Here is a 110,469-nt window from a genome sequence, read left to right as displayed (position 1 = left end):
TATCGCCCTGCCCTGCAACGCCCACCACCATGCAACAAAAAACAATGGGGATAACAATCATCTTCATCATTTTGATGAACAGATCGCCCGCCGGTTGCAGACAGTTAGTAACGAGCCAAGGGCGCGCGTCAGGGAAGTAATTAAGAAGGGCACCCAATGCGATGCCGGTTATCAGGCCGATCAGAATTTGAGCGACCAGCGGGATACGTGGTTTATGCATGTCCGTCTCACACGTTAATCAGTGGCAGGATCTTGTTTTAGAAAAAAGGGGGCTTGCGCCCCCGTGCCTTTCAGCGATCAAGTGCGTATCAACGCAACGATTCACAGGCACGACGAATGCGTGCGCAGCCGTCCTGGATCACCGCTTCGCCACTGGCAAAGGACAACCGGACATAAGGGCTGATGCCATACGCTTGACCCACGACCGTGGCGACGCCCGCCACCTCGAGCCAGTACTTGACGACATCGCCATCACTCTTGAGCACTTGCCCACCCGGTGTGGTCTTGCCCAGCAGGCCCTTGACGTTGACGAACAGGTAGAAAGCGCCGTCTGGCACGGTGCACGTCAGACCAGGCACGCCCTCAAGCGCAAGCAGCATGATGTCCCTGCGCCCCTTGTAGAGACTGGACATTGCCTGTACCGGGGTTTGGTCCCCTGAAAATGCGGCAACCGCCGCGGCCTGGCTGATCGAGCTAGGGCACGTGGTGCTCTGAGAAAGCAGCTTGCCAATCGCGGCAATCAGCCATTTTGGTCCCGCACCAAAGCCCAGGCGCCAGCCCGTCATGGCATAGCCTTTGGAAGCGCCATTGACAATCAGGGTACGCGCCTTCAAGTCCGGGGCCGCCGCCGGGAATGAAGTGTAGGGTTCGGCGCTGTAGACGAAGTGCTCGTAGATTTCGTCAGCCATGATCAACACGTGCGGGTGATCGCGAAGCACTTGGGCCAGCGCTTGAAGTTCTGCTGCGGTATACACAGCGCCACTCGGGTTGTTGGGGCTGTTGAGAATGACCCACTTGGTACGGGACGTGATCGCCTGTTCCAGTTCGCCGGGAGTCAGTTTGAATCCATTGCCTTCATGGCCGTGGATAACGACCGGTGTCCCACCATTCAGACGGGTGATGTCCGGGTAGGAAACCCAGTAAGGCGTATGAACGATGACTTCGTCACCAGGATTGAGTGTCGCTGCCAGCGCTTCATAAATAATTTGCTTGCCACCCGATCCGGCCACCACCTCTTCGAGGCTGTATTGCAGACCATTGTCACGAGCGAGTTTCGTGACGATGGCCGCGCGCAGGGCCGGCGTCCCAAGGGTACTGGTGTAATGCGTATCACCAGATTCCATCGCTTTGCGTGCGGCCTCAACGATATGAGCGGGGGTGTTGAGATCAGGTTCACCCACCGTGAAGTTCACGATGTCCTTGCCTTCTGCACGAAGCTGCGCAACCAGGGCATTGGCGGCCACACTCGGAGACGGGGCAATACTCAGCACCCGTTCTGACAAAAACGCGTTATCCATTTTATTTTTTTCTCGCAGCAAACTTATTTGAGCCAAAGCGGTGTTGATCTCAAGGGGTCACTAGACCCCTTCGATCACAGCCTTGAAGTATTTTCCAGAGCGCCGTGCTGTCCCGCCGTAAAACGGGAGGCATCCTGGATTTACGGTCATGCCGCCAACGCTGAGGCTCAATTTGCCGCGTGGAAGAACCGTGGGGGGAACGCTACTCAAAGGCAAAACTGAGCCTCTGGCGCTGGAGCATGATCACCGTAGAGTCGATCTTAGGCTCATCAGAAGAATACTTTTAGCGACATTTAATTATAGTTTTCCATCACCTTAAGTAATGTTTTTTAAAACAGGGATCGTGCTTGCACCTTAGTCCGCGGGGTGCAAGGATCCCCCACTTGCGCTTGTCCAGAGCGCTCCCACTGGCCGCCTTCGGCGCCATAAAGAGCAGGTTTCAATGACAACGCCGAGGGGCTATTCGCCACACTGTTCACAGCACTTCACTTAAACAAGGCTTCTCTAAATGGTAACTTTCAAACAATTGGAGGCTCTTTACTGGATTGCCCAGTTGGGCAGTTTCGAGGCGGCGGCGGCCAAGTTGAATATGTCCCAGTCGGCGATTTCCAAACGGATTGTTGAGCTCGAAGACACCTTCAGCGTGGCCATGTTTGACCGCACTCGGCGAACAGCCCGGCTCACTACCAAAGGCTTCTTGTTGTTGGAGCACGCGACCGAACTTCTGTATCGGCGCGATCAAATGCTCGGCGAGATCAGCGATAAAACCGCTCTGGTCGGTCGATATCGCATCGGTGTCACGGAGTTGACCGCCATGACCTGGCTGCCCTCACTGGTTGAGGCCGTGAATGAGGTCTACCCACGCTTGCAATTGGAACCCATCGTCGAGGTAGGGACCGAGCTGTTTCGAAAATTTGAACAAGACCATTTAGATCTCGTCGTGCTGCCCGATGTCTTCACCGACTCAAGGTCCATCGCAATCGCGTTGCAACCGGTCAATATTGTGTGGATGTGCGCGCCCCGATTACTGGACACCGAACGCGTCTGGAAACTGCATGAGCTGTCGAGTCAAAAACTACTCACGCAAGGCACGTCATCAGGCTCTGGCCTGCTCTATCAGAGATGGTTCGCGCAAGAGAATGTCAACTTCCCAAGGTCTGCCACTGTGAGTAACTTGCTCGCACAAGTCGGGCTGACCCTCTCTGGGATGGGCATTTCCTATTTGCCCAAGGACTGCTTGCAGCACCTGCTCGAAAGAGGCGATTTGGGCGAAATCAAATGCGATCCCCCACTCCCTCCCCTTAACTTCGTGGCCCTTTACAGACCCGGACGCTGGGTAGGTGTCAGTCAGGATATTGGAGCGATGGCGCAAAGGCTCAGTGATTTTTCCAAGCTGTTGATTGCGGGTTGAAGCGACGCTTTGTTGCGGCCTGAGGAGGCAGCCGTCGCTTTCAGTGTGAAGCCCGGCGACGGATGTACCCACTCGCGTCGCCGGGCCTTGTGCGTCAATAACGGCTCAAAAACTGCTGCACCCGCTCGTTATTAGCGCCCTTGAAGAACTCTTCAGCAGAACTGTCCACCACGACGTGGCCGCCTTCCATGAACACCACACGATTGGCCGCCTCCCGGGCGAAGCGCAGTTCGTGGGTCACCACCAGCATGGTGATCCCGGTGTTGGCCAGGTCGCGCATCACGCCCAGCACTTCATCGCGAAGTTCTGGGTCCAGCGCCGACGTCGGCTCGTCGAAGAAGATGACTTCCGGGTTCATGGCCAGGCCACGCGCGATGGCCACTCGCTGTTTTTGCCCTCCCGACAGCTTGGCCGGGTAACTGTCGGCCTTGTCGCTCAGGCCCACCTGGCCGAGCAGTTCCCTGCCCCGCTGCAACGCTTGCTCCTTGGGGACCTTTTTTACGCTGATCAAGCCTTCGATCACATTTTGCAGGGCCGTCATGTGTGGAAAGAGGTTGAACGACTGGAAAACCATCGCGGTTTTCTGCCGCAGCAAGGCCACTTCACGGCGCGAGTTGCGCTGCAGCTTGCCGCCTTCGGCAATCTCGACACAGTGGCCGCAGATTTCCAGCGCGCCACTGTCCGGCATTTCCAGAAGATTCATGGTTCTCAGCAAGGTGGTCTTGCCCGAGCCCGAAGGTCCGAGGATGACCACTACTTCGCCGGCCTGCACCTGCAAGTCGATGCCTTTGAGCACGGGCAGCTTGCCGAAGGATTTGGTCAGGGCCTTTACCTGTACTTTTGTCTGAGTCATAGCAAGTGCCTCGTCATGCGGCTTTCCAGCCAGGTCTGCAACAGGGTCAGCAGTTGGTTGATCAGCCAGTAGATAAGACCAACCATCAGGAACATTTCCATGTAGCGGAAGGTGCTGGCACCCACCTGATCAGCCACTCGCGTGAGCTCCATCACCGTGATGGTCGAGGCCAGTGAAGTGTCCTTGATCAACGCAATCAAACGGCTGCCCATGGTCGGTAACGCGACCCGGACGGCTTGCGGCAGAATGATGCGACGCAAGCAGGTCCAGCGCCCCATGCTCATTGAGTTCGCCGCCTCCCATTGCCCCGGATCGACCGAGTTGATGCCTGCACGAAAGTTTTCGCTCAGGTAAGCCGCCGAGAACAAGGTCAGCGCCAGCAACGCCGAAGGGATCGGCGACAGGACGATGCCGTAGCGCGGCAAGCCGAAGTAGATCAACAGGATCTGCACCAGCAACGGTGTACCGCGAAAGATCGAGACATAGGCGAAAGCGATCATGCGCAACACGCGGATCTGTGAGATGCGCATCAGTGCAATCCCCAGGCCCAGGCATGAGCCGAGCACGAAAGCACCCAGGCCCAGGCCCAATGTCACCACAATCGCTTTCTCCAGCAGCGGGAGGGAGCGTTGGAAAAGTTCCCACATGTCCATTACTGCTTCCCCTGAGCTGATTGCGCCACGGCTTCGGCCTTGGCTGCGTTGATGCCTTCGAGCATTTTGTAGTCTGGCCCGACCCACTGGCTGGAAAGGCGAGTGATCGTACCGTCGGCGGTCATGTCATCGACTGCCTTGCTCACGGCCTCGCGCAATGCATCCTGCCCTTTGGCCATGGCTGGGGCGCTGAGCATGTAGGTCAATGGCTGACCGATCGCCTTGATCGGCAGGTTGTTGGTGGTGCGGTTGTTCTCGCCGCTGAACAGCGAGGCCAGTACCGCATCCACCCGCCCAATGGCCAGGTCCTGATAGACCAGGCCGCCGTTTTCATAGGCGCGGATGTCCGAGCTGGTCATGTGCTGACGCGCCCAGTACTCATTGCTACTGCCGGCTGTGACCGCCACCGAATGCCCGGGCATGTCCTTGATATCGGTGATGTCAGCGCGGTGGTCACGCACAAACAGGTAGAACTCTTCCACGGCGTAAGGCGCTGCAAAGTCGACTTGCTTCAGGCGCTCCGGGGTGGGGGTCAAGTCGTTCATCACCAGGTCGTACTTGCCTGTCTTCAAGCCTTCAACGAAGTTCTTGTAGTTGTCGGCAACAAACTCGACCTTGGCGATACCAAGGCGCTTGGCCAATTCCTGGGCGACGGCCACGTCATATCCGGCGGGTTGATTGTCGCTGCCCAACTGGCTCCACGGCGGGCTGGTCTGGGTGTTGGCGATGCGTATGACGCCGCGTTCGCGCAACGTTTGCAGGCTGTTGTCCTGGGCCTGGGCGACGCCGCCAAGTGACAGCAGGACAAGCAATGACAGTGCGATTTTGATCTTGTTTTTCATTTCGCGTGTTCCTCAGTCGGTGTGGCGAACCCATGGGGTTCGCCGTGGGTGTTCAGAGCGCCCGGGCATAGGCATCGAGTGCCTGGAGCAAGTCGTTCTGAAGCATTGCCTGGTCTTCCAGGCCGATGGACAGGCGAACAATGGGCTGCTGAGTGGGCGAGAAGCGTCGGGCCTGCTGTTGCGCCGCCGGGTAATAGGCGACCAGGCTGTGGGTCCCGCCCCAGCTCGCGCCGATCGGGAAATGCCGCAACGCATTGAAGAACGCCCCAAAGGCACGCTCATCGACGGCAGGCTGCAGAACCATCGACAACAGACAGCCGTTACCCGTGAAATTGTCACGCCAGATCCGGTGGCCGGGGTTGCTCTCCAGCGCCGGGAACAACACTTGGCTGACCATTTCCTGGTCCTCCAGCCAACGCGCGATGTGCAGCGCCTTGCGACCTTGCTCGCGCACACGCAACTCCAGGGTTTCCAACCCGCGATGGACCAGGAAGCAGTCGTCCGGGCTGGTGGACTGGCCCAGGATGCTCTGGGTCTCGCGCAATACCGCGTACTGCTCGGCATCGTTCAAAGCGATGGACCCCATCAGCAGGTCCGAGTGGCCGCCAAAGAACTTGGTCGCCGCCTCGATAACGAAGTCCACGCCATGCTCCAGAGGCTTGAAGAACAGCGGGCTCGCCCAAGTGTTGTCCATCATGGTCAACACACCGTGGCGACGGGCGATGGCGGTGATTGCACCGACGTCCTGCATCTCCATGGTGATGGTGCCCGGCGCTTCCATACAAATCATCCGCGTGTTGGGGCGGATCAGCCCGGCGATGCCTGCGTCCAGGGTCGGTGGGTAAAACTCGACTTGCACGCCCATTTTCGCCAGCCACTGCTGAGCGAAGGTTTTCACCGCGCCGTAGCAGGACTCGCTGATGAGCAGGTGATCACCGCCGCGTACGAAGGCCATCAGCGTGGTCATCAACGCCGAAGCACCCGACGGCACCACCACCGCGTGGCGGGCGCCCTCAAGGTCAGCAATGCGTCGTTCCAGCAAGCGCGAAGTCGGCGTACCGGTCAGCCCATAGCTGTAGCCATCGGGCTGGCGCGACTTGCGAGCCATGAAGTCCTCGAAGGTGTCGAACACCACGGTCGAGCCCCGCCATACGGCTGGCGAAAGGCTTGCGTAGGGATTATCTGCGTGATCGCGAAAACTCATTGTGAGGCTCTCCAGCCATTGACGTTGTGAGGTCAATTCTTGAGCAATCTCCACACTTTCGCTACGCTGCAAATTACTAACTCAATAAGTAAAAGTTATACAGTCTATGGGCGTCCGCGAAATTGAAATCTTCCGAGTCGTAATGACGACCGGCAGCACCAGCAAGGCCGCTGGCATGCTGGGCATCTCCCAGCCCGCCGTCAGCCAGGCGATCCGCAAACTGGAAAGCAGCGCCGAGTTGCAACTGTTCGACCGCGTGCGCGGCAGGCTCATACCGACGCCCGAAGCCCAGGCACTGATGGTGGATGTCGACCAGTTTTTTGTGGGCTTCGAGATGATCGAGCATCGTCTCAAAAGCCTCAGCCATCACGGCACCGACCGTCTGGTGGTGGCTACTCACCCAGCGCTGGGGTACGCCTTCATGCCCAGGGCGCTGGCCGCATTCCATCCGGCGCAACGCGACTTGAGTGTGTCACTGCGCATTCTCAGTTCGCGTGAGGTGCATCAGCAGGTCACCTCCGGCCTGTGCGACTTTGGCCTGATGGCCGATGAAATGCCGGTGGCGGGCCTTGAGCATTCACACTTCATGAATGCCCCCGGCATTATTGCGATGGCCCCTTCGCACCCATTGGCAGCTCGCCCCATGATCACGCCCAATGACCTGAGTGACGTAGAGTTTCTGGCCCTCAACCCCGAGGACAGCAGCCGCAGGCGGCTCGAACAAGCGCTGCAGGCCAATGGGGTCAAACTCAAGATCCGCATCGAAACGGCCTATGCCCACACCTTGTGTGAAATGGCCATCCACGGCCTGGGGGTGGCCTTCGTCAATCCACTGGCCGCGTTTGACTTCATCGATCGAGGGCTGGTGATCAGGCCGTTTTCCCTGGACGTGCGCTTCAACAGCCTGCTGCTGTTCCGGCCCGGCCGGCCCCTGGGGGAAAACGCTCGTCTACTGATCCGTGGCTTGCGCATTCAGTTGGACAAAGACCTGCGGGCGCTGATGAACAGCATGGGCCAGCAGGCCTGACTACAAGACGGATGTTCAGGAAAAGTGCGAGACCAGCATATCTCGCACCGCGCCGACCAACGGCGCTTCGCCCGGGCGCGGCGGCAACAGGCTGAACTCGACATCGGGCAGCGCCGGCAGCGCCTGAGCCGGCCGGTAGGCTTCAGCCCCGGGCGGCACCGCCGAGCTGTTCAAGCACGCCACCCCCAGCCCCGCCAGCAGCGCCGATTGCAGGCCTGCCACCCCGGAAGCAGAATGCGCGATGACATACGCCACCCCGTGCGCATCCAGTCGGTCAACAGTGAACCGCTGCAAACTGCAGTCCTGAGGCAGCACCACCAAGGGCAGCGGCGCCGCGTGCTCGCGCTGCGCTTCAAAGCCGGTGAGCGCCACCCAGCGCAGCGCCTCGCGACGCACCGCAATCCCTTCGGGGAGGCTGCGCCCGTCAAGGATGCGCATCGACAGACCAATATCGAACTCGCCGCTGTTGGCACCCTTTTCGATCTGCAGGCTTTTGCGCACAGACACATGCAAGCGAAGTTGCGGGTAACGTGTGCGCAACCCTTTCAACATGCCCGCTATGGCACTTGGCAAGAAATAGTCGGTAATGGCCAGGCGTAATTCCCCGGTCAAGGTCACCCCGCGCATGTCCTCCAGCACGCAATCGCTCAGCGCCAGCAACTCTCGCGCCTGAGGTAACAACCGCTCGCCAGCGGGTGTCGGGCTCACGCCTTTTTTGCCGCGCTCCAGCAGCGCCACCCCGGTGAAGGTTTCCAGCTTGCGCAACTGCTCACTGAGCGCTGACTGCGAACGGTTGAGCTTAGGGGCCGCAGCCGAAAGGCTACCGGCCTCCAGAATGGTGACGAAGGAGCGCAATTGCTCAAGGTCAAAGGGGCGCATGGTTATCCTGCGTTTTTTCCGATAGATGCCATTCTATCTTCCCGTTTTTCAAAATCGAATAGTTTTCTTACGCTGGCTCCTCACCCTACCCTTGCGAGGAACTTCCCATGCCAGGCATCACTTTGAAAATCTCCGGCGAACGTAACCCTGAGCTGATCCGCCAGATCGTCCCGCAGCTCACTGCACTGACTTGCGAGGTGCTGGAAAAGCGCCCGGAACAGACCGTACTGATTGTCGATTTTGTTCCGCATGACCAATGGTTCATTCATAACCGCTCGCTGGTCGAACATGAACGCAATGCGTTCCGCCTGGAGGTAACCATCACCGATGAAACCAACACCAAAGCGCAAAAAGCCCGCTTCCATCGGGAGGCCTACGCGCTGCTGACCGAGTTGATCGGCAACCTGCACCCACACTCCAATGTGCACATCATCGACTGCAGGGCCAGTGCTTATGGCTATGGAGGGGTTACCCAGGAGTATCGTTACCAGCATGCTTGAAAGGGTGCGCTGAAGTGAGCATTGCCAGGTAAAAGCGCTCTGAGCTGTTAGGGTCTGTACGAATGTTTTCGGGCGAAGGTCAGGCGAGCCTGTTTTCAACACCGCATAACCGAGCGTAGATACATTTCGTACAGAGCCTAGTCCCGCTCCAGCCAGAGGCCTTTGGCAGTTCAACCCACTCAAATCAACAGCGGTTTCATAACCAAGCGCAGATGCCTAAAGTCCAGAGGCTGGCGCCGCTGTGATGAAACCCATGTTTTCCGGACTCCAAATACGTTCAAGTTAATTTCGCCAGTAGAACAAGATAATTCGCACACCAATATGCAGCGCATCACGTGTTTAAACACAGCGCCCTGCACTATTACTTAAATACAGCAATAGTGGATATTGCTTCCCTTATTAATGGACTAATAGAACATGAACATCATCAACCCCCTCCCCTTGGTCCTATCGCTGGGGATATTGGCATCCCTTGGCCCGACACTGGCAATCGCCCACGACACCTATGTGACATTTGAAGTGACCAACCACACCTCCAGGCCTGTTTCGCTCACGCGCTCAGACACCGGTAAATTCAACCCGGCATCCGATAACGAGCCCATAGCGCCCAATGAACAAAGAATCTATAAAGTTGTGTATGACACCCTCCCCGACTATTACCCACCCCACAGTCCGGAGAACTCAGATGGGCCAGTCATGCCGGTATTCCGACAAACGCTGACGTATTCAAGTGGCAATCATCATTGCGTCTTCGTCACCGGCATGGAGGTGTTCTTGCGCTTTCTTAATCGTGATGACTCAAGGCCACAAGATCCTGATTACGCCGTGACACCGATCAGAACTCTCGGCGCGAATTCGACCGGTTCCATGAAAGTAAAATGCACCGCAAAGTTTAGCCACATCAATAGAAAGTCCCCCTTCGACTTCCATGTTCACTTTGTGATGAGTGAATAAGCGTTCCGATTAACAGCCGCCTATTCACTACCCGGTCAACGCCGCGTTTTCGCCAGCATCAACAGCAACAAGCAGACCAGCAAGGCCGCGCCCCAGTTGTAGAGCATTCCCGCCACAAAGGCCGAGGTGTACTGGTCTGCTCGCAGCATGGGTTCATCACCTGCAACGAGTGCCCCGCTGAACAGCAGGCCCACCACGGCCACGCCCAATGCCGCGCCCACCTGCTGGAGTGTCGATATGACACCCGAGGCCATACCCGCCTGGGCTTCTTCGACAAAACCCAGCACCAGGTTCAACAGCGGCGTCATGATGAAGCCTTGGCCCGCGCCCACCACGATCAACACGGGAATCAGCCGCGCGGGCGCCAGCGCTGCGCCCGCCAGCCACACTTGCGCAATCAGCAGCCCGATCGAGACGGTGTAAACCACCGCCCCGCCGACGATAGCGCGCGTTCCCCAACGCGCCACCAGCTTTGGCGCAGCCAGTGATGCCAGGACGAATCCGACACTGCAGGGTGCGAAAATGCTGCCAGCCACGAAGGGATCAAGTCCTAGCCCGGTCTGCACCAACAAGGCGAAGCACAGGAAAAACGAGCTGGATGTGGAATACACCAATAGCACCAGCAGAGCACCCAGCGCGAAGCGGCGCTGGGCCAGCAGTCGCATGTCAACCAAGGGCAATCCGCCGGCAGCCCGTCGCTGTTCCTGCTGTCGATGGAACAGCACCAGCAACACCGCCGACATCCCCAGCGACATCAGGCTCCAGGCGGGCCAGCCGTGAGCAGGCCCCTCGATCAATGGCACCAGCAGCAATGCCAGCCCGCCACTGACCAGCGCAACACCTGTCCAGTCCAGCGCAGCACGCTGCGGCGCACGCGATTCAGGGATATAGCGCGCCACCGCGATGGCAAACAGCCCGATCGGCACATTGATAAGAAAGATGCTGCGCCAGCCCAGCCCAAACAGATCGGCGTACACCAGCCAGCCCCCCAATACCTGGCCTGCAATGGCGGCCAGCCCCAGCGTCATGCCCAGCAGGCCAAAGGCACGGCGGCTGTCGTTGCCATCAAAGCTGACACGAATCGAGGCATAGACCTGCGGGAACAGCAAGGCCGCCGCCAGACCCTGCAATACCCGCGCACCGATCAGAACGTTCGCACTAGGTGCCAGCCCGCACAGCGCAGAGGCCAGCGTGAATCCGGCCATGCCGACTACAAAAAGTCGACGGCGACCAAACAGATCGCCCAAGCGCCCGCCGCTAATCAACAGAACGCCAAACGCCAACTCGTAACCGGCCACGATAAAGCCAATCTGCGCGAAGCTGGCACCCAAGCCCGATTGCATGGAGGGGATGGCGACATTGACCACAAACAGATCGAAAATCGTGACAAATCCCGCCAACAGCAACACAGACAGCCCCGCCCAAGGCGGACTATTGACGGCGCGCTCAGGCAATACCGAAGCATGTGATTGTGAGTTCATCTTGTGTATCCAGGGTGAAGAGGCAATCATTCTTGAAGCCTTTTCAAACCATTACAATTTAACCACTTATGCTATTACTAAAAGCAACGAGATAAACGATGCGAACCTTGCAACGAACGCGCTCCGATCTGGCGGCTTTCCTGTTGGCACACCGTCAGCGACTGTCCCCCGACGAAGTAGGCCTGCCCAGCGGCGGACGCCGTCGCACACCGGGACTTCGACGTGAAGAAGTTGCCGCGCTCGCTGGCGTCGGATTGACCTGGTACACATGGCTCGAACAGGGTCGCGACATCGGTGTGTCGGCGAGCTTTCTGGACAATCTGGCGCGTGTACTGAAGTTGGACGCCGCCGAGCGGCGCCACCTGTTTCTGCTGGCTCACCAACGGCCGCCCGCCGAACCGGGCAAGACATGGTGCGTATTGCCGCCGCTGATACGGCGGCTGATGCACGACCTGCCGCACCCGGCCTTTGTACTTAACCTGCGCTGGGATGTGCTGGGCTTCAATGCCCACGCCGATCAGCTATTTGCCTTTGCTACGCACGCACCCGGACGGCGCAATTTGCTCTGGCTGCTGTTTACCGATCCGGTACTGCGTGAACGCCTGGACGCTTGGGATGAACAGGCACCGTTGATGCTGTCGAGCTTTCGCCGTGACTTCGCTCGCGCGACGCAAGAAGCTGACATTCACGAACTGGTGGACGAACTGGAACGGGTTTCGCCCGAGTTCAAAAATGGATGGCGCAAGCATGACGTACATGCCCCCTGCAACGGCCTGCGCACGCTGAACATCAACGGCAAAGCCATGCCTTTCGAGCACACCTCCCTGACCATCGATGAAGATCGCCACCTGCGCCTGATCGTCTATGTCGGGGCGCAAGATCCAGCGGATGAGGCGAATTGAGTACGACCATATCGGCTGCCTGGCAGGCAGCCGACAGGTTTTAAGGGGCACGCTCAGCTATCCGTACGTTTGAATACAGCCAAGTCTCTTCTGAGCCATGCACAACTCAAAGACGACGCAAAAAATCGACCACCAAACGCGTCGTTGCCAGCGGTTGCTCTTCAGTGATCCAGTGGCCGCACTCTGGAAGTATGACCTCCTCGACATTGTCGGCAGCACAGCGGATTACCTGACCTATCATGGGACCGAATGTAACTTCACCCCCGATAGCCAGGACGGGCATTTGGAGTTTGCCTTGAGAGAGCAGACACGTATTGTCGAGCGAATCCTGGGTAAACGCTAAAAACTGCTCAAAGCTCGCCCGCATCGCCCCAGGTAGCGCATAGAGCTCAGCATAGTGCTGCCGCTTTTTCTCATCAAAGCGCGCTGGATCATAAGAAAGTTCATTCCAGAATCGATCGAGATAAATACGCTCTCGACCGGCAACCAACCGCTCCATGTCCTGACCGCCAAAGCCGAAATGCCACATAGCCGGATCTTGAATTATGTGATCCCAAGGTCCGATACCCGGCAGCGGTGCATCGATGGCAACCCAGCGATTCACCCGCTCGGGGCAAGTAGCCGCGACGGCATAACCCACCATGATCCCGATATCATGCGTCACTAACTCGACAGTACGCACACCAAGGGCATCCAGAACCCCCACAATATCCGTAGCCTGCGTTTTCTTGTCATAGCCACTCTCAGGTTTGGCTGAAAGCCCAAGTCCGCGCAGATCAGGCACGATAATCATGTGATCGTCGATAAGTGCATGGGCTAAATGCCCCCACATATCACCAGTAGTACCAAAACCATGCAGCATGATGACTGCCGGCCCTTGACCGCCAACCCTTACATGAATGGAGGTACCGTTAACATCGATAGTCTGCGTCTTCATCGACGATGGGAAAGGATAAATCCCATTCATATCAATTTGTTCGTTCATCTTTTGGCTCCGTATTTAAGTATTCCGCGTCGCCGTTATGGCGTCGCGACTCCAGAAGAACTACAGGGCACACCAACAACAGGGTGGAATATCCACTTGTTAAACAATTGCCAGGATTAACAGCACAATAAATTCAATCAGTTTTCCGAAACGGCAAGTCGATTTGCGCAACCCCACGCCTGCAGTCGAGCCGCTATCAAGATCCGCCAAACCAGTTATAGCCCTGGTTTTCCCAGTAACCGCCTGGATATTCATTCGTCACACTGATCGCCACAATATGTTTTGGGTTTTTATAACCCAGCTTGGTTGGTACGCGTAACTTTATGGGAAAACCGTACTTCGGCGGCAGAACGTCCCCGTCGTATGTGAGTGCCAGCAGTGTCTGAGCATGCAAGGCACTGGCCATATCAATACTCGTCCAATAATTATCGGCACAATGCAGTGCAACATATTTTGCCGTGGTATCCGCTCCACAACGCCTCAAAAACTCCGAGAAACGCACCCCGCCCCATCGACCAATTGCACTCCACCCTTCAATACAGATATGTCGTGTAATTTGATTTACCTGCGGTATCGCTCGAAGTTCATCAAGTGTCCATAGCTTTTGTCCATTGACAAGACCACTGACGGCGAGCCGATAAGAAACGGGATCAATGACAGGCACGTCATCTATATCGTAAAACGCATTAAACGGAAACGGTCGCGCAATCATCGACTCTGGATAGGTCGGGGCCATAATACGCGGATCAAAAATCAGCCCTTGAGTGTCATCATTTAACAAGGACATTCTGCGCAACATTGTATTCACAGACAGATCACTGGACAGGTCACACCCTGAGAGCATGGCGATACCGCCCAAGGTGAGCATGTGTTTGCCAAAGATCCGGCGCGCCGGATTTTTTAACTCGCTGCGTGCATCCTTGATTATTGAATCAGCATGCGACGCGATAATTAGACTTGATTTACTTTTATCAGTTTTAAAAATCATATTATCGCCCACGTATCATCAGGAGCAATGTGCGCGGTACCAGCATGACCATAACCCCATGCACAACAATGAATATAAACATCACACCCATTGCAAAAAAATGGACCTCTCGAGAACGGTCATACCCGCCCATTAATGTGCGAAGCAGCGCAAACTGTACTGACTTCCATAGTGCCAATCCCGAAAGAATCAGTACTAACCCATCAACGATAGCAATAAGGTAGGCAAGTTTTTGAATCGAGTTATAGCGCGAGAGGTCCTGATGGGAAAATTTGCCACGCAACAGAGTACTTAAATCCGCAGCCAGTAGCTTGATGGTTATCGGTAACAGTCTATTTTGGAAGCGCCCTGACACGAACAACATGGCTGCATAGACTGAGAAGTTCGCAACCAGCGCCCACATAATTGCAAAATGCCATTGCAACGCTCCACCTAACCAAGCTCCCAAGGTAATAGAAGCAGGAAACTCTAACCCTGGAAAAATCGGTGAAGCATCATAGATCTGCCAACCGCTCAACATCATGAGAACAACCGCGACAGCATTTATCCAGTGCGTGACACGAACCCATACAGGCTGAAGCGTTATACGATTCAATTCAGCCTCCATCACTTGATCCTAATCCTGTAGGCGGACTAAAACCCTGGTCAATTGAGCATGGAAAAACAATTCAAACCGCCACTCCACCCAAGAAACACCCGCGATCAGAACGCCGGAACAATACCGTCTTTCTCAACGAATAACACTTGGGCTTCATACACGCCTTTATCTAAGGGTGTGACGACAGCAAATACTTTTTTGCCAACTGTCAGGTCGTCTTTACTCGCGGGAACAGGAGTCACAACAGGCACATTTTCAGGCACCGTAACTGTACTTGTGCCGCCTTTATAGGAGAGATGCAACTCTCGTCCAGCGGCGCCAGTGACCATCGAGACAACGTTGGCATTGGTCATTGTGCTGTTAGGACCGAAATCATATGGGAAATGGCCTTCAGCAGTACCACGCGCCGCCTCCGGAAAAACAATCATTGAAGTGGCTGTCATTTTTCCATCGCTGCCGGTAATCGCCGGCGTTCCGACATAAGACCCCACCTTGGCGTCTGAAAGCATGGCGGGCTTGAATGAAGAGACACCGATTTCAGGTTTGACATCAATTAAAACCGTGTCGCCACTTGCACGATGTACCGTTAAGGTTTCACCTTTAAACGATACGATATCACCGCGTATTCGTTCTGGTTTGGCACCGTGCATTTGCGCGAAAGACAAACCCGAAAAACCAACAGCTGCAAGCAACAAAGCCATCTTGCAATGATTCAACATAAGAAACCTGCCTCACGGAACAGTGCAACATTAATGCAAGCACTTACGCAGAGCGTAGAAACTTGCGCGGTTATAGCAACATCCGTATTCGAACGGATCAAGCCAATTCAATCTTCAAACCCAGCACATCAATACTTTCGATCAACGGAGGGCTTGCCAGCAGTTCATCAGCACGCGCACTCAACTTCTGCGCCAGAATTCCTTGCAGATGTATGTGACGATCTTCATCACTTGCAAATGCATCAAAAATACCAAAGGTTGTCGGCGACAACTTCAATGCAAACCAGATCGGCGTAGTCATTTCCTGCTTTGTTATTTCGAGTCCCATCGCCAAAAAATCTGCAACCGCCTGCTCTTTTCCGGGTTTGGCCTCAAGCCGGACAAACAAGGCTCGTTTAATCATCTCTCTTCTCCAGTTGCTCAAGCACCGTGTTAAGTGGAATTGACTATACGAACAGAAAAGGTCGATGTATGTTGTCGTTATCGACATTTTTGGTATCGATTCTGCCATGCGAATTTTTGTTCTCGCACTCGAAGGAGTGTTTGATACAGGCCTCACCACAGTGCTCGACAGCCTGACCATGGCCAACGGTCTGGCGCGCGCCAATGGGATTGCCACGCCGGGTTTCGAGATTACGGTGGTAGGAGTACGCCCTCAGGTGCGTACAGCGCTGGGCATGCAAGTTCCGGTCTTGGACATGACTGATGCGCCGCCCCCGGATTGGGTCGTCTTGCCGGCGCTTAATTACATCTGCGCAGAAACCCTGGTTCCTGTACTCGACCGAGACGATGTCGTCGAAGCGTTGAGTCTCTTGCGTAAATGGCACAAGGGCGGGGCCAAAATCGCAGCCGCTTGCACCGGCACCTTCGTGCTGGCAGAGAGCGGGCTGTTGGACAATCTTGCAGCCACTACCACCTGGTGGCTTTCATCTCTGTTTCGCCAGCGCTACCCCAACGTGCACCTGGATGCGCATCGTATTGTCGTCCCTGATAAACGCGCACTCACGGCTGGAGCTGCGCTCAGCCATCTGGATCTAACACTCTGGCTGATTCGCAACAGCAGTCCGGACTTGGCAGCGCTCGTCGCAAAGTATTTGGTGTTTGATACCCGGATGTCGCAATCGGTGTACGCGATTTCAGATCACATTGCTCATTCAGACCCACTGGTAGAACGTTTTGATCGTTGGGTGCGAGAACACCTGGGTGCGGCAATTTCACTGGATGCCGCCGCCCAAGCCCTGGCGACCAGCAAGCGAACCCTTACACGGCATTTAAATGCTGTGCTCGGTAAAACACCTGTCGAGTACATTCAGGATCTGAGGGTGGAGTGTGCGGTTCATCTGCTCAGGACGAGCAGCCTCACTGTCGATCGGATTGCCGAACAAGTCGGCTATGCGGACGGGGTCACCTTGCGCACATTGCTGCGGCGCAGGACAGGCCGAGGAGTACGCGAGTTGCGCGTGTCATAGGCCGCGGATTTCAGTGGCCATAAGAGCTTACCGGGCTCACACGGGCTCCGGCCCAGACTGCACAGCGCCCAAGGTTTCTGTCTGATTGATAACCTTGTGTAATGACTCATTATCTTCTTTGTGCATTTATTGCCTTTCTCGCAAGACGTATGGTTATCCCGAAGATTCGTAAAGACCTGAACATAATTAACGGGTTGAAACTTTACGGTCAGGCCGAATTGATAACGACATAACTTGAGCTGTTTCTATTCAGAAGTGGGGAACGTCATGAAGGCACACAAGAAGGCATCACGTGTCTGGTTAATTACAGGTGTCAGTTCTGGATTAGGTCTGGCGTTTTCTCTCGCTGCATTACTGCGCCAGCAAGTTTGCGTTGGAAGGGATCAGCGAGTCATTAGCCAAAGAAGTCGAGCCGTTTGGAATAAAAGTTATGGCGCTGGCACCGGGGTCTTTCAGGACTGAATGGGCTGGACGTTCGATGGTGCGCGCTAACCGCCATATCGCCGATTATGACGCAGTGTTTGATCCCATCCGTGAGGCGCGCAAGGCCAAGAGTGGCTTGCAAGCAGGGGCACCTGATAAAGCAGCGCAAGTGTTGTTGGAACTATTGGAGCTGGATGAACCGCCCTTGCATATGTTGCTGGGTAACGATGCGTTGAAATTAGTTCGCTCGCGCACTCAGGACTTTATTGCTCAGATCGATAAATGGGAGTCAATTTCGCGAACAACAGACAACTCAACGCCTCAAGCAACGTGAACACCCAGGCTTTGTGCAAGGCATTGGGACCACGTTAAACCACGCTAGCCTCAGCAGACCTTGAGACAACCTGCGCCTTGAATTGCTGTGCGGTGCAACCAAATGCGCGCTTGAACATCACGGTAAACGTACGCACGTCGGCGTACCCCAACTCCCGGGCTACATCACTGACCGACTGGCCCAGGGTCAGCCGCGATAGCGCGTCGGCCAGGCGCAGTTCTTCGCGCCACTGGCCGAAGGTCATGCCGGTTTCCTGTCGAAACAATCGGGCAAGGGTGCGCGCGCTGGCATGCACTCGTTCGCTCCAGCGCTCCAGCGTGTCGTTGTTGGCCGGTTGCTGAATCAGGGCGGTGCAGATGCTGCGCAAGCGTGGGTTCGCCGGTAACGGCAGTCGCCCGACCTGCGGATGAGCGTCGCTCTGTTGCAGCAGGCGCAATATCAGTGGCACCAGCAGCGTGTCTTTGCTGCCCTGTTCGTCATCGAGTTCCGTTTCAAACATCGCGCTGATCGCCGCATTGAGTAACTGCCCCACGGTGATGACCCGGCATTCGTCCAGCACGCCGCCCAAGGCTTCGGGGTTGATATAGAGCGTACGCATGGCCACCCGGCCGACCATCTGCAACTCGTGTTCGATCCGCGAACCGATCAGCAATGCGCTGCCCGGCGTCAGCGCCCATAAGCCCGAAGGAGTGATGACCCGTACGCTGCCGCTCAACGCGTAGACCAGTTGCGCTCGATGGTGCACGTGGGCGATTTCATGAGCTCCGTCGACGTAGTCGATGGCTTGGCCGATGACCGCCTTTGGCGCATTGGCGGCGCCATAGGTCTGCAATAACACAGGTTGCCTGTCCATCTCGAATGCCCTTTACCTCAAAACGACATAGATACGGACATTACTGACGGTTTTAGTGCGCAAGTTGTCCTGACGTGTGCAGGCTAGCCGAGTTAATTTCTGCGTATCAAGAAGTATTCGTATACGCATTTATTGAATCGGTGAATCACATGGCGACAAGGCAGGCGAAAACAGGCTATTGGCAAACGGTCGCGCTCCTGGGGGTGATGGGCATCGCCCCGCCCCTGCTCGCTCAAGCCGCCACCACGGACGTCGATCCTGACGTTGAATTACCGGCCACCAACATTTCCGCTGCGCGACAAGACAACCCCGCCGACGAGGGGCACGGCGTGGTCGCCAAACAAGCGCAAACCGCGACCAAAAGCGACACCGCGCTGATCGAAACGCCACAATCGGTGTCGGTGGTGACCAAAGAGCAGATCGCCCGCCAAGGTGCCAACAGCATTCCCGAGGCGCTGCGCTACACCGCCAGTGTCATTCCTGAACTGCGCGGCAATTCCAGCGCCGGGGCACCGTATCTCATCAGTCGCGGTTTTTACCTTGAGCAGTTTCTCGATGGCGCGCGCCTGCCCAGCGACAGCAGCTTTGGCTATGCGGTGCCCAGCTTCGACCCTTACGGGCTTGAGCGCATCGAGGTGCTGCACGGCCCGGCATCGGTGCTCTACGGTCAGGCCAATCCGGGCGGCGTCGCCAATCTGGTGAGCAAAAAACCGACCACCGAGCCACTCCATGAAGTGTTCGCCACCACGGGCAGTCACGGCCGGGTGGAATCAGGGTTCGACCTGGGTGGGCGGCTGGCCGACTCTGACACCCTGTCTTACCGGCTCACGGGGGTCGGCGTAGACACTGACACACAAGTTGACCATGCCCGGCAAAAACACCTGTACATCGCCCCGGCCCTGACCTGGCAGCCCAATGAAGATACTTCGCTGACAGTCATGGCCAAATATCAACGTGACCCGGATGTCGGGTATTACAACTTCGTCCCGGCCGTTGGCAGCTTGATCAGTGGCAGCAACGGCAAGATCCCGACCAGCCATTACCTGGGCGATCCTGGATTCGATCATCACAGTAAAACCCAGACCTCGGTGGGCTATGAATTCGAGCAGCACCTGGACTCTGTGTGGACCCTGCGGCAAAACATGCATTACACCGAGGTCAAGGATGAACTGAGCAATGTGTTCACCAATGGCTACGCCAGCGGCTCGAACAAAGTGCTCAACCGTTACGCCTTCTTTAATGATGAAAACGCCAAGTTTTTCTCGGTCGATAACCAGGCTCAGGCCCGCTTCAATACCGGCGAGCTGGCCCACACCGCGCTGATGGGCGTGGACTATCAGCGCGTGCTCTACGAAGAAAAGGTAGGTCTGGGCGGCGCACCTGCCCTTGATGCCTTTAACCCGATCTACCTGCCCGTGACCAGGCCGTCGACCAGTTCCGATGATTTGATCCGCCAACGCCAGACGGGCGTGTACGCACAGGACCAGATTGCCTACGGCCAGTGGCGTGTACTGGGTGGCGTGCGCGAAGACTGGGTGCGCTCCGATGACGACAACCCGGTGCAAGGCACTTATAGCGAGCAGTCCGAGCGTGCATTCAGTTGGCGCACCGGCGTGGTGTACCTGTTCGACAATGGCCTGGCGCCCTACTTCAGCGTCGCCAAGTCGTTCGACCCGCAAGCGGCTACGCGCTATGACGGCAGTGCCGCCAAGCCGACCACGGCCAAGCAGTATGAATTGGGCATCAAGTACCAGCCACCGGGCAGCGACAGCTTTGTAACGGCGGCGGTGTTTGACCTCAAGGAACAGAATGTCCTGACGTCGGACCCCTTGCATCCCGGTTTCAGCAACCAGGCGGGCGAAGTGTCAGCCCGTGGCATAGAACTCGAAGGCCACGCCAACCTGACGCATGATCTGGCACTGATCGGCTCGTACACCTACTTGCGCAACATCACCACAGACTCCAACGACAGTACCACCACCGTCGACGGCACCACCACTTCGCTGCAAGGCAAGCATCCGTGGGGCATCCCGTCTCACGTCGCTTCGACTTGGCTGGACTACACCGTGCACGAAGGGACGTTGAACGGTCTGGGGTTCGGTGCCGGTGTGCGCTACCTGGGCGCCAGCTACGATCAGTCCAACAGCCTGCGCGTGCCGTCGGTGACCCTGGCCGATGCTTCGGTGCACTACGACACCGGTCAGCACTGGCTACTGACCGTGACCGCGAAAAACCTGCTTGATCGCCGCTATGTATCGTCGTGCTTCAACAGCAACATCTGTACCTACGGCGACCGCGGCGAAGTGCTGGCCAGCGCCAGTTACCGCTGGTGATGAAACGACGGGATGTGCTCAACGGCCTGGCTGCGCTGACTGGCCTGGCCCTGCTGCCAACGGCCCGTGCCAGGGCCGCAACAGTGACCGGCCCGCGCACCGTGGTGCTCGATTGGGGCCTGGCCGAAACCCTGCTGGCCTTGGGCGCTACGCCTGTGGGCATGGCCGAAATCGAGGGTTATCAGGCCAGCGTGGTGGCACCCGCTGTTCCCGGCAACGTTACGGACGTGGGTCTGCGCCTGACGCCCAGCCTGGAGTTAATCCAGCAACTGAGGCCGGACCTGATCCTGATCAACGCCAGCCAGCATGAACAACGTGCAGTGCTGGAGCGCATTGCGCAGGTTCAGGCGCCGGCAATCTACACCGAAACCGGCGATCCTTATCGGCGCTCCGTGGCAATTACCCGAGCCTTGGGCCAATCACTGGGCTGCAGCGAACGCGCCGAAGCACTGATCGAACAAACCCGAGACTGTCTGGCGACCTGCGCTCGCCAGTTGCAGGGCCACCGGTCGCCGGTGTACCTGCTGCAATTTTTTGATCCGCTGCACATGGGTGTCTACGGCGCACGCAGCCTGTTCGGTGATGTGCTCACGCAACTGGGCCTGGATAACGCCTGGCAGAAACCGACCGATTATTGGGGGATCGCCGTGGCCGGGCTTGAAGACCTGGCCGCCCGACCCGACGCCAACGTGCTGTATTTCGGCAATCTGCCCCCTGCGTTGGCCAGCGGTTTGACGGCCAATCGAGTCTGGCAGGCCTTGCCTCAGGTTCGTTCGGGACGCGTTGGCGCTCTGCCACCCTTTTGGGGGTTTGGCATGCTACCTTCGGCGATGCGATTTGCCGAGTCCTTGAGCACTGCGCTGCAAAGGATGACGCGCCCATGATGGCCCCCTTGGCTAAGCCACGCGCCGGGCTTTATCCAACACCCACCGGGCCTCAAGCACACACGCGGTGGTGGCCGGTGCTGGGGATATTGGCGCTGCTGGTGCTGGCCCTGAGTGCCAGCAACCTGGCGATTCTGTTGCCCGTGGATCAATGGTGGGTCGCGTTGACGGCGCCCGATATCGCGCAAATCCATCAGGTGATTGTCCACGACAGTTGGTTGCCGCGACTGATGACGGGGGCGCTTGGCGGGGCTTTGCTTGGACTTTCCGGTTATCTGTTTCAACAGGTGTTGCGTAACCCGTTAGCAGAACCCATGACACTGGGGGTCTCGTGTGGCGCGCAATTGGCGTTGACCTGCGCCACGCTCTGGGCTCCGTCATTACTGGCCAGCAGTTTTGGATCGAGCCTGGGTGTCGCGCTTTTTGGCGCCGTGGCGTCGGCGGCACTGGTGCTCGGCATGGCCGGCACCGCTGGATTCACACCGGTGCGGATCAGCGTTTGCGGGCTGACCGTGACCCTGTTTCTCGGCGCGGTTACCACCACGCTGCAGTTGTTTCACGCGCCCTACTTGCGCAGCCTATTCATCTGGGGTGCCGGATCGCTGGCCCAGCAAGGCTGGAGCAATACGCAACTGTTGGCGATGCTGTTGAGCGTCGGACTCGTTGCCAGCGTCTTGCTGCACCGCGCCCTGGCACTGCTCGAACTGGGAGATGACTCGGCCCGCAACCTCGGTCTGGCACCGCAGCGCAGCCGGTTGCTGGTACTGGCCATTGCGGTCGGCCTGAGTGGCGCGGTGGTCAGCGCCATCGGTGTGATTGGCTTTATCGGGTTGGCCGCGCCAGCCTTGGCACGGCTGCTCGGCGCCCGACGGCTGACTCGCCGGTTGTGGTTGTCGCCGCTGTGTGGCGCGTTGCTGCTGGCCACTGCCGACCAAGGTGTGCAGGCGCTCAATCGGGTGTTGGGGATCGCCGTTCCCACGGGCGCCATTACCGCGCTGGTCGGTGCGCCCTTGATGTTGCTGTTGATGCTGCGCTTGCCGGCCGCCGCGCCAGGGGCTTCGCGTGGCACGGCGCTACTGATCTCCCTACGTCTTCAGCCTCACTTCAAACGCCACTGCCTGCTGGTGATGCTGAGCGTGCCCGTGGCGCTGGCCCTGTCTGCAACACTGAGCCCCGGGCCGCATGGCTGGCACGTGAGCACAGGGCATGAACTTCAAGCGCTGGTGACGTGGCGGCTGCCCCGCGCCATTGCGGCCATGGCGGCAGGCATGCTGTTGGCGGTGTCTGGCACCCTGTTGCAGCGCTTGACCCGCAACCCGTTGGCCAGCCCGGAAATGCTCGGCGTGAGCAGCGGAGCTTCGCTGGGCCTGGTGGTTTTGGTGCTGGGCGGCGCTCAGATGAGCCACCTGACACAGATGGCCGCCAGCGCTAGCGGTGCCCTGCTGGCGCTGGCGGCGGTGCTGTGGTTTACCCGCCGCGGGCATTTTGCCGGTGAAAGCGTGCTGCTGACCGGCATCACCCTGGGGGCTGTATTGCAGGCCGCCTTGAGCGCTGTGATTGCCAACGGCGGCGACCGCGCCACGGCTTTGCTAACCTGGATGGCCGGTTCGACCTACGGTTTGGACAACAGCGATGCAGGCTTCGCCGCAGGCATGGCGTTGCTACTGTGCGCTGCCACTCCGGCCTGCCACCGCGTACTGGGCTTGCTGGGCCTGGGGGAAACCACGGCACGGGCGCTCGGCCTGGGCACCCGCATTGCCCGCCTGCTGCTGTTGCTGTTGATCGCGCTGCAAACCGCTTGCGCCACCCTGGTGGTGGGCCCGCTGTCATTCATAGGCCTGATTGCACCGCACCTGGCGCTGTTGCTCGGCGCACGAACGCCGATGCAACAAGTCACCCTCGCCCTGCCCGTCGCCGCCAGCGCCATGCTACTGGCCGACTGGCTGGGACGTACAACGTTGATGCCCCGCGAAGTACCCGCCGGAATGATCGTGACCCTGATCGGCGCCCCCTACCTGCTGTGGCTGCTCAGCCGTCGCCAAGCCCGCTAACCAAGGACTCCGCCCCATGTTCGCCGAACTGTTTCGCCTGCTCCGCCGCCTCTGGCCCATCAGTCTGTTCGCCACGCTTATGGGCACCGCCAGTGGCGTGGCCACCGGCGCCCTGCTGGCAGTCACCAACTCAGCGCTACACAGCCCGGATATCGATCTTGCCAGTCTGGCGCTGAGCTTTGCCGGCCTGTGCTTGCTGACGGTCGCAGGCGAAGTGGTGTCCGACATCGGCAACAATATCGTCGGCCAGCGCGTGATCGCTTCATTGCGTAAAGACCTCTGCGCAAAGATCCTCCAGGCACCGTTGCTACAAATCGAACAGCTCAAAAGTCACCGACTGATCACCGCCTTGAACCAGGACATCGACACCCTCAGCGCCTTTTCGTTTTTGTTTTCAAGCCTGGCCATCGCCATTGCCACGCTGCTTGGATGCCTGGGCTATTTGCTGTATTTGTCGCCGATTCTGCTAGCCATCACTGCTCTGGCCATTCTTCTGGGGGCTTACATCCAGAGTGCCGCTAGGCGTCTTGGCCTGCGCCGCTTTGCCCGTGCCCGGGCACTCGAAGATGACTTGCAGCAACATTACCGCGCCATCACCGATGGTGCTAAAGAGCTTCGCCTTAATCATCAGCGCCGCGCGTACCTTCAAGAACAGCAACTGGCTAACACCATCAACGGTATCTATCGCCTGCGAGTACGCGCTGCCAATGTGTTCGTCAGCGCCAACGCCTTTGGCTCGGTGCTGTTTTTTCTGGTGATCGGGATCATTGTGCTGACACGCCAGTTCTGGCCTGGCCAGATTGACGGCGCGGTGGTCAGCGGTTTCGTTCTGGTGTTGCTCTACATCAAGGGGCCGATCCAGGAAATTGTCAGCGCCCTGCCCGCCATCGGCCGCGCACAAGTGGCTCTTGAACGGCTGACGGAGCTGTCGGCGCGCTTCGAGCGCGAGGCCTCTACTGCCTTGCATGGCGCTACACCGCAACCCGGCTACGCCGCCTTCGAGCGCCTGAACCTGATTGAAGCGTGCTACTGCCCGCCGCAGGCTGAAGACGTACCTTCACGCTTTGAACTGGGCCCGCTAAGCCTGGAGATTCGCCGGGGAGAAACTGTGTTCATCGTCGGCGAAAACGGCTGCGGTAAAACCACGCTGCTCAAGACCCTGTTAGGCCTTTACCCGCTTGGGGCAGGCGCTTTGCAAATTGATGGACAGCCACTGGAACCTGCGCGCCGGGATGAATATCGCCAATTATTCTCGGCGGTGTTTTCTGACTATTACCTGTTTGACACGCTGCTGTGCGGCGACAACCCGCACGCGAGCGTCCAGCAAGCGCAGTTTTACCTTCACCGGCTCGGCCTGGATCACCGCGTCACCCTCGACCACGGGCGCTTTTCAACCACGGACCTGAGCACCGGCCAACGCAAACGCCTGGCACTGGTCCACGCTTACCTCGAACGCCGGCCCGTGATGGTGTTGGATGAATGGGCTGCCGACCAGGACCCCACCTTTAGGCAGGTGTTCTACCGGGAGATACTCCCCGACCTCAAGCAACAAGGCACGACCCTGATTGTCGTGTCCCATGACGACCGTTATTTTGATTGCGCCGACAGGGTTATCCGGCTGCTCGAAGGCAAGCTGGCCCATGACGCTTGAAAATCCGCCACCTGACGACGTTAACGTTTACTCCCGGAAATCGCCCATGTTCGAGTTGCAGGCCGTCTCTTTTGATATTCCCGGGCGCACCCTGCTGCACCCGCTGGACCTGACCTTGGCGCAGGGACAGATCACCGGTTTGATCGGGCATAACGGCTCGGGGAAGTCGACGTTGATCAAGTTGCTGGCCCGTCAGCAAGCGGCGAGCCAAGGCACGATCAAACTGGACGGAGTGCCGTTGTCGTCCTGGAAAAACCGCGAATTTGCGCAGCAGGTGGCGTATTTGCCGCAACAACTGCCTTCATCCGAGGGGCTGACCGTGCGTGAGCTGGTGCGCTTTGGCCGCTACCCGTGGCACGGCGCCTTGGGGCGCATGAGCGCCCAAGATCACGCACAGGTTGATCGGGCCCTGGAAATGACGCACTCCACCGCTTATGCCAATTGCCTGGTGGACAACCTCTCTGGCGGCGAGCGCCAGCGGGTCTGGCTGGCCATGCTGCTGGCACAGAACAGCCGTTATCTGCTGCTCGATGAACCGACCTCGGCGCTGGACATTGCGCATCAGGTCGAGGTGCTGGGGTTGATTCGCGATTTGAGCCACACCCTGGAACTGGGCGTTGTCGTGGTGCTGCATGACATCAACATGGCTGCGCGTTATTGCGACCATCTGGTGGCCTTGCACAGCGGGCGGATGCTGCTCCAAGGCCCACCGGCGCAGTTGATGAACAGTGAAGTATTGGCCGCAATCTACGGCATCCGGATGGGGGTACTGCCGCACCCCGGCAATGGATCGGCGATCAGTTTTCACTATTGATCGCCCCTGAAAGAGCGGGCTTGGCATTAGCTTGGCGAGATGACGAAGCGAGTATTGATGAGGTGAAATCTCTTATACATTCAGGCGTTCAGCGCCTGCCAATTACGCTCTGTCACCGTGCGCCCGAGCCAGTGTTACTCACTGGACAGCAAGCGTTTTGCGATCTTCGGGACGGCTTGCAGCGGCGTTAAAATGCCTGCCTGAAATACCGCCGGGCCAGGTATAAAAATATTCATCTGGTTTCATTTGTTGATGGTCAGAGCTATCGCCTTAATGCTCCAACACGAACCGTGCAAAGGAGCTACCTATAATGAAAAAACGTCAACCGCAACTTCAGCTCAATACCTTGGCCGTGGCGCTGGCATTCGCCTTGCCGGCCATGAGCTATGCCAGCGATCAGTCCGACTCTGCGGGATTTGTCGAAGGCAGCAGTTTGAACATTCTCAACCGCAACGTGTTTTGGAACCAGACTCACACCGACAGTCACACCCGTGACTGGAGCCAGGCGCTGATGGCGACCTTCAGCTCGGGCTTCACCCAAGGCACCATCGGCGTGGGTATTGATGCGTTTGCCGACCTGGCGTTGCGCATCGACGGCAACACCGACCGCGCCGGCAGCCCGACCTTCCCGTCGGACGCCAATGGTCACCCGGACCATGGCTACGCGAAGGCGGGCGGTGACATCAAGGTCCGTATTTCCAATACCACCCTCAAGGCGGGCGACTTGCAGCCCACTGCACCGGTTTTCGCCACCGCTGATAACTACCTGATGCCACAGACCGCAACAGGCTTCCAGATCGACAGCCATGAAATCGCCGGCCTGAACCTGGAAGCCGGTCATTACACCTCCGGCACCGGCAACACCACCACCTCGCGCAGCGGCGACATTCTGGCCAGCTATGCCGGTATAGATGCTTCGTCGGCCAGCTTCGCCGGTGGCAAATACCAGTTCAGCAAGGAGTTCACCGCCTCGCTGTACGGTGCGCACCTGGAAGATGTGTGGAATCAGTACTACGTCAACATGAACCTGGCGCACCCATTGGCCGACAATCAATCCATCGCACTGGACTTCAACCTCTATCGCACACTGGATGATGGCAGCGCCAAGGCCGGTACCATCAACACCACCGCGACCTCGCTGGCAGCCGCCTACACCCTGGGCGCACAGACTTTCACCTTGGCCGGGCAAAAGATCAATGGTGACGAGCCGTTCGACTATGTCGGCTTTGGGGCGACCAACGCAGGTGTCGGCGCTGGCCGTTTTGGCAACTCGATCAACCTTGCTGACTCGGTGCAATACTCGGACTTCAACGGCCCGGGGGAAAAATCCTGGCAAGTGCGCTATGACCTGGACATGAGCACTTTAGGCACCCCAGGCCTGAGCTTCATGGCCCGCCACATCCGCGGTACCGGCATCGACGGTACGCATACCGGCCTCAACTCGGCCTACGCTGGGTTCTACGGCGCCAACGACCAAGAAAACGAAACCGACGCCGAAGTGAAATACGTCGTTCAGAGCGGTCCGGCCAAGCAGTTGAGCTTCCGCCTCAGAGAAGCCTGGCACAGCGGTGATGCGTCCACCGGCGGCCATTTGGTGCAGACGCGCCTGATTACCGAGTACCCGCTCAATATCCTCTAAATAGGCAAAGCGCCCGGTTATGGATCAACCGGGCACATGTAGGTCAGCCTTACGCCACCTTGAGCGCCGCAACGATAGCCTCATTGAAGGCCGGAATGTCTTTTGGCGTGCGCGACGTGATCAAGGTCCATCCATTGGCCTTGCATTGCTTGAGTTCGGCATCGACCCATCCGGCAGCACCGGCGTTTTCCAGGTCGAGCTTGACGCTGGCGTACGAGGTGAGGGTCTTGCCACGGATAACTCCGGCGTTGATCAGCACCCACGGCCCATGGCAAATCGCAGCGATGACTTTACCCGCATCGGCGAATGCCTTGACCAGGCGCAGTGCGTTTTCATCCAGCCGCAGCGTGTCGGCATTCACTGTCCCGCCAGGAATCACCAACGCATCGAACTCCGACGCTTTGAGCCCAGCCAATGCAGTCTGTGACTCAACGACGCGATCTTTCTCTGTGTCCTGGACAAAGGTCTGGACAGCCCCGCCATCACTTGAGCCGAAGGTCACCTGAGCCCCCTGGGCCTTGAGCGCTTCCAGCGGTTTGATCAGTTCGTCCCGTTCGATCCCCGTATTCGAGGTGATGAAAAGGATTTTTTTGCCCATCAATTGATTGCTCATAGTGGTCACTCCCTTTTCGTATCAAGGTCATCAAATCAAGCCTGCGGCGCTTGATTTATCCGACGCGTAAAAGATGGGAGGCCATGGTGGTCCGGAAAGTTCAGCTGGATTCGTTTTGATGGACATACGACCCGTTGCGGTCTAGCGTTCGACACCTGGCGAGTGGCCAAACCAGGCCTTGTAGGCATGGTTGAAGTTGGCGGGATTGGCATAACCTAGACGATAGGCAATCTGCGCCACTTGCCACTTGCCTTGACGAAGCAGATCGCGAGCAAGCTCCATGCGCTGCTGGCGCACGTATTCGAGCATCGATTGGCCGTAAACCCGACTGAACGCCCGGCGCAGCGTGGTTTCCCCTACCCCCAAGCTGCGCGCCAGCGCCTGAGTACCCGGAGGGTTAATGAGGTTGGCATCCAGTTGAAACCGCGCTTCATGCGCCAGATCTGCCTGACCGCGCACGGCTGGTATTGGTTTGGCCGAATGGGGAGCAAGATGCGCTGCCAGTTCCACCAGCACGGCCAGGCTCAGGCTCTCTTGATTGAGGCGCTCCAAAGCCCCCTGATAGGGAGAGTAATACATCCGCTCCAGCAAACGCCCCACCGCAGGGCAACTGCGAAGTTCGGAGAACTTGACCCCGTCACTGAGCAGTTTGAGCAACGCCTGAAACGATGGGTCTTCTTCGGCCAGTTCGCGCAGATAATCGCCTGCGATGCGTAGCCCGGCCATTCGCGCATGGCTACCGGCGGGCAGTTGATCTACGGTTTCCATGCTTTCACTCAGGCCTAGCGTATGCACTGAGCCAGACGTGTATTCATTGTGCATTCCATCGACGCGATGCTGCCACTGCCCGCCGAGCACCTGCACGATGCACAGGCTGTCAGGCAGGACCTTGTGGATAGTCAGCGGCTCGGGGAATTGCAAATCACAGTCGAAATACTGCAGGCCTGGGCGCACAGTGCGCGCGCGGTAGTGGCCAATGGCAGAACCGGTCACCTGAAGCGCGCTGTCATCGAATACACCGGCATGCTCCAGAGCCTGCGGGCGATCGAAGCAGAATTGCATATCGAGATAAGGATTCTGGCGTTTCATCGAGAAGGGTTGGATCTCGTCTTTGAGTGATCGCGGCATTTTACTCCGTCACCCGTCATTGTGAACCACTGTCTCTTTGTTGTGCGCAACGGCCTGCACGGTTGGCAGATCGCCAAGGGTGAATTTCAATGGTCGGCCGTAAAATTCAAGGAACCTGAGAATGCTGATTTATCGCAAATGGGCTGCCGTGCTAGGCATGGCACTGGCTGTCATGACGGGCAATGTCCACGCACAAGAACGCCCGGAAGTAGCCGATAAGGTGGCTGCGTATTCGGGTGAGGAAGGCGTGAAAGTCTGGACACTGCGTATCGGTGCGCGCGCCGATAACCAGGCACTGGTGCAAGTCGAAGGTGCTGACCACGACTGGAACATGAAGATTCAGAAGATGGCTGTCGAGAAGACTAGCAAGGACACGCGTTATTCCACCACGGTAGACGGACAGAAATTCGTCGTGCTGATCGTGCGTAACGGCTGGGGTGAGCTGTACTTGCCGGGCGAAACGAAAGCGCTGGCTGTCTACTATAACGAGGCCCTGTCGAGCCAGGGTAATGCACAAGCGTTCCTCACAGATTATCTCCAGGCGAACTGACCCATGAGCCTGTTGAGAAGATGGTCATGGGGTTTGATGATGTTTGTGCTGCCGCTAGTCCTGATGGGCTGGACTAGCGTTCAGAGCTGGCGTGCCAACAGCGCGCTGGAAGAAGCACACGTCATGCGCCAATGGATGGCCAGCCCCAGCGATGAATTAAGGCAGCAACTGCCCAAACAATGGCTCACAACGCCTCCCATGTCGGACGACAGCCTGCGTAAATACTTGCAGCGTGAAGTCGCTCAGGCCGATGCCGATACAGGCTCGGAGCACCTGCGTCAGGTCCTGGCGTTTCTCGGTTATTGGCTGGCCGTCGCCGCCATACTGGTCGGTGTTGCTACCTGGATAAAGCTGCGCCTGGATGCTTTGCGGGCCCTGCGTTCGCTGGACTATCTTCACGATCGCCTGCTCCAGAGCTGGCGATCGCTGGGCCAATGGCTGGCGACCTACACCGCATTGCTGACGGGGTCAGTGGCAATGGTCCTGTTTTATGAGATCAGCTGGGGCTGGAGTCACGCCAGTAACAACGGCTGGGTAGTGCTGCTGATCACGGTGCCCATGTTGACGATGCTGTACATGGGCATATTGTTGATCGGCCGCCTGCGTAAACAATGGCAGGCACTGGATGCGCCGACATCTGCGTTTCTGGGGCGTACTCTTACCCGGGCCAATGCTCCCGCCCTGTGGCAGTGGATCGAGAAACTCGCCGCCGTTACCGGCGCCCCGATACCCGACCACATTGTCATTGGTATTGATCAATCGTTTTTCGTGACCAGTGTCCCCGTGGCCCTGCAACCCTCTGGGGAGTTGCTGACAGGCCGCACGCTTTATCTTCCGCTGACCTTCCTCTCGACCATGAGCCAGGAAGAAACCGCCTCGATTATTGGCCATGAGCTGGGCCACTTCAGCAGCCGGGACACCGAGCGCGGCAGTGAATCCTCGGCGCTGTTCAGCTTGATGTACATGCATTTCCTGACTATCAGTGCCGGGGAAGACGACCCATACTTGATCGAGCGTCCTGCGATCTGGATGACGGGGCGCTTTCTGCATCACTTCCAGGTAGCCGTACACCACTGGAGCCGTGTGCAGGAGCTGGTGGCGGATCAGGCCGGTGCACAGATTTGCGGTAACCGGCTCTTTTGCCAGGCTCTGTTGCGCGTCATCGCCCTTGATGCCGAAGTCAACACGTTGCTCGGTCAACGCAGTCACACCAACTTGATCCAGGCCTTGGCCGAACACCTTCGCCAAGCGCCGGTGATCGTGAACGAAGCAGTGATGAACCACGCCATCGCTCATCCGTTCGATACCCATCCCCCGACTGCCGTGCGCCTGCAACAATTGAACGTGACCATCGATGAGCAGTTGCTGGCCCAGGCCACGCGGGCGCCCACTCCACATGACCGCCAGTGGTTCAGCCAACTCACAAATGACCCGCAGTCGCCTGCAGATGCCCCCCAAAATGGAGTACCGGCATGAACCACCCCGATGATCCACTTGCCAGTCTGGCCCAGTCTCTCACCGAGGACTTCAATCAGCACACCGGCGATCAGCTGCAGTCTGCCATTCAAGAACGCGAAGCATGGCTGGCCGAAGTGCCGGCAGTCACCGAACTCGCCTACCCACGCAAGGTGCGCCGCACCTTGGCCTACCTCTCTGTCTTCATGTTCCTGTTGGCTGCGGGGGTCGCATGGGATGGCTCGGGCGGTTTGATGGCAGGCATCTTTGTCATCGTGGGGCTGATCTTGATCAGCGGGGTGTGGCTGCACCGTCGGGCCGGTGAAGAACTCCTGATGCGCCTGACGCATACCCGCTTGTGGTTTCGCAACCTTGATGCAGAAATCGACCTGGTGGATGTTGAAGACATCCTCATCAAAAAAGACCGCGTCAATCTCTGGATCACACTGACATTGCGTGAGGGCGCGCCACTGCCCGGTTTCCACAACACCCTGGGCCCTCTGATGCCACGCATCAAGATCAAGCGCGCGAAAGCCCCTCAGATACGTCTGGTATTGGCCGGACTTGAACTGGACGGAAAAACCCTCACCGCTGAACAGCTGCTGGGCATGCTGCAAACTTATTGCACCGCAGCACGTGTAGAGGCTGAGTTGCGTACGTTGAAGGCTTCCTGAGCTTAGCGGTACTGACGCTGCAACCCGATACTTGCCGCCCGCCGTGCGACAAGTATCGGGTTGACAAGGCGTGGTTTCACTGCCCTTGGCGAGTTGATTGAGTGCGCCACAGGACCGGCCAGTAAACTGGATCCAGCCCCATGCAAACATTCATTTCGGCTGCATGCTTCAGCGCAAACGCCTTGCCATCGAAGCGCCAGCTCAACGAAGTGCCACAGCCTCCCATGCTCATCGCCAGCGCATAACTGTTCAGCTCACCCGTGGCCTGGTCAAAAGTGATGTCACCCAGGGGTTTCAAGTCCGGTAGGTGTGGCACCTCGGCCATCAATGCAGCGTGTGCTTGCTCAGGATGGTCCAAGGGCGCCTGATAAAGACTGTAAGAGCAGTTATAAGCCGCGCAGCTCGTCTCAATAATCACCAGCGCTTGATCTGCGCTCAAGGCAAAGGCTTGTGCTTTTGGCGCACTGCTTTCATCCAAGTCCTTCTCCCAATCCTTACGCGTTGCAACCATCACGGCGTCTGCGACCGCTTTGGCTTTCTCTGCGGTGAGAGGTGCGGGCGCTTGCCAGCTCGGCAATACCGGCGCGGCAGGCGGTTGCGGCACACTGCTGCCAGGCATTTGCCCCTTCGAGATCAGCGCGTCCTGGGTGCCAACCCGCCCCTGAACCGAGTCGATCAACAAAAGCGCCGCGCTCATACCGCTCAGTGAGGCCACCGAAGTGCCGCCCTTGAAAGGTAACCTCAACTCCTGCCCGTTACGTAACTCCGCAATCAAGGCGTCGGCTTTCTCTCCGGTTAGAGCAAAAACCTCCGGGACCTCGTCATCTTTAAGTGCGCCAGGCCCAAATGGATTTTTCAGCGGCTTGCCATCAAGCGTCGGCTGACCAAGAGGCGCGTTGAAGCTGAACACCCCTACCCGCAAATCTCCCTGCGGGCCGGCTTCACGCGTGACACGCAGGCTGAACGTCGAGATGCCGACATCGTCGCGCTCAGGCACAGCACCGATTGCCGTGCAATCACGCGTGTTATCACAGCCAATAGTCCAGTCCTTGATAGAGCGCTCCAAAGGGACATCTTCGGCGGCGTTCACGCTGGAAATGCCAGCAGCCATCAGGAGTATGAGGGGCAGTCGGATCATCAAACAGGGGCCTGTAGATTAGTAAAACGCTATTAGGACAGGGTTCTTCGTTAATACCTATTGCATGACCGTCAGCCACAATAGAAACACCGTCCGGGACAATTGCGGCGATTTCAACAACTCTGGTGCTCACTGGGCAACGTTTTGCGCAAGCTGTTGGACTCATCGAACTGCTTCAAGTTTGGTCGTGGCCGTCACATCCACCGCGACTTGATCGCTGCATAAGGCTTTATCCAGGCGTTTAACCAAACTCATCAACCCGCGTTTTGTGCTTGCTCGATGGCTCCTTTGCGGCTCCCACACGTTCAACGCGTGAATATTGAACGCCTACGTGCGGAATGTACCGGCATTGCAGTGGGCCAAATCTGAATCTGACTCACGGTAGAACTCAACCGACGGAGGAAGGCTATGGTCGCCACCGAAACGGCCGCGCAGACCGAAAAAAAGCCGCGTGGCCGAGGGCGATAACTGCTTGGACATTTGTCGAGGGCATTGCGGGTGCACGGATCAGTGATGAATTGGACCGGCGGACACCGCTCTTCCTGAGACTGGAGGCCGTCCGTAATGAGTGAGATACACAATGTGCGCGGAGTGAAGATGCACAGTGCAGGTTTCAGACCGGCTGTACGTGGATGGCGATGGCTGTTATTGGCGATGATCGCTGGCTGTAGTTCGTGCTCGATGATGGAAAAACCTGAAATCGCGCCTTCAGTATGGCAATCCGAGCCGACCTTGGGCGGGCCACTGCTGTACCGCCTGGATCTTGCCCGTCTGCAGTCTTACCTACGGGCATTGCCAGAGCCGGGGGCAGCGGCGCCCCCAGGGCTGTTGCTGTCATTGCCTCTACCTGAAGAAGGGCGTTGGAGCGAGTTCCGTGTGCACAATGCTGCAACGTTGCCGCCTGGCTTGGCGCGCCGGTATCCGCAGTTGCACAGTTTGCGCGGTGAAGATACTGCCGGACGGCAGGTCCGATTGGACCTGTCCAGCAACAAGTTCAGTGCCAAGGTCTGGGACGATGGCCACTACTGGTCGATCGAGCCAGACCCCAAGGCACCCTCATCTTTGCTTTACCGGGTAGTACGAGCCCGAGTGGAGACCGCACCCAACCAGGCACAACCGATCCCGGCAAGGCAGGCGTCAGCGAAAGGGCAAGACGATCGCTCACCGATACCAGGAACTATGGCAGACGGTATGCGCCATAATTTTCGTATCGCGGTCGTGGCCAGTAGCACCTATACAGCCTTGTTCGGTGGGCGCATCGAGGATGGCCTGTTCGGTGTGATGCGCACGATCAACCAGACCAACCAAATCTACGAAACCGATCTCGGCGTCCATTTCACGCTGGTTGAGGCCAGTGACCGCCTGGTTTTGACCGATACGGCCAACGATCCGTTCGAATCGATCTTTGCGCTCCGCCAAGCCGGGTTTGACCAGGCATTGTTCCGTACAAATGTCGAAATGCTGCGACGCGAACTGGGCCAGGAGGGCTACGATGTCGGCCACCTGCTGCTTGCCTCGCAATTGTTCGAAGGCGGGATCGGCGGGGCCGGAGCAACAGGCAATAGCTGCGTGATCGCTGCTGCAGATGAACCTATCGGAAATGACAAAGGGGCGGGATGGACAATCCACCCAGACCCGGTACACGACCCCGTGGCCATATCAATAACCTCGCACGAACTGGGCCACCAGTTCGGTGCCTGGCATACAAACAACGGTTGCAGTCGAGAAGCTAATCCTGCTGCGCGCGAGGAGTTCGCCTACGAGCCAGGCAGTGGCTCGACGGTCATGAGCTATGCCTCGACGCAGTGCAATGATCCAGGCCACCAACTGCAGAACCTCGGCGATGCGTATTTCCATGCTGCCAACCTGGCGCAGATCAATAGCTGGCTGGGATCACGGGGTGGCCAGTGCGCGGTCGGGCGCCTCTATCCCGGACCGGCCCCATGGATCGACCTGACGTCAATGCCATCGGCACCGACGATCCCCGCGCGCACCCCGTTCCTGCTGGACGCACATGTCGCCCATGCTGCCGTGGGCACGCACCTGCGATACACCTGGGAGCAAATGGATGCTGGTAGCGTGCAACTGGGGACGCTGCAGGACGACGGGCGTCGGCCAATTTTTCGCAGCTATGCGCCGCAGTCGAGCAGCCAACGCAGTTTCCCAAGGCTGGAGGTGATCCTCGGCGAGCAACCCTTGGGGCCGGGCGAAGCCTACCCGCAGACCAACCGGGACTTGCACTTTCGCCTGACCGTGCGTGACCAGCGAGGCCGCACCGATAACGCCGATACCAAGGTTCGTGTGGTCGATACCGGCCTGCCTTTCTCGGTGCTGCAGCCTCAGGGTGTTGCGCGATGGGTACAGGGCCAGAGGGAATCCGTACGTTGGCAGGTCGCCGCAACGGCGGCGGCGCCGATTAATTGCAGCACTGTCACTTTGGATCTGTCCGTGGATGGCGGCCATCACTTTCTGCCTACACCGTTGGCGGCATCGGTGCCCAACAACGGCAATGCCACGGTCGAGGTGCCGGTCTTACCTGAGGGCACCACACAGGCGCGGGTACGGGCTCGTTGCGATGGCAATATTTTCTTTGCCGTTTCGCCCGGCGATTTTACGATCATGCCCTAGCTTCACCGCTAGCCGTAAGTACTTGCACTCATGGCCGTTTTCGACTGCAAGTACTTACGGCTAATGACACGACAGTCGCCACAACTGATCCAGCCGGGTCGTATAGCTTTGACTCATCATTTCCCTGCGCATGCCCCAGTCCGGGTGACTGGGTACGCTTGCCGCACGCAGCGTGCCCCTGCCCCAGCGCGCATTGATTTGATCCAGAACGGCCATCACCCTGGTCGCCTCGGCCGGCTGATTGACCGCAAACAGATCATCCGAGAATTCGCCCGGTTGGCGTAGATCCATCAGCAACACTTCAGCTTTGCTGTATTTGAACCCAGGCTGAAAAACATGGGTCAGCGCTTCGACCGCAGCCTTGGTCAACAAGCGCACATCATCGGTCGGGTACGGCAGTGTCACTATCACGCCTTTGGCGTACTTCGCCTCATCCGGATTGAACATGCCAGTACGAATGCTGACCCTGACTTTCTTGCAGTAGGATTTTTGCGCGCGAAGCTTTTCCGAGGCGCGCATCATGTACGTGGCCACGGCCTCTTTGATCGGCACCAGTTCTGTCAGCCTTTTGCCGAACATGCGGCTGCAACAGATTTCCTGCTTGGGAGGGTCCGGCTCATCGAGTTCCAGGCAGGGCGTGCCGGCCAATTCGCGAGCGGTTTTCTCAATCACCACGCTGAATTTTTTGCGCAATGTCCACGGGTCAGCCTTGGCCAGGTCCATCGCGGTTTTGATGCCCATGCTGTCAAGGTGCGCGGTCATGCGCCGCCCTACTCCCCACACTTCAGACACGGCGGTATTGCGCAGCGTCCAGGCACGCTCAACATCCCCGCACAGATTGACCACCCCACCGGTGTGCGCCTGCAGGCGCTTGGCCGTGTGATTGGCCAGTTTAGCCAAGGTTTTGGTTGGCCCGATCCCCACCCCGACAGGAATACCCGTGCACTTCAGAACCCTGGAACGCAACATTCGCCCCATCGCAGAGGCATCCGCAAGGCCCGTAAAATCCGCGAACGACTCATCGATGCTGTACACCTCCACCGCTGGCACCATCGACTCAATCAGGCTCATGACCCGCTCGCTCATGTCGCCATACAGCGCATAGTTCGAGGAAAACGCGACGATACCGTGCTGCTCAAGGCGCTGCTTGACCTGAAAATATGGCTCGCCCATTTTCACAAACGGCTTGGCGTCATAACTGCGGGCGATCACACAGCCATCGTTATTGCTGAGCACCACGATAGGCACTTTGGCCAAATCCGGCCTGAACACCCGCTCACAACTGGCATAGAAACTGTTGCAGTCGATCAGCGCAAACACCGGGCTGGGCTTAGCGACCATGGCTGCGCACGCTGTGTGTAATCACACCCCAGATCGACAGATCATCCCCTTCCATCACGTGCCGGTCCGGGTATTTGGGGTTCTCTGACTTGAGGATGATGTCTTTGCCTCGTATACAAAGACGCTTGCAGATAGGGTCGTTGTTGAGCAGCGCCACCACAATGTGGCCATGGATGGGCTCGATCGAGCGATCGATCACCGCCAAATCCCCGGAAAAAATCCCGATCCCCTGCATGCTGTCGCCATCAATAGACGCCAGATAAACATGCGGCGCACGCACGTTGAGCACTTGATCCAGAGAAATCGCCTGTTCGATATGATCCGCCGCCGGAGACGGAAACCCGGCCGGAATCTTGAACAAACACAGCGGTATAGGAACTCCGCCCTCCACGAGAGGACCTAGAAGTGTGAAGCTCATGACGCACGCCTTTCAAAAACTGTATGAATATACAGTTAACAGCGTAGGACCGATCCGAGCAATACGTCCGCATGAGATTTAGACGAGAGGAACATCCCGTTTAATGCGTCTACGCTCCCTGCAGTCGCTACAGCCCTAAAGGCCCTCGCCATGTGCGGACGATTTGTGCAGTACCGAGGCATCGCTGATTACCTGGATGTATTGGCCAGCGACAGAAAGATCGTCAGCGGGTATGACAACCACCCCATTGGCCGCTACAACATCGCCCCCAGTACCCGGGTCAGCATTCTTCATAGCGTGGAAGACGGGTTACGCATTGATCCCGTGCACTGGGGCTGGGCGCTCTTCTGGGCAAAAGGAAAACGCCCGGATCCGATCAACGCCCGCGTAGAAACCGTCACCACCGGCAAATTCTTCAAACAACTGTGGCCCAATGGCCGTGCTTTGGTCATGGCAGATGGATGGTACGAGTAGGTCGAAGATCCGGACGATCCGAAGAAGAAACAGCCCTACTTCATACGACTGAAAAGTCAGGCACCGATGCTTTGTGCAGCACTTGCACAAGTGCATCAAGGGTTAGAGCCTCATGACGGGGATGGCTTTGATCATCACCGCAGCCGGTGACCAGGGGATGTTCTATATTCATGATCGACGGCCGTTCGCCGTTGAATCTAAGCGTCAGATTCTTTTTTTGCTAACCTGCTGGAGCCCTGTTCCCTCGGCCAAGCCGTGTCGCTACTATTTGGCCACCTGCTATTGTGTGCTTTTGGTACCGAAATGTTTGAAGGGATTCAGAATGATAAGAAGGTTCCGGCTTGAGCAAAAAGGCCGCTACGAGAAGCTGGTAATTGCTCAGCGTTTGTCGGACATGGTGGACAAATACCTGGATGGACGCACTGCACCGTTGCTGATCGGCGCCGAACAGGGCGGTATCGGCGAGTGGGATGACGTGGTCATTTACCATGCGGATGAGCATTACGAGCACTTCCAGATCAAGCGGCAGACGACCCCCTTCAGCGAGAAGCACATCGATAAAGCCGATTACATCAAGTCCTATAAACCCAGGGCCGACAGCAAGGCGGCAGCGAGTGCAACGCCAGTTGTCCCGCCCGATAAGACCATCGATTCTGAACTTGATAAGGCCATGAAGAGCTTGTCTGTCTGGAGTCTAAATCCGCAGTCTAAGCAGCCGCCAGCCCGTACCTTTTCACTCATCTTGCTCGGCCTGGAAGTCGTCATCAAGGGCAAACCGAGTGACTTCATCACTGCCAACCACTTGCATGAGTTTTGTCGACTCTGCAAGCAGGACGGCCTTGACTTAACTGCCCTCTCTAGCCGGCCCGATACCCCAACGCAAAATGTCTACAAATGGTTGACGACCTGGTGCGGTTTTACCGACTGGGATCATGTTCGACAAACGATGCGGACACTCACGATTCATGCCGTTGGGAGCGAAGAGAACCTTGAGGAGCGTGCGTGCGAATCGTTAGGACGGCACTTCAATGATTCGCGGGCAACACTTGAGAAGCTGGTGGGGTACATTTCTACAAGTACCACGGATGTTAACGCCATCAGCTGTCATGCCATGGCCAACCATCTCAAAGATGCACGCCGATCAGATGCTGTGACCTGGACGCAATACCTTATGAAGCCGCTGGCTGGGTCGAGTTGGATGGTCGCCGGTACCCATGACCTAAATGGTACGACGAGCTTGCTAGCGCCCCATGCTGCCACGGAAGTTGTCGGTCACCACTGGGCAGCGGGCGGTAACAACAGAAAGCTGCGACTGCACGCTACCTATTGCCTGCCCACGCCAAATACAGTGGCCCTCCCCTCCGCCATCCTTCGCTTGGCTCTGCACTTGAAAAGCGGGAGCCATTGCCTGCTTTTGGGTGAACAGCTCTGGCGTCAAGGCGCCGGGAACGAGCTGGGTAGAACGCTTGGTATCAGCGAAAGTGACCTTGATGAGCTTCCTTGGATAGACAATTCAGAGGCGCTGTCCTGCGCATCGGGTCGCGAGCTCGGGACAATCTTGGAGACGCGAGATGAATCTTCAGCACTTCACAGGGCAATGAACGATCTTGTGTGGGAGGAGCTACAAAGTAGTATCACGACCAGATTGAACTCAGTATCCGACACGCCATTACTGGCTGCATTAGAACCGAAGTGGCGCTCTTGGGCCGCTGAGCTTACAGCTGACGCCGCTGCGCGTGATTCGCTGTTTGAGCAACTGATGTACCCCAAAACAGAAGGTTTGGACGTGAAGCACGCGCTGCGCGTCGGGCCTCGTACTGCGGATCTGATGGAAAACGCCATTTTGATGCTGCTTCTGGTGTGCGTCGCGATCGGTAATGACGATGGCAATTGGCGCGAAATTCCAGATCTTGGGGAAGTTCTCAGCATCGCGTTGAAAAATTGGTCAGGCGCTACAGGCGATCACACCGGCGTCAGGCCTCTTGCCGATAACCTGATGGACGTTTTGGGGCCTTCACCGGCGCCGGTGGTCATTCTTGCAGGCGTCGAAGGGTCTCCCACGAGCCTGCTCGACTGCGGTATGGCTGATGATTTTGAAACCAGCAACAGTATGGCGGCTGAGCGACAGCCCAGGTTGCTGGTGACACGATTTGGGGTGCTCAAGTACCTGCGTACCGGGACACTCGTCCAGCTACAGGGGCAATTTAAACGTCATTGGGATGCTTGGCGCGACGCGCGCGAAGCAGCAATCAAAGCTTATGGGAAAGGACACTAATCATGCTGACAGTGCAGGAATTGGCTAGCGCAATCATTCAGCGTGTAGAGGGTCGGTATGACGTGTGTCCTAGGGACGTAACGGAGCTTATGCTGCCTGAGGTCGAGTACGACTCGCATGTTCTTCGACTCAAGCGCTCCCACATCGAAAGGGCGGGTTGGCGGACGGTTTTGCTCGTCGAGCTTCCATTAACGGCCCTGCAAGCTGCCAACCAATGGGCTGCCGACGTCCGGGATGTGCTACCGGAGCCTGAGACTGCCGACCTCTATATGTTTCTGATGATCAGCGATATCGCTAAAGATGACGCTGCGCGGATTGAGACTGATGACAGGTTCTGCCGCAAGGTCGTTGTGCGCGAATCTGAAGCATCTGGTGATTTTCTTAACCGGACATTTCTGGCGGCCTTGGATCCTGCTGGTGATGTCGAGACGCTGAGCGACCCTTTGGTATCGGCGCTGAACACGCTGTCCGCTGCACGCCCTTGGTCGGCGCCCCACATCGCTGCCTGGAGAGCGCAGCTTCTAACCAACAAAAACGGAGCTGATGTCGTGCGTGTACTCACCGATTCGCTGAGTGAAAGCGAGGTTCAGCCGTGAGCAAGTTGAATTCCATCACCCTGTCGAACCTGCGTAAATTCGGATCTGACGTCACCATTGAACTAAGCCCCGGGGCGACTATTTTGCTCGCTCCGAATGGTACGGGCAAAACAACGGTATTTGAGGCGATCGAGTTTGGTCTGACCGGGAAGATCGCACGGCTCCGTGACGACATTGCCCACATCATTCGTGATGATCAGACTGCAGCGGCAGTCAGTCTAAATTTTTCTGAGCTGACCGCAACATCACGCGTGACTGCGGCGGGCAAGGTCAGCCAAGATGGAGACTTAAGCAGCGTCTTCCCTAATGTCTCCGCAAGTGACATACCATTCTTACTGCGCCTAACCCACCTTTTGGATCAGAGGGAGAACGGGTGGATCGTCAATGCGGAAGAAAAGGAAGCCGGATCCCAGCTGGCCAAGCTGCCGATTGGTAGCGACGGCTCTAAAGCTCGCGCCACCCTTGCTGCTGTGCGACGGTCGCTGACGGAGCAAAAAGCCCGTGCGGAAGAAGTGTTGATCGGGCATGAGACTGATTTGAACGAGTGGACTCGCCTACTTCAGGAGCGTGACATCGCTGCTGCCGGTGCAGTAGGTGCATTACGCCCGCGCGATCGAATTGCTGACGTTCTCTCTGACGCTGCAAACCAGACGCAAAGCCTGAGCCAGATTCCACCTGGCTTGTTGAGCGGACCTGTAAGCCAGGAGGGGCTGACGCTTGCACACACTGCACTGTCCGAGATTTTGCAAGGAAAGGTCGAGCGAGCTCGGCAGCATATCTCAAGCCTCGCCTTGGTAAATGATCTTGTCGAAAGCTTTGTGGCGGCGCGGAAGCAGCTTGAAAAGCTCAATGCAGACCTCACGGCGGCGAGTGAGACGTTTGACCGTCACACAACTTCAAGGGCTCAAGGCAGTGCCGCATTGCAGGAGCATCAAGCCAGTATCCACTCTGCACAGCAAGAACTTATCAGTATCGGGCAGCAACTTGAGCGACTGGTTGGCGAAACCACAACCAAACAGGATGTCGATCACCGTAATGACACGTTGACGTCGGCGATTGCTGCCCTGCGTGAGGCTGAAAAAAATTCTCATGTACTTCGCGAGCAGCATGAGCACAACCAACGTGTTCGTAACCAGCATGCTCAGATTGACATTCAGCTTCAGGGAATCAGCCAGATCGAGCAGCGCCTGGACGCGGGTCAACTAATGCTTACCGACTGGCAGGCTACTGAGCAGCGGATCAGCGAGGTTGCCCAGCAAATCGCTGCTCTCGAAATGCTCATCGATAAACAGAGCATAGATCGGGATACCGAACGCTCCTCGTATGAGACGTGTAAAGCTGCGGAGGCCACTGCCCGATCACATTATGAGATGCTCAGTTCTTCCGCTGACGCAATCCGTCAGGCCGTTGCATCCATAGCACAACATCTTCCCGTTGACCAAGATCAATGCCCACTTTGCCTGGAGCCGCATGGTGCAGCCAAGCTTCAGTCCCGCGTGGCTCAAGCCCTTGAAGCGATCAATCCGAGTTTGACCGCAGCTGAGCAGCAATTGCGAGCTGCGGTGGAAGCGTTGATGGCCAGTGAGGTCGCGGTTGAGAAAGCGCAGCAAGCACTAGACCTCACCCGAGGGGAATTAGGTGCTTTGGAGTCCAGCCGCCAGGATCTGGGACGGCAAGTTACGCAGTTTCGTACCGATCCGATTTTGGCTAGTGACTCGCTCCCGTTGGCAAGGGAGGCGCTCAGGCAGCAAGTCGATAGCATTGCTCCTGCCCAAAAGCGTTTGGCTGATCAGCGAGCGGCATTGGACGCTCTCCCTACTCCTGAAGCATTTGAACAAACCGAGCGAGCTTTCAATTCGGCACAGTACATGCTTGACTTGGCCCGAATTCAACACAGCGAAGCGGCTACACGATTGGATCAAGCAGTCGCCGCACTAGCCGCGCTTACCTCTGGGGAACCGCTGGCTCGAACGCTCGAGCAACTTACAGCAGCAAAAGCTCAGCTGGAACAACAGATCAGCGACCTGAACGGTAAAGTCGGGACGGTGCAATCCGCCCTGGACACCCAACAACATCAGTTGCTTGAGTCATCAAACGTTGTCCAGGGGATTGAGGAAGAAATCAGAAAGGGGCAAACGCTCCTTCTTCAATACCGGGCAAGCTGGCAAGAACTGGAGTTGACCGGTGACCCACTTGCGGAAGCTGCGCAAGCCCGTGAAGCTACGCTGCGCTCTACGTTGACCCTCCTAGAGGACTATGTTTCAGCACTCGAAGGCATTGGGGTGGAAATTTCTGCTTGGGCCAAGTTGAATGAATCACAACTGGCCCAGCGGCTGATTGATGCTCAGCGTCTTGACCGTTCAGAAGAGGCCTTCGAAGCTTTCCTCAATGACAGCATCAACGCGGCAAGATCCAGCTTATTACGATTGACCTTGATCTCGGACGCGATGGATTTGCTGGATGGCTCGCTGAAGAAGGAAATTGAGAACGTTCAGAAGCATGTCGGCAAGGTGGTACCCCGCTGGCAGGCGCTGCTGAAACGAGTCGTGCGGGAGTCTAGGTTCCACGAGGCAAGCCTGAAGTTCTTCAGCTCGTATAACAAGGATCGTGCCGGTGTTTCTGTACCACTTGGCAATAAAGCGGTACCGGTACCTGATATCGCGAGTGAGGCACAGTTGACGGATCTTCAACTGACCTTCCTGCTCTCGATGGCCATTAGTCATCAGTGGTCTCCTTGGAAAGCACTGCTGTTGGATGACCCGACTCAGCACCACGATCTTGTGCATGCCTCTGCGGTTTTCGATTTGCTGCGTGACTACATCGTTGATCATGGTTTCCAGGTTGTGATCGCTACCCATGATGCTCTGCAGGCGCGTTACTTCCTGCGCAAGCTGCAAAACGACGGGATTGAGGCCAAGATCTGGACGCTCGTGCCGACTGAAAATGGTGTCACTGCGCAAGCAGGGAACTGGAAACAGCGCATTCAATAATGCAGATGCCTTTCGGGCGCCGATTTAAGTGCAAGTTGAGCGCGAGCCAAGCCCTAATGGAGGTTTGGTTTCGCGCAGCGGTAGGTACGCTTCTGTAGATTCGCCATCTTGAGGCCGAAAAAAGCTCTTGGGAATGACTGTTTTTGGCCGATTCCGTTGAAAAAGTAGCTCCCCTATTTGACCTGCGGCAAAATTGCTTCATTGGTCGGCGGGGGATCACAGAGCATGATGGGACAGTTATCGAGTGGGCAGGAGCGACTGTTTTACTCGTTCAACCTTGAAGATCACATCCCAGCCAATCACCTTCTGCGCAGCATTGATCGGTGTCTTGATCTGAGCGACCTGCGCCATTACCTAGCCGATTTCTATAGCCCGATTGGGCGTCCCTCGATTGATCCTGAACTGATGATCCGCATGTTGATCGTCGGCTACTGCTATGGCATCCGCTCCGAACGGCGGCTGTGCGAAGAGGTCCATTTGAACCTGGCGTATCGCTGGTTCTGCCGGTTAAGCCTTGAAGATGAAGTCCCCAACCACTCGACCTTTTCCAAAAATAGACACGGCCGTTTTCGGGACAGCGATCTGTTTCGCTGGTTGTTCAATGAAGTGCTGTGTCGTTGCATGGACGCAGGCTTGGTCAAAGGTGAAGGCTTTGCGGTGGACGCCAGCATCATCAAGGCGGAAGCGCAGTTCGACATCCATCCGGAACGCCTCATTGGCGATACCGCTTACGGTACCGCGCCGATGCTGGCCTGGATGGAGGAGGAAAAGAACATCGAGCCACATGTGCCGGTGTGGGACAAAACCGAACGCAAGAACGACAGTTTTTCGAGCAACGATTTCCGCTGGAATGAAGAGACTGAGGAGTACTGCTGCCCGACTGGCAATGCATTACGTAGCGAATTGCGAGCCTTCAAGAACGAGCGTTCGCACGTCACCAAAGCCAACACCATCATCTTCCGATCCAGGTAGAGCGATTGCGTTGCCTGCTTGATGAAAGCCAAGTGCTGCCCGAACACTGCGTTGCGCAAGATCGCCCGCAGCGTCCATGAAGCCGCGCGCGATGTGGCTCGGCGAATCGCAACGACACCTGCGTACGTGCGCTCTCGCTACGAATGTAAGAAGGTCGAAATGTTGTTTGCCCACCTCAAGCGCATCCTGAAATTGGATCGCTTGCGGCTACGTGGCATGAGTGACGCGACGGATGAATTCACGCTGGCCGCCGCGGTGCAGAACCTACGACGGCTAGCCAAATTTTCATCTCAAGGGCCACCAGTCACGGCATAGGTGCGCCTGCACCAAGCAAAAAACCTCAAATTAACCCAATAACAGAGCAGCAAAGGTCACCGAAGGGCCGAAAAACCACTCAATGTGGTGAGTAGGTTCTTCAGGGGGTGGTCGTGCCTAAGTTCAGGCGAGCTGAAAATCCGACTTTTTCAACAGAATCAGCCAGAAGCCAACATCTGAAGAGCCCCAATGCGAGGCACTAGACTTGGCGTTCCAACGCGCGGGGAAAGTCATGGGGCTCGGTTTACAGTAAGGCGTCTCAGGACTGGAGACGCCATGCGGTGTCCTGATTGCCACAGTCTTTCAGAGGCGGTACAGACTGCTGAAGCCAGCGCCATCCATCGCCGTGTTGTCCGTGTATCCGGTCAGCGGCAAACCCTGTGACCACCCTTGCGCCAAGGCCTGCACGTCATGCAAGGGATCGGACGCTTTGGCGCGTTCATTACGAATACGGCAGGTTTCAGGATCAGTGGCAAACAGCCCGCGAGCGAAGGCTCGACCTTGTTCGGCCAGCTTGGCGGTCTTGGGCCCACGTATCTGCGCGAAGTGCAGCAAGGCTTTATCAAGGCGGTCCTTTCCTTGCAAGCACCTGGCAAGATGCCAGGCGTCTTCCAACGCCTGACAAGCGCCCTGACCCGATGTCGGCAACGGCGCGTGCGCCGCATCGCCCACGAGCAGCACATTAGCCCGGCTCCATGTGTGCAACGGCTCCAAGTCGTGCACAGCAATCATTCGGATGGCGTGCGTCGGCGTCGCCTGGATGATACGGGCGATAGGCTCAGGCCATCCCGCGAACAGATCCTCAATCTCCTTGCGCATATCGGCCGCAGGAGTTGCCGCTGATAATGGCCGCGCCTGCGCCGCTGCCCAGTAGACCAAATCTGGCCGCACCGGCACGCAACCGAAGCGATTGCCCGCTCCCCAATAATCCTGAATCGCTATATCGCTCACCAACGCACGCTCCCCTTGCGCCACACCGATCCAGTTCACAAATCCCTGATAAACCGGTGAGTTGTCCCCTGCAACGAACTTGCGTGCCACCGATCCCATGCGGCCATCGGCGCCGATAAGCAGATCTGGGCGGATACTCACCCCGTTCTCGAAGCGCGCGACCGCTTTACCATCATCCTCCAGATCAATCCCCACCGCCCGATGGCCGAACTCCACCGGGATGCCGGCCTGTGCCGCATGGTTCAGCAGCACTGCCTGCAAGTCACCCCGCAAAATGGTATGAGTCGGATATCCCATGGTCTGGTCTAGCAGCGCGATATCGATGCCCCCCAACGAATTGCCCGCAGCGTCCTGGCGGCGCGCGACCCTTGGCCGGCCACTCACTGCTGCGATGTCCTGGAGGAGGCCCAGTTCCTCCAGCACAAAGCTGGCGTTGGGCCAGAGCGTCACGCCAGCCCCCATGGTGGCTGGTCCCGACCGGCGCTCATACACCCGGGGACTGTGGCCCTGTTTGCGCAAGGCAAGCGCCACGCTCAACCCCGCAATTGCGCCGCCTAGTATTCCGATTTCCACACTGGATCTCCTGTTCAATCCGTCCCGACGCGCCATCGGCGACAACCCATCGGACGAGACGGCATCTTAGATTCCGTCAATGTGGAGAACTATTGTGTGAATATGGGCGACTTTAATACCTTAATCGGGATAATCATGCGCAATGCCCTCGACCTGAACACCGTTCGTGTATATGTGGCGGTCGTCGACGCACAAAGCTTTGTCGGCGCGGCACGCTTACTGTCCCTGCCATCCTCGAACGTCAGCCGCCACGTCGCTTCGTTGGAACGCAGATTAGGCGTGCGCTTGCTGGAGCGCAGTACTCGTCACCTGCGCATGACTGAAGCCGGCAAACTTCTCTACGAACGAGCCAAACCTTTACTCGACTCCTTGCTCTGCACCGAGGAAGACCTTAGCGCGGTGCAGCGCGAACTGCGGGGCCCCATCAGGATGTGCATGCCAGGCGAAGCCCCCAGACTGCTAGCCCCTATCCTGGCTGAGTTTTGTAGCCTTCATCCCGGCGTCGAGCTGGAGTGCGACACGCGCCTGACCGGTATAGAAGCGCTCCGGGAGGACGTGGACCTTTCCATCCTCTTCCATCGTGGGCGCCAGGATGACAGCACCATTATCACCCGCGAACTCGCTACGCTACCCAGCATCGTGGTCGCGGCGCCCGCTCTGTTAGCCAAAACGGGAACGCCGCGCCAAGTGCGCGAACTTGAGTCTTTGCCGTGCATTACGACACTGAGCGCATTGAAGGGCCAGCCTTGGCAGTTTCTAGACGCCAAAGGCGAAATCGTGAAGGTATCTGTGCGTAGCCGCTATCGTGTCAACAGCGGAGAACTTGCGTTGGCGGGTGCACGGCAAGGCATCGGTTTCGCGATAGTGGCAGCCCATCCATGCCAGGAAGATCTGGCCGCGGGCCGATTGCAGGAAGTGTCGCTGGACCTGCGTCCTGCGCCGCTGCAATTGCTTGGCGCGTACAGCCACCGGCATTCCGTGACTGCGCGGGTTCGGGCGTTGCTGGAGTTTATACAACTGCGGTTGGAACAAGTTGGGAGCCGCTCAAGATGAAAGTCGAAATGGGGGCAGCCCAAGCATAGGCAGAAGATGCCTACGGTGCCGGGGGCAATTCAATTCTTGGAGGGGCTACTCCTACCCGACAGGAGTACCGGTGCATCTCAGGACTCTAGAGCGCAACGCCCGCCCCATCGCTGTAGCCTCCGGAAGGCCGGTAAATTCAGCTAATAACTCATTTATGCAAGGGCAAGTAGGTATCTATAGACATTTCTTTGCTACCACCTGAGTGGGCGTTCAATCGACACGTGGATGACCGCAGAGGGGCTATTGATACTCCGGCTACTTGAAAAATCCATACCATGTGCTCCATGTTGAGGGGGTAATTGGTGCGCAGAGTCAATTTAGACAGTCTCCGCTAATACCTTCGAAGGAAAATGGCAACAACATCGCTCCGGGTTTCGATCATATCTTGCTAGTGCGCGCCTCGCTGGGGGTCATTCCGAAGCGTACCTTGAAGGCCCGGGCGAAATGCGACTGGCTGGAGAACCCGTGACGATAGGCTATCTCGGCGATGTCCAAGCGGCTTGCGCTGGGCGAGGCGAGCAACTGGCGGGCGCGCTCAAGACGCTTCTCTTGCAAATAGCGATTGGGAGTCCCACCCTCCTGGGCGAACAGCCGCGCCAGGTGGCGACTGGAGATCCCTGCGGCGGCGGCCACGTGCTCACAACTCAGTGATGAGTCATCAAGGTGGTCCTTGATGTGCTGTTTGGCTGCCAGCAGGTATGAGGTGCTCAATGCACTGGCCCGATGCTCGCCGGTGCTGTCACTGATGATGCTCGCCAGCAGATTGTAAGCCTCTTCCTCGAAAAGTCCTGCTCTGTCTTCCCGTGGCGCGTCGAAAAAAACCTGGGTTCGCTCGGCAAAGGAGCGCACCAGCAAGCGCTGCGCCGGGGTTTCGGCACCAATCTTCAGTGGCCCCTTGAGGTCACGTAAACAGCGCTCGGAGAAGTCATCCTGGGGAATATCGAAAATGAACTGGCGCATCGGTCCCGAAAAACCGAATACGTAGGGTTTGTCGGTGCGGTAGATCACCAGTTCACCCGGCTGTACCAGGCTGCAAACGTTATCTTGGAAAAAGAACGACTGGTTGCCCAAGACCAGGGACACGAAGATAGACTCCTTGGGGATCGAGTGGACCATCGAGTAATTGCGTTCCACCGCGTGCTCGTTGCCAGAAATATGGGCTACCCGTAGGCGTTCGAGGCACAAGTTATCCTGGATTGCGGCGAAACCAGATTGAGAATATGACGAACATTTGAGGCCCACCAGGATAGAGGCGTTGTAATCCTCCCAAAACTCCAGGCGTTGCTCCAAAGGAATGTCCTGAGTGCTGGCCCGTCGGATGTCGAGCAAAGAGTTTACATTCATTTTTATTCTTCTCTTTGAATGGTACGTGAACCTCCCAGGTTCCAAGTAAGGCGCCCGGACCAAACCATCAACGATTTTCGATCAATCGGAACGTTCCGTAGTACACAGAAATTAAGAGCTTAATCATGGTTGCCGTCAATCGCCCGCATGATCGACGGCAGAGAGCTACATCGATTCCGTACCAGCTATGTCCGAAAAAGGGAAACATCCTGGCCGACAGGGTCAAACCCGCTCATCTGACTCTCGTTATATTCGCCTTTCCAATAACAACGTCAGATACCAATCATGCCCGAAGCTCCTAACCGTGAATTCTGGAAAGACCTGCAACCCATCCCTAACTGTTTCAAGCCCGACGCAAAACCGGAAGTCTACCTGCACAACGCGCCGACCGAGGATGAGACCCTCTACGCGCCCTTTACCGAAACCGTGAAATCCCGGCCGCTGTGGATCTCGCCAAGTGAGAACCGTTGGTGTGACATCTTGATGTCGACGACAGCGGGCTTGGTCAACCGACACTATCACCCTCATGAGGTGTTCGCCTACACCATCAGCGGCAAGTGGGGCTACTTGGAACATGACTGGACCGCCACCGCTGGCGACTTCGTCTACGAAACACCCGGCGAAGGTCATACCTTGGTTGCCTACGAGCACGAAGAGCCGATGCGCGCGTTCTTCATCGTCAAAGGTCCGCTGATCTGGCTCGACGAAAAGGGTAACCCTGATGGTGTCTTCGACGTCCACGACTACATCGCCATGTGCCGAGAGCACTACGAGAAGATCGGTGTTGGCGCCGCTTATATCGACTCCCTATTTCGCTGATCTGAGGCGCGCCGTCTCTTAACGACGCGCCCTCCCTGCTGGCCGGCCTACCCGGCCTGGAGACAGACATGGCACATAATAAAAAATCCGCCAGTTACGAAAACGTCCTCCTCAGCGTGTTGTTCCTGACCTTCGGATTCGTCTTCTTCGACCGTCTCGCGCTGTCGTTCCTTTTCCCCTTCATGCAGGATGAGCTGCAACTGAGCAACAGCCATCTAGGCATGCTTTCTTCAGTGCTCGCCCTGGCCTGGGCGGTGTCCGGCGCGCTGGTCAGTGCCTGGTCAGATCGTCGCGGTCATCGCAAGCCGTTGCTGGTTGCTGCGGTGATCCTGTTCTCATTGTGCTCAGCGCTGTCCGGCCTCGTTGGCGGTTTCCTCAGTCTGCTGCTGTTCCGCGGCATCATGGGCCTTGCCGAAGGGCCGATCCTGCCCCTCTCGCAATCTTTGATGGTGGAGGCCTCTTCACCGCATCGGCGCGGTTTGAATATGGGCCTGCTGCAGGGCTCGGCAGCCGGTCTGCTGGGAGCGGTCATTGGCCCGCCGTTGCTCGTAGCCTTGGCCCAGGCCTTCGGTTGGCGCCATGCCTTCATCATCTCATTGCTGCCTGGATTGATAATTGCCTGGTTGATCTGGCGCTATGTACGCCCGGACCCAGCCCGCGAAAAAGTGCCTGCAGTCAGCGCAGACGCTCCGAAAGGCAGTCGCCTGGCTCTATTGAAGAGCCGTAATATCCTGCTCTGCACCCTGATCAGTTGCGTGTTCGTCACGTGGTTCATCGTACTGATCTCCTTTACACCAATCTTCCTGGTTAATACCCGCGGATTCAGCCCGAGCACCATGGGCAACCTGATGAGCTGCCTGGGCGTCGCATGGGTAGTCTGGGGTTTTGCCGTGCCAGCGATCTCCGATCGCATCGGCCGCCGGCCGACCCTGATTATCTTCTCCCTGCTCGCTGCCTGCTGCCCGATGGCCATGCTCTACGCACCGGACGCCACCAGTCTTGGCCTGCTATTGCTGCTGACTTATACCGGGCTCGGCTGCTTCACCCTCTTCATGGCCACCATTCCGGCAGAGACCGTACCACGCACAATTGTTGCCACGGCCCTCGGCATGATCATGGGGTTGGGGGAACTGATCGGCGGCTTCGTCGCCCCCACCATCGCAGGCTTCGCGGCTGATCACTTCGGCCTGTCCATCGTCATGTGGATATCCTGCGGAGGCGCCCTGCTCTCCGCGCTCCTATCACTGTTCCTGCGAGAAACTGCGCCAGCCATACTAGCTCGCCGGGGTGCTCCGATTACTAACGCTATGCAAGGAGAGCAACCATGAAAGCGCTACGCTGGCATGCCGCTCGCGACCTGCGCCTGAGCGACCTAGAACTCCAAAAGCCCGGCACTGGTGAAGTCGAACTACGGGTCGCCTACTGCGGAATCTGCGGAAGCGATCTGCACGAATACCAAGACGGACCGCACTCAATTCCCCAAGTCGAGCCCCATCCCCTATCTTGCTGCCGCGCGCCGCTGACCCTCGGTCACGAGTTTTGCGGCGTAGTCAGCGCCTTAGGCGCCGACGTCGTGGACCTGAAGATCGGCGACCGGGTAGCGGTAGAGCCGGAATACCGCTGCGGCGAATGCCGCTACTGCCTGGAAGGCCGCTACAACCTCTGCGAGTCGATGGGCTTCATCGGCCTGATGGGAGACGGAGGATTCGCTGAGCGGGCACGGGTACCGGCCTATATGTTGCACCGCCTGCCGGAGACCGTGAGCTTGCGCCAGGCAGCCGTGCTCGAACCAGCTGCCGTCGCCCTGCACGCTTTGCGCCGCAGCAGCTTGATACCCGGGCAACGCTGCGTGGTGTTCGGCCTCGGCCCGATCGGTTTGCTGCTGGTGATGCTGGCACGACTTCGCGGCGTGGACGACATCACCGTCGTCGACCTCAGCCCGGAACGCCTAGCCATGGCCGGTAAATTCGGCGCCACTCAGTTGCTCGACGCCAGGGACGCAGACATGGCAGCGCAGTTGCGAGAAGGCGGTGCCATGGATTGTGCTTTTGAGGCTGCAGGCAGTCAGGCCAGTCTCAACGCCGCCCTGGCAAGCCTGCGCAAGGGCGGCGAATTGATCTTGGTAAGCCTTATGGGCGAGGTCCGGCTGAACGCCTTCGACCTTGTCAACCGCGAGCTGCGCCTGCTTGGCAGTGTCGGCTACCGGAACGTCTATCCCGAACTGATCGCCTTAATCGCCGACGGCCATCTCGACCTGACCCGTGCGGTGACTCGTAGCGTATCCCTGGACCAGGCGGTGATACACGGTTTCGAAGCGCTGATGCGTGATAAGTCGCAAATCAAAATATTGGTCAACCCCAATCCAGAACTGGCCGACGCCTAAGGAGCAACGTATGGTTTTTCAGGACAATCTCTATTCGCACCAGCAGGTGCTAGTCACCGGCGGCACCTCCGGCATCGGGGCCACGATTGCCGTCCATTTCGCAGAGCTCGGCGCCGAGGTCCTGGCTGTTGGCCTAGCCGCTGACGGCGAACACGCACTACGCCACCCACGGGTACGACACCTGGAACTGGACATCACCGACAGCCAACAACTGGAGCAGGTGTTCGCCGAACTGACTGGCCTGAACGTGCTAGTGAACTGCGCCGGCATCAGTCGCGACCGTGACGAATACAACTTGGCGACCTTCGAACGAGTGTTACGCCTTAATCTGACCGCCGCCATGCTCACTTGCCAGTTAGCGCGACCTCTGTTGGCGAGACAAGGCGGAAGCATCCTCAACATCGCGTCGATGTTCAGCACCTTCGGCTCAGCCGATCGCCCGGCCTACAGCGCCAGCAAAGGCGCCATCGTGCAACTGACGAAGTCACTGGCATGCGAATACGCTGCCGAAGGCATTCGAGTCAACGCCATCGCACCTGGCTGGATCGACACGCCGTTGGGTGCAGGCCTCAAGGCTGACGTCGAAGCCTCGGGCCGGATCATGCAACGTACACCGCTGGGCCGATGGGGCGAGTCAGTTGAAGTGGCCAGTGCCGCCGCGTTCCTTGGCAGCCATGGCGCCAGTTTCATCACTGGCGCCGTGCTGGCGGTGGACGGCGGCTACCTCTGCGTCTGACGCCTTATCGAAGCAGGCTGGCCACATCTTGGAATCGCCTGCATGGCGCAGGCGGATGTTCATAAAAAATAATAACAAGACGAGTACCTTTCCATGAAAACCCTTTGCATCATGCCAATCCTGTTCTGCACCAGCATCCTGAGTCTGTCTGCGTATTGCGCCGAGAATACCCGCACCGGGCCGCTGGCCGGACTCGGTGAACAACTCGAGCTGAACGGCGTTAATACTCACGTACAGTTCTGGAACCTGTCGATGAAGAACCTCAACATCGGACCAAGGCCTAACAGTTTTGGCAACAGTGGCGACCTGTTCATCGGCGCGGATATCAACCTCGGCACTCTGGCCGGGCTTGATGGTTCGGCATTGCATGTCGAAGAAACGGTCTACATCCTTGATAAGGGCACCGGACAACCGACCTCACGAAACTGGCAAGGTGCCGTCGGCAGTTATTTCGGCGGGGCACCGCTTCACAACGACATCACCAGCAACCAACTGAGTCTGCTCACCTTCGAACAAAAATGGCTCGACGGCCGGCTCGACCTGCAACTGGGACGCACCAATGCCCGGCGCTATTTCTACATCTACAACTGCGAAAGCGTGGTCACTTGCAATGACCCGATCATCGATACCTCCACCGGCATACTGCCACCGCCCTACGGCGCCTGGGGCGGTTACCTTAAATACCAGTTGAACCCAAGCCTGTACGTACATACGGGGGCGTTCGAGTCCAACCCGACGGACTACCTGAAAAAACGCAAGGGTCTGGACTTGAGCACCGACGACGCCAGCGGTACCAGCTTCCTGGTGGGGATCGGTAGCAAGCCGGGCGACGACACCACCCAGTACGAACTCAATGCTTACTTCAACTCCTCAAAGCAGGTCGATCCCTTGACCGGTGCCAGTGGCCACGGTACTTCCGGGGCGTTCTTCAAGTTCCGTCAAACACTGTGGCGCGCCAACATGCAAGGAGTGCAAGCATTCGGCTCGCTATCGGCGGCCGCGGATGATAAACAGCCCTTCAGCCATTTTGCCGAAGCCGGATTGACCTATCTCGCGCCCTTCGACCGGCCCCAGGACAAGCTCAACTTTAAGACCAGCTACCTGCGAATCAATCCGCACCAACTGGAATTTCAGCGGCGGGTGCGCACCGACAACAACGGCGACACGCGCCTGGGCGATCGGAATGTATTTGCGCTGGAAGCTAACGGTCACTTTGCCCTTAGCCGCAATCTGTCCATTGAGCCGAGCGTGCAGTACTTGATCAATCCGGACAACTTCTACAACCCTGGCGCCCGAGAGTTAAGTGGTAATGGCTTTGTTATTGGGCTGCAAGTGATGTTGGATGTCGGCTCAATGCTGGGGCTCTGAAGCGTTTACTATCGTCAACGCGGTAAATGTCATGACCTGAAGCGCTTCTTGGTTATGGACGACAAGCGCAGCAACACTGAAAGGACTGGCATTATTGTCAACAGCTTCTGGGCCAGCAATTAACTGACCAACTGAAGGTGCCGCTGCCTGCGCAACCTTTCTTCGAGACCTGCCCCGATGATTCGCATCGATTCCATCTGGCTCGCCACCGAGCCAATGGATATGCGCGCCGGTAACGAGACAGCGTTGGAAAGAGTGATCGCACTGTGCTTACCTATTCGCCAACCGCCGCGCCACTCGGATGAAAGTCTTGGTGCATGACGGGCTTGGCATCTGGCTGGCTGCTCGCCGGTTAAATCAAGGCAAGTTACACTGGCCAGGCGCTCGTCATGGTTCTGAAATGGAGCTGGATACCGAGCAACTCCAGGCTTTGGTGTTGGGCTTGCCTTGGCAACGCGTGGGCTTTGGTGCTGCGATCACAGTGCTGTAACGGTTGCCATTACCCCATCGGCCTATCGCCTCGAACTGCCTGCTTTAGCAAAATCTGCACCATGACTCTCCCCAATCTCGACCGCCTGAATCCTGAACAACTGCGCGCCTTGGCGTCGCAGTTGATACAGCGTGTCGAGACACTCGACCAGCAAGTCGAGACCATGGGCAAGAAGATCAACCTCGATCAAACGGTTATCGAGAAGCTGACTCACGAGATCGCACAACTCAAGCGTTTGAAGTTTGCCAAGCGCAGCGAGCAGTTGAGTCCGCAGCAGGCGAGCTTGCTCGATGATCTGATCGATACCGATATCGCGGCGATTGAAGCCGAGCTTCTGGCTTTGCAAACAGTGCCAGCGGCGACCGAGAAAAAGCAAAAGCCCAAACGCACTGCGTTGCCAGCCGAATTTCCACGCGCTTTGATCTATCACGAGCCTGGCAACACTCGTTGCCCATGTGGCTGCGCACTCAAGCGCATCGGTGAAGATGTCAGCGAGAGGCTGGACTACACGCCAGGCGTGTTTACCATTGAACGCCATGTCCGTGGCAAGTGGGTATGCGATGACTGCGAAACACTGATCCAGGTACCCGTTCCAGCGCAGGTCATCGACAAGGGCATCCCGACCGCAAGGTTGCTTGCCCACGTCATGATCGCTAAGTATTCCGATCATCTTCCGCTTTACCGCCAGGAGTCGATTTTCGGTCGAGCTGGCTTGGCGATTCCACGTTCAACGTTGGCTCAATGGGTTGGCATGACGGGCGTGCAGTTGCAGCTTCTGGTCGATGCACTACGCAACGTAGTGCTTGGACAGCAAGTCATCCACACCGATGAAACACCCGTACAGATGCTCGCTCCGAGCTCGAAGAAAACCCACCGTTCTTATGTTTGGGCCTACGCCACCAGCCAGTTCTCGGAATTGGCAGCGGTGGTTTACGACTTCAGCCCCAGCCGCGCCGGAGAGCATGCTCGCAACTTCCTGCAAGGCTGGAAGGGCAAGTTGGTCTGTGATGATTTTGGCGGCTACAAGGCCAGTTTCGAACTCGGCGTAACCGAGATCGGCTGCATGGCCCATGCGCGGCGCAAATTCTTCGAACTACATGCCACCAACAAGAGCATGCTCGCCGAGCAAGCCCTACTCTACATCCAGTTGCTTTACGAAATCGAGAGTGAAGTGCGCGACCTGGAGCCGGATTTACGGCGCCGAATACGGCAAGAAAAAGCCGTGCCGGTGATGACTAGGTTGCATGAGTGGATGATCGCCCAGCGTGCTGCTGTGCCCGAAGGTTCGGCTATCAGCAGGGCACTCGATTACAGCTTGAAACGCTGGGCAGCGCTGTCGCGCTACCTTGATGACGGCGCCGTTCCCATAGACAACAACTGGGCCGAGAACCAGATCCGACCGTGGGCTCTTGGGCGTAAGAACTGGCTCTTCGCCGGATCGCTACGCAGCGGAAAAAGGGCTGCGGCGATCATGAGTGTGATTCAGTCAGCGTGGCTGAATGGTCATGACCCGTACGCCTATCTAAAGGATGTGCTCACGCGCCTGCCGACGCAGCGAGCAAGTGAAATCGAGCAACTGCTACCGCATAAGTGGGTACACGCCTATCCACGCGAAAGTATCTTAGTCACAGAGAGGCCTTGAGCAAATGAACCGCCGAGAGCTGTTTTTCTGCTTCGCCAGCGGTAAGAGGTCTTTCACAGTATTCTCGACTTAGAAAAACAATTGCGTCATTACCGTCAGGATTGTCGGAATAACCGGGGTGTTTTGATATCTCTGCGAGCAAGTCTTCTGAGACTGGAGCGACATGAAAATGTGCGTTGAAACCAGGAGAAAATCCCAATTTGTAGAACATTACTTTGTAGGGGGAATACACCTTTGCCAACAGACGCTCCGAGGTTTTCATCACCAAACCGAGAGATGACATCGCTTCATCGCTCAAATCGCTGAGACCTGAAGCCGTCTCTTCAGATGAAATTATCAAATACCCGTCGTAACGTGAATCTCGCCGATGAGTCACTATCCAGTGGGTGTTGCTGAAAACTCTTAGCTCGTCCATGTAGCTCCTGCTAAACGACGTGTTTGTGTGAGTGTTAGGCCGACTGGTAAAACGTACATTTCTTGCCCGACGATATGCAACAAATTATCACAGCGGCCCAAAGTCGTCTGGTCAAGACGGGTTTGCCATACGCTTACTGCGGGTGCGGCCTGCCGATCGCTCATGCAGCGACCACCTCCACCTCTGAACACTCCAACCTGGCAATCATGATCCGCCAGCTCAATACTCTGGATGACACCGCTCGCCGCAGTGCTCAAGTCGCTGACGAGCCGGGTCAGCGCCACTTCATTGACTATCTGCGTTTGGCCGATGACATCGAGCGTATCCGCCACGGCCTGGAAAACTATCTGCCCCTCAGCCGTGCCCAACCACGAGATCCCGTTGAGCTGTTGGGGAGTTACTCGGCAGAGGGGCGCTCAGGCAACGGGTGGTTTCCCGGCATTCACCAGCTATCTGTTGTTGGTCGGCTTCACCGTGGCGATCAGTTTGCTGCCGCATAAGTGGGTGAAAAGCCGGAACTAACCCTCAAGCCGTTTTTCCATGACGACGGTGCGCTCAGCCCCGTGAAACTCGTCGCGAATTTTCTGAAAACCCAACGCAGCGTAAAACTTCTGCGCCGTAATCGACGACGGCACCCGCAACGCTCCAACACCAGCGCTGGCAGCAGTAGCATCAATGACATCCATCAACTGCCGACCGATACCGCCACCTTGGTAAGCAGGATCAACGAAAACGCTTCTAACAACATCACCGTCGAGGCTTGCAGTCCCAATAATAATTTTGCCTTGTACGGCTACGAAAACCTTGCGCTTATCGAGCAGTGCGCTGACGGCTTCAGGAGCAAAGCTGCGTTCCACCTGAGCGATAACGTCAGGTGAGTAATCCTGTGAATTTGACTCACGCAGAGCGGCGATCACTACACGGCTAATCGCTGCTGTATCTGCGCCTGTTGCGGGGCGAATCTGACACTTCATGTTGGGAACCTCAATCTTTAACGATCACAGCGTAGCCTCTTGAAATGTGCCTTCGCCGGACGCTTACGGCAAACCCTAAAAAGGGTCGTTACACTTTGCGGTATGCCCGGCCTGTGAGAATCCGATTCAGATCCTCGGCCTTTACAAAAAAACTGCATGAGCAAGTGATCGCCTTTGACCCCGATCACTTCCTGGCGCTTATTAACGTGTCTGAAGACCGGGCTAATCGCCCTCGTAAAATGGGGCTGATTGCCATGGCACATAAAATTCTCGGCGCTCACCCATAGGTGTAAGTGCTTGCGACGGAGAATATGCCGCGAAAGCCCGCAGCGCAGCAGAGGGGAACGCCCAAAGGCAGTGCGACAGCAACTCTTTCGTAATGAAAACACATGCCAGATGCACGGACGGCTTTTTACGAACCCGCTGTAGGTAGAGCAAACAAAATAGACATTCGGAATACTCCTACACCTTTAATGCTTAAGTGGAGTTACTATTTCTTTCAATTCCGAAGCCCGCGAGTATCAGTTTCCTCGCGTGATCGCAGCCAAACTCGCTATTGCCGATGAACTCGTGTAACCGTTATCTAAACTCTCGACCGAAAATCAAGCATTCATCCACGAGCTGCTGAGTGAAACCCTGAGACGCCGTGATGTCCCAGGTCGCATCAAAGCCTACTTGCGCCATAAAAGAGCAGGAGAAGAGCATGCGGTTTGAAGTGAAGCTCTATGGATTGACGTTACCTCTGAGCCAAGCCGGTTATGAGGCCGGTTACCTGACAGGCGAGAAACCTGTCTCGACGGAGCTGGTTGAATCGGTTCTGTCACGTAAACAGGATGACCTCGAACCAACCCTGACGCGCCATGGATACCATCTTAAAGATCTAGTAGAGCAATTTGACGCCAGGCACACTGAAATCAAAGCGTTGTTCAGCAACATACTCGATCCAGTAGAGCCGCTGAGCTGAGTTGCGCGACACAATACTGGCAGCGGGGTTGCCGATTTAATCTGGGAGGGCTGTGGAATATGTGCACGTCCCACCGGTTAATTGCAATTACTGGGACCTCAACAATCAATGTGATCTCAATTTAAACTGCGAGGCAAACTCCATAATTCACAGGGGACTGCTGATTAGTTTGAGTAGTCTGAATATAGCCATAGTAGCTCCTGGCCCGGCCCTGGATATTCAGCGTAATTAGCAGCCTATACTCCAACACCCCGTCATCCAAACAATAGTGCGGTGCCTGATCCCCATGAGAAAAACCACGCAGCAGCTAATGGTTCACGAGATTGCCGACTGGCAGCACCGAGGTTTGATCGATCTGCAAACCCAGGAGCGACTGAGCGCGCCTTATCAGCGTCCCGGCCAACTGTTATCGACGGTGTTGCAATGGCTGGGCATCGGAGCGGTACTGCTGATTGGCATGGCCATTCTAGGTGGCGTGAGCCTTCTCAGTGAATCGGTCACTCTCGGTGCGGTGCTGTTTTTTATCGCCGGTGGGGTGTTGTGGTGGGTGGGAGTGCGTCTGGCTCGTGATCCGGCGCGGCGTACGCCGGTGACCGGTGTGGCCATTTTGACCATCGGCCTGATGCTGATTGGTGGCAGTCTGTTACTCGGTGGCATTGGCGACGATACGGGCGGGCTGGATCGTATTCCTCTGGCGCTGCTGGTCACTGCCTTGCTGAGCGTGGTCACGGCCTATCGTTATCGCCTACGCTGGCCATTGTTTCTGGGACTACTGTGCACCTTTCACGGCCTGGGCTCCTGGGAGCAGTATGCCGGTGGCGGATCATATATGTTCAACATCCAGGACCCGCGCGCCATGGCGGTGATCGCCGGGCTAGCAGCGCTTCTAGGGCTTTGGCACCAGCAGGCGGAAGAAGGGCCGTTACGCCACTTCAGCGGTTTCGGGCGTTTGTATGTGATTTCCGGACTGCTCTACTTCAACTGCTCGCTGTGGTTTCTAAGCCTGGACAATTACACCTCGTCCCAATCGGGGTTCTGGATACTGCTATTCACCGTTGGGGCCATCAGCCAGTTGGTAATCGGCGCTCGTTTCAAGCACCCCAGCTTCACCGGGTTTGGTGTGGTGTTTTTGAGTATCGACCTGTACACGCGTTTTTATGAATACGCCTGGGACCGCCTGAGTGTCGCGGCTTTCTTCGCGGCGGCCGGGATAGTGGGGATTTTGTTGGGATGGGTCTTTGAGCGCGCGGCGCTACGTGCCAGGGAGAATCGCTCATGAGCCCGGATCGCCGCAATCGACAAGTCCACGATGCTCTTGATCAATGGCTTCGTGAGGGGCAAATCGATCCCGCTGCCCATAACCGCATCGGTGAGCTGTACCCCTTGACCCGATGGGACTGGCGCTCACTCGGGCGTTGGTTTATGACCTTCGGTGCCATTAGCCTGGCGGCCGGTCTGCTGATACTTCTGCGTGAGCACCTGACGTTCACCCTGCCCAAACTGGCGATCAGCCTGTCGGTGCTGACCCTGGGCCTGTTCGCCGTGGGTCGCTGGTTGCCCGGCAAAGGCTTGAGGATGTTGGGAAGCACCGCCGAGTTGCTGGGGGGCTTTGCGTTGATCGGTGTGAGCTTTGTGGTCGGCATGATCTATTCGGATGGCTCCGGCAACTGGCCGGCGCTGCTGCTGATCGATCTGCTAGTGCTGCTGGTGCTCAGCTATGCCTTGGGCAATGTGTTGCTGCTGACGTTGTGCAGCGTGTTGTTTTTTGTCTGGTTTGGTGGCCGCAGTGGCTATGTATCCGGCTGGGGCGCCTACTGGTTCGGCATGAACTATCCGCTGCGTTTTCTCGGCGCTGCAGCGCTGCTGGTGGCTGCGGGGGCCGTGCATCTTCGATGTGAGGCTGGGTTGCCGGGCCGCTATAGCGGGTTTGCCAAGGTTTGGATTTCCTGCGGTTTGTTTGTCGGTGAAATGTCCCTGTGGTTGCTGTCGCTGTTTGGCAGTTACGGCTTGATCGACGGGCCGTGGTATTTTGCCGAGGACGGTGAACTGCTGATGTTCAACTTGCTTTGGGCGCTGGTTAGCCTCGGCGTGTTAACAGTGGGACTGCGCCAGCGGTTCGGCATGTTGGTGGGGTATGGCTTAACGTTTTTGATCATACAGTTGTACACACTGTTCTTTACCCAACTAGCCGAAACCCTGGGTTGGCTGCTCAGCCTGCTAATCGCCGGCGGTGGTTTGCTGGCCTTGGTGATCTGGCTGGAGTCGCAACGCCAGAAGCGTCGGGCGACGATTTCAAAAGTCTGAGTGTGACCCAAAAGGCTCTGGGAATTGATGACCAGTAGGCAAAGCTGGAATACACACACAGGAAGGACTTACGCGGGTTTCGGTACTAACGGCTATAGCTCCCCCTGTAGAAGTGTGAATTTAGCGTCACCCCATCGCTGCTGGGTGGGGTTTTGTCCTTCGGCTAAACGCGCATTCCGTCGCAAATCAAAACAATCCAAGAGCATAGTCATGCCTAGCGGCACCTCCATTTACGTTGTAAGTGTCTGCTAATCGCACCTATCACCATGGATTTAACCGCTGCTACTCACAGCCCAATAAACGTTTGGTGACCATCGCTACCGCTTGCGCGGGTGAAGTCATAGCGGTATCTATGCAAAAAGGAGCTTCGGCCCAGGCTTCATATTCATGCTCCAGCACAGACTGCCAGTTGGGTGGGGTCAACCCCGGGATATCAACCTGCCTTGTTTCTACCCGCCGTCGATGCTCATTTTTATCCGAGCAAATCACTTGAATATTGACTAACGGAGCACCTGCCTTTGAGGCGGCCTCACTCCACGCTATTCGGCTCTCGGCCACAGGGTTTACACAGTCCGCGATGACCGTATGGCCTAGACGAAGATTACTCAGCGCAAGCTCATTCGCGACCATATAGCCACTGCGCCCCACGTCATGTGCAAGAGCACCGGAGTTTCTAATGGCTTGTTCAATCGTATCGATCCTCAGGTAGACGGCACCTATTGTATCTACGAGATCCTTGGCGATAGTGGTCTTCCCCGTGCCGGGAAGGCCGCTGAATACGATAAGCATTGTCTGTCCTTCGAAAAATTAATTAACCCGGTGTATGTTGCAGTCTATCAACGCAAGAAACCGTAATGGAGCTGGGCGCCCTTCTGGGCAAAAGGACGTCCCGAGATCGCCTCCTGAGGCGGCGATCTCCGGGCGTTGAGAGGATCCGGTGTCTGGAATTAATTGACCTCTACAAAACACATCGAAACTGGCGAGTGAGCACTCTAATATGATTTTTAACAAGTATTTTCGAGCCCACAATGACTAACTATCGTGGATTGATCTTTGACGACACCCGAGACGGCGCATCCGACCTTGCCATCGAGCATCTGGAGGCTCAACTCGGCGCGCGCCTGCCGGACGATTACCGGCAGTTTCTCAAGGAATGCAACGGAGGCACGTTGGATTACGACGTGCTGGCCACTATGAGCAATGGCGAAGAGGAATTGCTGAGTTTTATGCTGTACGGGCTGCAGCCCGGCGAAGCGTATGAATCCAACCCTTTTGAGCTGGAACAACTGCGCAAAGAACCTGGATTCCCGGCTACGGGGATGTTGCCGATCGGACGCGATGGCGGTGCGAGCATTTTGCTTCTCGATCTACGCGAAGGTCGCCAGGATGTTGGCGCAATGGTCGCGGGTTTACCTGCATGGACGGGGCGCCGCCAGCAAGGCGATGAATACGTTGTGTTGGCGAATACCTTCAATGCCTACCTGGACGCACTGCATCTGTCGCATGAACGGATCACAGAACATATCAAACACTTCATCATAAGCGCAGATACGATTGAGGCGACATTAGCGTGGCTGGATCAAGGCAGTCCGGGTTGGCGCGAACGTTATCGGGAAGTCTGGAATGCAAGGGTTGTGGACAGGCCAATTTGATACCTTCCGTGTGGGCGAAGCGAGCGATTCCCCCCACTATTAAGAGGCTGCGCATTAACCTTCTTGAAGGAAGTCTTTTAATGCAGCCTGATAAATAGTTAATGGTTGATTGCAGGTGATGTGACCGAGGCCGAATACAAACTGCTGAACAAGCGCGCGGCCGACGACACATCTTCTATGAGCAAAAACCTGCAACAACGGCATGGTTGCAACGCTTTTTCAATGCTATCGCCCCACCGAATTTCAAGCACAAAAAAGCCGGTAGACCCTGAGGTGCTTACCGGCTGTTTTGGTGTTGCATATGGTGGGTCGTGTAGGATTCGAACCTACGACCAATTGGTTAAAAGCCAACTGCTCTACCAACTGAGCTAACGACCCGCTTCGTTGTGGTGCGTATAATACTGATTTTTAACGAGAATTCAACACCTTGTTAAAAATAAATCTGAAATAATTCAAAAATAACGCGTTGGGTCCGAAACGCCGGCAGCGTGGAAGCCTTCTGCGCGCAGACGGCAGCTGTCACATTTCCCACAAGCTCGGCCCTCATTATCTGCCTGATAGCACGATACGGTCAGGGAGTAATCCACGCCGAGTTTCACACCAGCCTGGACGATTTGTGCCTTGCTCATGTTTTGCAACGGTGCCTTGATGTGGAACCCTTGCCCTTCGACGCCCGCTTTGGTCGCCAGGTTCGCCATGACTTCAAAGGCCTCGACGAATTCCGGACGGCAGTCCGGGTAGCCCGAGTAATCTACTGCGTTGACACCAATGAAGATGTCTCGCGCTTGCAGCACTTCTGCCCAGCCCAGGGCCAATGACAGGAAGACCGTGTTACGCGCTGGCACATAGGTGACCGGAATACCTTCGCTCGGTGCCTCAGGGACATCAATGGAGCTATCAGTCAGGGCCGAGCCACCAATACCATCCAGGTTCAAACCAATGACTTTGTGTTCAATTGCGCCCAGATCTCTTGCTACTCGCGCAGCAGCATTGAGTTCGGCACGATGTCGCTGACCGTAGTCAAAGCTCATGGTGTAGCAGCTGTAGCCTTGTGCACGAGCCATGGCAACGACCGTGGCTGAGTCCAGACCGCCGGACAGCAAGATCACCGCTCTTTTTTCAGTGACAACAGTTTGTTCAGTCATTTCAGCGCCCCGGCTCGTCATTCCAAAGATATTTGTGCAACTGCATTTGCAAACGTACAGGCAAGTTGTCCGCCACAATCCAGTCGGCCAAATCACGAGCCGGCAAGTCGTGGTGGCTCGGCGAAAACAGCACTTCACCTGCCCGTCGTTCCAAGCCGTATTCAATCAGCTTGGACACCGCCCAGTCGTAGTCCTCGCGTGAGCAGATCACGAACTTGACCTGATCATGCGGCGTCAACAAGGCGATGTTTTCGTAAAGGTTGCGATGGGACTCTTTGGAGCCAGGTGTTTTCAGGTCGAGTACGCGACTGACTCGCGAGTCGACGGCAGAAATATCCAGAGCTCCGCTGGTCTCGATGGACACTTCGTAACCCGCATCGCACAGCTGTTTAAGCAAGGGAATGGCATTGGGCTGTGCCAATGGCTCGCCACCGGTCACACACACGTAACGTGGCCGGAAGTCGGCAACTTGCTGAAGAATGCTGTCGAGTGAGCGCACTGTCCCGCCACTGAAGGCGTAGGCACTGTCGCAATATTGGCAGCGCAGGGGGCAGCCAGTCAGACGAACAAAAACGGTGGGCAGGCCAGCCGTTCGCGTTTCACCCTGTAAAGAGTAAAAAACTTCGGTAATTCTCAATGTGTCTTGCATATCCGCCACGGGCGTAACAGCTAAACAGGCTGTCCGCCTCCGTCAGGCACTCTAAAGGATCTGCACTCGCGGGACCCAGAAGAGCGTATTTCATAAAAGGGCGTGGATTCTAACGAAAAAACCCGCGACAAGTGCGGGTTTCTCGATAAAAGCTTCGTGTGACTTACATGCGCTGCAAATCACGCTGTGCCAACTGTGCCGCCGACGTACCCGGGTACTGTGCAACAACCTGCTGCAAGATACCTTTAACCTTGTCGGTATGGCCCAATCGACGTTCTACATCAGCCAGCTTGTAGAGCGAATCCGGCACCTTGGGGTGCTTGGGATACAACTGGCTCACTTTGGCGAACGCTTGACCCGCGCCTTGCAGGTCGCCTTTGGCCAAACTGACTTCACCTAGCCAATACTGGGCATTACCCGCGTACTGGCTGTTTGGATATTTGCGTAGAAAGGCGGCAAACGCCTGACTCGCCTTGTCGAAATCCTTGGCCTTGATCAGATCGAAAGCAGCATCGTAATAGAGCTTCTCTTTCGCCGGATCACCCGGTTCCGAGCTGGCAGCAGCCTGAGACGCAGGCGCTGCTGTATTACCGGCGGTAGCACCACCGGTAGCAGAATTATCAGGTGCGGCAGCAGCAGGCGCCGTGCCCGTACCAATACGCCGATCAAGTTCCTGGTAACGCTCCAGGCTTTCTTGCTTCATGCGTGAAATATCATTTTGCAAAACTTCGATCACACCCTGTTGGCGCGAGATCTGATCCTGCATTTGTTGCAACTGGTTGAACAGTTCGCCCTGTGCCGAGACAGGGGCCGAAGCCCCTCCCCCGGCATAGGCGCCGCTCGCACCATAACCCGGTGACGGATTACTCCCCCCGCTATTGTTATAGCCAGAGTTGTCATCAACCACAGGAACCGCAGCCCATGCCGCTAGCGGCATGAGGCTGAGAGTCAGAATAGTTACAGCACGACGGCACGTTCGCATGACGAATTACTTACGCAGTTCGACGCGACGGTTCTGAGCCCACGACTGCTCGTCGTTGCCAGTAGCAACTGGACGCTCTTTACCGTAGGACACCAGCTCCAGCTGTGCTGGAGAAACACCTTGCAGTACCAGGTAGCGTTGAACGGCTTTCGCACGACGCTCGCCCAGAGCCATGTTGTACTCACGAGTACCACGGGCGTCAGTGTTACCTTCCAGAACAACACGAGCGCCGCTCGCTTTCAGGTCTTTAGCGTGAACGTCCAGAGCGCGCATTGCTTCTGGTTTCAGGTCCGAAGAATCATATTCGAAGTAGAAAACAGTAATGGCGCGCAGAGCAGCTTCTTCGCTCAGGGAACCATCAACAGCGCCTGTGTTTGCGCCGTAACCAGCGTTTGGATCAACAGCAGCGCCTTCACCGGCATTGTCGCCGCCTTTGGACGAGCAACCTACAGCTACAGCCATGGCCAGTGCCAGCGCAGCGAATTTACCAAACTTCAGCATTTCCATCGTAAAACTCCTAATGAACCCCAAGTGTTATGTGCAACTTAAATCTTTCACCACGTCAGTTCAGGTAAGGGGACCAGGAAGGTTCTCTGACTTCGCCTTGAGCGGTAGGAAGAGGGAGCCTTACGCGTCCATTGATAGACACGAGCATCAAGACTCCCCGGCCCTGCTGGCGGGTGGCGTAGATTACCATGGTGCCGTTGGGCGCAACAGTAGCTGACTCATCAAGGTTAGTATCTGTGAGGATTTTTACACTTCCTCTTTCCAAATCTTGAGCCGCAACACGGAAATTAGTAAATCCGTCCTGACGGTGAATCATCACCAGCGTCTTTTCATCCGCCGACAGCTTAGGGTTGGCATTGTAGTTACCGATAAAGGTCACACGCTCTGCAGCACCGCTACCCACGACAGTTTTGTAGACCTGCGGCTTGCCGCCACGGTCAGACGTGAAGTAGATGGTCGAACCATCCTTGCCCCAGAACGGCTCGGTGTTGATGCCAGGACCGTTGGTCACGCGAGTCAGTTGGCGCGAAGCCATGTTCATCACGTAGATGTCCGGGTTGCCGTCTTTAGACAGTACGAACGCCAGCTTCGAACCATCCGGCGACCACGCAGGGGCACCGTTCAGGCCTTCAAAGTTGGTGACCTGCTCGCGATGGCCGGTATCAATGTTCTGAACAAAGATACGCGGACGCTTCTGCTCAAACGATACGTAAGCGATGCGCTTGCCATCAGGGGCAAAGCGTGGCGACAGGATTGGCTCACGCGACTGCAACAGAGTGACCGCGCGCGCGCCATCATAGTCGGAGCGCTGCAAGGTGTAACGGGTGTTGTTGGTGCTGGCACGTTCAGCCGTCACGTACAGCAGACGGGTTGAGAATGCACCTCTGATACCGGTCAGTTTTTCGAATGACTGATCAGAAATGTAGTGCGCCATGTCACGCAGTTGCTCGGTGGTACCCGACACGCTGCCAGTCAATACCGGTTGCTCGGTCGACACGTTGAACAGGGCATATTGCACCTGCAGGCGACCGCCTGCCGGTACGATATTACCGACCATTACGTACTGAGCCCCCAGCGCTTTCCAGTCACGGAAAATGACTTCGCTGGCCTGGGTCGGCTGGCTGATCATGTTCTGCTTTGGAATAGGCGCGTAGTAACCGGAGTTACGCAAGTCGTTACCCACAATTTCAGCGATGTCGTCCGGCAGGACGGTACCGCCCTGCCAGCCGAACGGTACGACTGCAATAGGCGTTGCCCGGTCGCTACCACTGGTAACCAGGATGTTCTTTTCTTCAGCTACAGCCATGCCTGCCATGCAGCAGACGATGACGAGCAGTCCTCGAAAAAATTTAATCACAAGGCTAGATCCTCAGGTGTGAATGTCATCTTGAATGATCGGTAAGGATTAAAATCGCTAGGCTTCAAGCCTTGCATTTCTGTTAAACGACCAATGTTCTTGACCGCCGCCACAGCTGAACTGTCAAACGGCCCATCACCACTGGACTTGGCAACCGTCACAGACGTTACCGTGCCATCTGGCAACATGCCAATCTGCAGCACAACCTTCATGTTTTTCCGCGCTGACGGTGGGCGAGCCCAACCTTCTGCCGCTCGCGAGCGAATCAGGTCATCAAAGTTACCGGCGACCTCATCACCCTGCTCATCAGCCAAGGCTTGTTGCCGTTGCGGCGTATCAGAAAGCAGATCCGCCAAGGCCTGAGCCTTTTTCTCTTCGGCAGACTTACGCGCAGCCTCTACCGCCTTTTTCTTGGCAGCATCGGCAGTAGCTTTCTTCTTGGCATCTTCGGCAGCTTTCTTCTTCGCCTCGTCTGCTGCAGCCTTTTTCTTGGCATCTTCAGCCGCTTTTTTCTTAGCGTCTTCAGCGGCCTTTTTCTTGGCGTCTTCGGCAGCCTGTTTTTTAGCCTCTTCTTCAGCGGCTTTCTTGGCTTCGTCCTCAGCTTTCTTTTTGGCTATGTCAGCCAATTTTTTCTCTTCAGCCTTTTTAGCATCAGCAGCTTTTTTGGCATCGTCGGCCTTTTTGGCTTCATCGGCTTTTTTAGCCTCGTCGGCCTTCTTCGCCTCGTCTGCTTTCTTGGCCTCATCAGCTTTTTTGGCTTCAGCCGCCTTGTCGGCAGCCTCTTGTTTCTTTTGTTCCGCGGCTTTTACAGCTTCCTGCTCAACCTTCTTTTGCTCCATCTGTTCGACTTCAGTCTGGCGCGCAGCAGATTTCTTTGCCTCGCCCGCAATCTTTTGATTGGTTTGGGTCGTCGCCTGACTTTTTGACTTCAGTTGATACAAAGTAGCTTGAACAATCGGTTTTGCGGGCGGCAATTCTGGCGTCATGGCAAAGCTGGCGAACAGCATGCCGAAAATCAGGACGTGCAGCCCTACAGCCCAAACGGTAGGCCAAAAATAATTTTCAGAGGCGGACGGCTCCCGCTGGTCGCGCATCAGGGAGCCTCGGTAATCAAGCCAACGTTACCGACCCCGGCTTTTTGCAGGCCACCCATGGCACCCATTACAGCGCCGTAATCCACGGATTTGTCGCCGCGAATGAACACCTGCGTCTGCTTGCCGCCCTCGTTGCCCGCGCGAATGATCTTGGTCACCGCGTCAGTCATCTGAGGCAAGGTCATCGCCTTGTCCATTTGTTTTTCGGTATCAACTTCACTGCCAAGGTTCCAGTAGTAGGTCTTGTCAGCCTTGATCGAAATTGTCAGAACCTGGGTGTTATTGTCTTGCGGCAGGGCCTCGCTGGAGACCTTGGGCAAATCAACTTTCACACCCTGGTTGAGCATCGGTGCAGTCACCATGAAAATCACCAGCAGTACCAGCATCACGTCGATGTAAGGCACTACGTTCATTTCGGCAACCGGCTTGCGCTTCTTGCGAGCTCGAGCGATTAAAGCCATTGGAAATTACCTGCTTATTCTTCGCTGGTGTGCACTTTACGGTGCAGGATCGCCTGGAACTCATCGGCGAAGGTGTAGTAGCGGCTAATCAGCGTTTCGCTACGCGCAGAAAAACGGTTGTAAGCAATAACCGCAGGAATAGCAGCAAACAGACCAATCGCTGTCGCAACCAGTGCTTCGGCAATGCCCGGCGCAACGGTCGCAAGAGTCGCTTGCTGAGCAGTTGCCAGACCGCGGAAAGAGTTCATGATGCCCCATACGGTACCGAACAGACCGATATACGGGCTGACCGAACCAACGGTTGCCAGAAATGGCAGGCTTTGCTCAAGTTTTTCTTCTTCGCGCGAAATCGCGACACGCATGGCACGCGCTACGCCTTCCATCACCGCTTCCGGATCAACGCCCGGTTGTTGACGCAGACGAGAGAACTCTTTGAAACCGGCACGGAAGATTTGTTCAACGCCAGAATCAGGGTCCGGGTTGCTACCCGCCTGACGATACAGTTTTGACAAGTCGATTCCCGACCAGAAACGCTCCTCAAAGCTATCCAGGGCACGTCGACCGGCACGCAGCATGGTGCTGCGCTGAAAAATCATAATCCACGAGGTAACCGATGCAGCCAGCAAGGTCAACATTACCAACTGCACAACAATGCTGGCATTGCTGACCAAACTCCACATGGAGGAATGGTCGACGACGTTAGCTTCCACGCTTTATCTCCTGCTCTAAATGTTTACCCGCGCCGCTTGCGTCGGCAAAGGCCGTACGCAAGGCTTCGGGAATGGCCCGGGGTTTAAAACTATCGGCGCGCACACAGGCCACCAAAAACTGCCCTTCACAGAGCAATGTTGCATCCGCAGCCCGCCAGACCTGCTGCTTGAAACGCAGGCTGGCACGGTTGAGTTCTATTACTTGTGCGCTTATCAACAGTTCGTCGTCCAGTCGCGCCGGTGCGTGGTAGCGCGCCTCGCTGGAATGCACGACAAATAACAGGTTCTGGCCTGCCAGCTCGGATTGGGCAAAGCCCAGCTCCCGCAGCCTTTCGGTTCGAGCCCGCTCCATAAACTTAAGATAATTTACGTAATACACGACGCCACCCGCATCGGTGTCTTCGTAATAAACGCGACAGCGATGTGCGAACGGCTCAAGCCTGTTTTGCGCGCGCATACTCTAGTGCTTACTCCTCAGGTTGCCAATCCGCCCAACCACTGTTTTTTACGCTTCTTAGACTTTAATACCCAAGTTTTTTAACGCCAGCCCTTGAGACAGCAAAAAGCCTAAAAAAATCACCTGCAGAGCGCTTAATTAATCATCCCCAGCGTTCGGAAACTCATCCACCGCGGGGGTTTCGCCCAGACGCGATGGAATGTTCAGACCAAAGTGTAAGTAGGCATGTCGCGTCACCACCCGCCCCCTGGGCGTTCGCATGATGTAGCCCTGCTGAATCAGATAAGGCTCCAGCACATCTTCAATCGTGTGCCGCTCTTCACTGATGGCCGCAGCAAGGCTGTCAATACCCACCGGCCCGCCATCGAACTTCTCGATCATCGTCAACAGCAAGCGCCGGTCCTGATGATCGAAACCGTGCTCATCAACATCCAGCAGGTTCAACGCCAGGTCCGCTACCGAGCGGGTGATGTGCCCCTTGGCCCGTACTTCTGCGAAATCGCGCACTCGACGCAGCAGACGGTTGGCGATTCGCGGCGTACCTCGCGCCCGACGGGCAATCTCAAAGGCGCCCTCAGGATCCAGCGGCAAGCCAAAGATACCTGCTGAACGACTGACGATCGTTGCCAGGTCATCCGTACTATAGAACTCAAGACGCTGAACAATCCCGAAACGATCGCGCAATGGGTTGGTCAGCATCCCGGCACGGGTGGTTGCCCCCACCAGCGTAAAAGGCGGCAGGTCGAGCTTGATCGAGCGCGCTGCCGGCCCCTCGCCAATCATGATGTCGAGCTGAAAGTCCTCCATGGCCGGGTACAAGACTTCTTCCACGATCGGCGACAGTCGATGAATTTCATCAATAAACAGCACATCGTGAGGCTCAAGGTTGGTCAGCAACGCAGCCAGGTCGCCGGGCCGCTCAAGCACAGGGCCCGAGGTGCTTTTGATCGATACGCCCATCTCCTGAGCAATGATGTTGGCCAGGGTGGTCTTGCCCAGTCCGGGCGGGCCAAATATCAGCGTGTGATCCAGCGACTCTGCACGCCCGCGTGCCGCCTGGATAAACAGTTCCATCTGCTCACGGACAGCAGGCTGACCAATATAGTCCGCCAGACTCAAGGGGCGGATCGCACGATCCTGCACTTCTTCTCGGTCTCGCCCACTCGAGGCGGTTATCAAACGATCAGCTTCAATCACTTAAATCATTCCCTTAAGGGCACGGCGAATCATATCTTCACTGCTCAGCGTCTTGTCTTTGATAGCCGATACCGCCTTGCTCGCCTCCTGGGGCTTATACCCCAGCGAAATCAAGGCGCTGACCGCGTCGCTTTCGGCACTGGCCACTGGCACCGGCGCGTCAGGCTGGTTAGGCACCAGCGCAAACATGCTCGGCACTTGCTCCCAGGCCTTGAAGCGGTCTTTGAGTTCGACCAGCAATCGCTCGGCGGTCTTTTTGCCAACGCCCGGCACCTTGGTCAAGGCCGAGGTGTCCTGAGCCTGCACGCAACGCACCAGTTCATCAACTTCCAAACTGGACATCAGGGCCAGAGCCAGCTTGGGACCGACACCATTGAGCCGGATCAACTCTCGAAAAAAATCACGCTCACGCTTGCCGCTGAAACCATAGAGCAGTTGGGCATCTTCGCGAACCACCAGGTGCGTGTGCAGGGTCAGTGGTTCGCCAATCGAAGGCAAACGATACAGCGTGGTCATGGGGACCTCGACCTCATACCCCAGCCCATTTACATCAAGAATCAAGTGCGGCGGCTGCTTTTCAGCCAGAGTGCCACGCAAGCGTCCAATCACGTTCAGATCCTTTTCTCTGGCCAGATCAATGGCTGACAAGTAGAACAACAGAGCCGCATCATTGCAGGCGCAGCCCTGCAAACAAGTTTAATTCGGTTAAACAGTCTTGCTCAGAGCCGTAAACGCCCACCACGACGGCGGGCCGCGCCAAGACCGTGAGGCAAGAGGCTCGAGCGAGTGTGTGCATGACACAACGCAATAGCCAATGCATCGGAAGCATCGATTTGCGGTTTGGTGGTGAGCTTGAGCAAATGCATGACCATCATCATCACCTGCTCTTTATTTGCCCCGCCCGTCCCGGCCACGGCCTGCTTGATCTGGGTTGCCGAGTATTCAGCTATCTCCAGGCTTTCTTCGGCGCCAGCCACAATGGCCGCGCCTCTGGCCTGCCCCAGTTTCAGTGCAGAGTCGGCGTTGCGGGCCATGAACACCTTTTCAATACCCATCGTTATCGGGCCATAGGTTTGAATAACCTCACGCACCCCACGGTAGACGATCTGCAAACGTTCATGCAGTTCGCCGCTTCCCGTACGAATACACCCCGAAGCCACGTACACACAGCCACGCCCGGTGTCTTGCACCACGCCATAACCGGTGATTCGCGAACCCGGGTCGATACCAAGAATAAGAGTCATAACGCCTACAGCTTATGAAGTGACGCCTGCCGGCACATACCCGGACAGCTTAAAGGCAGAAGCCGGAGGTGCACAGCGCCACAAGCATCGTGACGTTGCACCTCCGGCCTCCTGTCGGATGGATTCGGATCAGGCCAACTGTTCCAGCACCGCATCCGGGATTTCAGCGTTGGAGTAGACGTTTTGCACGTCATCCAGGTCTTCCAACATGTCAATCAGCTTCAGAACCTTTTCGGCGCCCTCCAGGTCCAGCTCGGCACTGGTGGTCGGCAGCATGACGATTGCCGCATCGGCCGGGGTAAAACCCGCCGCTTCCAGCGCGTTGCGAACGGCGTAAAAGCTCGAGAACGAGGCAAAGACATCAACCGAACCGTCTTCATTGGTCACCACGTCATCGGCATCAGCCTCCATCGCAGCTTCCATCAAGGTGTCCTCATCAACGCCCGCGGCGAAGGAGATTTGCCCCTTGCGCTCGAACAGATAAGCCACGGAACCGTCAGTACCCAGGTTACCGCCACACTTGCTGAATGCGTGACGCACCGCAGCCGCCGTGCGATTGCGGTTATCGGTCATGCACTCGACCATCACCGCCACACCACCCGGACCGTAGCCCTCGTAGCTCAACTCGACCATATCGTCGGTATCGGCCGCGCCGGCACCACGAGCAATTGCGCGATCGATGATATCGCGACTCATGTTCGCGCCCAGCGCCTTGTCCAGCGCCAGACGCAGACGCGGGTTCGAGTTCGGATCACCACCGCCCTGACGGGCAGCAACGGTCAGTTCACGAATCCACTTGGTGAAAATCTTGCCTTTTTTGGCATCTTGACGCTCTTTGCGGTGCTTGATGTTCGCCCACTTAGAATGACCTGCCATAACCCACTCCGAATCCTTGATGAAACGTTGCCAGCCTCGGCATGCACCGCAGGCCCGCAATAAAAATGCTCGACCCAATGACAAAGGCGCATCCTAAGATGCGCCTTTGAAGGTCAGTCTCACTCTGCCTTAGGCTGCTCGCGCAAACGAATGTGCAGTTCACGCAACGCCTTGTTATCCACCAAGCCAGGTGCCTGAGTCATGACGCATGCAGCGCTCTGGGTTTTCGGGAAGGCAATCACTTCACGAATCGACTGAGCACCGGTCATCAGCATCACCAGACGGTCCAGACCGAAGGCCAGACCACCGTGCGGTGGAGCGCCGTACTTCAGGGCATCGAGCAGGAAGCCGAACTTCTCTTCTTGCTCGGCTTCGTTGATGCCCAGCAGACGGAATACAGCTTGCTGCATTTCCTTGCGATGGATACGGATCGAACCACCACCCAGTTCGGTACCGTTCAGGACCATGTCGTAAGCGCGCGACAGAGCGCCAGCCGGGTTGGCCTCCAGCTCTTCTGGCGAACATTTTGGCGCGGTGAACGGGTGGTGCAAGGCGCTGAAGCTACCGTCGTCGTTCTCCTCGAACATCGGGAAGTCAACCACCCACATCGGTGCCCACTCGCAGGTCAGCAGGTTCAGATCGTGACCGAGCTTGATCCGCAGAGCGCCCAAGGCCTCGCTGACAATCTTGGCTTTGTCGGCACCGAAGAACACGATGTCGCCATCAACCGCGCCAACGCGATCGAGGATCACGTTGAGGTTGGCCTCAGGAATGTTTTTAACGATCGGCGATTGCAGGCCTTCAACACCTTTGGCGCGCTCGTTGACCTTGATGTACGCCAGGCCTTTTGCACCATAGATGCTGACAAACTTGGTGTAGTCGTCGATCTGCTTGCGCGGCATGCTCGCAGCGCCAGGCACACGCAGGGCAGCAATACGGCACTTAGGATCGTTGGCCGGACCGCTGAACACCTTGAATTCCACGTCTTTGAGCTGATCGGCAACGTCTACCAGTTCCAGCGGGTTACGCAGGTCCGGCTTATCGGAACCATAGCGACGCATGGCTTCTTCGAAGGTCATGTGCGGGAATTCACCGAACTCCAGATCCAGCACTTCCTTGAACAGGTTGCGGATCATGCCTTCGGTCAGGCCCATGATGTCTTTTTCGTCAAGGAAGCTGGTTTCGATGTCGATCTGAGTGAACTCAGGCTGACGGTCGGCACGCAGGTCTTCGTCACGGAAGCACTTGGCGATCTGATAGTAGCGGTCGAAACCGGCAACCATCAGCAACTGTTTGAACAGTTGCGGCGATTGCGGCAAGGCAAAGAAAGAGCCCGCGTGGGTACGGCTAGGCACCAGGTAGTCACGCGCCCCTTCAGGAGTGGCACGGGTCAGGATAGGTGTTTCTACGTCCAGGAAGCCGTTCTCGTCCAGGTAGCGACGAATGCTGGTGGTCATGCGCGAACGCAGACGCAGCTTGTCGAGCATTTCTGGGCGACGCAGGTCGATAAAGCGATAACGCAGGCGGGTTTCTTCGCCAACGTCAGAGAATTCATTGAGCGGGAACGGCGGAGTCTCTGCTTCGTTGAGGACTTCCAGCTCGTAGCCCAATACTTCGATCATGCCCGAAGCCATGTTGGCGTTGACCGCACCGGCCGGACGCAGGCGAACCTTGCCGGTGACTTTGACAACATACTCACTGCGTACACGGTCGGCAGCAGCGAAGGTTTCAGCACGATCAGGATCGAACACAACCTGAGCCAGACCATCACGATCACGGATATCGAGGAAAATCACCCCGCCGTGGTCACGGCGACGATGAACCCATCCGCAAAGGGTAATTTCCTGGCCTTCCAGGCTTTCGTTGAGTTGGCCGCAATAATGGCTGCGCATCATGGTAGTGGTTTCACTTCTCGTAATTCGAAATTCGGTGGAGGTCTTGCGCACTGTCGGTGCTGATGTGACTGCAAGATCCCGCTTGTGTTCAGAGGGCTTTCGCTTAACCTCAGTCGGACTTGTCGCCGCCTGCCAGATTCTTTTTCGCGCCTGTCTTGAAGTCTGTTTCATACCAGCCTGTACCACTCAGGCGAAAGCCCGGCATGGACAGCATTTTCTTCAGCTCAGGTGCCTGACAGGCAGGACAATCAACCAGTGGCGAGTCACTGATCTTTTGGATGGCTTCCAGCTGATGACCACAGGAAGCACATTGGTAATCGTACATGGGCATTGGCGTGTCTCGACAATCCGTTAGCGGCAACCCGTCAGGGGCCACGCAGCAAAGCGCGAGATTATATCTGGTAAATCGAGCCAATGCAGCCGCAGGAACAGCCATGACACCTCAAAGAAAGCCTGAATTTTAAAAGATTGCAAGCCACCGAACACTTAACCACAGCCTCAAACAGCACATCACCCCGCCCATATCCGTTCCGGCACCACATCGCCGGAAGATTGTCCGGTCTTCATCAGATGCATCACACAGACAACCCGGATAAGCCCGCTGAAATTCTTGACCCCGCCATGACGCAAATGAATCTCTCTATCGATATACGACAGCAGTGCATTGATTGAACACGCGTTGCATTGCGAAATATCCGACAACACATCCCAATATATTTCTTCAAGCCGCAAACAAGTAGCAAAACCATTTAACCGGACAGACTTGGATAATGGCTGAGCCGACCCCATGCCAAAATCGAGGACCACCGGATCAATTCTGCCCCGCTGCAACAACCGCCCTCCACTGCCTTCTTGCCGAATCATACGACCCATATATAAAAGCCTCCTTCACAACATTAGAAACCAATTAATATTGATTCAAAAAACATACTTCATAAAACATTACGCAAAACTTCCCAGCCAGCAGACTTGCCCCGAATCTTTGTAGGAGGCCTCTCGGCATACACTCCGAATATCGCCAACACCCAAGCTAGACGCCTTGCGCCTCATAGCTCTCACCCTCACAGCCAACCGTTCAAGTTCGCATTTGGAAAACCCTGCGCTACTTTTCAACACACTCAGAAACTTCTCACTCAATCTGAAACAAAATGCCACACTGCAACAACGCGTACGCACCCATCACCACACCCAACAAGCAAGACCAGACCCGCATACACTACCAACTCTTCACAACAACATCCGCTTAAACCAGCCGCTACAAAAATATAGAAACAGATACGCGAGATCTATCCATCCCGCTTCAAACATATAAGCAATTGATCAACACCACCTTTATTGCGTAAAACTTGCAACTTAAAACTTATAGTCAACACACCCTTGTTCGCTAAAAAATCGACCAACGGTCATTGTTGATCCGACATCCGACACAAACTTTCAATTTCACGCCTTCCAACACGACACAAAGAAATGGACCACAGCCCTCTAAAACAAGGCCCTCATGGTAAATACGCATTTTCTGGAGCTTCGCGTTTAAACACAGCGTTCGACATCTTGTGACGCTTAATTTGAGAAGGCCCAAGCTTTGCTGTTAAATAGGCAGCGTGTCGCCTTCGCCAAGCCTCTGGCGACGGCGCATAGGCTGATATCACGTGCGTGTCCAGCGCCTCCATTTTTTTCAGAAGCGAACCGTGCGACATCAGCTCTTCCTTGCGATCCGTCTTAACGTGAGTTAATTGAAATGTTGAAAATCGTTCACCTGCTAACGGGCGCAGCTGCCTTGCTGCTGTCCTTCATTCCTAGCCTGCAATCCGACGCTGTCCCTTACCTCCAACATGCTGATGCTCTTTATTTAGCTTTTCTTGGTCTGCTTAACCTGGCACTGGCGCCAGTTATTCCATATTGGAATAAAGGCCCGCGCCATCAACTGCAAAATCTGGTCAGCGCCTTGCTGGTGTTGTCCGTAGTCCTGCAAACCCTCACCTTGTTCGGTCTGTTGTTGCCGATCGGCGATCAACCCGCAATCCTGATGAGCCTCGTGCCTGCCGTGATTGCCGTGGCCCTGCACTTGATCGTCAGTTTCTACAAATCGTCACCTGCGGCCACCGCACAAACCTACGACATGACCAACCGCGATACAGGCACTGTAAAGTGGTTCAACACTTCCAAGGGTTTCGGCTTTATCTCTCGAGATTCCGGCGATGATATTTTTGTCCACTTTCGCGCCATTCGTGGCGAAGGCCATCGCGTACTGGTGGAAGGACAACGTGTTGAGTTCTCGGTCATGAACCGTGACAAGGGCCTACAAGCTGAAGATGTGATCGCTGCCTTGCCGCGCCGCTGATATCAGCCTGAAAAAAAACCGCGGACAGCCTGACTGTTTCGCGGTTTTTTATGGCCTGCTGAAAATGCTAGTAATGCGGCGGTGGCGCCTCTTCTTCAAACGACTCGAACTGGCCGCCCATTTCTTCCTGCCGCTTGAGCAACGCGGCCATCTGCAACTGCAAACGATCCACCGCGTTTTGCTGTGACACCAGTACATCGTTAAGTGCCTGAATGGTGTCATCCTGAAAAGCCAGGCGGCTTTCCAGATCCATCACCCGCGCTTCAAGACTCACAGCCCACCCTCCGAAAAAATGAAATCGCTGCCCAGAACCCCTCTGAGCTTGTCCCGAAGCTCTTGCACATCCGCCTCACTATAGGGCCTGGCCGGGTGCCTGCCCCATACCGGAGCAGGCCAGGCCGCGTCCGATGAATAGCGGGCGATGACATGCATATGCATCTGACTGACCACATTACCCAAAGTAGCAACGTTCATCTTGTCTGCAGCGAACAGCGTTTTCAGTACATTCGCCAGTGTGGTGGTTTCACGCCACATGACTTGCTGATCATGGTCATCCAATTGAAACAGCTCGCTGATACCTTCACGACGTGGCACCAAAATGAACCAGGGATAATTCGAATCATTGGAAAGCAGCAAGCGGCACAAAGGGAAATCCCCAATCAGCCAGGTATCCTCTTGAAGACGTGTATCCAAAACGAACACGGGGTGCTCTCCTGTTTAACGGGTAATTTCAGCTCGGCTCTCGATCAGGCCAGATTCACCTGCCTGCGAGCGACAGATGTGCAGGATACCCTTGATTGACCTTCGCATCACACCGGCCTTGCGCCTGAACCCTGGCCGCCGGCGAATGGGGGACAAGGCGGCACCCGGCGATGCCACGCGCCAATATCCGATGCACCAAAAAAGCACAGACCGGGTGGTTTTAGTGCACGCAAACGTCACCTGCTACCCCAAACGGTGTGGACCGGTAACATTTCGCACACCTTTTATCCGGCGACCGCGCCTCAGGCTGCGAGCAACACGCCCCACGGGCCATGCTCGCAAATGTCTCACCCGAGCTAAACCGGGCCTATACGCCCGAAAAACACCAGATAATTTTTTTTCATACTCAAAACATGGTTTGAGCATGCTTGTTGCATACACACATTACTAGTCGACAGGGACGTAGCCGGGGGTGCCGCGACCCGACGATAAGTAAGCATTTTTTGTTGAGCCGTCTAAATGGGGAGTTTTAATAAGGGGTCAGCAGTAAGTTTGGCTGTCTCGCTCATAAAAAACAGCATGCACAACATGTCAGACACGACACATAGCTGCCAGAGAGCGGCATGTAGAGTGCTTTTCGTGGCATAGCTGTAAAGAAGCTGAAAGCTTTTGATGGCAAGTATCGCCAATACAGTCGGCGTGATATAAGTTTGCGCCGACACAAAAAGAAAGAGCCGCCCAGATAATAATTCAGGTGGGACGGCAGTACTCTTCCTAAAACCAAAGGAGCAAATCACGATGCGCGTGATGAAGTGGAGCATGATCGCCCTGGCTGTTTCAGCCGGAACTACACAGTTCGCAATGGCCTCGTCTCAAGACGATTCCAAAGGTTTTATTGAAGACAGCACGCTGACTTCCAAAACCCGCATGTTGTACATGAACCGCGACTTCCGTAACGGCGCCGGTAACATTGCAAAACCAGGTGGCGGCTATAAAAACGGCTACCGCGAAGACTGGGGCTTGAGCGAACTGCTCAACTACAACTCCGGCTTCACCCAAGGCACCATTGGTGTCGGTGTTGATGCATTCGCCATGGGCACTCTGCGCCTGGACGGCGGTGCCGGTCGTCAAGGTAACGGCCTGTTCGCCAGCAAGAGCGACGGTTCTCCGGAAGACTCCCAATCCAAGGCTGGTGGCGCTATCAAGTTCCGCCTGTCCGACACCGTACTCAAGTACGGTAACCAGTTTGTGGCCAGCCCGGTTCTGTCGACCGATGACAGCCGTTTGCTGCCAGAAGTCGCGACCGGTACCCTGATCACCTCCCACGAAATCAAAGGCCTGGAGCTGAGCGCAGGTCGCTTCACCGCCATGAGCTCGCAGACTGGCATGTACCATGACAGCCTGCACTTGCCAGTGGCCAACATCGCCGGTGCAACCTATCAGTTCACCGAAAACTTCGTCGGCGGCCTGGCAGCATCGGACATTGATGACTACTTCAAGAAGCAGTACATCAACCTGAACTACACCTACCCGATCGATGACGCTCAGGCCGTGAACTTCGACTTCAACGGCTACAGAACCTCGAGCCAAGGCCAGGAACTGGCTGGCAATGTCGACAACAAAATCTGGAGCTTGGCAGCAGCCTATAGCATTGGCGCCCACAAGTTCACCCTGGCTCACCAGCGCTCCACCGGTGACAGCGGTTACTACTACGGCGTAGACGGCGGCGGCACCATCTTCCTTGCCAACTCCGTGCAATACTCCGACTTTAACGGCAAGGACGAGCGCTCCTGGCAGGCTCGCTACGACCTGAACCTGGCCAGCTACGGCGTACCTGGTCTGAGCTTCATGGCCCGTTACGTTAAAGGTGACAACATCTCCACCGCCGAAGGTGAAGGTCGCGAACACGAATTCAACTTCGAGAGCAAATACGTTCTGCAAGAAGGCCCGGCCAAAGACCTGTCCTTCCGTCTGCGTAGCGCGATCTATCGCACTACCAGCAACTACGGTGTAGACACCAACGACGTACGCGTCATTGTTGAATACCCACTGAACATCTTGTAATTAGAGCCTTCGGGCTTTCATTACACAGAGACTGTTCAGTTAAAACCACGCCCTGTTCCAGGTGCGTGGTTTTTTATTGTCTGCGGCTTGATACGTTATATAGCAAGCTAACTAACAAGCTCTAATGCAAGCAATTATCACTCACTGAAATCTGACTCTAGAGTCCACCATCGGATAATTCTCACAAGGTATAAAACAATTAAAGAGGCCGAAGCCCCTTTAATTATTTTGTACGCCTATTAATAGCTGGCTATCGGGTTATCCCTTAACCAGCAGGCACTTCCTGCACCACACGTATGACACGTTGCGGGAATGGGATATCAACACCCTGTGCCTTTAAACGATCGCGCGCGTGTTCGTTAAACATGAACAACACATCCCAATAATCAGGGGTGTTGACCCACACACGCAGCGACATGGTGATTGCACTGTCGCCCAAAGCCGTCACAACCACGGCCGGAGCAGGATCTTTCAGCACGCGAGGATCATCCGCCAGCGCCAGCAGCACCTCACGCACCTTCTGCAAGTCGGCTTCGTAATCGACGCCCACATCAAACACCACCTTACGCGTCGGCTGACGGTTGTAGTTGGTGATGATGCCGTTGGACAGGTTGCCGTTAGGCACAATAACGGTTTTGTTGTCGCCGGTTCGCAGCACGGTGTGGAAGATCTGAATGCTGTCGACGGTCCCGCTTACGCTTTGTGCTTCGATCCAGTCACCGATCTTGAAAGGACGGAACAGCAAAATCAGCACTCCGCCGGCAAAGTTCGCAAGGCTGCCCTGCAACGCCAGGCCAATGGCCAAACCTGCGGCGCCGATAGCGGCCACGAATGACGTTGTCTGGATGCCAATCATCGAAGCGACACTGACAACCAGCAGCACTTTGAGAACGATGTTGACCAGGCTGCTGATAAAGCCTTGCAGCGCCAGATCAGCCTTGCGCAGCGCCAGCAACTGCGCCAGTTTTGCCGTCAATCGGTTAATCAACCACCAACCGATGGCCAGGGTTACAAGCGCCAGCAGCACACGACTGCCGTATTCCATAATCATTGGAATCCAGGCCTGCGAGGTCTTGATCAGATGATCAAATTCAGCGTTCAGATCCATTTATCTCTCCTAATACCGATTTCCGGTGACGTTTTTCAGGTTCTGCACTCAATGTATCCATGCTCCGTGATGCCGCGTGACAGCAAATTCGAAAACATTTCGTACAGACCCAAACGATCGAGCGGTCTCGCTCAATCGTTTAAGCCGCGCCCAGGAAAATCGGACGCCCATGATCGCCACAGGTTCCCTGGAGGGGATCAGTCGCGGAAATTATTGAACTGCAAAGGCAAGTCAAACGTCTTGGCGCGCAGCGTAGCAATAGCTTCTTGCAGGTCATCACGCTTCTTGCCAGTGATACGGACCTGCTCACCCTGAATGGCCGCTTGAACCTTCAGCTTGGCATCCTTGACGTGAGCAACGATTTTCTTCGCCAGCTCTTTATCGATGCCTTCTTTGAGCACAGCTTCTTGCTTCATCAGCTTGCCTGATGCATAAGCATCCTTGACCTCAAGGCATTGCACATCGATTTTGCGCTTGACCAATGCCAGCTTGAGAATCTCGATCATGGCTTCCAGCTGAAAATCCGCCTCTGCGGTCAGATTCACAGTGAGCTCTTTTTCCTTGAACTCGAAACTGCCTTTGCCTTTGAGGTCATACCGACGGTCCAGCTCCTTGACGGCGTTCTCGACTGCGTTGGTGACTTCGTGTTTGTCCAGTTCGGATACCACGTCGAACGACGGCATGTAATTTCTCCACTTTTTAAAGGGCGCGCTCAACACAGATGGAGCACGCCTGACCTGACAGTTAAAATGCGCGGGCATTATAGCGATTCTTCCACGTCATTCACTTGCGAGCGTACATGCCACACCCAGACTGCAGACCGACCGCGACACGCTGGCATATTCTCGGTGCTGGAAGCATGGGCACACTGTGGGCCGCTCGACTGGCCAGAGCAGGCCTGCCCGTCACCCTGATCGTGCGCAATGCGGCTCGTCTCCACGCGTTTAAAACTGCCTTAGGTATAACTCTAGTCGAAGGTGAGCAAACGCAACGTTTCGACGTAAATGCTCAACTGCCAGAGGCTCAAGAGCCCATCGAGCGTCTGCTGCTGACCTGCAAGGCCTATGACGCCGAGCACGCCATCAGCCTCATTGCCCATCGGCTCGCACCGGGGGCCGAGGTGATCTTGCTGCAGAATGGTCTGGGCAGTCAGCAGGCCGTGGCGGCGCGCGTTCCCCAAGCACGCTGCATTTTTGCGTCCAGCACTGAAGGCGCCTTCCGCGATGGCGACTGGCGCGTGGTATTTGCCGGGCAAGGCCATACCTGGCTGGGCGAACCCGATGCGGGCGAAGCGCCGCAATGGCTGGCAGAACTTCGCCTCAGCCATATTGGCCATGAATGGAGCCCAACTATTCTGAGCCGCCTGTGGCGCAAGCTGGCACTTAACTGCGCTATCAACCCGCTGACGGTTCTGTACGACTGCCAAAATGGCGGCTTGCAGGCACATCGCACAGAAGTCGACACGCTTTGCGACGAACTGGCCGCCTTGCTGATCCGGTGCGGCCAGGCAGCCGCCGCCGACGGCCTAGGCGCCGAGGTACATCGTGTGATCCAGGCCACAGCCAACAATTATTCCTCCATGCATCAGGATGTGGCCCAAGGCAGGCGTACCGAAATAAGCTACCTGCTGGGCTACGCGTGCGAAGCCGCTCGCCAGCAGAAATTCGCCGTGCCGCATTTGCATGCCGTGCATCAGCGACTCATCGAGCACTTGAGCCAACGCGGATTGCCCTGCAACTGAGCCCCGCGCTACCCTGCGGGCTGGTTCTCCCTTAAGCGGTCATGACGATGCCCTTGCGCCAGCGCCTCGAAAACCTTCCGGTCGGCCAGAAGTTGCTGGCCGCGCTCCTCGTGCTTCTAGCTACCGTTTTATTAGTAGCCAACCTGACATTCATCAGTGCCGCGTACTGGATTTCGCACGAAAGCACCGCGCCACAAGCCTTGCAAACCCTGGGGCGGCTGGCTTCAAACCCCACCCTTATCCTGCAATCGCTCGACTCCCAGCAAAATGCCGAAGCCTTGCTTGAAGAAATAGGCAGTTACGCCCCGCTGCGCGCTGCGGCGATTTACGACAGCGCAGGCAACCAACTGGCCCAATTGCAACATGGCGAGCGCCTGCCTCTACCCGAGTACTATCGCCAACTGGATGCCTGGAGCCTGACCGAGTTACGCAGCCACCTCATCACGCCTCTGCACCATGGCGACCAACCGCCTGGGCATTTGTTGCTGATCGCCAGCAGTGAACTGCCCATGGCGTTCTATACCGGCACCCTCACCGCGAGCCTGGGGATTCTGGTGTTCAGCATTCTGCTGTGGCTGGTGGTGGCGCGACAGATCAAGCGGCTGATCACGCACCCCATCCATCGCCTCGAAGAACTGTCTCGCCAGGTCACCCGCGAAGAAAACTACGCCTTGCGCGCAGCACCGGGTAATCACGATGAAATCGGCAGCCTTGCCGAAGCGTTCAACACCATGCTGTCGCGTATTGAAGCTCGCGAGCAGGAGCTCAAACGTGCCCGTGACGAAGCACAGGCGGCCTATGATCAAGCCCAGACACTGGCTGAAGAAACCCGTCATACCAACCGCAAGCTGGAACTCGAAGTGCAGGTTCGCAGCAAAATCGAGAAAAAACTGACGGGTTTTCAGAACTACCTCAACAACATCATCGATTCGATGCCATCGGCGCTCATCGCACTGGATGACCAGCTCTACGTCACCCAATGGAATCAGGAGGCCAGCGCCCTCTCCGGGACACAACTGGACGAGGCCTTAAACCAGCCGATCTACTTGGCCTTTGAGCCACTCAAGCCATTTTTGCCACAGCTCAAAGACACCATCGAAACCCACCGTGTGGCCAAAATTGAACGCGTGACCTGGGGCCAGAATGACGAAGTCCGACACTATGCCCTGACCTTTTACCCGCTGACCGGCAGTGGCGGACGTGGCGTGGTGATCCGCATCGATGACATTACCCAGCGTCTATCGCTGGAAGACATGATGGTGCAATCGGAAAAAATGCTCTCGGTTGGCGGGCTTGCGGCCGGCATGGCCCACGAAATCAACAACCCCTTGGGGGCGATCCTGCATAACGTGCAAAACATTCGTCGGCGCTTATCCACTGACTTGCCGAAAAACGTTGAGGTCGCCGAACAGACCGGCATTACGCTCGAGGCTATCAGCCACTACCTGCAGGCCCGAGAAGTGCCGCAGTTACTCGACGGCATACAACAGGCGGGAGCCCGCGCAGCCAAAATCGTCACCCATATGCTCAGCTTCAGTCGCCGCAGCAATCGCCAAATGAGCCCTTGCGATTTGTCCGCACTGATTGATCAAGCCGTGGACATTGCCAGCAATGACTTTGATCTGGCGCTGGGTTTCGATTTCAGAGGTCATGACATTGTGCGTCAGTTCGACCCGGAGCTTGGCCCGGTGCCGGGTATTCCCAACGAGCTCGAGCAAGTGTTGCTGAATCTGTTGAAAAATGCGGCTCAGGCCATTCACCAGCGCCCGACCAACTCCGAGCCTGGACGTATCATCCTTCGCACCAAATTGAACCCACCCTGGGCCGAAATCCAGGTGGAAGACAATGGCATCGGCATGCCAGAACACGTACGCAAACGCATTTTCGAGCCATTCTTCACCACCAAGGAAGTCGGTCAAGGCACCGGGCTGGGTCTGTCAGTGTCGTACTTCATCGTCACCAATAACCACAAAGGGCAAATGGAAGTGCACTCCACGCAAGGCCAAGGCACGTGCTTCACCTTGCGCCTGCCACTGGCCGGTAACCTGTTGCCCTCTCACGAATCAACCACAGTGGAACTGTAAACATGGGTTTTCGCTTGTCAAAGATCTACACCCGCACCGGCGACAAAGGCGAGACCGGCCTTGGCGATGGGCGTCGCGTGCCCAAGGACCATCCGCGGGTAGAAGCCATCGGCGAGGTCGATACGCTTAACAGCCAACTTGGCCTGCTATTGGCCGGGCTTAATGAGCAACGTGGCGAGTGCCCTGGGCTGAACGACATTATTGAGGTGCTCGAACCCTGTCAGCATCGGCTGTTCGACCTGGGCGGAGAATTGGCCATGCCGGAGTATCAGGCTCTCAACACCCATGAAGTCCTGCGACTGGAAGCAGCGATAGATCACTGGAACGAAGAAGTGGGCCCGCTGGAAAATTTCATCCTGCCAGGCGGCTCGACCTTGATCGCCCAAGCTCATGTCTGCCGCAGCGTGGCCCGCAGCGCGGAACGCCGCTGTCAGCAACTCAATACCATCGAGCCTCTGGCGGGCGTCGGCCTTGCCTATATAAACCGACTATCAGACTTGCTGTTTGTGGCCGCGCGCTTGATTGCCAAGCGCCAGGGGATAGCCGAGATTCTGTGGCAGGCCGCGCCCAAGCCAGCCGAGTAAACCGTATTCCCCATGGTGTAGTCGCTGATGAGGCACGTGGCTGCGAGCTTTTCTACGGCCGCTTAGCACCCGATCGCAGCCTTCGTGCCTCGGCAACGGCTATATAGATCACGCCCCTCTGTAGGCGCGAGCGTGACTCGCGATCTCTTGACCCGCCCCCACCTTTTGAAGCTACTGGAGCACAGAAGTCTAATCCTGAGGCCAGAATGCGCGTATCCCGGCAACCCCCTGCGCACCTATGCTCCACGCCTGCTGGCAATCATCCGGCCCCAGACCTCCCAGCAAAAACACCGGTTTGTTGAAATGGGCGATCATTTGCTGCGCCTGCTCCCAGCCCAAAGGCTGTGCATCCGGGTGAGTTTGAGTCGGCAGTACTGGTGACAACGTCACGAAATCAACGTCCATCTGCTCGGCCAACGCCAGTTCTTCAGCGTTGTGGCACGACGCCGCCAACCAGCGTTCTTTAGGCAGCGGTCGCCCCTTGGATGCGTATTTGCGCAGTTGCGCAGCGGTCAAATGCCAACCCGCCGAAGGAAAATCCCCCAGCCATTCCAGCGGCCCCTTGAGCATCAGTTGCGCCTTACCAGCACACAACCCTGCAGCATCAACCGCCAGATCGCGGTATTTAGGGTCGTAACCATTGGGCGCGCGCAATGAGACCAGCTTGATACCACCCGCAATGGCTTTCTGCAGCCCGCGCAACAGCTCTGGTGTTTCCAGACCGTCAGGGGTAATCAGGTACTGATCCGGCAGACGTGCTGCAGCGACAATCGGCTGATTCGCCGCCGGAAACTCATAACCGGACAAATCCCGCGATGAGGCCCAAACCAATGGCTGACCTTCTACGCCATGAGGTTCGCCTGTGAATGCAGACACTTCCCACACATCGAGCAGCACCTGTTTGTCCGGGTAGTCATGTTGAACCTTGATCAGCGGTCTGGCAGTGCTCACCGAGATCCCCAGCTCCTCTTGCAACTCACGATTCAACGCTGCCTCGACCGATTCCCCCGTCTCGACCTTGCCACCCGGAAACTCCCAGAGCCCGCCTTGGTGTTGAGTATCAGCGCGACGGGCAATCAGTACCTTGCCGCCTTCGCCACGGATAACGGCCGCAGCCACATGAATTCGTTTCACCCTGGTACTTCCTCCACTCCGGCCTGTTGCCAGGCTTTAAACGCCGGCCATTGGTGCATGGCCTTATCTTTCAAACCACCCAGCCTTGAGCTGCGGGAGCACACGCCCCCGCAGTAGCGAGATCAGGTACGGTATTCGGCGTTGATTTTCACGTACTCGTGGGACAAGTCTGTGGTCCAGATGGTCTCGCTGGCGGTACCGCGGCCCAGTTCGATGCGAATGGTGATCTCTTCACGGGCCATCACCGCCGAACCCTGTTCTTCGGTGTAAGTGGCCGAGCGAGCACCGCCGCTGGCGATACACACTTCACCCAGGTACACGTCGATCTTGCTCACGTCCAGATCCGCTACACCGGCACGCCCTACAGCGGCCAGGATACGCCCCCAGTTTGGATCAGAAGCAAACAATGCGGTCTTGATCAGTGGCGAGTGAGCCACGGTGTAACCCACGTCCAGGCATTCCTGGTGATTGCCGCCGCCATTCACTTCAACGGTCACGAACTTGGTCGCGCCTTCACCATCACGCACGATGGCCTGGGCCACGTCCATGCACACTTCAAACACCGCCTGCTTCAAGGCCGCGAACAGCGGGCCACTGGCTTCGGTGATTTCTGGCAGATTGGCTTTGCCGGTGGCGATCAACATGCAGCAATCGTTGGTCGACGTGTCGCCATCAATGGTGATGCGGTTGAACGACTTATTGGCTCCATCGAGCAGCAGGTTTTGCAGGACATCACGCGAGACTTTGGCGTCAGTTGCGATATAGCCCAGCATGGTGGCCATGTTCGGACGGATCATCCCGGCACCTTTACTGATGCCAGTCACGGTGATGGTCACACCTTCGTGCACGAACTGACGGCTGGCACCTTTAGGCAAGGTGTCAGTGGTCATGATGCCGGTGGCCGCTTCGGCCCAGTTGTTTTCCGACAGGTCGTCCAGTGCGGCTTGCAAAGCCCCTTCGATTTTCTCAACGGGCAGTGGCTCACCGATCACGCCGGTGGAGTACGGCAGTACGGCGCTGGCGTCCACTCCAGCCAGTTCAGCCAGCTTGGCGCACGTGCGAGTGGCCGCGATCAGGCCAGGCTCACCGGTACCGGCGTTGGCATTACCGGTGTTGGTCAACAGGTAGCGCACAGGGCCCTGAACGCGCTGCTTGGCCAGAATCACCGGCGCTGCACAAAAGGCATTCAAGGTAAACACGCCAGCAACGTTCGAACCTTCAGCGCAGCGCATGACCACCACATCCTTACGCCCGGGACGCTTGATGCCGGCGCTAGAGATACCCAGCTCAAAACCGGCCACCGGGTGCAAAGTAGGCAAAGGACCAAGACCAACAGCCATGACGCGCTCCTTAATAGAGATGACAGTTCCGCCAATGGGCGGGAATTCAATGGTAAAACGCCGCGACGGCTAATGCCGGTCGCGGCGCGGGTGTTTCAGTAGATGAAGCGGGCTTTAGTTGATTTGCCCGTGACAGTGCTTGTATTTCTTGCCCGAGCCGCAGTAGCACAGCTCGTTACGCCCCAGCTTCTGGTCATTGCGCACCGGCTCGGACGATGTATCGACGTCAGCGATGTCTGCACCTTCAAGCACCTGAGCCATGGCATCAGGCTGATCAAGACCTGGTGCTTCGGCGTGCTGGAATTGCAGGCGCGAAGCCAGCTCTTCAGCTTCTTGACGCAGGCGCGCCTCTTCTTCAACTGGATCTTCGCGACGAACCTGTACGTGGGACAGTACGCGGATCGAATCACGCTTAATCGAATCAAGCAGCTCGGAGAACAGGTTGTACGACTCGCGCTTGTACTCTTGCTTCGGGTTCTTCTGCGCATAGCCGCGCAAGTGGATACCGTGGCGCAAGTGGTCCATGGTCGACAGGTGGTCTTTCCACAGATCGTCCAGAACACGCAGCACAATTTGCTTCTCGAACGTGCGCAGGGCTTGTGCGCTGGCCTGTTCTTCTTTTTCGTTGTACGACGCCAACAGCTCGTTCAGCAGCTTCTCGCGCAGGGTTTCTTCGTACAGGTGATCGTCTTCGTCGAGCCATTGCTGGATCGGCAGTTTCACACCGAAGCCGCCTTCGATGGCCGCTTCCAGACCAGCAATGTCCCACTGCTCTGGCAACGATTGCGGCGGGATGTGTGCGCTCACGGTGCTGTCGAGTACGTCCTTGCGGAAGTCAGCGATGGTTTCGCCGATGTTTTCAGCCGCCAGCAACGAGTTACGCATGTGATAAATCACTTTACGCTGTTCGTTGTTAACGTCATCGAACTCAAGCAATTGCTTACGGATATCGAAGTTGCGGCCTTCAACCTTGCGCTGCGCCTTCTCGATCGCGTTGGTCACCATACGGTGCTCAATCGCTTCGCCGGACTGCATACCCAGGGCCTTCATGAAGTTCTTCACCCGGTCAGAGGCGAAGATACGCATCAGGCTGTCTTCCAGCGACAGGTAGAAGCGGCTGGAACCGGTATCACCCTGACGACCGGCACGACCACGCAACTGGTTGTCGATACGGCGCGACTCATGGCGCTCGGAAGCAATTACATGCAGACCGCCCGACTCCAGCACTTGCTGGTGGCGCTTCTGCCAATCGGCCTTGATCTGGGCAATTTGCTCTGGCGTCGGGTTCTCGAGCGAGGCAACTTCCACTTCCCAGTTACCGCCCAACAGGATGTCGGTACCACGACCGGCCATGTTGGTAGCGATGGTCAGTGCGCCCGGACGACCGGCCTGTGCAATGATTTCAGCTTCTTTTTCGTGAAACTTGGCGTTCAACACCTTGTGCTCGATGCCTTCCTGTTTCAACAGGTTGGACATGTGCTCAGAGGTTTCAATGGTGGCTGTACCGACCAGCACTGGACGGCCTTTTTCCATGCAGTCCTTGATGTCAGCCACGATGGCAGCGTACTTCTCGTCCGCCGTCAGGAACACCAAGTCGTTGTAATCCTTACGCGCCAGCGGCTTGTTCGGCGGGATAACCATCACCGACAGACCGTAGATCTGGTGGAATTCAAACGCTTCGGTGTCTGCAGTACCGGTCATACCGGACAGCTTGTTGTACAGACGGAAGTAGTTCTGGAAGGTCGTCGAGGCCAGGGTCTGGCTCTCTGCCTGAATGTTCAGGCCCTCTTTCGCTTCGATCGCCTGGTGCAAGCCTTCAGACAGACGGCGACCCGGCATGGTACGGCCGGTGTGTTCGTCGACCAGCAATACCTGACCATCTTCAACGATGTACTCAATGTTGCGATGGAACAGCTTGTGAGCGCGCAGCGCAGCGTACACGTGGGTCAAAAGACCCAGGTTGTGCGCCGAGTACAGGCTTTCACCCTCGGCCAGCAGCCCGATCTGGGTCAGCATGTCTTCTACAAACTGGTGACCGGATTCGTTGAGCTCGACCTGACGGGTCTTCTCGTCGATGGTGAAGTGGCCGGCCTTGGTGACCTGCCCTTCCACTTCTTCGACGTGCTGTTCAAGGCGCGGAATCAGCTTGTTGATTTCGGTGTACAGACGAGAGCTGTCTTCGGCCTGGCCAGAGATGATCAGCGGCGTACGGGCTTCGTCGATGAGGATGGAGTCGACTTCGTCGATTACAGCGAAATTAAGCTCGCGCTGGAATTTTTCTTCCATGCTGAAAGCCATGTTGTCGCGCAGGTAATCGAAGCCAAACTCGTTGTTGGTTCCGTAAGTGATGTCGGCGGCGTAGGCTTCACGCTTCTCTTGAGGTGGCTGGAATGGCGAAACCACACCTACCGTGAGCCCAAGGAACTCGTAGAGCGGACGCATCCAGTTGGCATCACGACGTGCCAGGTAGTCGTTCACGGTCACCACGTGCACGCCCTTGCCGGACAGTGCATTGAGGTAAACACCGAGGGTCGCTACCAGGGTTTTACCTTCACCGGTACGCATTTCTGCGATCTTGCCTTCGTGCAAGGTCATGCCACCGATCAACTGTACGTCGAAGTGGCGCATGCCCATGACGCGCTTACCGGCTTCACGGCAGACCGCGAAGGCTTCAGGCAGCAATTGATCGAGGGTCTCACCTTTAGCTATGCGGGCCTTGAACTCTTCGGTCTTGGCGCGCAATTGCTCATCACTCAGAGCAACCATTTGCTCTTCGAAGGCATTAACGACCTGTACCGTCTTGAGCATGCGTTTAACTTCGCGCTCGTTCTTGCTTCCAAAAAGTTTCTTTAACAAAGGCGCAAACATATCGGCAGGATCTTCCACACATAGGGATGGAGGGCGGCCCCGAGAGTCGCCCGAGCAGCCCTGATGGCCGCATGCGAGCGAGCATTCTACCCGGAAACGGCGGTGAGGAAAGTGGCGTTATTCCACGATACTGGTACAGCGTTGTGACGGGGCCTGACTAAAATAAGCCCTTTTTGCGGAACTTCAACCCATGCGGTGCAGAAGTTAGCTATTGATTTTGCAAATAAACTTAAGCGTTTCAGGTCTATGTCGAGGCAAATGGCGGTTTCTGCTAAGATTGCCGCTCAGTTTTCTCAGGTGTTTAAACATGGCATTTCGCCCACACCCAGCACGGGCACCCGCCGTTCTGCTTCGCGAGGCCAAGCCCCTAAGGGCCATTTTCGGCCACGCCAAACGCCTCGCCCATTTGCAGCGCCTGCTTGAAAGCCAGCTCCAGCCTGCTGCACGCGAACACTGCCATGTCGCCTCATGGCGTGAAGGTAGTTTGTTATTAATCGTTACAGATGGCCACTGGGCCACGCGCTTGCGCTATCAGCAGAAGCGCTTGCAGCGCCAGTTGCAGGCGTTTGATGAGTTCGCCAGCCTGACCCGGATTTTGTTTAAAGTGCAGCCGCCGACCGTGCAAGCCAAAGTCGGCGGGCACACCCATGACCTGTCAGTGGATGCCGGGCAAACCATCCAGGCGACCGCCGAGGGCATTAGCGATCCTGCGCTACGTGCAGCCCTGGAGCGACTGGCAAGCCATGCCAAGACAAAATGACTCCATACACCTGTAGCCGTTGGTAAGCTTTGCGAGGCTACCTGCGACTGCGGAGCAGCCGTAAAGCTGCACACTCTATCGATACGACAAGCCAAAAAATCGTAGCCTGCGCCAGCTTCTACACAAAAAACCGGCTTCTGTTGCATGCCCCCCCTTCATTTACGCTTGCCGTTACCCAACAACGACCCCAATAACCCGCGTACCAATTGACGGCCCATCTGGCTCGCGGCCTGGCGTGCCATGGATTGCAGGGCTTTGCCCGTACTTGTCCCCAAAAACTCCCCCGCCTGATCCAGCAAGCTCGGTTCATGGGGCGCCGCCGACGCCTGCCCTTCTGGCGCCTGGCCCTTGCGAGCCTGCAGCACCTCGTAAGCCGACTCACGGTCTATCGGCTTGTCGTAACGCCCCTGCAACGGCGAACTGGCAATCAAGGCCGCCCGCTCAGCCTCGCTCAGCGGTCCAATGCGCGACTGCGGTGGCGCAATCAACACACGCTGAACCATCGCTGGAGTGCCCTTTTCCTCAAGCATGCCCACCAAGGCCTCGCCCGTCCCCAACTCGGTCAGCACCGCCAACGCACTAAATGCCGGGTTTGGGCGAAAACCGTCGGCCACAGCCCTCAGCGACTTTTGCTCTTTGGCCGTGAACGCGCGCAATCCATGCTGGATACGCAAGCCCAATTGCGCCAGCACCGTGTCAGGCAAGTCCGCCGGTGATTGCGTGACAAAGTACACGCCCACCCCTTTCGAGCGAATCAGCCGAACCACTTGCTCCAGGCGGTCCTGCAGCGCCTTGGGCGTGCCTGCAAACAGCAAGTGCGCCTCGTCGAAAAACAACGCCAGCAAAGGCTTGTCGGCATCGCCACGCTCCGGCAATTGCTCAAACAGCTCAGCCAAAAGCCACAGCAGAAAAGTTGCATACACTTTGGGTGCCTCATGCACCAGTCTGCTGGCGTCCAGCAGGTGGATACGCCCACGACCATCGCTGGCGGGCTGCAGAAGGTCTTCGAGTTGCAGCGCCGGCTCACCAAACAACGATTCGGCACCCTGCTGCTCAAGCGTCGCCAAACGACGCAACAATGCCTGGCTGGACCCTGTTGTCATCAAGGCCGCGTCCTCGCCCAGCACTTGCGGGTTATCTCGCAAATGCCCGAGCAACGCTTTAAGGTCCTTGAGGTCAAGGAGCAACAACCCCTCGCGATCAGCCACTTTAAAGGCTGCATATAAGGCGGACTGCTGGCTGTCTGTCAGCTCAAGCAGGCTCCCGAGCAGCAATGGCCCCATCTCGCTCAAGGTGGTGCGTAACGGATGACCTGTTTTGCCCTGGATATCCCACAGGGTGACCGGGTAAGCCTTGGGCTGATAATTCAGCCACGGCATGCCGGCAATACGCTCTGCAATCTTGCCTTGCGGATTTCCGGCCGCGCCCAACCCACACAGGTCGCCCTTGATATCGGCAGCAAAGACAGCCACCCCCGCCTCACTGAACTGCTCAGCCAAACGTTGCAGGGTGACGGTTTTGCCGGTACCCGTGGCGCCCGCCACCAAGCCATGGCGATTGGCCAGGCGCAATGACTGGGCAATGGGCTGATCAGCGAGGTCAGCCCCCAGAACTAGTGCAGAAGAGTCAGGCATGTTGCCACCTTTGATTAGTCATTTGCGGACCCGGATTAATGCATTCCTTAATGCTAGACCAGAAAATTCCCGATTTAGTACGAGTCTGCCCACTTTAAAACGCGAACAGCAGCGCACCGGCCTGCGACCCGGGAGGGCCAGACCGTGTTCGTCGCGACAATCAAAGGGGCAGCCGGGAACGGCTAGAGGTCAGGGTCGATTTCAGCGTTTTGCTGCAGCTCATCCCAAAGCCTGGCAGCGTCAGGAAACTCAGTGCCGTCGTCTGGGCTGAGCGCGTCCGGGTCATAACGACTCAAACAACCTTCGCCCAAGGTGGCGGGCGCGCGGGATGTGGCCTTGTCGAGTGGATCGTTCATGGCGCGCCTCTCTGAATCATTGCCGTGGGCTGCAATGGGATTGCGGGGTTTTCAGAAAAAACAGGTTACTCCGCACCCATCGCAGCCTGCGGCAGCGACTACGGCTTAAAATACGACGGTTTTGTTGCCGTGCACCAACACACGGTCTTCGAGGTGATAACGCAGGCCACGGGCCAGCACCATCTTCTCGACATCACGGCCGAAACGCACCATGTCTTCAATGCTGTCGCTGTGGCTGACGCGCACCACGTCCTGCTCAATGATCGGACCAGCGTCCAGCTCTTCGGTGACGTAATGGCACGTTGCGCCAATCAGCTTCACGCCGCGCATGGATGCCTGGTGGTAAGGCTTGGCCCCCACGAAGGACGGCAAGAAGCTGTGGTGGATGTTGATGACCTGGCCCGCGTATTCGCTGCACAGGTCCGGCGGCAGAATCTGCATGTAGCGCGCCAAGACCACGACTTCAGCCTCGTGATGCTTGACCAGACGCGACACTTCGGCAAACGCTGGCTGCTTGTCTTTCGGATCAACCGGCACGTGATAGAAAGGAATACCGTGCCACTCGACCATGCTGCGCAAATCATTGTGGTTCGAAATGACGCAGGCAATATCGCAGTCCAGTTCATCGCTGTGCCAGCGATGCAGCAAATCTGCCAGGCAATGAGATTCACGGCTGGCCATCAACACCACGCGTTTTTTTTGCGCAGTGTCAGTAATACGCCACTGCATCGAAAACTCTTCAGCGATCGGGGCAAAGGCCTCACGAAAAGCTTCGAGTCCAAAGGGCAAAGAGTCGGCACGAATTTCGTGACGCATAAAGAACCAACCGCTTTGATCGTCCGAATGGTGGCTCGCTTCAGTGATCCAGCCATTGTGGGAAGCCAGGAAATTACTGACCTTGGCCACAATGCCGACGCCGTCGGGGCACGCAATCACCAACCGAAAAGTGCGCATGAGGGAAAAACTCCAAAACTTTACTAAGGCCGCCATTCTAGCGAGTGCGCAGCAAAACTACAGTATTCGTTGAGCCTTATTACCTGCGCCACGGGCGCGCGTTGCAAAAGGGCTGGCCCCCAACAGCGCCGTGGTCTGCATTGATTTTATCGATCCGTTGATACTATTTATTAATGACTTTGATAAAGCCAAGGCATCGACCCTATTTAACAGGCCTCATATTGCACACCGACAAAAGTTAATGAATAAAAATTTAAATTAATCCTTGATTGGATATTTACTTGCAGTAACTGTCTGACTATTATTGCCCCCACTGTATCCCTGTCATCACTTCAGCATAAGGTAAGCCTCATGTCCTTGATCAACGAATACCGCGCAACAGAAGAAGCCATCAAAGAACTGCAAGCTCGCCTGAAGAACCTGTCCGAAGACGACAAACTTCAAACCGAGCTGGAATTTGAAGGCAAACTGCGCACTCTGATGGGCGAATACCAAAAGTCGCTGCGCGACATCATTGCCCTGCTGGACCCAGAGTCCAAAGCAACCAAAGCACCGCGCGGTGTTGTTAAAACCACCGGCACCAAACGTGCTCGCAAGGTTAAACAATACAAAAACCCACACAACGGCGAAGTGATTGAAACCAAAGGTGGCAACCACAAAACTCTAAAAGAGTGGAAAGCCAAGTGGGGCAGCGACGTGGTTGAAGGCTGGGCAACTTTGCTCGGCTAAGTGATTGCGAACACCTCGCGTGTTCAGCAACTCCCATAAAAAACGCCAGCTTGCTGGCGTTTTTTTATTGCCGTGTATTTAGTCGGTAGTGTCGGCTGGAGCTTGCAGCCCTATCCGCTCGCTCAAGTTCTTGGCATAACGCTGCCACTGCTCCAGAAGCTTCAATTGGGCAGGCGTTGCATTACGCGCCAGGCCTTGTGCGGCCTCGGTGAACTGGCTCAGGGTTAAAGGCGCACCCAGCTCCGGATCCGTCAGCCGCTGCTGGCAAAACACTTGCCAACGAGCCTGTTCCTGCTCGTTCAAGGTATGTGGAAAGTTTCGCGCGCGGTAACGGAATAATAATTCGGGCAACCGTTCGTCATCAAAAGGCCACGCATCTTTTCCCAACTGTTCCGGGTCACTTAAGCGTACTTGCTCACACAGCCGCCGGTCACGGTCACCTAAAAAACCGTCATACAGTTGCTGTTCAGGGTCCTGGCTAGGAATGAAATCTTCGTGCGCATAAATAACATTTAACTTTTGCTTCCAAACTTCCTCGGCTGCCTTCAGCACCTGGGCCCGGGCCTGATATTCAGCCATGTCCAATTGCAAACGCTCTTGGTCCTGTGCCCGCACAACATTTAACGGCGCCACCACCGGACAACGATTAACGTGAATCAGCTTGAGCCCAATCGGCGCCTGCCCTTCAGGCAATTCTTCACGACGCGTATAAAGCAGTGCTCGCAGCGATTCAGCATCCATGTCCAATAAAGGCTGTGGATCAAAGTGCAGGTCGTAGACAATCAATGCATTGCGGTTTTTAGGATGCCACCCCAAGGGTAAAACGATCCCGAGATAATGCCGCGCCGCCGAGAAACGCCCTGAAATATGCAGCATCGGTTGCAACAGCCGAACTTGATCCAGCACCCGCTGTTTAGTTCGCAACTGAAATAACCAGTCATAAAGTTTTGGTTGTTTCTCACGAATCAAACGCGCCAATGCGATGGTTGCGCGCACATCGGACAACGCATCGTGCGCCTGACCATGATCAATCCCGTTGGCGGCCGTCAGACGCTCGAGCTTGAGCGTCACTCGCCCGTCCTCTTCGGGCCAAACAATGCCTTGCGGCCTTAGTGCATAAGTCGTACGCACAACATCGATCAGGTCCCAGCGACTGTTACCGCCTTGCCATTCGCGCGCGTAAGGATCGAAGAAGTTTCGGTACAGACTGTATCGCGTGACTTCGTCGTCAAAGCGCAAGGTGTTGTAGCCCGCGCCGCACGTGCCAGGCTGCGCCAATTGCGCATGGGTGCGCGTCATGAACTCGGCTTCCCCCAAGCCCTTGTCTTCAAGAATGCCCGGGGTAATGCCGGTCACCAGGCAAGCAATGGGGTGCGGCAGAATATCGTCGCTGGGCTGACAATACAGATTGACCGGCTGGTCAATCTCATTGAGGTCGAAATCGGTGCGGATACCGGCAACCTGCACCGCACGATCGCTGCGCGGATTGATGCCGGTGGTTTCGTAGTCGTACCAAAAAATGGAAGTCACGGGGTGTTCCTGAGCAATATTCGCGCTCAGTCTAGGCGTTCACAGCCCGGCTAGACCAGCACGAACCAGCACAGGCGAATACTGCCCACCTGCACCGGCTCATCAAACGGAGGCTTGCATCGGGTGGAAACTGAAGTAGTGGTGCAAATCGCCAATGAGAGCGAGGTACTCGTCTGGCGGCTGATAGAGAATAAAACCGGAGTCATAGAAGGTCGGGGTTACATCTTCACGGCACCACAGGCAGCGCGCGACAAGATCGACCAGTTGAAACTGGCCATTGCTGCACGGCAGCTTGAGCCGCAGTTGAAAATCGGCCCCCACCAGCAGTGGCAGTTGGCTGATCAACACCAGACCACCCTGCGACACATTGCCCAAATACCCCATGGGCTTGTCCGTGAATCGATTGAATACCTTCAAGAAAGAAGCTAATTCGTGACGCTGGATACGGCGTTCAGTAACCATGTTGAATCCACACTTTTAAAGGCCCGGGGTAACCGCCCGGAAGATCGCGCACTCAAGCGCTGCCAACCGGACACTGAGACACTTTGTGTTTCATGCACATCCGTTGAAAAGCATAGTAACAATCACGAAACAACATCAAAGAGCCACTACTGACTACTGCTATCACACCGCTGTGTGATCACACCCTTTCAAGGCGTGTTAAAACGTCCACCCGCCGGAATGGTCGCCGGCAGCGCTTGAGCTGTGCCTGGGCCCGGGATGAATTTAAGAATACGCAACGTCTCGATTCGGGCCTTCGCCCGGTAAGCATATTCGCTCTTCGGAAACTCATTAATGATGTATTGGTAAGTTTGGGCGGCATCCAGGTAGAACTTTGTACGCTCCAGACACAATCCACGCAACATTGCCGTTTGCGGCCAGATATAGGGCCGGCTGCGACTTTCACGGTCAACCTCAGACAACTCGAGCATCACGGCCTCGCAATTGCCGCGATCGTAGGCGCGGTAGGCGCTGTTCAAATGGTGGTTCATTGACCAGCGGGTACAGCCGGTGACACTGGCGAGCATCACTAAAACAAGCAAAAAGCGCATGGGTATCTCCTGTTCTCAACAGTGTATCGACCCCTGCTGCAAATTCTTCACATCCTGTGCACCACAACTTAAGTCGAAAGTAGTGCAGAGGAACAATGACTACAGCCAAAGACCATAGTAGCCTTTGGCAGCGCTTGAACTCAGGAGTCTATGCATGTCCGTTCGTCGTACTAAAATCGTTGCCACACTTGGCCCTGCCAGCAACTCACCGGAGATGCTTGAACAGCTGATCCTGGCTGGCCTGGACGTCGCCCGTCTGAACTTTTCCCATGGCACTCCCGATGAGCACAAGGCTCGCGCCAAGCTGGTGCGTGACATCGCAGCCAAGCACGGCCGTTTCGTTGCGTTGCTGGGTGACCTGCAAGGCCCGAAAATCCGTATCGCCAAATTCGCCAACAAACGCATCGAACTGAAAATCGGTGACCGTTTCACCTTCTCCACCAGCCACCCGCTGACAGAAGGCACTCAAGACATCGTCGGCATCGACTACCCGGATCTGGTCAAGGATTGCGGCGTCGGTGACGAACTGCTGCTCGATGATGGTCGCGTGGTCATGCGCGTTGAAACCGCCACTGAAGACGCCCTGCACTGCGTCGTCCTGATCGGCGGCCCACTGTCGGACCACAAAGGCATCAACCGTCGCGGTGGCGGCCTGACTGCACCTGCACTGACTGAAAAAGACAAGGCCGACATCAAGCTGGCTGCCGAAATGGAAGTCGACTACCTCGCCGTGTCGTTCCCGCGTGACGCCGCGGACATGGAATACGCCCGCCAACTGCGTGACGAAGCAGGCGGTGTAGCCTGGTTGGTCGCCAAGATTGAACGTGCCGAAGCCGTGGCCGACGACGAAACCCTCGACGCACTGATCAAAGCCAGCGACGCGGTCATGGTTGCCCGTGGCGACCTGGGCGTTGAAATCGGCGACGCAGAACTGGTCGGTATCCAGAAAAAGATCATCCTGCACGCTCGCCGTCACAACAAAGCGGTGATCGTTGCGACCCAGATGATGGAGTCGATGATCCAGAACCCGATGCCAACCCGTGCCGAAGTGTCTGACGTGGCCAACGCCGTGCTCGACTACACCGATGCCGTGATGCTGTCGGCTGAAAGTGCTGCCGGTGCCTACCCTCTGGAAGCCGTGCAGGCCATGGCGCGCATTTGCGCCGGTGCCGAAAAGCACCCGACCAGCAAAACCTCCAGCCACCGTATCGGCAAAACCTTCGAAAGCTGCGACCAGAGCATTGCCTTGGCGGCCATGTACACCGCCAACCACTTCCCTGGCGTCAAAGCGATCATCGCCCTGACTGAAAGCGGTTACACACCGTTGATCATGTCGCGTATCCGTTCTTCGGTGCCGATCTACGCGTTCTCCCCGCACCGCGAAACCCAGGCCCGCGCAGCCATGTTCCGTGGCGTTTACACCGTACCGTTCGACCCGGCTTCGCTGCCGCCAGAACAAGTCAGCCAGGCCGCCATTGACGAGCTGCTCAAGCGTGGCGTCGTCGAGAACGGTGACTGGGTCATCCTGACCAAGGGCGACAGCTACCACACCATCGGTGGCACCAACGGCATGAAGATCCTGCATGTCGGCGACAAAATGGTTTAAGCCTTAATCGGCCCACACCCAAAGCCCCGCCCGAGCAATCAGGCGGGGCTTTTTTGCAAGATTGCAGAAACTCTTGAAGTGGCTGCCGAGGAACGACGGCTGCGATGCGGGCCGAAAGATCGCCGCTCAGGTCCGCTACGCAGCCTCATGCTTGGGCAGCGACTACAGTTTTGCCAGTTCAGCCGCGGGTCAAAAAACGATCGGCCAGCAATTGATTGCGCGACAGCCCGGCCAGAAATAGACGCTTGGCAAACGCTTCAACCGTGTCCGGGTGGCCGCAGACCAAGGCGTGAGTCTGACGCGCCATCACCCGCAGTTGCGGTAGATAATCCGCCAATTGGCTGCGCAACACCCACTCGACCGTCAAGTTGGGATGCTCGGCGGCCAAGGCCTGCAACTCGGCGGCAAGATAAAACTCGCTGTCATCCCGAGCCACATGCACCACTCGGATTGGCCCCTGATGCTCCTGACGCAGCGCCTCGCGCAACACACCCGACAAAGGGGCCAGGCCAGTGCCCGCACCCAGTAGCCACAAAGGCTGCTCCTGCCAGTCCGGGTCATAGCGCAACGCCCCGCCGCGCAATTCGCCCAAACGCACCAGCTCGCCGACCTTGAACTGCCGCGCGGCATCGGCAAACTCACCGGGGTGCGCGCAATCAAGATGAAACTCCAGAAAGCGGTCTTCTTCCGGCAGGCTGGCCAACGAATAAGGCCGCGCAATACCGCCGGGCGTCCACAGCACCACATGCTGGCCAGCCCGATAACGCAAAGGGCGCTGCGTCACCAACCGCAGGCGCAGAACCGTAGGGCTGAGCCAGTCCAGTGCCGACACCTGGGCAGGCAGGCCGTCGCGCTCAGGGTCAAAGGCCTCAATCTGCAGATCTTCAACCACCTGGCACTGACACGCCAGGCGCCAGCCTTGCTCGTGCTGCGCCAGGGCCAACGCCTGTGGTTTGAGGTCCAGGGGTTCCCCTTGCACGCAACGCACCAGACAGGCATGGCAACTACCCGCCCGGCAACTGTACGGCACAGCAACGCCCGCCTGGTTCAAGGCATCCAGCAAGTTACTGCCCTGCTCGACTGACCAGCATTTATCGGCGACGTGTAACTCGGGCACTTCTGGCCTCCTGTGGGTAATTAGTCTTATAGACGCTACAGCACCGCTTACCACTTGAAGCACCTCTGTGCTCACAAGCCCCGTAAAGCGAAGGTCCTGCGGCCCTTATCGCAGCCTTCAGCAGCGGCTACAAGTTTTGCTTGCTCAGGTGTATCAAAGACAGCCTCGGGTTATACTGCCGCGCCTTTTTTGTGCCGGGCCTGCGTGCCCGGTGCATCTCTCAAGTTGTTTACGACAGACCGAAGCACCCAGGTCGCAAACACCTTATTGATTGAATGTTCCCGTCTTATAGAGGAGCGCGACCCATGACCGTGATCAAGCAAGACGATTTGATCCAGAGCGTTGCTGACGCCCTGCAATTCATTTCTTACTACCACCCCGTTGACTTCATTCAGTCCATGCACGAAGCCTACCTGCGCGAAGAATCGCCAGCGGCCCGTGACTCGATGGCGCAAATCCTGATCAACTCGCGCATGTGTGCCACTGGCCACCGCCCGATTTGCCAGGACACCGGCATCGTCACCGTATTCGTGCGTGTGGGCATGGATGTGCGCTGGACCGGCGCCACCATGAGCCTGGACGACATGATCAACGAAGGCGTGCGTCGCGCGTACAACCTGCCGGAAAACGTTCTGCGTGCTTCCATCCTGGCCGACCCGGCCGGTGCTCGCCGCAACACCAAGGACAACACCCCGGCGGTGATCCACTACTCCATCGTTCCAGGCAACACCGTGGAAGTGGACGTAGCAGCCAAGGGCGGCGGTTCCGAGAACAAGTCGAAAATGGCCATGCTCAACCCGTCCGACTCGATCGTTGACTGGGTGCTCAAGACCGTTCCGACCATGGGCGCGGGCTGGTGCCCACCGGGCATGCTCGGTATCGGCATCGGCGGTACGGCTGAAAAGGCGGCGGTGATGGCCAAGGAAGTGTTGATGGAGTCCATCGACATTCACGACCTGATCAAGCGCGGCCCGAGCAACCGTATCGAAGAAATGCGTATCGAACTGTTCGAGAAGGTCAACCAACTGGGCATCGGCGCCCAGGGCCTGGGCGGTCTGACCACCGTGCTCGACGTCAAGATCATGGACTACCCGACCCACGCGGCCTCGTTGCCGGTCTGCATGATCCCGAACTGCGCGGCCACCCGCCACGCACACTTTGTGCTCGACGGTTCGGGCCCTGCTGAACTCCAAGCGCCACCGCTCGATGCCTACCCGGAAATCGTCTGGGAAGCTGGCCCATCGGCCCGCCGTGTCAACCTCGACACCCTGACTCCGGAAGAAGTACAGAGCTGGAAGCCGGGCGAGACCGTCCTGCTGAACGGCAAAATGCTCACCGGTCGCGACGCAGCGCACAAGCGCATGGTCGAAATGCTCAACAAGGGTGAAACCTTGCCGGTCGACCTCAAGGGCCGCTTCATCTACTACGTTGGCCCGGTTGACCCGGTAGGCGACGAAGTGGTGGGGCCGGCGGGTCCGACCACTGCAACACGGATGGACAAGTTCACCCGCCAGATCCTCGACCAGACCGGCCTGCTGGGCATGATCGGTAAATCCGAGCGCGGCCCGACTGCCATCGAAGCGATCAAGGAACACAAAGCCGTGTACCTGATGGCCGTGGGTGGTGCTGCCTACCTGGTTGCCCAGGCGATCAAAAAATCCCGCGTGGTGGCGTTTGCCGAACTGGGCATGGAAGCGATCTACGAGTTCGACGTGAAAGACATGCCAGTCACTGTGGCAGTCGACAGCAAAGGCGAGTCGGTGCACATCACCGGCCCGGCCATCTGGCAACAAAAGATCCACGACAGCCTGGCCGTCGAAGTGCAATAAGCGCTTTCAAGCCAGACACAAAAACGGCCAGGTGAATAACCTGGCCGTTTTTTTATGCGCCCAACCTTGTAGGCGCGGGCTTTCAAAAGTCTAAACCCGCCAGTCGCTTAAAACGCGCTACGGAAGATCTCTTCGATCTGGTGTTGATCGGCTTGACGCGGGTTGGTAAACCCACACGCATCCTTCAACGCATTGCTTGCCAACACCGGGATGTCATCCAGTTTGGCGCCCAGGTCACGAAGTCCCGCCGGGATTTCGACGTCCTTGGCCAATGTGCGAATGGCCGCAATCGCCGCCTGTGCGCCCTCTTCCGGGCTCAAGCCACGAACATCAGCGCCCAGTGCATGCGCCACGTCAGTCAAACGCTGCGCGCAGACACTGGCGTTGAACGTTTGCACATGCGGCAGCAACACGGCGTTGCACACGCCGTGCGGCAAGTCATAGAAGCCGCCCAATTGGTGCGCCATGGCATGCACAAACCCCAGCGAAGCGTTGTTGAACGCCATCCCGGCCAAAAACTGGGCGTAGGCCATATTCTCGCGCGCAACCAAATCCTTGCCGTCACGGACCGCCTGGCGCAGGTTCTTGCTGATCAACTCCATGGCTTTAATCGCGCAGGCATCGGTAATTGGGTTCGCAGCCGTCGACACATACGCTTCGATCGCATGGGTCAACGCATCCATGCCAGTCGCCGCAGTCAGCCCTTTAGGCATTGCCACCATTAACTCAGGATCATTGACCGACAACAGCGGGGTCACGTTACGGTCGACGATGGCCATTTTTACGTGGCGTTCTTCGTCGGTGATGATGCAGAAACGCGTCATCTCACTGGCCGTACCCGCCGTGGTGTTGATCGACACCAATGGCAGTTGCTGCTTGGCCGACTGATCAACACCTTCATAGTCACGGATATGCCCACCGTTGGTGGCGCACAGTGCAATGCCCTTGGCGCAGTCATGGGGCGAGCCGCCGCCCAGTGACACTACGAAATCACACGCATGCTCCTTGAGGACTTTCAAACCGGCTTGCACGTTAGCAATGCTCGGGTTCGGCTTGGCACCGTCAAAAATCACCGACTCGATGTCCTGCTGTGCAAGTTTTTCAGCAATAAGCGTCGCTACACCGGCCTTGGCCAGCCCTGCGTCCGTGACAATCAAGGCCTTGCGAAATCCATAGTTGCGAATCGCGGTCATGGCTTCTTCAAGGCAGCCATTGCCCATGATGTTCACGGCAGGGATAAAAAAAGTGCTGGTCATGGTGAGTCCTTTTGGCGGGCACTACCCGCAACGCTTGTTGTGTGGGTCAAGCTAGCTTCCTCCAATCAAATGGCTCAGATGTTGATCTGGCTCAAGTCTTGGTCGTGATAAAGTCCCGCACCGCCCCAGTATCGAGAAACAAATAGACATGACTCCCTTCCAGGAATTTGATGCCGAACTAGAAGACTGGAACGCGCTCAGCGCCAGCCAACCCTGCACCGGGCTGCTGGTGGGTAACGGCGCGAGCATGGCCGTGTGGCATGACTTTTATTACGATTCGTTGTTTGAAAAAGCCAAGAGCGTCAGCGAAAAGCCCCTGAGCCCCACTGAACTCAGCGTGTTTGATGCCTTGGGCACGCGCAATTTCGAGCACGTGCTCAGCGCCTTGAAGACCGCCAGCAAGGTCAATAAAGCGCTGGCGATCAGCTCCGCGTCCCCGCGCAAACGTTATTACGCGATCAAGGAAGCCCTGATCAACTGTACTCAAGACGTGCACATCCCCTGGCGCCTGATGCAAGCCGACACCCTGGCCTGCTGGCAACAGGAACTGGCCCGGTATGCCACGGTGTACTGCTCCAACTACGACCTGCTTGCCCCTTGGGCCGTGATGCAGGCGCCCAAACAGTTCAATGACCTGTTCGATAACCAGAGCGCCACCTTTGAGCTGGGCAGCACCCGTGGCAAAAGCAAGGGCACTCGGGTCTTGTACCTGCACGGCGCCATGCACCTGGTGAAGAATCAGGAAGGCAAGGCTCGCAAGATCCACGCGAACGAGGCCTCCTTGCTCAGCAGTTTTGCGGTCAATCACTCCATCAGCGCGCTGGACGATGTGCCGCTGTTTGTCAGTGAAAGCAGCAGCGACGACAAACGCAAAACCATTCGCTACTGCGACTACCTGACCTTTTGCCATGAACAACTGATGGCTCACAAAGACGCGCTGTGCATCTTCGGCCACAGCCTGGGCGAGCAAGACCAGCACCTGATCGATGCCCTGCGCCAAGCACCGCTGAAAACCCTCTGCATCTCGATCTACCCGCGCAGCGAAGCGTTTATCCGTTTCCAGAAAAACCACTACGCCGCGCTGTTTGCCGATACGAAACTGACGTTGCGCTTCTTTAATTCCAAAACTCACCCGCTGGGCTACACCAAGCATTCAGTCCCGGTGGAGGTGTAACCCCCCATCACGACTGTAGGAGCCAACTGCCTCGCGATCTTTTGATCGTTTAAAAGCTCGCGAGACAAGCTCGCTCCTACAGGATTCAGAGACATCGCTAATAAAGCGAGACAAATAGCAATCATTCTCGATACCATTCGCGGCTTGACTGCAACAGTGTTCCTGGAAGGACCTACATGTCTCGCTTCAAACCCGATCCGTTGGCGGCCGAATCCTTTCGCGAGTTCTATACGCAAATTCTGCACTTCCTGCGCAAGCGTACCGACAACGCCAGCGATGCCGCTGACATGACCCAAGACGTATTCACCCAATGGCTGGGTTATCAGGACCGGGCCAAGGTCGAGCAACCGCGGGCGTTTCTGTTCCAGGTGGCGCGCAACCTGCTGCGCGATCATTGGCGCCGCCAGCAGGTGCGCCATGAGGCACACAGCGAACATCTGGAACCTGCCACCGAGCCTTTAAGCGATGAGAGGGATGAGCCGATGGCCGCTGCCCAGCGCCTGCAACGCCTTGAGCAACTCAAAAGCGTGCTCGCCGAACTCTCGCCCAGGCGTCGTGAAGCCCTTATGCTGCATCGCTTTGAAGGGTTAAGTCAGGCGCAAATCGCCGAACGCATGGGGATCTCCGTCAGCATGGTGGAAAAGCACATCGCCTTTGCCTTGTTGCACTGCAAGCAACATCTACAACGGGAAAACGGCAAGGTACAGCCACAATGAGCCCATTTGAAACGAGCGACATCGACAGCATTGACGCGCAGGCTGCCCAGTGGTTTACCCGCAACCGTGACGCGCACAACGCCCCGGCAGACCCCGCGTTCAGCGCCTGGTACGCGGTCCCGGCCCATGCCCGGGCCTACGCCGAATTCGAAGCATTGTGGGCCGACCTGGGTGAACTTGAACAACTGGACCAGCCCGTGCCTTTGCCCGTCAAAAAACCTTCTCGCAAGGGTTACGGCTTTGCCATGGCCACGGCGGCAGCGATTTTATGTGCCATCTTCGCCCTCAATATCGGCACGCCGGTGGCGCTCTATCAGCAGCAAGTGGCCACTACCTCCCAAGGGCCCAAAACCATACTCCTGCCCGATGGCAGCACGTTGAACGTCAACGCCAATACCCAACTGCGAATCGATTTCACGGCTCAGGTGCGCAACATTTACCTGGAGCATGGCCAGCTGTACATCGACGTCGCGCCCAATAAAGAACACCCGCTGGTGGTGCATGCCGGTGACGCGCAGATCAAAGTGGTGGGCACCGGTTTTGATGTACGCCGCAGCCCGCGCCAACTGGAAGTCAGCGTCGCCCACGGCCAAGTCGCGTTCATGCCCGATGCCAACACCTCGACCTTGCTTGGCGCTCAGCAACAGGCCACCTATTCCTACGCCAAAGGCACCCTGCAAGCACACACCCTCAACGCCAACGAAGCCGGCAACTGGCGCAGCGGCCACTTGTCGTTTCGCAATCGCGAGCTGGCCAGCCTGGTGGATGAGCTTGATCTGTATCGCCCAGGGATCATTGAGCTGGCGAGCGGGCCACTCGAACACTACAAGGTCTCGGGCAATCTCAACACCGCCGACCCACTGGCACTGGTCAAAGCCCTGCCCGCGCTGATCCCGGTCAAAACGGTGTTGCTGGACAGCGGGAAAATACGTATCGAACCGCGCTAAAAAAACATATGCGAATATTTTGCATTCGCATATGTGGATTTTCATTCGTGCTGCGTCTTCCTTCGGTCTGCGTTGCTAACGCATGTCTTTTTTGGCCTTTGTTGCCGCACTGGGGGATTTCATGTTTCGCGCACCACATCACTTCTCGTATTTGTGCACCCGTCCGACCTTGCTCGCCGCGTGCATGACGGTCAGCCTGTCTGCCCACGCCGAATCGATCCAACTGCAGCTGCCGGCGCAATCGCTGGCCAGCTCGTTGAGTGACATCGCGCAACAGGCAAATATCGCTCTGCTGTTCGACGAAGCGCTGCTGCGCAACATCAAAGCCCCTGCCCTGAGCGGCTCCTACAACGCGCAAGACGCCATCAGGCAGTTGCTCAAAGACACTGATTTCAGTTTGATCCAGGTGGACAGCACCTACGTCGTGCGCCCCAAAGAGCAAGGCACCACCACCAGCAACAGCCTTGAGCTGAGTGCACTCAGCGTGGTCGGTAACGGAAATGAAGTCGACTCCAGCAACGTCGGCAAATCGACCATGACCCAGGCCGAAATCAACCGCTATCAGGCCAACAATATCCCGAGCCTGCTGTCCACCCTGCCCGGCATCTACCTGGGCGGCTCGCTCAAACCTGGTGGCCAGACCATCAATATCTGGGGCCTGGGCGAAGCCGAAGACGTCCAGCTGACCGTCGACGGCGCGACCAAAAGCGGTTTTGAGCGCTACATGCAAGGCACGATCTTTGTTGAGCCGGAACTGATCAAGCGACTGGAAGTCGAGAAAGGCCCCCACGACGTGCGCACCGGCAACGGCGGCTTTGCCGGTGCCGTGCGCATGATCACCAAAGATGCGCCCGATCTGCTCGAAGACGGCAAAAACACCGGTGGCATGCTCAAGTACGGCTACAGCAGCAACGACCACCAACAGGTCTACAGCGGCGCCGTATACGGTCGCACCGACGATGGCCGCGCTGATGCGCTGGTGTATTACACCAAACGCGACGGCGACGACATGAAACTGGCCGGCCACATCCCCGACCCGAAAAACGAATACCCGATCAATCCCAAACGCCTGCCCAATACCGCCCAGGACCTGGACGCCCAACTGCTCAAGGTAAACCTGCACTTCAACGAAGAACACAGCGCGGGCATGACCTATTCCCATGTGAACAATGCCCTGTGGGTGCCCTTCTCGGCGATCAGCTACCCGGCTCCGCCCAGCCAGGCCACCATCGACAAATACGGTTATGACGGTGCTACCCGTCGCTACTTGTCCAACCGCTCGACCGTCGACAACACCTGGTCGGGCCAATACAAGTATCAGCCTGTGAATAACCCGCTGATTGACCTGGAAGTGAAGCTCTCGCATTCCAAAACCGAACAGACCGACAAGCGCGGCGAACAAGCTTACTTCCAGCCCTCCACCGGCGGCCGCAAAATGGATACCGCCTACACTGACGACATGCTCCAGGTCGAAAACGTCAGCTTGATTGCCACCGGCCCGCTGGACCATGCCATCACCACCGGTGTGCAAGTGCGCAAGCACAAACGCGATGTCGACATGTGGATGCCAGGCGGGATTTATGAGTCCGAGAAATACAACTGGGGTCATTACCAGCCAAGCTTTATGCCCAAGGGCAAAGTAGACACCAACAGCGCTTATATTCAGGACGCCATTACCTGGGGCGATTTCACCCTGACCCCGTCGCTGCGCTACGACCATGTGCGCAACCGGGGTGAAAAGAACGACGCACCGCTCTATAACCAGGCTGACCTGGGCCACGACTACAGCAACCAGACCTACACCGGTTGGTCGCCTCGTCTGTCAGCCTTCTGGAAAGTGACCCAGAACACTGCCTTGTTTGTCGACTACAGCAAAACCTGGCGTGCGCCGTTGATTGACGAGCAGTACGAAGTCCAGGGCTCAGGGAACCGCACGCCGACCAGCCTGGACCTCGATCCGGAGCGCATAACCGGCTGGCGCGCGGGCAACATCACCAACTTTGATCATATCTTCAGCGACAGCGACCACGCCCTGATCCGCACCACCTTGTTCCGCAACAAAATCGACAATGAGATTTTCAAAGCCACGGGTGTCGGCTGCGCGCAGCAAACCACCGCCGGCGGTATGTCCAAGGAATGTGCGGGGATGTTACCCATGCCCAACTACCGCAATATCGGCAGCGTGACCATCAAAGGCTTTGAAGTCGAAAGCTTCTACGACTCGACCTACGTATTTGGCTCACTGTCGTACGCATGGATGACGGGGAAACACGAAGGTGCTTACACCAACCCGTGGGGACCGGACGTGTGGGCGCGGGACATTCCGGCGCCGAAGTGGATTGCAGTGCTGGGTACCAAGATACCGAGCCTGGATGCTCGTGTCGGCTGGAAAGGCGAGTTCGTGCGTAAAACCGACCGTTTGCCTAGCGATAAATACGGGCCGGGTCCGCTGACAGTCCTGGGCGACCGCTACTACAACCAGTACGCCAACGATGGGTATAACGTGCAAGGCCTGTTTGCCGAATGGAAACCGCAACAGCCGTACCTCAAAGGCACAGAAGTCAATTTCACGCTGGATAACATGTTCAACAAAAGCTACCGGCCGATGCTCAGCGGCGCCAACGCTTACAGCCAAGGCCGCAACGCCAAAATCAGCGTGACCCGATTCTTCTAAACCCCTACGCATTAGCTGCCGTAGGATGCGATCTTTTGATCTTGAAAGATCGCGAGACAAGCTCGCTCCTACAGAGGTTTAGAGGGGCCTTAAATCTTTTCGTCGATGGCAACAAAATGCCCATCAACGCCGCACCGAGCACTGTCAACAGAAACGGTAGGAGCGAGCTTGCCTCGCGATCTTTTGATCTTGAAAGATCGCGAGACGAGCTCGCTCCTACAGGGGTTTAGAGGGGCCTTAAATCTTTTCGTCGATGGCAACAAAATGCCCATCAACGCCGCACCGAGCACTGTCAGCAGAAACCGTAGGAGCGAGCTTGCCTCGCGATCTTTTGATCTTGAAAGATCGCGAGACAAGCTCGCTACT

Annotated in this window: 100 protein-coding genes, 1 tRNA gene and 4 pseudogenes; 48 read left to right on the top strand and 57 right to left on the bottom strand. The window is 56.7% G+C overall.

Translation table 11 applies throughout. The features are described from left to right. Window positions 1-220 (bottom strand): cation:dicarboxylate symporter family transporter (locus tag NTD86_RS03355; protein ID WP_262200736.1); only part of this gene is annotated, 220 nt, incomplete at its 3' end. An 88-nt stretch (window positions 221-308) separates the two neighbouring features. Continuing rightward, window positions 309-1,517: a pyridoxal phosphate-dependent aminotransferase gene (locus tag NTD86_RS03350; RefSeq protein ID WP_262200735.1), complete on the bottom strand. Its 1,209-nt coding sequence runs from the start codon at window positions 1,515-1,517 to the stop codon at window positions 309-311. Between the two features lie 508 nt (window positions 1,518-2,025). Between NTD86_RS03350 and NTD86_RS03345 the strand changes: the two genes are divergently transcribed. Next, complete coding sequence (locus tag NTD86_RS03345; protein ID WP_262200733.1) at window positions 2,026-2,928, top strand: LysR family transcriptional regulator; 903 nt, start codon at window positions 2,026-2,028, stop codon at window positions 2,926-2,928. 94 nt (window positions 2,929-3,022) lie between these two features. Here NTD86_RS03345 and NTD86_RS03340 read toward each other — a convergent pair whose 3' ends face one another. The 4 genes from NTD86_RS03340 to NTD86_RS03325 are packed head-to-tail and all read right to left on the bottom strand — an operon-like array spanning window position 3,023 to window position 6,480. Continuing rightward, window positions 3,023-3,781, bottom strand: coding sequence for an amino acid ABC transporter ATP-binding protein (locus NTD86_RS03340; protein ID WP_262200731.1), 759 nt, complete (start codon window positions 3,779-3,781; stop codon window positions 3,023-3,025). Then, window positions 3,778-4,428 (bottom strand): amino acid ABC transporter permease, encoded by a 651-nt coding sequence (locus NTD86_RS03335; RefSeq protein ID WP_262200730.1) that lies wholly within the window; start codon window positions 4,426-4,428, stop codon window positions 3,778-3,780. The genes NTD86_RS03340 and NTD86_RS03335 overlap by 4 nt, the downstream gene beginning before the upstream one ends. Window positions 4,429-4,433: 5 nt before the next feature. Continuing rightward, window positions 4,434-5,276: a transporter substrate-binding domain-containing protein gene (locus tag NTD86_RS03330; RefSeq protein ID WP_262200729.1), complete on the bottom strand. Its 843-nt coding sequence runs from the start codon at window positions 5,274-5,276 to the stop codon at window positions 4,434-4,436. A gap of 52 nt (window positions 5,277-5,328) precedes the next feature. Then, window positions 5,329-6,480 carry a trans-sulfuration enzyme family protein gene (locus tag NTD86_RS03325; protein WP_262200728.1) on the bottom strand — a complete coding sequence of 384 codons (1,152 nt, stop codon included), beginning with the start codon at window positions 6,478-6,480 and terminating at the stop codon, window positions 5,329-5,331. Window positions 6,481-6,586: 106 nt separating this feature from the next. On the opposite strand from NTD86_RS03325, the gene NTD86_RS03320 reads away from it, so the two are divergent. After that, on the top strand, window positions 6,587-7,507 hold the full coding sequence (locus NTD86_RS03320; protein WP_262200727.1) for a LysR substrate-binding domain-containing protein: 921 nt from the start codon (window positions 6,587-6,589) through the stop codon (window positions 7,505-7,507). Between the two features lie 15 nt (window positions 7,508-7,522). On the opposite strand, the gene NTD86_RS03315 is transcribed toward NTD86_RS03320, so the two are convergent. Next, window positions 7,523-8,386 (bottom strand): LysR family transcriptional regulator, encoded by an 864-nt coding sequence (locus NTD86_RS03315; protein WP_262200726.1) that lies wholly within the window; start codon window positions 8,384-8,386, stop codon window positions 7,523-7,525. Window positions 8,387-8,493: 107 nt separating this feature from the next. Here NTD86_RS03315 and NTD86_RS03310 point away from each other — a divergent pair, with 107 nt between their 5' ends. Then, window positions 8,494-8,886, top strand: coding sequence for a tautomerase family protein (locus tag NTD86_RS03310; RefSeq protein ID WP_262200725.1), 393 nt, complete (start codon window positions 8,494-8,496; stop codon window positions 8,884-8,886). A gap of 417 nt (window positions 8,887-9,303) precedes the next feature. Beyond that, window positions 9,304-9,840, top strand: coding sequence for a hypothetical protein (locus tag NTD86_RS03305; RefSeq protein ID WP_262200724.1), 537 nt, complete (start codon window positions 9,304-9,306; stop codon window positions 9,838-9,840). A gap of 35 nt (window positions 9,841-9,875) precedes the next feature. Here NTD86_RS03305 and NTD86_RS03300 read toward each other — a convergent pair whose 3' ends face one another. Continuing rightward, complete coding sequence (locus NTD86_RS03300) at window positions 9,876-11,321, bottom strand: MFS transporter (protein ID WP_262200723.1); 1,446 nt, start codon at window positions 11,319-11,321, stop codon at window positions 9,876-9,878. A 98-nt stretch (window positions 11,322-11,419) separates the two neighbouring features. Here NTD86_RS03300 and NTD86_RS03295 point away from each other — a divergent pair, with 98 nt between their 5' ends. After that, a complete protein-coding gene (locus tag NTD86_RS03295) occupies window positions 11,420-12,223 on the top strand; it encodes a helix-turn-helix transcriptional regulator (RefSeq protein ID WP_262200722.1) in 804 nt (267 codons plus the stop codon). A 106-nt stretch (window positions 12,224-12,329) separates the two neighbouring features. On the opposite strand, the gene NTD86_RS03290 is transcribed toward NTD86_RS03295, so the two are convergent. The 5 genes from NTD86_RS03290 to NTD86_RS03270 form a co-directional block, all read right to left on the bottom strand. Continuing rightward, the gene (locus NTD86_RS03290; protein ID WP_262200721.1) at window positions 12,330-13,208 is read right to left on the bottom strand and encodes an alpha/beta fold hydrolase; all 879 of its coding nucleotides are present in this window, start codon (window positions 13,206-13,208) and stop codon (window positions 12,330-12,332) included. 196 nt (window positions 13,209-13,404) lie between these two features. Continuing rightward, a complete protein-coding gene (locus tag NTD86_RS03285; RefSeq protein WP_262200720.1) occupies window positions 13,405-14,196 on the bottom strand; it encodes a molybdopterin-dependent oxidoreductase in 792 nt (263 codons plus the stop codon). A 1-nt stretch (window position 14,197) separates the two neighbouring features. Beyond that, window positions 14,198-14,803, bottom strand: a complete 606-nt coding sequence (locus tag NTD86_RS03280; protein ID WP_262200718.1) for a cytochrome b/b6 domain-containing protein — start codon at window positions 14,801-14,803, stop codon at window positions 14,198-14,200. A gap of 95 nt (window positions 14,804-14,898) precedes the next feature. Beyond that, a complete protein-coding gene (locus tag NTD86_RS03275; protein ID WP_262200717.1) occupies window positions 14,899-15,495 on the bottom strand; it encodes a hypothetical protein in 597 nt (198 codons plus the stop codon). 115 nt (window positions 15,496-15,610) lie between these two features. Further along, complete coding sequence (locus tag NTD86_RS03270; protein ID WP_262200716.1) at window positions 15,611-15,916, bottom strand: putative quinol monooxygenase; 306 nt, start codon at window positions 15,914-15,916, stop codon at window positions 15,611-15,613. Window positions 15,917-16,022: 106 nt separating this feature from the next. On the opposite strand from NTD86_RS03270, the gene NTD86_RS03265 reads away from it, so the two are divergent. Next, a complete protein-coding gene (locus tag NTD86_RS03265) occupies window positions 16,023-16,982 on the top strand; it encodes a GlxA family transcriptional regulator (protein ID WP_262200715.1) in 960 nt (319 codons plus the stop codon). A gap of 346 nt (window positions 16,983-17,328) precedes the next feature. Next, window positions 17,329-17,739, top strand: coding sequence for an SDR family NAD(P)-dependent oxidoreductase (locus tag NTD86_RS03260; protein ID WP_262200743.1), 411 nt, complete (start codon window positions 17,329-17,331; stop codon window positions 17,737-17,739). Between the two features lie 34 nt (window positions 17,740-17,773). Here the strand turns inward: NTD86_RS03260 and NTD86_RS03255 are convergent, their stop codons facing one another. Further along, window positions 17,774-18,592: an AraC family transcriptional regulator gene (locus NTD86_RS03255; RefSeq protein WP_262200714.1), complete on the bottom strand. Its 819-nt coding sequence runs from the start codon at window positions 18,590-18,592 to the stop codon at window positions 17,774-17,776. Window positions 18,593-18,741: 149 nt separating this feature from the next. Between NTD86_RS03255 and NTD86_RS03250 the strand changes: the two genes are divergently transcribed. The 6 genes from NTD86_RS03250 (at window position 18,742) to NTD86_RS03225 (ending at window position 27,964) form a co-directional block, all read left to right on the top strand. After that, entirely contained in the window at window positions 18,742-20,925 is a 2,184-nt protein-coding gene (locus NTD86_RS03250) for a TonB-dependent siderophore receptor (protein WP_262200713.1), read from the top strand. Next, the gene (locus tag NTD86_RS03245; RefSeq protein WP_262200712.1) at window positions 20,925-21,809 is read left to right on the top strand and encodes an ABC transporter substrate-binding protein; all 885 of its coding nucleotides are present in this window, start codon (window positions 20,925-20,927) and stop codon (window positions 21,807-21,809) included. Before NTD86_RS03250 ends, NTD86_RS03245 begins: the two co-directional genes overlap by 1 nt. Next, window positions 21,806-23,860 (top strand): Fe(3+)-hydroxamate ABC transporter permease FhuB, encoded by a 2,055-nt coding sequence (gene fhuB, locus NTD86_RS03240; protein WP_262200711.1) that lies wholly within the window; start codon window positions 21,806-21,808, stop codon window positions 23,858-23,860. Before NTD86_RS03245 ends, fhuB begins: the two co-directional genes overlap by 4 nt. 16 nt (window positions 23,861-23,876) lie before the next feature. Continuing rightward, window positions 23,877-25,511: a cyclic peptide export ABC transporter gene (locus tag NTD86_RS03235; RefSeq protein ID WP_262200710.1), complete on the top strand. Its 1,635-nt coding sequence runs from the start codon at window positions 23,877-23,879 to the stop codon at window positions 25,509-25,511. A gap of 46 nt (window positions 25,512-25,557) precedes the next feature. Continuing rightward, window positions 25,558-26,325 (top strand): ATP-binding cassette domain-containing protein, encoded by a 768-nt coding sequence (locus NTD86_RS03230; RefSeq protein ID WP_262200709.1) that lies wholly within the window; start codon window positions 25,558-25,560, stop codon window positions 26,323-26,325. A 310-nt stretch (window positions 26,326-26,635) separates the two neighbouring features. Continuing rightward, window positions 26,636-27,964 (top strand): OprD family porin, encoded by a 1,329-nt coding sequence (locus NTD86_RS03225; RefSeq protein ID WP_262200708.1) that lies wholly within the window; start codon window positions 26,636-26,638, stop codon window positions 27,962-27,964. 49 nt (window positions 27,965-28,013) lie between these two features. Here the strand turns inward: NTD86_RS03225 and NTD86_RS03220 are convergent, their stop codons facing one another. Further along, on the bottom strand, window positions 28,014-28,577 hold the full coding sequence (locus tag NTD86_RS03220; protein ID WP_262200707.1) for a type 1 glutamine amidotransferase domain-containing protein: 564 nt from the start codon (window positions 28,575-28,577) through the stop codon (window positions 28,014-28,016). Window positions 28,578-28,718: 141 nt separating this feature from the next. Next, window positions 28,719-29,666, bottom strand: coding sequence for an AraC family transcriptional regulator (locus NTD86_RS03215; RefSeq protein ID WP_262200742.1), 948 nt, complete (start codon window positions 29,664-29,666; stop codon window positions 28,719-28,721). 160 nt (window positions 29,667-29,826) lie between these two features. Between NTD86_RS03215 and NTD86_RS03210 the strand changes: the two genes are divergently transcribed. From NTD86_RS03210 to NTD86_RS03200, 3 genes are read left to right on the top strand one after another with little or no spacing between them, the layout of a single operon-like run. Beyond that, window positions 29,827-30,255: a hypothetical protein gene (locus NTD86_RS03210; RefSeq protein ID WP_262200706.1), complete on the top strand. Its 429-nt coding sequence runs from the start codon at window positions 29,827-29,829 to the stop codon at window positions 30,253-30,255. Between the two features lie 3 nt (window positions 30,256-30,258). Continuing rightward, complete coding sequence (locus NTD86_RS03205; RefSeq protein WP_262200705.1) at window positions 30,259-31,731, top strand: M48 family metallopeptidase; 1,473 nt, start codon at window positions 30,259-30,261, stop codon at window positions 31,729-31,731. Beyond that, window positions 31,728-32,384, top strand: coding sequence for a hypothetical protein (locus tag NTD86_RS03200; RefSeq protein WP_262200704.1), 657 nt, complete (start codon window positions 31,728-31,730; stop codon window positions 32,382-32,384). Before NTD86_RS03205 ends, NTD86_RS03200 begins: the two co-directional genes overlap by 4 nt. A 76-nt stretch (window positions 32,385-32,460) precedes the next feature. Here NTD86_RS03200 and NTD86_RS03195 read toward each other — a convergent pair whose 3' ends face one another. Beyond that, entirely contained in the window at window positions 32,461-33,522 is a 1,062-nt protein-coding gene (locus tag NTD86_RS03195) for a DUF1176 domain-containing protein (protein ID WP_262200702.1), read from the bottom strand. A gap of 564 nt (window positions 33,523-34,086) precedes the next feature. On the opposite strand from NTD86_RS03195, the gene NTD86_RS03190 reads away from it, so the two are divergent. Then, window positions 34,087-36,150, top strand: coding sequence for a reprolysin-like metallopeptidase (locus tag NTD86_RS03190; protein ID WP_262200701.1), 2,064 nt, complete (start codon window positions 34,087-34,089; stop codon window positions 36,148-36,150). A 60-nt stretch (window positions 36,151-36,210) separates the two neighbouring features. On the opposite strand, the gene umuC is transcribed toward NTD86_RS03190, so the two are convergent. Then, on the bottom strand, window positions 36,211-37,491 hold the full coding sequence (umuC, locus tag NTD86_RS03185) for a translesion error-prone DNA polymerase V subunit UmuC (protein ID WP_262200700.1): 1,281 nt from the start codon (window positions 37,489-37,491) through the stop codon (window positions 36,211-36,213). Next, complete coding sequence (locus tag NTD86_RS03180) at window positions 37,481-37,909, bottom strand: LexA family protein (protein ID WP_262200699.1); 429 nt, start codon at window positions 37,907-37,909, stop codon at window positions 37,481-37,483. The genes umuC and NTD86_RS03180 overlap by 11 nt, the downstream gene beginning before the upstream one ends. A gap of 150 nt (window positions 37,910-38,059) precedes the next feature. On the opposite strand from NTD86_RS03180, the pseudogene NTD86_RS03175 reads away from it, so the two are divergent. From NTD86_RS03175 to NTD86_RS03160, 5 genes and pseudogenes are all read left to right on the top strand, one after another. Next, window positions 38,060-38,576 (top strand): annotated as a pseudogene (locus tag NTD86_RS03175) (SOS response-associated peptidase family protein); the annotation flags it as partial. A gap of 129 nt (window positions 38,577-38,705) precedes the next feature. Next, entirely contained in the window at window positions 38,706-40,658 is a 1,953-nt protein-coding gene (locus NTD86_RS24255; RefSeq protein WP_410016943.1) for an ABC-three component system protein, read from the top strand. Window positions 40,659-40,660: 2 nt separating this feature from the next. After that, entirely contained in the window at window positions 40,661-41,254 is a 594-nt protein-coding gene (locus tag NTD86_RS03170) for an ABC-three component system middle component 1 (RefSeq protein WP_262200697.1), read from the top strand. Continuing rightward, window positions 41,251-44,244, top strand: a complete 2,994-nt coding sequence (locus NTD86_RS03165; protein ID WP_262200696.1) for an AAA family ATPase — start codon at window positions 41,251-41,253, stop codon at window positions 44,242-44,244. Before NTD86_RS03170 ends, NTD86_RS03165 begins: the two co-directional genes overlap by 4 nt. Before the next feature lie 225 nt (window positions 44,245-44,469). Continuing rightward, window positions 44,470-45,531: pseudogene (locus tag NTD86_RS03160) on the top strand (transposase). A gap of 303 nt (window positions 45,532-45,834) precedes the next feature. Here the strand turns inward: NTD86_RS03160 and NTD86_RS03155 are convergent. Further along, a complete protein-coding gene (locus NTD86_RS03155; RefSeq protein WP_262200695.1) occupies window positions 45,835-47,055 on the bottom strand; it encodes an FAD-dependent monooxygenase in 1,221 nt (406 codons plus the stop codon). Between the two features lie 135 nt (window positions 47,056-47,190). On the opposite strand from NTD86_RS03155, the gene NTD86_RS03150 reads away from it, so the two are divergent. Continuing rightward, entirely contained in the window at window positions 47,191-48,108 is a 918-nt protein-coding gene (locus tag NTD86_RS03150; protein ID WP_262200693.1) for a LysR family transcriptional regulator, read from the top strand. Window positions 48,109-48,516: 408 nt separating this feature from the next. Here NTD86_RS03150 and NTD86_RS03145 read toward each other — a convergent pair whose 3' ends face one another. Continuing rightward, complete coding sequence (locus NTD86_RS03145; protein WP_262200692.1) at window positions 48,517-49,482, bottom strand: AraC family transcriptional regulator; 966 nt, start codon at window positions 49,480-49,482, stop codon at window positions 48,517-48,519. A 285-nt stretch (window positions 49,483-49,767) separates the two neighbouring features. Between NTD86_RS03145 and NTD86_RS03140 the strand changes: the two genes are divergently transcribed. The 7 genes and pseudogenes from NTD86_RS03140 to tnpC all read left to right on the top strand — a co-directional run bounded on the left by NTD86_RS03140 (window position 49,768) and on the right by tnpC (window position 56,920). Beyond that, on the top strand, window positions 49,768-50,301 hold the full coding sequence (locus NTD86_RS03140) for a 2,4'-dihydroxyacetophenone dioxygenase family protein (protein WP_262200691.1): 534 nt from the start codon (window positions 49,768-49,770) through the stop codon (window positions 50,299-50,301). Between the two features lie 68 nt (window positions 50,302-50,369). Then, window positions 50,370-51,629 carry an MFS transporter gene (locus NTD86_RS03135; RefSeq protein WP_262200690.1) on the top strand — a complete coding sequence of 420 codons (1,260 nt, stop codon included), beginning with the start codon at window positions 50,370-50,372 and terminating at the stop codon, window positions 51,627-51,629. Continuing rightward, complete coding sequence (locus NTD86_RS03130; protein ID WP_262200688.1) at window positions 51,626-52,684, top strand: 2,3-butanediol dehydrogenase; 1,059 nt, start codon at window positions 51,626-51,628, stop codon at window positions 52,682-52,684. Before NTD86_RS03135 ends, NTD86_RS03130 begins: the two co-directional genes overlap by 4 nt. A gap of 10 nt (window positions 52,685-52,694) precedes the next feature. Next, a complete protein-coding gene (locus NTD86_RS03125) occupies window positions 52,695-53,420 on the top strand; it encodes an SDR family NAD(P)-dependent oxidoreductase (RefSeq protein WP_262200686.1) in 726 nt (241 codons plus the stop codon). Window positions 53,421-53,513: 93 nt separating this feature from the next. Beyond that, window positions 53,514-54,788, top strand: a complete 1,275-nt coding sequence (locus tag NTD86_RS03120) for a carbohydrate porin (RefSeq protein WP_262200685.1) — start codon at window positions 53,514-53,516, stop codon at window positions 54,786-54,788. A 274-nt stretch (window positions 54,789-55,062) separates the two neighbouring features. After that, window positions 55,063-55,278 (top strand): annotated as a pseudogene (tnpB, locus tag NTD86_RS03115) (IS66 family insertion sequence element accessory protein TnpB); the annotation flags it as partial. A gap of 61 nt (window positions 55,279-55,339) precedes the next feature. Continuing rightward, the gene (tnpC, locus tag NTD86_RS03110; RefSeq protein WP_262200684.1) at window positions 55,340-56,920 is read left to right on the top strand and encodes an IS66 family transposase; all 1,581 of its coding nucleotides are present in this window, start codon (window positions 55,340-55,342) and stop codon (window positions 56,918-56,920) included. On the opposite strand, the gene NTD86_RS03105 is transcribed toward tnpC, so the two are convergent. Next, window positions 56,904-57,335 (bottom strand): hypothetical protein, encoded by a 432-nt coding sequence (locus tag NTD86_RS03105; protein WP_262200683.1) that lies wholly within the window; start codon window positions 57,333-57,335, stop codon window positions 56,904-56,906. The two genes, tnpC and NTD86_RS03105, sit on opposite strands and share 17 nt — an antisense overlap. 74 nt (window positions 57,336-57,409) lie before the next feature. On the opposite strand from NTD86_RS03105, the gene NTD86_RS03100 reads away from it, so the two are divergent. Further along, window positions 57,410-57,835 carry an RAQPRD family integrative conjugative element protein gene (locus NTD86_RS03100; protein WP_262200682.1) on the top strand — a complete coding sequence of 142 codons (426 nt, stop codon included), beginning with the start codon at window positions 57,410-57,412 and terminating at the stop codon, window positions 57,833-57,835. 18 nt (window positions 57,836-57,853) lie between these two features. Here NTD86_RS03100 and NTD86_RS03095 read toward each other — a convergent pair whose 3' ends face one another. Further along, window positions 57,854-58,309, bottom strand: a complete 456-nt coding sequence (locus tag NTD86_RS03095; protein ID WP_262200681.1) for a GNAT family N-acetyltransferase — start codon at window positions 58,307-58,309, stop codon at window positions 57,854-57,856. A 760-nt stretch (window positions 58,310-59,069) separates the two neighbouring features. Between NTD86_RS03095 and NTD86_RS03090 the strand changes: the two are divergent. The 3 genes and pseudogenes from NTD86_RS03090 to NTD86_RS03080 form a co-directional block, all read left to right on the top strand. Continuing rightward, a pseudogene (locus NTD86_RS03090) lies at window positions 59,070-59,313 on the top strand (AAA family ATPase); the annotation flags it as partial. A gap of 246 nt (window positions 59,314-59,559) precedes the next feature. Next, entirely contained in the window at window positions 59,560-60,552 is a 993-nt protein-coding gene (locus NTD86_RS03085; RefSeq protein WP_262200679.1) for a hypothetical protein, read from the top strand. Continuing rightward, entirely contained in the window at window positions 60,549-61,577 is a 1,029-nt protein-coding gene (locus NTD86_RS03080) for a DUF2157 domain-containing protein (RefSeq protein ID WP_262200678.1), read from the top strand. Before NTD86_RS03085 ends, NTD86_RS03080 begins: the two co-directional genes overlap by 4 nt. A gap of 282 nt (window positions 61,578-61,859) precedes the next feature. Here the strand turns inward: NTD86_RS03080 and NTD86_RS03075 are convergent, their stop codons facing one another. Then, on the bottom strand, window positions 61,860-62,366 hold the full coding sequence (locus NTD86_RS03075) for an AAA family ATPase (RefSeq protein WP_262200677.1): 507 nt from the start codon (window positions 62,364-62,366) through the stop codon (window positions 61,860-61,862). A gap of 239 nt (window positions 62,367-62,605) precedes the next feature. Between NTD86_RS03075 and NTD86_RS03070 the strand changes: the two genes are divergently transcribed. After that, window positions 62,606-63,229 (top strand): SMI1/KNR4 family protein, encoded by a 624-nt coding sequence (locus NTD86_RS03070; RefSeq protein ID WP_262200676.1) that lies wholly within the window; start codon window positions 62,606-62,608, stop codon window positions 63,227-63,229. Window positions 63,230-63,531: 302 nt separating this feature from the next. Here the strand turns inward: NTD86_RS03070 and NTD86_RS03065 are convergent. The 18 genes from NTD86_RS03065 to NTD86_RS02980 form a co-directional block, all read right to left on the bottom strand. Then, window positions 63,532-63,607 (bottom strand) — tRNA-Lys (locus NTD86_RS03065). Between the two features lie 74 nt (window positions 63,608-63,681). Further along, window positions 63,682-64,374 carry a 7-cyano-7-deazaguanine synthase QueC gene (gene queC / locus NTD86_RS03060; protein WP_262200675.1) on the bottom strand — a complete coding sequence of 231 codons (693 nt, stop codon included), beginning with the start codon at window positions 64,372-64,374 and terminating at the stop codon, window positions 63,682-63,684. A gap of 1 nt (window position 64,375) precedes the next feature. Continuing rightward, window positions 64,376-65,023: a 7-carboxy-7-deazaguanine synthase QueE gene (gene queE / locus NTD86_RS03055; RefSeq protein WP_262200674.1), complete on the bottom strand. Its 648-nt coding sequence runs from the start codon at window positions 65,021-65,023 to the stop codon at window positions 64,376-64,378. A 163-nt stretch (window positions 65,024-65,186) separates the two neighbouring features. Next, complete coding sequence (gene ybgF / locus NTD86_RS03050) at window positions 65,187-66,005, bottom strand: tol-pal system protein YbgF (RefSeq protein ID WP_262200673.1); 819 nt, start codon at window positions 66,003-66,005, stop codon at window positions 65,187-65,189. A 6-nt stretch (window positions 66,006-66,011) separates the two neighbouring features. Continuing rightward, complete coding sequence (gene pal, locus NTD86_RS03045; protein ID WP_048370547.1) at window positions 66,012-66,512, bottom strand: peptidoglycan-associated lipoprotein Pal; 501 nt, start codon at window positions 66,510-66,512, stop codon at window positions 66,012-66,014. A 55-nt stretch (window positions 66,513-66,567) separates the two neighbouring features. Next, window positions 66,568-67,827 (bottom strand): Tol-Pal system beta propeller repeat protein TolB, encoded by a 1,260-nt coding sequence (gene tolB / locus NTD86_RS03040; protein WP_262200741.1) that lies wholly within the window; start codon window positions 67,825-67,827, stop codon window positions 66,568-66,570. A 38-nt stretch (window positions 67,828-67,865) separates the two neighbouring features. Then, window positions 67,866-68,963: a cell envelope integrity protein TolA gene (tolA, locus tag NTD86_RS03035; RefSeq protein WP_262200672.1), complete on the bottom strand. Its 1,098-nt coding sequence runs from the start codon at window positions 68,961-68,963 to the stop codon at window positions 67,866-67,868. Next, complete coding sequence (gene tolR, locus NTD86_RS03030; protein WP_262200740.1) at window positions 68,963-69,415, bottom strand: protein TolR; 453 nt, start codon at window positions 69,413-69,415, stop codon at window positions 68,963-68,965. Before tolR ends, tolA begins: the two co-directional genes overlap by 1 nt. Before the next feature lie 23 nt (window positions 69,416-69,438). After that, entirely contained in the window at window positions 69,439-70,134 is a 696-nt protein-coding gene (tolQ, locus tag NTD86_RS03025) for a protein TolQ (protein WP_262200671.1), read from the bottom strand. Further along, window positions 70,124-70,591 carry a tol-pal system-associated acyl-CoA thioesterase gene (ybgC, locus tag NTD86_RS03020; protein WP_262200670.1) on the bottom strand — a complete coding sequence of 156 codons (468 nt, stop codon included), beginning with the start codon at window positions 70,589-70,591 and terminating at the stop codon, window positions 70,124-70,126. The genes tolQ and ybgC overlap by 11 nt, the downstream gene beginning before the upstream one ends. A 138-nt stretch (window positions 70,592-70,729) precedes the next feature. Next, the gene (ruvB, locus tag NTD86_RS03015; protein ID WP_262200669.1) at window positions 70,730-71,788 is read right to left on the bottom strand and encodes a Holliday junction branch migration DNA helicase RuvB; all 1,059 of its coding nucleotides are present in this window, start codon (window positions 71,786-71,788) and stop codon (window positions 70,730-70,732) included. Continuing rightward, window positions 71,789-72,397, bottom strand: a complete 609-nt coding sequence (gene ruvA, locus NTD86_RS03010; protein ID WP_048370816.1) for a Holliday junction branch migration protein RuvA — start codon at window positions 72,395-72,397, stop codon at window positions 71,789-71,791. A 110-nt stretch (window positions 72,398-72,507) separates the two neighbouring features. Next, window positions 72,508-73,032, bottom strand: a complete 525-nt coding sequence (ruvC, locus tag NTD86_RS03005; protein ID WP_262200668.1) for a crossover junction endodeoxyribonuclease RuvC — start codon at window positions 73,030-73,032, stop codon at window positions 72,508-72,510. 129 nt (window positions 73,033-73,161) lie between these two features. Further along, on the bottom strand, window positions 73,162-73,908 hold the full coding sequence (locus NTD86_RS03000) for a YebC/PmpR family DNA-binding transcriptional regulator (RefSeq protein ID WP_262200667.1): 747 nt from the start codon (window positions 73,906-73,908) through the stop codon (window positions 73,162-73,164). A gap of 119 nt (window positions 73,909-74,027) precedes the next feature. Continuing rightward, on the bottom strand, window positions 74,028-75,803 hold the full coding sequence (gene aspS / locus NTD86_RS02995) for an aspartate--tRNA ligase (protein WP_262200666.1): 1,776 nt from the start codon (window positions 75,801-75,803) through the stop codon (window positions 74,028-74,030). A gap of 109 nt (window positions 75,804-75,912) precedes the next feature. Beyond that, window positions 75,913-76,134 (bottom strand): FmdB family zinc ribbon protein, encoded by a 222-nt coding sequence (locus NTD86_RS02990; RefSeq protein WP_262200739.1) that lies wholly within the window; start codon window positions 76,132-76,134, stop codon window positions 75,913-75,915. 179 nt (window positions 76,135-76,313) lie between these two features. Next, window positions 76,314-76,667: a ribbon-helix-helix domain-containing protein gene (locus NTD86_RS02985; RefSeq protein ID WP_262200738.1), complete on the bottom strand. Its 354-nt coding sequence runs from the start codon at window positions 76,665-76,667 to the stop codon at window positions 76,314-76,316. A 632-nt stretch (window positions 76,668-77,299) separates the two neighbouring features. Further along, window positions 77,300-77,500, bottom strand: a complete 201-nt coding sequence (locus tag NTD86_RS02980) for a hypothetical protein (protein ID WP_262200665.1) — start codon at window positions 77,498-77,500, stop codon at window positions 77,300-77,302. Between the two features lie 41 nt (window positions 77,501-77,541). On the opposite strand from NTD86_RS02980, the gene NTD86_RS24250 reads away from it, so the two are divergent. Continuing rightward, the gene (locus NTD86_RS24250) at window positions 77,542-78,144 is read left to right on the top strand and encodes a cold-shock protein (RefSeq protein ID WP_315974722.1); all 603 of its coding nucleotides are present in this window, start codon (window positions 77,542-77,544) and stop codon (window positions 78,142-78,144) included. Between the two features lie 67 nt (window positions 78,145-78,211). Here NTD86_RS24250 and NTD86_RS02970 read toward each other — a convergent pair whose 3' ends face one another. Continuing rightward, entirely contained in the window at window positions 78,212-78,418 is a 207-nt protein-coding gene (locus NTD86_RS02970; RefSeq protein WP_262200664.1) for a SlyX family protein, read from the bottom strand. Next, window positions 78,415-78,846 carry an HIT domain-containing protein gene (locus NTD86_RS02965; RefSeq protein WP_262200663.1) on the bottom strand — a complete coding sequence of 144 codons (432 nt, stop codon included), beginning with the start codon at window positions 78,844-78,846 and terminating at the stop codon, window positions 78,415-78,417. The genes NTD86_RS02970 and NTD86_RS02965 overlap by 4 nt, the downstream gene beginning before the upstream one ends. Window positions 78,847-79,644: 798 nt before the next feature. On the opposite strand from NTD86_RS02965, the gene NTD86_RS02960 reads away from it, so the two are divergent. Beyond that, the gene (locus NTD86_RS02960; protein WP_262200662.1) at window positions 79,645-80,910 is read left to right on the top strand and encodes an OprD family porin; all 1,266 of its coding nucleotides are present in this window, start codon (window positions 79,645-79,647) and stop codon (window positions 80,908-80,910) included. 265 nt (window positions 80,911-81,175) lie between these two features. On the opposite strand, the gene NTD86_RS02955 is transcribed toward NTD86_RS02960, so the two are convergent. After that, window positions 81,176-82,018: a mechanosensitive ion channel family protein gene (locus NTD86_RS02955; RefSeq protein ID WP_262200661.1), complete on the bottom strand. Its 843-nt coding sequence runs from the start codon at window positions 82,016-82,018 to the stop codon at window positions 81,176-81,178. 197 nt (window positions 82,019-82,215) lie between these two features. Then, window positions 82,216-82,701, bottom strand: a complete 486-nt coding sequence (locus tag NTD86_RS02950; protein WP_262200660.1) for a YajQ family cyclic di-GMP-binding protein — start codon at window positions 82,699-82,701, stop codon at window positions 82,216-82,218. A gap of 176 nt (window positions 82,702-82,877) precedes the next feature. Between NTD86_RS02950 and NTD86_RS02945 the strand changes: the two genes are divergently transcribed. From NTD86_RS02945 to NTD86_RS02935, 3 genes are read left to right on the top strand one after another with little or no spacing between them, the layout of a single operon-like run. Beyond that, entirely contained in the window at window positions 82,878-83,759 is an 882-nt protein-coding gene (locus NTD86_RS02945; RefSeq protein WP_410016942.1) for a putative 2-dehydropantoate 2-reductase, read from the top strand. 47 nt (window positions 83,760-83,806) lie between these two features. Then, complete coding sequence (locus tag NTD86_RS02940; protein ID WP_262200737.1) at window positions 83,807-85,843, top strand: ATP-binding protein; 2,037 nt, start codon at window positions 83,807-83,809, stop codon at window positions 85,841-85,843. A 2-nt stretch (window positions 85,844-85,845) separates the two neighbouring features. Next, window positions 85,846-86,427: a cob(I)yrinic acid a,c-diamide adenosyltransferase gene (locus NTD86_RS02935; RefSeq protein WP_262200658.1), complete on the top strand. Its 582-nt coding sequence runs from the start codon at window positions 85,846-85,848 to the stop codon at window positions 86,425-86,427. 189 nt (window positions 86,428-86,616) lie between these two features. Here the strand turns inward: NTD86_RS02935 and NTD86_RS02930 are convergent, their stop codons facing one another. The 3 genes from NTD86_RS02930 to secA form a co-directional block, all read right to left on the bottom strand. Next, entirely contained in the window at window positions 86,617-87,561 is a 945-nt protein-coding gene (locus NTD86_RS02930) for a Nudix family hydrolase (protein WP_262200657.1), read from the bottom strand. A 122-nt stretch (window positions 87,562-87,683) separates the two neighbouring features. Then, window positions 87,684-88,901 carry a bifunctional glutamate N-acetyltransferase/amino-acid acetyltransferase ArgJ gene (gene argJ, locus NTD86_RS02925; protein WP_262200656.1) on the bottom strand — a complete coding sequence of 406 codons (1,218 nt, stop codon included), beginning with the start codon at window positions 88,899-88,901 and terminating at the stop codon, window positions 87,684-87,686. Window positions 88,902-89,015: 114 nt separating this feature from the next. Next, window positions 89,016-91,769, bottom strand: a complete 2,754-nt coding sequence (gene secA / locus NTD86_RS02920; RefSeq protein ID WP_262200655.1) for a preprotein translocase subunit SecA — start codon at window positions 91,767-91,769, stop codon at window positions 89,016-89,018. Between the two features lie 307 nt (window positions 91,770-92,076). Between secA and NTD86_RS02915 the strand changes: the two genes are divergently transcribed. After that, complete coding sequence (locus tag NTD86_RS02915; RefSeq protein ID WP_262200654.1) at window positions 92,077-92,529, top strand: DUF721 domain-containing protein; 453 nt, start codon at window positions 92,077-92,079, stop codon at window positions 92,527-92,529. A gap of 155 nt (window positions 92,530-92,684) precedes the next feature. On the opposite strand, the gene NTD86_RS02910 is transcribed toward NTD86_RS02915, so the two are convergent. The 3 genes from NTD86_RS02910 to purU all read right to left on the bottom strand — a co-directional run bounded on the left by NTD86_RS02910 (window position 92,685) and on the right by purU (window position 95,473). Continuing rightward, window positions 92,685-94,163 carry a DUF853 domain-containing protein gene (locus NTD86_RS02910; RefSeq protein ID WP_262200653.1) on the bottom strand — a complete coding sequence of 493 codons (1,479 nt, stop codon included), beginning with the start codon at window positions 94,161-94,163 and terminating at the stop codon, window positions 92,685-92,687. Window positions 94,164-94,345: 182 nt separating this feature from the next. Continuing rightward, on the bottom strand, window positions 94,346-94,519 hold the full coding sequence (locus NTD86_RS02905; RefSeq protein WP_262200652.1) for a hypothetical protein: 174 nt from the start codon (window positions 94,517-94,519) through the stop codon (window positions 94,346-94,348). Window positions 94,520-94,624: 105 nt separating this feature from the next. Then, complete coding sequence (gene purU / locus NTD86_RS02900; RefSeq protein WP_262200651.1) at window positions 94,625-95,473, bottom strand: formyltetrahydrofolate deformylase; 849 nt, start codon at window positions 95,471-95,473, stop codon at window positions 94,625-94,627. A 351-nt stretch (window positions 95,474-95,824) separates the two neighbouring features. Here purU and mvaT point away from each other — a divergent pair, with 351 nt between their 5' ends. After that, window positions 95,825-96,202 carry a histone-like nucleoid-structuring protein MvaT gene (mvaT, locus tag NTD86_RS02895; protein WP_262200650.1) on the top strand — a complete coding sequence of 126 codons (378 nt, stop codon included), beginning with the start codon at window positions 95,825-95,827 and terminating at the stop codon, window positions 96,200-96,202. Between the two features lie 78 nt (window positions 96,203-96,280). Here the strand turns inward: mvaT and sbcB are convergent, their stop codons facing one another. The 3 genes from sbcB to NTD86_RS02880 all read right to left on the bottom strand — a co-directional run bounded on the left by sbcB (window position 96,281) and on the right by NTD86_RS02880 (window position 98,784). Next, window positions 96,281-97,732, bottom strand: a complete 1,452-nt coding sequence (gene sbcB / locus NTD86_RS02890) for an exodeoxyribonuclease I (RefSeq protein WP_262200649.1) — start codon at window positions 97,730-97,732, stop codon at window positions 96,281-96,283. A gap of 102 nt (window positions 97,733-97,834) precedes the next feature. Further along, window positions 97,835-98,194 (bottom strand): PilZ domain-containing protein, encoded by a 360-nt coding sequence (locus NTD86_RS02885; RefSeq protein ID WP_262200648.1) that lies wholly within the window; start codon window positions 98,192-98,194, stop codon window positions 97,835-97,837. Window positions 98,195-98,382: 188 nt separating this feature from the next. Next, on the bottom strand, window positions 98,383-98,784 hold the full coding sequence (locus NTD86_RS02880; RefSeq protein WP_262200647.1) for a tetratricopeptide repeat protein: 402 nt from the start codon (window positions 98,782-98,784) through the stop codon (window positions 98,383-98,385). A gap of 154 nt (window positions 98,785-98,938) precedes the next feature. On the opposite strand from NTD86_RS02880, the gene pyk reads away from it, so the two are divergent. Further along, window positions 98,939-100,390: a pyruvate kinase gene (gene pyk / locus NTD86_RS02875; protein WP_262200646.1), complete on the top strand. Its 1,452-nt coding sequence runs from the start codon at window positions 98,939-98,941 to the stop codon at window positions 100,388-100,390. Window positions 100,391-100,568: 178 nt separating this feature from the next. On the opposite strand, the gene NTD86_RS02870 is transcribed toward pyk, so the two are convergent. Beyond that, window positions 100,569-101,507 carry an iron-sulfur-binding ferredoxin reductase gene (locus NTD86_RS02870; RefSeq protein WP_262200645.1) on the bottom strand — a complete coding sequence of 313 codons (939 nt, stop codon included), beginning with the start codon at window positions 101,505-101,507 and terminating at the stop codon, window positions 100,569-100,571. Window positions 101,508-101,812: 305 nt separating this feature from the next. Here NTD86_RS02870 and NTD86_RS02865 point away from each other — a divergent pair, with 305 nt between their 5' ends. After that, on the top strand, window positions 101,813-103,336 hold the full coding sequence (locus NTD86_RS02865) for a fumarate hydratase (RefSeq protein WP_262200644.1): 1,524 nt from the start codon (window positions 101,813-101,815) through the stop codon (window positions 103,334-103,336). A 107-nt stretch (window positions 103,337-103,443) separates the two neighbouring features. Here the strand turns inward: NTD86_RS02865 and yiaY are convergent, their stop codons facing one another. After that, entirely contained in the window at window positions 103,444-104,592 is a 1,149-nt protein-coding gene (yiaY, locus tag NTD86_RS02860) for an L-threonine dehydrogenase (protein ID WP_262200643.1), read from the bottom strand. A gap of 148 nt (window positions 104,593-104,740) precedes the next feature. Between yiaY and NTD86_RS02855 the strand changes: the two genes are divergently transcribed. The 4 genes from NTD86_RS02855 (at window position 104,741) to NTD86_RS02840 (ending at window position 110,103) form a co-directional block, all read left to right on the top strand. Continuing rightward, on the top strand, window positions 104,741-105,766 hold the full coding sequence (locus NTD86_RS02855) for a DUF4917 family protein (RefSeq protein WP_262200642.1): 1,026 nt from the start codon (window positions 104,741-104,743) through the stop codon (window positions 105,764-105,766). A gap of 176 nt (window positions 105,767-105,942) precedes the next feature. After that, entirely contained in the window at window positions 105,943-106,482 is a 540-nt protein-coding gene (locus NTD86_RS02850; protein ID WP_262200641.1) for an RNA polymerase sigma factor, read from the top strand. After that, window positions 106,479-107,429 carry a FecR family protein gene (locus tag NTD86_RS02845; RefSeq protein WP_262200640.1) on the top strand — a complete coding sequence of 317 codons (951 nt, stop codon included), beginning with the start codon at window positions 106,479-106,481 and terminating at the stop codon, window positions 107,427-107,429. Before NTD86_RS02850 ends, NTD86_RS02845 begins: the two co-directional genes overlap by 4 nt. A 121-nt stretch (window positions 107,430-107,550) precedes the next feature. Continuing rightward, window positions 107,551-110,103, top strand: a complete 2,553-nt coding sequence (locus NTD86_RS02840; protein WP_262200639.1) for a TonB-dependent receptor — start codon at window positions 107,551-107,553, stop codon at window positions 110,101-110,103. The last annotated feature ends 366 nt before the right edge of the window (window positions 110,104-110,469 follow it).

The organism is Pseudomonas sp. 7P_10.2_Bac1 (genome assembly GCF_025465935.1).
In the GTDB taxonomy this organism is placed as follows: domain Bacteria; phylum Pseudomonadota; class Gammaproteobacteria; order Pseudomonadales; family Pseudomonadaceae; genus Aquipseudomonas.
This window is presented reverse-complemented; position numbering and strand designations above follow the sequence as displayed.

Coding starts and splice junctions, on each gene's coding strand:
- NTD86_RS03350 (WP_262200735.1), bottom strand. CDS start 1,517: ATGGATAACGCGTTTTTGTCAGAACGGGTGCTGAGTATTGCCCCGTCT.
- NTD86_RS03345 (WP_262200733.1), top strand. CDS start 2,026: ATGGTAACTTTCAAACAATTGGAGGCTCTTTACTGGATTGCCCAGTTG.
- NTD86_RS03340 (WP_262200731.1), bottom strand. CDS start 3,781: ATGACTCAGACAAAAGTACAGGTAAAGGCCCTGACCAAATCCTTCGGC.
- NTD86_RS03335 (WP_262200730.1), bottom strand. CDS start 4,428: ATGTGGGAACTTTTCCAACGCTCCCTCCCGCTGCTGGAGAAAGCGATT.
- NTD86_RS03330 (WP_262200729.1), bottom strand. CDS start 5,276: ATGAAAAACAAGATCAAAATCGCACTGTCATTGCTTGTCCTGCTGTCA.
- NTD86_RS03325 (WP_262200728.1), bottom strand. CDS start 6,480: ATGAGTTTTCGCGATCACGCAGATAATCCCTACGCAAGCCTTTCGCCA.
- NTD86_RS03320 (WP_262200727.1), top strand. CDS start 6,587: ATGGGCGTCCGCGAAATTGAAATCTTCCGAGTCGTAATGACGACCGGC.
- NTD86_RS03315 (WP_262200726.1), bottom strand. CDS start 8,386: ATGCGCCCCTTTGACCTTGAGCAATTGCGCTCCTTCGTCACCATTCTG.
- NTD86_RS03310 (WP_262200725.1), top strand. CDS start 8,494: ATGCCAGGCATCACTTTGAAAATCTCCGGCGAACGTAACCCTGAGCTG.
- NTD86_RS03305 (WP_262200724.1), top strand. CDS start 9,304: ATGAACATCATCAACCCCCTCCCCTTGGTCCTATCGCTGGGGATATTG.
- NTD86_RS03300 (WP_262200723.1), bottom strand. CDS start 11,321: ATGAACTCACAATCACATGCTTCGGTATTGCCTGAGCGCGCCGTCAAT.
- NTD86_RS03295 (WP_262200722.1), top strand. CDS start 11,420: ATGCGAACCTTGCAACGAACGCGCTCCGATCTGGCGGCTTTCCTGTTG.
- NTD86_RS03290 (WP_262200721.1), bottom strand. CDS start 13,208: ATGAACGAACAAATTGATATGAATGGGATTTATCCTTTCCCATCGTCG.
- NTD86_RS03285 (WP_262200720.1), bottom strand. CDS start 14,196: ATGATTTTTAAAACTGATAAAAGTAAATCAAGTCTAATTATCGCGTCG.
- NTD86_RS03280 (WP_262200718.1), bottom strand. CDS start 14,803: ATGGAGGCTGAATTGAATCGTATAACGCTTCAGCCTGTATGGGTTCGT.
- NTD86_RS03275 (WP_262200717.1), bottom strand. CDS start 15,495: ATGGCTTTGTTGCTTGCAGCTGTTGGTTTTTCGGGTTTGTCTTTCGCG.
- NTD86_RS03270 (WP_262200716.1), bottom strand. CDS start 15,916: ATGATTAAACGAGCCTTGTTTGTCCGGCTTGAGGCCAAACCCGGAAAA.
- NTD86_RS03265 (WP_262200715.1), top strand. CDS start 16,023: ATGCGAATTTTTGTTCTCGCACTCGAAGGAGTGTTTGATACAGGCCTC.
- NTD86_RS03255 (WP_262200714.1), bottom strand. CDS start 18,592: ATGGACAGGCAACCTGTGTTATTGCAGACCTATGGCGCCGCCAATGCG.
- NTD86_RS03250 (WP_262200713.1), top strand. CDS start 18,742: ATGGCGACAAGGCAGGCGAAAACAGGCTATTGGCAAACGGTCGCGCTC.
- NTD86_RS03245 (WP_262200712.1), top strand. CDS start 20,925: ATGAAACGACGGGATGTGCTCAACGGCCTGGCTGCGCTGACTGGCCTG.
- fhuB (WP_262200711.1), top strand. CDS start 21,806: ATGATGGCCCCCTTGGCTAAGCCACGCGCCGGGCTTTATCCAACACCC.
- NTD86_RS03235 (WP_262200710.1), top strand. CDS start 23,877: ATGTTCGCCGAACTGTTTCGCCTGCTCCGCCGCCTCTGGCCCATCAGT.
- NTD86_RS03230 (WP_262200709.1), top strand. CDS start 25,558: ATGTTCGAGTTGCAGGCCGTCTCTTTTGATATTCCCGGGCGCACCCTG.
- NTD86_RS03225 (WP_262200708.1), top strand. CDS start 26,636: ATGAAAAAACGTCAACCGCAACTTCAGCTCAATACCTTGGCCGTGGCG.
- NTD86_RS03220 (WP_262200707.1), bottom strand. CDS start 28,577: ATGAGCAATCAATTGATGGGCAAAAAAATCCTTTTCATCACCTCGAAT.
- NTD86_RS03215 (WP_262200742.1), bottom strand. CDS start 29,666: ATGAAACGCCAGAATCCTTATCTCGATATGCAATTCTGCTTCGATCGC.
- NTD86_RS03210 (WP_262200706.1), top strand. CDS start 29,827: ATGCTGATTTATCGCAAATGGGCTGCCGTGCTAGGCATGGCACTGGCT.
- NTD86_RS03205 (WP_262200705.1), top strand. CDS start 30,259: ATGAGCCTGTTGAGAAGATGGTCATGGGGTTTGATGATGTTTGTGCTG.
- NTD86_RS03200 (WP_262200704.1), top strand. CDS start 31,728: ATGAACCACCCCGATGATCCACTTGCCAGTCTGGCCCAGTCTCTCACC.
- NTD86_RS03195 (WP_262200702.1), bottom strand. CDS start 33,522: ATGATCCGACTGCCCCTCATACTCCTGATGGCTGCTGGCATTTCCAGC.
- NTD86_RS03190 (WP_262200701.1), top strand. CDS start 34,087: ATGAGTGAGATACACAATGTGCGCGGAGTGAAGATGCACAGTGCAGGT.
- umuC (WP_262200700.1), bottom strand. CDS start 37,491: ATGGTCGCTAAGCCCAGCCCGGTGTTTGCGCTGATCGACTGCAACAGT.
- NTD86_RS03180 (WP_262200699.1), bottom strand. CDS start 37,909: ATGAGCTTCACACTTCTAGGTCCTCTCGTGGAGGGCGGAGTTCCTATA.
- NTD86_RS24255 (WP_410016943.1), top strand. CDS start 38,706: ATGATAAGAAGGTTCCGGCTTGAGCAAAAAGGCCGCTACGAGAAGCTG.
- NTD86_RS03170 (WP_262200697.1), top strand. CDS start 40,661: ATGCTGACAGTGCAGGAATTGGCTAGCGCAATCATTCAGCGTGTAGAG.
- NTD86_RS03150 (WP_262200693.1), top strand. CDS start 47,191: ATGCGCAATGCCCTCGACCTGAACACCGTTCGTGTATATGTGGCGGTC.
- NTD86_RS03145 (WP_262200692.1), bottom strand. CDS start 49,482: ATGAATGTAAACTCTTTGCTCGACATCCGACGGGCCAGCACTCAGGAC.
- NTD86_RS03140 (WP_262200691.1), top strand. CDS start 49,768: ATGCCCGAAGCTCCTAACCGTGAATTCTGGAAAGACCTGCAACCCATC.
- NTD86_RS03135 (WP_262200690.1), top strand. CDS start 50,370: ATGGCACATAATAAAAAATCCGCCAGTTACGAAAACGTCCTCCTCAGC.
- NTD86_RS03130 (WP_262200688.1), top strand. CDS start 51,626: ATGAAAGCGCTACGCTGGCATGCCGCTCGCGACCTGCGCCTGAGCGAC.
- NTD86_RS03125 (WP_262200686.1), top strand. CDS start 52,695: ATGGTTTTTCAGGACAATCTCTATTCGCACCAGCAGGTGCTAGTCACC.
- NTD86_RS03120 (WP_262200685.1), top strand. CDS start 53,514: ATGAAAACCCTTTGCATCATGCCAATCCTGTTCTGCACCAGCATCCTG.
- tnpC (WP_262200684.1), top strand. CDS start 55,340: ATGACTCTCCCCAATCTCGACCGCCTGAATCCTGAACAACTGCGCGCC.
- NTD86_RS03105 (WP_262200683.1), bottom strand. CDS start 57,335: ATGGACGAGCTAAGAGTTTTCAGCAACACCCACTGGATAGTGACTCAT.
- NTD86_RS03100 (WP_262200682.1), top strand. CDS start 57,410: ATGCAACAAATTATCACAGCGGCCCAAAGTCGTCTGGTCAAGACGGGT.
- NTD86_RS03095 (WP_262200681.1), bottom strand. CDS start 58,309: ATGAAGTGTCAGATTCGCCCCGCAACAGGCGCAGATACAGCAGCGATT.
- NTD86_RS03085 (WP_262200679.1), top strand. CDS start 59,560: ATGAGAAAAACCACGCAGCAGCTAATGGTTCACGAGATTGCCGACTGG.
- NTD86_RS03080 (WP_262200678.1), top strand. CDS start 60,549: ATGAGCCCGGATCGCCGCAATCGACAAGTCCACGATGCTCTTGATCAA.
- NTD86_RS03075 (WP_262200677.1), bottom strand. CDS start 62,366: ATGCTTATCGTATTCAGCGGCCTTCCCGGCACGGGGAAGACCACTATC.
- NTD86_RS03070 (WP_262200676.1), top strand. CDS start 62,606: ATGACTAACTATCGTGGATTGATCTTTGACGACACCCGAGACGGCGCA.
- queC (WP_262200675.1), bottom strand. CDS start 64,374: ATGACTGAACAAACTGTTGTCACTGAAAAAAGAGCGGTGATCTTGCTG.
- queE (WP_262200674.1), bottom strand. CDS start 65,023: ATGCAAGACACATTGAGAATTACCGAAGTTTTTTACTCTTTACAGGGT.
- ybgF (WP_262200673.1), bottom strand. CDS start 66,005: ATGCGAACGTGCCGTCGTGCTGTAACTATTCTGACTCTCAGCCTCATG.
- pal (WP_048370547.1), bottom strand. CDS start 66,512: ATGGAAATGCTGAAGTTTGGTAAATTCGCTGCGCTGGCACTGGCCATG.
- tolB (WP_262200741.1), bottom strand. CDS start 67,827: ATGGCAGGCATGGCTGTAGCTGAAGAAAAGAACATCCTGGTTACCAGT.
- tolA (WP_262200672.1), bottom strand. CDS start 68,963: ATGCGCGACCAGCGGGAGCCGTCCGCCTCTGAAAATTATTTTTGGCCT.
- ybgC (WP_262200670.1), bottom strand. CDS start 70,591: ATGCGCGCGCAAAACAGGCTTGAGCCGTTCGCACATCGCTGTCGCGTT.
- ruvC (WP_262200668.1), bottom strand. CDS start 73,032: ATGACTCTTATTCTTGGTATCGACCCGGGTTCGCGAATCACCGGTTAT.
- NTD86_RS03000 (WP_262200667.1), bottom strand. CDS start 73,908: ATGGCAGGTCATTCTAAGTGGGCGAACATCAAGCACCGCAAAGAGCGT.
- aspS (WP_262200666.1), bottom strand. CDS start 75,803: ATGATGCGCAGCCATTATTGCGGCCAACTCAACGAAAGCCTGGAAGGC.
- NTD86_RS02990 (WP_262200739.1), bottom strand. CDS start 76,134: ATGCCCATGTACGATTACCAATGTGCTTCCTGTGGTCATCAGCTGGAA.
- NTD86_RS02985 (WP_262200738.1), bottom strand. CDS start 76,667: ATGATTCGGCAAGAAGGCAGTGGAGGGCGGTTGTTGCAGCGGGGCAGA.
- NTD86_RS02980 (WP_262200665.1), bottom strand. CDS start 77,500: ATGTCGCACGGTTCGCTTCTGAAAAAAATGGAGGCGCTGGACACGCAC.
- NTD86_RS24250 (WP_315974722.1), top strand. CDS start 77,542: ATGTTGAAAATCGTTCACCTGCTAACGGGCGCAGCTGCCTTGCTGCTG.
- NTD86_RS02960 (WP_262200662.1), top strand. CDS start 79,645: ATGCGCGTGATGAAGTGGAGCATGATCGCCCTGGCTGTTTCAGCCGGA.
- NTD86_RS02955 (WP_262200661.1), bottom strand. CDS start 82,018: ATGGATCTGAACGCTGAATTTGATCATCTGATCAAGACCTCGCAGGCC.
- NTD86_RS02950 (WP_262200660.1), bottom strand. CDS start 82,701: ATGCCGTCGTTCGACGTGGTATCCGAACTGGACAAACACGAAGTCACC.
- NTD86_RS02945 (WP_410016942.1), top strand. CDS start 82,878: ATGGGCACACTGTGGGCCGCTCGACTGGCCAGAGCAGGCCTGCCCGTC.
- NTD86_RS02940 (WP_262200737.1), top strand. CDS start 83,807: ATGCCCTTGCGCCAGCGCCTCGAAAACCTTCCGGTCGGCCAGAAGTTG.
- NTD86_RS02935 (WP_262200658.1), top strand. CDS start 85,846: ATGGGTTTTCGCTTGTCAAAGATCTACACCCGCACCGGCGACAAAGGC.
- argJ (WP_262200656.1), bottom strand. CDS start 88,901: ATGGCTGTTGGTCTTGGTCCTTTGCCTACTTTGCACCCGGTGGCCGGT.
- secA (WP_262200655.1), bottom strand. CDS start 91,769: ATGTTTGCGCCTTTGTTAAAGAAACTTTTTGGAAGCAAGAACGAGCGC.
- NTD86_RS02915 (WP_262200654.1), top strand. CDS start 92,077: ATGGCATTTCGCCCACACCCAGCACGGGCACCCGCCGTTCTGCTTCGC.
- NTD86_RS02910 (WP_262200653.1), bottom strand. CDS start 94,163: ATGCCTGACTCTTCTGCACTAGTTCTGGGGGCTGACCTCGCTGATCAG.
- NTD86_RS02905 (WP_262200652.1), bottom strand. CDS start 94,519: ATGAACGATCCACTCGACAAGGCCACATCCCGCGCGCCCGCCACCTTG.
- purU (WP_262200651.1), bottom strand. CDS start 95,473: ATGCGCACTTTTCGGTTGGTGATTGCGTGCCCCGACGGCGTCGGCATT.
- mvaT (WP_262200650.1), top strand. CDS start 95,825: ATGTCCTTGATCAACGAATACCGCGCAACAGAAGAAGCCATCAAAGAA.
- NTD86_RS02885 (WP_262200648.1), bottom strand. CDS start 98,194: ATGGTTACTGAACGCCGTATCCAGCGTCACGAATTAGCTTCTTTCTTG.
- NTD86_RS02880 (WP_262200647.1), bottom strand. CDS start 98,784: ATGCGCTTTTTGCTTGTTTTAGTGATGCTCGCCAGTGTCACCGGCTGT.
- pyk (WP_262200646.1), top strand. CDS start 98,939: ATGTCCGTTCGTCGTACTAAAATCGTTGCCACACTTGGCCCTGCCAGC.
- NTD86_RS02865 (WP_262200644.1), top strand. CDS start 101,813: ATGACCGTGATCAAGCAAGACGATTTGATCCAGAGCGTTGCTGACGCC.
- yiaY (WP_262200643.1), bottom strand. CDS start 104,592: ATGACCAGCACTTTTTTTATCCCTGCCGTGAACATCATGGGCAATGGC.
- NTD86_RS02855 (WP_262200642.1), top strand. CDS start 104,741: ATGACTCCCTTCCAGGAATTTGATGCCGAACTAGAAGACTGGAACGCG.
- NTD86_RS02850 (WP_262200641.1), top strand. CDS start 105,943: ATGTCTCGCTTCAAACCCGATCCGTTGGCGGCCGAATCCTTTCGCGAG.
- NTD86_RS02845 (WP_262200640.1), top strand. CDS start 106,479: ATGAGCCCATTTGAAACGAGCGACATCGACAGCATTGACGCGCAGGCT.
- NTD86_RS02840 (WP_262200639.1), top strand. CDS start 107,551: ATGTTTCGCGCACCACATCACTTCTCGTATTTGTGCACCCGTCCGACC.